The 113,607-nt window shown below is 60.8% G+C and carries 113 protein-coding genes, 9 pseudogenes and 1 riboswitch (2 of these 123 running past the window's edge); of the genes and pseudogenes, 89 read left to right on the plus strand and 33 right to left on the minus strand.

Features of this window, described 5'->3' with window-relative positions:
- From F9Z44_RS20815 to F9Z44_RS20905, 19 genes are all read left to right on the plus strand, one after another.
- Window positions 1-23, plus strand: the 3' portion of a protein-coding gene (locus F9Z44_RS20815) for a VirB4 family type IV secretion system protein (RefSeq protein WP_159608882.1). Its footprint begins 2,527 nt before the window's first position; 23 of the gene's 2,550 nt are visible here — the last part of the coding sequence; its start codon lies beyond the left edge, outside the window; its stop codon occupies window positions 21-23.
- Between the two features lie 22 nt (window positions 24-45).
- The gene (locus F9Z44_RS20820; protein WP_159608883.1) at window positions 46-648 is read left to right on the plus strand and encodes a lytic transglycosylase domain-containing protein; all 603 of its coding nucleotides are present in this window, start codon (window positions 46-48) and stop codon (window positions 646-648) included.
- 36 nt (window positions 649-684) lie between these two features.
- Window positions 685-1,140, plus strand: coding sequence for a hypothetical protein (locus F9Z44_RS20825; RefSeq protein WP_159608884.1), 456 nt, complete (start codon window positions 685-687; stop codon window positions 1,138-1,140).
- A 197-nt stretch (window positions 1,141-1,337) separates the two neighbouring features.
- Entirely contained in the window at window positions 1,338-2,102 is a 765-nt protein-coding gene (locus F9Z44_RS20830; RefSeq protein ID WP_159608885.1) for a type IV secretion system protein, read from the plus strand.
- Entirely contained in the window at window positions 2,099-2,962 is an 864-nt protein-coding gene (locus F9Z44_RS20835; RefSeq protein ID WP_236574439.1) for a TrbG/VirB9 family P-type conjugative transfer protein, read from the plus strand. Before F9Z44_RS20830 ends, F9Z44_RS20835 begins: the two co-directional genes overlap by 4 nt.
- Window position 2,963: 1 nt before the next feature.
- Complete coding sequence (locus F9Z44_RS20840; RefSeq protein ID WP_159608886.1) at window positions 2,964-4,262, plus strand: TrbI/VirB10 family protein; 1,299 nt, start codon at window positions 2,964-2,966, stop codon at window positions 4,260-4,262.
- An 11-nt stretch (window positions 4,263-4,273) separates the two neighbouring features.
- Window positions 4,274-5,911: a TcpQ domain-containing protein gene (locus tag F9Z44_RS20845; protein WP_159608887.1), complete on the plus strand. Its 1,638-nt coding sequence runs from the start codon at window positions 4,274-4,276 to the stop codon at window positions 5,909-5,911.
- 17 nt (window positions 5,912-5,928) lie between these two features.
- The gene (locus F9Z44_RS20850) at window positions 5,929-6,327 is read left to right on the plus strand and encodes a TcpQ domain-containing protein (protein WP_159608888.1); all 399 of its coding nucleotides are present in this window, start codon (window positions 5,929-5,931) and stop codon (window positions 6,325-6,327) included.
- The gene (gene pilN, locus F9Z44_RS20855) at window positions 6,324-7,997 is read left to right on the plus strand and encodes a PilN family type IVB pilus formation outer membrane protein (RefSeq protein WP_159608889.1); all 1,674 of its coding nucleotides are present in this window, start codon (window positions 6,324-6,326) and stop codon (window positions 7,995-7,997) included. The genes F9Z44_RS20850 and pilN overlap by 4 nt, the downstream gene beginning before the upstream one ends.
- Window positions 7,997-9,310: a type 4b pilus protein PilO2 gene (gene pilO2, locus F9Z44_RS20860; RefSeq protein ID WP_159608890.1), complete on the plus strand. Its 1,314-nt coding sequence runs from the start codon at window positions 7,997-7,999 to the stop codon at window positions 9,308-9,310. Before pilN ends, pilO2 begins: the two co-directional genes overlap by 1 nt.
- The gene (locus F9Z44_RS20865; protein ID WP_159608891.1) at window positions 9,297-9,881 is read left to right on the plus strand and encodes a hypothetical protein; all 585 of its coding nucleotides are present in this window, start codon (window positions 9,297-9,299) and stop codon (window positions 9,879-9,881) included. The genes pilO2 and F9Z44_RS20865 overlap by 14 nt, the downstream gene beginning before the upstream one ends.
- A gap of 39 nt (window positions 9,882-9,920) precedes the next feature.
- Entirely contained in the window at window positions 9,921-11,420 is a 1,500-nt protein-coding gene (locus F9Z44_RS20870; RefSeq protein WP_159608892.1) for a GspE/PulE family protein, read from the plus strand.
- A gap of 2 nt (window positions 11,421-11,422) precedes the next feature.
- The gene (locus F9Z44_RS20875) at window positions 11,423-12,502 is read left to right on the plus strand and encodes a type II secretion system F family protein (protein WP_159608893.1); all 1,080 of its coding nucleotides are present in this window, start codon (window positions 11,423-11,425) and stop codon (window positions 12,500-12,502) included.
- Window positions 12,499-13,068: a prepilin-type N-terminal cleavage/methylation domain-containing protein gene (locus tag F9Z44_RS20880; protein WP_236574440.1), complete on the plus strand. Its 570-nt coding sequence runs from the start codon at window positions 12,499-12,501 to the stop codon at window positions 13,066-13,068. Before F9Z44_RS20875 ends, F9Z44_RS20880 begins: the two co-directional genes overlap by 4 nt.
- A 61-nt stretch (window positions 13,069-13,129) precedes the next feature.
- The gene (locus F9Z44_RS20885) at window positions 13,130-14,071 is read left to right on the plus strand and encodes an ATPase, T2SS/T4P/T4SS family (RefSeq protein WP_159608894.1); all 942 of its coding nucleotides are present in this window, start codon (window positions 13,130-13,132) and stop codon (window positions 14,069-14,071) included.
- A 25-nt stretch (window positions 14,072-14,096) separates the two neighbouring features.
- Entirely contained in the window at window positions 14,097-14,531 is a 435-nt protein-coding gene (gene pilM, locus F9Z44_RS20890) for a type IV pilus biogenesis protein PilM (RefSeq protein ID WP_159608895.1), read from the plus strand.
- A gap of 3 nt (window positions 14,532-14,534) precedes the next feature.
- Window positions 14,535-15,590 (plus strand): type IV pilus twitching motility protein PilT, encoded by a 1,056-nt coding sequence (locus tag F9Z44_RS20895; protein ID WP_159608896.1) that lies wholly within the window; start codon window positions 14,535-14,537, stop codon window positions 15,588-15,590.
- 83 nt (window positions 15,591-15,673) lie between these two features.
- Window positions 15,674-17,206 (plus strand): shufflon system plasmid conjugative transfer pilus tip adhesin PilV, encoded by a 1,533-nt coding sequence (pilV, locus tag F9Z44_RS20900; protein ID WP_159609085.1) that lies wholly within the window; start codon window positions 15,674-15,676, stop codon window positions 17,204-17,206.
- Window positions 17,207-17,360: 154 nt separating this feature from the next.
- Window positions 17,361-18,116 carry a YcbK family protein gene (locus tag F9Z44_RS20905; protein ID WP_159608897.1) on the plus strand — a complete coding sequence of 252 codons (756 nt, stop codon included), beginning with the start codon at window positions 17,361-17,363 and terminating at the stop codon, window positions 18,114-18,116.
- Window positions 18,117-18,304: 188 nt separating this feature from the next.
- Here F9Z44_RS20905 and F9Z44_RS20910 read toward each other — a convergent pair whose 3' ends face one another.
- Window positions 18,305-18,526: a hypothetical protein gene (locus F9Z44_RS20910; protein ID WP_159608898.1), complete on the minus strand. Its 222-nt coding sequence runs from the start codon at window positions 18,524-18,526 to the stop codon at window positions 18,305-18,307.
- 125 nt (window positions 18,527-18,651) lie between these two features.
- On the opposite strand from F9Z44_RS20910, the gene F9Z44_RS20915 reads away from it, so the two are divergent.
- Entirely contained in the window at window positions 18,652-19,206 is a 555-nt protein-coding gene (locus F9Z44_RS20915; protein WP_159608899.1) for a hypothetical protein, read from the plus strand.
- A gap of 71 nt (window positions 19,207-19,277) precedes the next feature.
- Here F9Z44_RS20915 and F9Z44_RS20920 read toward each other — a convergent pair whose 3' ends face one another.
- The gene (locus F9Z44_RS20920; protein ID WP_159608900.1) at window positions 19,278-20,060 is read right to left on the minus strand and encodes a hypothetical protein; all 783 of its coding nucleotides are present in this window, start codon (window positions 20,058-20,060) and stop codon (window positions 19,278-19,280) included.
- A 315-nt stretch (window positions 20,061-20,375) separates the two neighbouring features.
- Here F9Z44_RS20920 and F9Z44_RS20925 point away from each other — a divergent pair, with 315 nt between their 5' ends.
- The 5 genes from F9Z44_RS20925 (at window position 20,376) to F9Z44_RS20945 (ending at window position 28,124) form a co-directional block, all read left to right on the plus strand.
- Window positions 20,376-20,630, plus strand: a complete 255-nt coding sequence (locus F9Z44_RS20925) for a hypothetical protein (RefSeq protein ID WP_159608901.1) — start codon at window positions 20,376-20,378, stop codon at window positions 20,628-20,630.
- Window positions 20,623-21,006, plus strand: coding sequence for a hypothetical protein (locus F9Z44_RS20930; RefSeq protein ID WP_159608902.1), 384 nt, complete (start codon window positions 20,623-20,625; stop codon window positions 21,004-21,006). The genes F9Z44_RS20925 and F9Z44_RS20930 overlap by 8 nt, the downstream gene beginning before the upstream one ends.
- Window positions 21,006-21,398 (plus strand): hypothetical protein, encoded by a 393-nt coding sequence (locus F9Z44_RS20935; RefSeq protein WP_159608903.1) that lies wholly within the window; start codon window positions 21,006-21,008, stop codon window positions 21,396-21,398. Before F9Z44_RS20930 ends, F9Z44_RS20935 begins: the two co-directional genes overlap by 1 nt.
- A 275-nt stretch (window positions 21,399-21,673) precedes the next feature.
- A complete protein-coding gene (locus F9Z44_RS20940) occupies window positions 21,674-26,833 on the plus strand; it encodes a DEAD/DEAH box helicase family protein (protein ID WP_159608904.1) in 5,160 nt (1,719 codons plus the stop codon).
- 625 nt (window positions 26,834-27,458) lie between these two features.
- Window positions 27,459-28,124: a hypothetical protein gene (locus F9Z44_RS20945; protein WP_159608905.1), complete on the plus strand. Its 666-nt coding sequence runs from the start codon at window positions 27,459-27,461 to the stop codon at window positions 28,122-28,124.
- A gap of 229 nt (window positions 28,125-28,353) precedes the next feature.
- Here F9Z44_RS20945 and F9Z44_RS20950 read toward each other — a convergent pair whose 3' ends face one another.
- Entirely contained in the window at window positions 28,354-29,094 is a 741-nt protein-coding gene (locus F9Z44_RS20950) for a hypothetical protein (RefSeq protein ID WP_159608906.1), read from the minus strand.
- Between the two features lie 466 nt (window positions 29,095-29,560).
- On the opposite strand from F9Z44_RS20950, the gene F9Z44_RS20955 reads away from it, so the two are divergent.
- The 15 genes from F9Z44_RS20955 to F9Z44_RS21025 all read left to right on the plus strand — a co-directional run bounded on the left by F9Z44_RS20955 (window position 29,561) and on the right by F9Z44_RS21025 (window position 40,564).
- Window positions 29,561-30,091 carry a hypothetical protein gene (locus tag F9Z44_RS20955; RefSeq protein WP_159608907.1) on the plus strand — a complete coding sequence of 177 codons (531 nt, stop codon included), beginning with the start codon at window positions 29,561-29,563 and terminating at the stop codon, window positions 30,089-30,091.
- Window positions 30,092-30,161: 70 nt separating this feature from the next.
- Window positions 30,162-31,487, plus strand: coding sequence for a hypothetical protein (locus F9Z44_RS20960; protein ID WP_159608908.1), 1,326 nt, complete (start codon window positions 30,162-30,164; stop codon window positions 31,485-31,487).
- A gap of 219 nt (window positions 31,488-31,706) precedes the next feature.
- A complete protein-coding gene (dnaB, locus tag F9Z44_RS20965; protein WP_159609086.1) occupies window positions 31,707-33,077 on the plus strand; it encodes a replicative DNA helicase in 1,371 nt (456 codons plus the stop codon).
- Window positions 33,074-34,231, plus strand: coding sequence for a competence protein CoiA family protein (locus F9Z44_RS20970; RefSeq protein ID WP_159608909.1), 1,158 nt, complete (start codon window positions 33,074-33,076; stop codon window positions 34,229-34,231). The genes dnaB and F9Z44_RS20970 overlap by 4 nt, the downstream gene beginning before the upstream one ends.
- Window positions 34,232-34,481: 250 nt before the next feature.
- Entirely contained in the window at window positions 34,482-34,856 is a 375-nt protein-coding gene (locus F9Z44_RS20975; protein ID WP_159608910.1) for a hypothetical protein, read from the plus strand.
- Window positions 34,857-34,925: 69 nt separating this feature from the next.
- Entirely contained in the window at window positions 34,926-35,135 is a 210-nt protein-coding gene (locus F9Z44_RS20980; RefSeq protein ID WP_159608911.1) for a hypothetical protein, read from the plus strand.
- 128 nt (window positions 35,136-35,263) lie between these two features.
- On the plus strand, window positions 35,264-35,536 hold the full coding sequence (locus F9Z44_RS20985) for a DUF5983 family protein (protein WP_159608912.1): 273 nt from the start codon (window positions 35,264-35,266) through the stop codon (window positions 35,534-35,536).
- Window positions 35,537-35,840: 304 nt separating this feature from the next.
- Window positions 35,841-36,278, plus strand: a complete 438-nt coding sequence (locus tag F9Z44_RS20990) for a hypothetical protein (RefSeq protein WP_159608913.1) — start codon at window positions 35,841-35,843, stop codon at window positions 36,276-36,278.
- Window positions 36,279-36,298: 20 nt separating this feature from the next.
- Window positions 36,299-36,445 (plus strand): hypothetical protein, encoded by a 147-nt coding sequence (locus F9Z44_RS20995; RefSeq protein WP_159608914.1) that lies wholly within the window; start codon window positions 36,299-36,301, stop codon window positions 36,443-36,445.
- 136 nt (window positions 36,446-36,581) lie between these two features.
- Entirely contained in the window at window positions 36,582-37,187 is a 606-nt protein-coding gene (locus F9Z44_RS21000) for a DUF7007 domain-containing protein (protein WP_159608915.1), read from the plus strand.
- Between the two features lie 366 nt (window positions 37,188-37,553).
- Window positions 37,554-37,757 carry a hypothetical protein gene (locus F9Z44_RS21005; RefSeq protein WP_159608916.1) on the plus strand — a complete coding sequence of 68 codons (204 nt, stop codon included), beginning with the start codon at window positions 37,554-37,556 and terminating at the stop codon, window positions 37,755-37,757.
- 237 nt (window positions 37,758-37,994) lie between these two features.
- Window positions 37,995-38,609, plus strand: coding sequence for a hypothetical protein (locus tag F9Z44_RS21010; protein ID WP_159608917.1), 615 nt, complete (start codon window positions 37,995-37,997; stop codon window positions 38,607-38,609).
- Window positions 38,606-38,881: a hypothetical protein gene (locus F9Z44_RS21015; protein ID WP_159608918.1), complete on the plus strand. Its 276-nt coding sequence runs from the start codon at window positions 38,606-38,608 to the stop codon at window positions 38,879-38,881. The genes F9Z44_RS21010 and F9Z44_RS21015 overlap by 4 nt, the downstream gene beginning before the upstream one ends.
- Before the next feature lie 189 nt (window positions 38,882-39,070).
- Entirely contained in the window at window positions 39,071-39,424 is a 354-nt protein-coding gene (locus tag F9Z44_RS21020) for a hypothetical protein (protein WP_159608919.1), read from the plus strand.
- Window positions 39,425-39,709: 285 nt separating this feature from the next.
- Window positions 39,710-40,564 carry a hypothetical protein gene (locus F9Z44_RS21025; RefSeq protein WP_159608920.1) on the plus strand — a complete coding sequence of 285 codons (855 nt, stop codon included), beginning with the start codon at window positions 39,710-39,712 and terminating at the stop codon, window positions 40,562-40,564.
- Between the two features lie 139 nt (window positions 40,565-40,703).
- Here the strand turns inward: F9Z44_RS21025 and F9Z44_RS21030 are convergent, their stop codons facing one another.
- The 4 genes from F9Z44_RS21030 to F9Z44_RS21045 form a co-directional block, all read right to left on the minus strand.
- Window positions 40,704-41,063, minus strand: coding sequence for a hypothetical protein (locus F9Z44_RS21030; RefSeq protein WP_238407299.1), 360 nt, complete (start codon window positions 41,061-41,063; stop codon window positions 40,704-40,706).
- A gap of 110 nt (window positions 41,064-41,173) precedes the next feature.
- Window positions 41,174-41,584 carry a hypothetical protein gene (locus F9Z44_RS21035; protein ID WP_159608922.1) on the minus strand — a complete coding sequence of 137 codons (411 nt, stop codon included), beginning with the start codon at window positions 41,582-41,584 and terminating at the stop codon, window positions 41,174-41,176.
- 147 nt (window positions 41,585-41,731) lie between these two features.
- Entirely contained in the window at window positions 41,732-42,082 is a 351-nt protein-coding gene (locus F9Z44_RS21040; protein ID WP_159608923.1) for a hypothetical protein, read from the minus strand.
- Between the two features lie 23 nt (window positions 42,083-42,105).
- On the minus strand, window positions 42,106-43,446 hold the full coding sequence (locus tag F9Z44_RS21045; protein ID WP_159608924.1) for a plasmid segregation protein ParM domain-containing protein: 1,341 nt from the start codon (window positions 43,444-43,446) through the stop codon (window positions 42,106-42,108).
- 1,262 nt (window positions 43,447-44,708) lie between these two features.
- On the opposite strand from F9Z44_RS21045, the gene F9Z44_RS21050 reads away from it, so the two are divergent.
- The 21 genes from F9Z44_RS21050 to F9Z44_RS21150 all read left to right on the plus strand — a co-directional run bounded on the left by F9Z44_RS21050 (window position 44,709) and on the right by F9Z44_RS21150 (window position 64,444).
- Window positions 44,709-46,262, plus strand: a complete 1,554-nt coding sequence (locus F9Z44_RS21050) for a tyrosine-type recombinase/integrase (RefSeq protein ID WP_159608925.1) — start codon at window positions 44,709-44,711, stop codon at window positions 46,260-46,262.
- 50 nt (window positions 46,263-46,312) lie between these two features.
- The gene (locus F9Z44_RS21055) at window positions 46,313-47,011 is read left to right on the plus strand and encodes a hypothetical protein (protein ID WP_159608926.1); all 699 of its coding nucleotides are present in this window, start codon (window positions 46,313-46,315) and stop codon (window positions 47,009-47,011) included.
- Window positions 47,012-47,199: 188 nt separating this feature from the next.
- Window positions 47,200-47,937 carry an NUDIX hydrolase gene (locus tag F9Z44_RS21060; RefSeq protein ID WP_159608927.1) on the plus strand — a complete coding sequence of 246 codons (738 nt, stop codon included), beginning with the start codon at window positions 47,200-47,202 and terminating at the stop codon, window positions 47,935-47,937.
- A 46-nt stretch (window positions 47,938-47,983) separates the two neighbouring features.
- On the plus strand, window positions 47,984-48,655 hold the full coding sequence (locus F9Z44_RS21065; RefSeq protein ID WP_159608928.1) for a uracil-DNA glycosylase: 672 nt from the start codon (window positions 47,984-47,986) through the stop codon (window positions 48,653-48,655).
- Window positions 48,656-48,822: 167 nt separating this feature from the next.
- Window positions 48,823-49,599 (plus strand): DnaJ C-terminal domain-containing protein, encoded by a 777-nt coding sequence (locus tag F9Z44_RS21070; protein ID WP_159608929.1) that lies wholly within the window; start codon window positions 48,823-48,825, stop codon window positions 49,597-49,599.
- Window positions 49,600-49,630: 31 nt separating this feature from the next.
- Window positions 49,631-50,038, plus strand: a complete 408-nt coding sequence (locus F9Z44_RS21075; RefSeq protein WP_159608930.1) for a hypothetical protein — start codon at window positions 49,631-49,633, stop codon at window positions 50,036-50,038.
- Complete coding sequence (locus tag F9Z44_RS21080; RefSeq protein ID WP_159608931.1) at window positions 50,035-51,249, plus strand: DnaJ C-terminal domain-containing protein; 1,215 nt, start codon at window positions 50,035-50,037, stop codon at window positions 51,247-51,249. The genes F9Z44_RS21075 and F9Z44_RS21080 overlap by 4 nt, the downstream gene beginning before the upstream one ends.
- A gap of 95 nt (window positions 51,250-51,344) precedes the next feature.
- A complete protein-coding gene (locus tag F9Z44_RS21085; protein ID WP_159608932.1) occupies window positions 51,345-51,662 on the plus strand; it encodes a type II toxin-antitoxin system Phd/YefM family antitoxin in 318 nt (105 codons plus the stop codon).
- 70 nt (window positions 51,663-51,732) lie between these two features.
- Entirely contained in the window at window positions 51,733-52,965 is a 1,233-nt protein-coding gene (locus F9Z44_RS21090; RefSeq protein ID WP_162147768.1) for a DnaJ C-terminal domain-containing protein, read from the plus strand.
- Between the two features lie 124 nt (window positions 52,966-53,089).
- Entirely contained in the window at window positions 53,090-53,293 is a 204-nt protein-coding gene (locus F9Z44_RS21095; protein ID WP_236574442.1) for a putative motility protein, read from the plus strand.
- An 85-nt stretch (window positions 53,294-53,378) separates the two neighbouring features.
- Window positions 53,379-53,609 (plus strand): hypothetical protein, encoded by a 231-nt coding sequence (locus F9Z44_RS21100; RefSeq protein ID WP_159608934.1) that lies wholly within the window; start codon window positions 53,379-53,381, stop codon window positions 53,607-53,609.
- Between the two features lie 109 nt (window positions 53,610-53,718).
- The gene (locus F9Z44_RS21105) at window positions 53,719-54,657 is read left to right on the plus strand and encodes a DUF4189 domain-containing protein (RefSeq protein ID WP_236574444.1); all 939 of its coding nucleotides are present in this window, start codon (window positions 53,719-53,721) and stop codon (window positions 54,655-54,657) included.
- Between the two features lie 54 nt (window positions 54,658-54,711).
- Window positions 54,712-55,188 (plus strand): hypothetical protein, encoded by a 477-nt coding sequence (locus tag F9Z44_RS21110; RefSeq protein WP_159608936.1) that lies wholly within the window; start codon window positions 54,712-54,714, stop codon window positions 55,186-55,188.
- A 521-nt stretch (window positions 55,189-55,709) separates the two neighbouring features.
- The gene (locus F9Z44_RS21115; protein WP_159608937.1) at window positions 55,710-56,924 is read left to right on the plus strand and encodes a hypothetical protein; all 1,215 of its coding nucleotides are present in this window, start codon (window positions 55,710-55,712) and stop codon (window positions 56,922-56,924) included.
- 415 nt (window positions 56,925-57,339) lie between these two features.
- Window positions 57,340-58,140 (plus strand): hypothetical protein, encoded by an 801-nt coding sequence (locus F9Z44_RS21120; RefSeq protein WP_159608938.1) that lies wholly within the window; start codon window positions 57,340-57,342, stop codon window positions 58,138-58,140.
- A gap of 10 nt (window positions 58,141-58,150) precedes the next feature.
- Window positions 58,151-59,467: a type IV secretion system protein gene (locus F9Z44_RS21125; protein WP_159608939.1), complete on the plus strand. Its 1,317-nt coding sequence runs from the start codon at window positions 58,151-58,153 to the stop codon at window positions 59,465-59,467.
- A gap of 366 nt (window positions 59,468-59,833) precedes the next feature.
- Window positions 59,834-61,753 carry an AAA family ATPase gene (locus F9Z44_RS21130; RefSeq protein WP_159608940.1) on the plus strand — a complete coding sequence of 640 codons (1,920 nt, stop codon included), beginning with the start codon at window positions 59,834-59,836 and terminating at the stop codon, window positions 61,751-61,753.
- A gap of 70 nt (window positions 61,754-61,823) precedes the next feature.
- The gene (locus F9Z44_RS21135) at window positions 61,824-62,354 is read left to right on the plus strand and encodes a hypothetical protein (protein ID WP_159608941.1); all 531 of its coding nucleotides are present in this window, start codon (window positions 61,824-61,826) and stop codon (window positions 62,352-62,354) included.
- Between the two features lie 4 nt (window positions 62,355-62,358).
- Window positions 62,359-63,438 carry an RNA-guided endonuclease InsQ/TnpB family protein gene (locus F9Z44_RS21140; RefSeq protein WP_201450094.1) on the plus strand — a complete coding sequence of 360 codons (1,080 nt, stop codon included), beginning with the start codon at window positions 62,359-62,361 and terminating at the stop codon, window positions 63,436-63,438.
- 323 nt (window positions 63,439-63,761) lie between these two features.
- Entirely contained in the window at window positions 63,762-64,022 is a 261-nt protein-coding gene (locus F9Z44_RS21145) for a type II toxin-antitoxin system prevent-host-death family antitoxin (protein WP_159608942.1), read from the plus strand.
- A gap of 8 nt (window positions 64,023-64,030) precedes the next feature.
- Complete coding sequence (locus tag F9Z44_RS21150; RefSeq protein WP_159608943.1) at window positions 64,031-64,444, plus strand: type II toxin-antitoxin system VapC family toxin; 414 nt, start codon at window positions 64,031-64,033, stop codon at window positions 64,442-64,444.
- 48 nt (window positions 64,445-64,492) lie between these two features.
- Here the strand turns inward: F9Z44_RS21150 and F9Z44_RS21155 are convergent, their stop codons facing one another.
- The 3 genes from F9Z44_RS21155 to F9Z44_RS21165 are packed head-to-tail and all read right to left on the minus strand — an operon-like array spanning window position 64,493 to window position 67,129.
- Window positions 64,493-65,500, minus strand: coding sequence for a helix-hairpin-helix domain-containing protein (locus tag F9Z44_RS21155; RefSeq protein WP_159608944.1), 1,008 nt, complete (start codon window positions 65,498-65,500; stop codon window positions 64,493-64,495).
- Window positions 65,501-65,506: 6 nt separating this feature from the next.
- Complete coding sequence (locus F9Z44_RS21160; protein ID WP_159608945.1) at window positions 65,507-66,841, minus strand: type II toxin-antitoxin system HipA family toxin; 1,335 nt, start codon at window positions 66,839-66,841, stop codon at window positions 65,507-65,509.
- A gap of 6 nt (window positions 66,842-66,847) precedes the next feature.
- Window positions 66,848-67,129: a helix-turn-helix domain-containing protein gene (locus F9Z44_RS21165; protein WP_159608946.1), complete on the minus strand. Its 282-nt coding sequence runs from the start codon at window positions 67,127-67,129 to the stop codon at window positions 66,848-66,850.
- 400 nt (window positions 67,130-67,529) lie between these two features.
- Between F9Z44_RS21165 and F9Z44_RS21170 the strand changes: the two genes are divergently transcribed.
- Complete coding sequence (locus F9Z44_RS21170) at window positions 67,530-70,268, plus strand: DEAD/DEAH box helicase (RefSeq protein ID WP_159608947.1); 2,739 nt, start codon at window positions 67,530-67,532, stop codon at window positions 70,266-70,268.
- A 68-nt stretch (window positions 70,269-70,336) separates the two neighbouring features.
- On the opposite strand, the gene F9Z44_RS21175 is transcribed toward F9Z44_RS21170, so the two are convergent.
- From F9Z44_RS21175 to F9Z44_RS21255, 17 genes and pseudogenes are all read right to left on the minus strand, one after another.
- Window positions 70,337-70,537: a hypothetical protein gene (locus F9Z44_RS21175; protein WP_159608948.1), complete on the minus strand. Its 201-nt coding sequence runs from the start codon at window positions 70,535-70,537 to the stop codon at window positions 70,337-70,339.
- A gap of 104 nt (window positions 70,538-70,641) precedes the next feature.
- Entirely contained in the window at window positions 70,642-71,256 is a 615-nt protein-coding gene (locus F9Z44_RS21180) for an RES family NAD+ phosphorylase (RefSeq protein WP_291216506.1), read from the minus strand.
- A complete protein-coding gene (gene parS, locus F9Z44_RS21185; protein WP_159608949.1) occupies window positions 71,253-71,975 on the minus strand; it encodes a type II RES/Xre toxin-antitoxin system antitoxin in 723 nt (240 codons plus the stop codon). The genes F9Z44_RS21180 and parS overlap by 4 nt, the downstream gene beginning before the upstream one ends.
- Before the next feature lie 347 nt (window positions 71,976-72,322).
- Window positions 72,323-73,870 (minus strand): annotated as a pseudogene (locus tag F9Z44_RS21190) (Tn3 family transposase); the annotation flags it as partial.
- A 29-nt stretch (window positions 73,871-73,899) separates the two neighbouring features.
- Window positions 73,900-75,461 (minus strand): annotated as a pseudogene (locus F9Z44_RS21195) (IS3 family transposase).
- Window positions 75,462-75,525: 64 nt separating this feature from the next.
- Window positions 75,526-76,944 (minus strand): annotated as a pseudogene (locus tag F9Z44_RS23285) (DUF4158 domain-containing protein); the annotation flags it as partial.
- 525 nt (window positions 76,945-77,469) lie between these two features.
- Entirely contained in the window at window positions 77,470-78,942 is a 1,473-nt protein-coding gene (locus F9Z44_RS21205) for an FAD/NAD(P)-binding protein (protein ID WP_159608951.1), read from the minus strand.
- On the minus strand, window positions 78,939-79,907 hold the full coding sequence (locus tag F9Z44_RS21210) for a PDR/VanB family oxidoreductase (protein ID WP_159608952.1): 969 nt from the start codon (window positions 79,905-79,907) through the stop codon (window positions 78,939-78,941). The genes F9Z44_RS21205 and F9Z44_RS21210 overlap by 4 nt, the downstream gene beginning before the upstream one ends.
- Window positions 79,908-79,915: 8 nt before the next feature.
- Window positions 79,916-81,208: a TRAP transporter large permease gene (locus F9Z44_RS21215; RefSeq protein WP_159608953.1), complete on the minus strand. Its 1,293-nt coding sequence runs from the start codon at window positions 81,206-81,208 to the stop codon at window positions 79,916-79,918.
- Complete coding sequence (locus F9Z44_RS21220; protein ID WP_159608954.1) at window positions 81,201-81,785, minus strand: TRAP transporter small permease; 585 nt, start codon at window positions 81,783-81,785, stop codon at window positions 81,201-81,203. Before F9Z44_RS21220 ends, F9Z44_RS21215 begins: the two co-directional genes overlap by 8 nt.
- A gap of 40 nt (window positions 81,786-81,825) precedes the next feature.
- Window positions 81,826-82,845: a TRAP transporter substrate-binding protein gene (locus tag F9Z44_RS21225; RefSeq protein ID WP_159608955.1), complete on the minus strand. Its 1,020-nt coding sequence runs from the start codon at window positions 82,843-82,845 to the stop codon at window positions 81,826-81,828.
- 77 nt (window positions 82,846-82,922) lie between these two features.
- Window positions 82,923-83,939 carry a 4-hydroxy-2-oxovalerate aldolase gene (gene dmpG, locus F9Z44_RS21230; protein ID WP_159608956.1) on the minus strand — a complete coding sequence of 339 codons (1,017 nt, stop codon included), beginning with the start codon at window positions 83,937-83,939 and terminating at the stop codon, window positions 82,923-82,925.
- Between the two features lie 18 nt (window positions 83,940-83,957).
- Window positions 83,958-84,851 carry an acetaldehyde dehydrogenase (acetylating) gene (locus F9Z44_RS21235; protein WP_236574445.1) on the minus strand — a complete coding sequence of 298 codons (894 nt, stop codon included), beginning with the start codon at window positions 84,849-84,851 and terminating at the stop codon, window positions 83,958-83,960.
- 22 nt (window positions 84,852-84,873) lie between these two features.
- Window positions 84,874-85,332 carry a nuclear transport factor 2 family protein gene (locus F9Z44_RS21240; RefSeq protein ID WP_159608957.1) on the minus strand — a complete coding sequence of 153 codons (459 nt, stop codon included), beginning with the start codon at window positions 85,330-85,332 and terminating at the stop codon, window positions 84,874-84,876.
- 34 nt (window positions 85,333-85,366) lie between these two features.
- Window positions 85,367-86,593 (minus strand): aromatic ring-hydroxylating oxygenase subunit alpha, encoded by a 1,227-nt coding sequence (locus tag F9Z44_RS21245; protein ID WP_159608958.1) that lies wholly within the window; start codon window positions 86,591-86,593, stop codon window positions 85,367-85,369.
- 27 nt (window positions 86,594-86,620) lie between these two features.
- Window positions 86,621-87,460 carry an IclR family transcriptional regulator gene (locus tag F9Z44_RS21250; RefSeq protein WP_159608959.1) on the minus strand — a complete coding sequence of 280 codons (840 nt, stop codon included), beginning with the start codon at window positions 87,458-87,460 and terminating at the stop codon, window positions 86,621-86,623.
- Window positions 87,461-87,965: 505 nt separating this feature from the next.
- A complete protein-coding gene (locus F9Z44_RS21255) occupies window positions 87,966-89,093 on the minus strand; it encodes a YeiH family protein (protein ID WP_159608960.1) in 1,128 nt (375 codons plus the stop codon).
- 30 nt (window positions 89,094-89,123) lie between these two features.
- Between F9Z44_RS21255 and F9Z44_RS21260 the strand changes: the two genes are divergently transcribed.
- Together F9Z44_RS21260 and F9Z44_RS21265 are read left to right on the plus strand one after the other, a co-directional pair.
- Entirely contained in the window at window positions 89,124-90,050 is a 927-nt protein-coding gene (locus F9Z44_RS21260; RefSeq protein WP_159608961.1) for a LysR family transcriptional regulator, read from the plus strand.
- 33 nt (window positions 90,051-90,083) lie between these two features.
- Window positions 90,084-90,299 (plus strand): NAD(P)-dependent oxidoreductase, encoded by a 216-nt coding sequence (locus tag F9Z44_RS21265; protein ID WP_268894236.1) that lies wholly within the window; start codon window positions 90,084-90,086, stop codon window positions 90,297-90,299.
- Window positions 90,300-90,369: 70 nt separating this feature from the next.
- Here the strand turns inward: F9Z44_RS21265 and F9Z44_RS21270 are convergent, their stop codons facing one another.
- Window positions 90,370-91,431, minus strand: a complete 1,062-nt coding sequence (locus tag F9Z44_RS21270; protein ID WP_159608962.1) for a site-specific integrase — start codon at window positions 91,429-91,431, stop codon at window positions 90,370-90,372.
- Window positions 91,432-91,560: 129 nt separating this feature from the next.
- Between F9Z44_RS21270 and F9Z44_RS21275 the strand changes: the two genes are divergently transcribed.
- The 6 genes from F9Z44_RS21275 (at window position 91,561) to dmeF (ending at window position 96,242) form a co-directional block, all read left to right on the plus strand.
- Window positions 91,561-92,532 carry a DNA-binding protein gene (locus tag F9Z44_RS21275; protein ID WP_236574449.1) on the plus strand — a complete coding sequence of 324 codons (972 nt, stop codon included), beginning with the start codon at window positions 91,561-91,563 and terminating at the stop codon, window positions 92,530-92,532.
- 220 nt (window positions 92,533-92,752) lie between these two features.
- On the plus strand, window positions 92,753-93,598 hold the full coding sequence (locus F9Z44_RS21280) for an FTR1 family iron permease (protein WP_159608964.1): 846 nt from the start codon (window positions 92,753-92,755) through the stop codon (window positions 93,596-93,598).
- A gap of 84 nt (window positions 93,599-93,682) precedes the next feature.
- A complete protein-coding gene (locus F9Z44_RS23055; protein ID WP_216621500.1) occupies window positions 93,683-94,141 on the plus strand; it encodes a hypothetical protein in 459 nt (152 codons plus the stop codon).
- Between the two features lie 90 nt (window positions 94,142-94,231).
- On the plus strand, window positions 94,232-94,432 hold the full coding sequence (locus F9Z44_RS23060; RefSeq protein WP_216621501.1) for a hypothetical protein: 201 nt from the start codon (window positions 94,232-94,234) through the stop codon (window positions 94,430-94,432).
- 101 nt (window positions 94,433-94,533) lie between these two features.
- A riboswitch (yybP-ykoY riboswitch) is annotated at window positions 94,534-94,706 on the plus strand.
- A 2-nt stretch (window positions 94,707-94,708) separates the two neighbouring features.
- Window positions 94,709-95,281 carry a TMEM165/GDT1 family protein gene (locus F9Z44_RS21290; protein WP_159608965.1) on the plus strand — a complete coding sequence of 191 codons (573 nt, stop codon included), beginning with the start codon at window positions 94,709-94,711 and terminating at the stop codon, window positions 95,279-95,281.
- 10 nt (window positions 95,282-95,291) lie between these two features.
- Window positions 95,292-96,242, plus strand: coding sequence for a CDF family Co(II)/Ni(II) efflux transporter DmeF (gene dmeF, locus F9Z44_RS21295; protein ID WP_159608966.1), 951 nt, complete (start codon window positions 95,292-95,294; stop codon window positions 96,240-96,242).
- 775 nt (window positions 96,243-97,017) lie between these two features.
- Here dmeF and F9Z44_RS21300 read toward each other — a convergent pair.
- Window positions 97,018-97,617, minus strand: a complete 600-nt coding sequence (locus tag F9Z44_RS21300; RefSeq protein ID WP_216621502.1) for a PEP-CTERM sorting domain-containing protein — start codon at window positions 97,615-97,617, stop codon at window positions 97,018-97,020.
- Between the two features lie 332 nt (window positions 97,618-97,949).
- A pseudogene (locus F9Z44_RS21305) lies at window positions 97,950-98,534 on the minus strand (arsenic resistance protein); the annotation flags it as partial.
- A gap of 545 nt (window positions 98,535-99,079) precedes the next feature.
- Here F9Z44_RS21305 and F9Z44_RS21310 point away from each other — a divergent pair.
- Window positions 99,080-99,337 (plus strand): annotated as a pseudogene (locus F9Z44_RS21310) (IS21 family transposase); the annotation flags it as partial.
- Between the two features lie 256 nt (window positions 99,338-99,593).
- Here F9Z44_RS21310 and F9Z44_RS21315 read toward each other — a convergent pair.
- A complete protein-coding gene (locus tag F9Z44_RS21315) occupies window positions 99,594-100,250 on the minus strand; it encodes a GntR family transcriptional regulator (protein ID WP_059401886.1) in 657 nt (218 codons plus the stop codon).
- A 582-nt stretch (window positions 100,251-100,832) separates the two neighbouring features.
- A pseudogene (locus F9Z44_RS21320) lies at window positions 100,833-100,931 on the minus strand (ATP-binding protein); the annotation flags it as partial.
- Here F9Z44_RS21320 and F9Z44_RS21325 point away from each other — a divergent pair.
- From F9Z44_RS21325 to F9Z44_RS23290, 16 genes and pseudogenes are all read left to right on the plus strand, one after another.
- Window positions 100,925-101,317 (plus strand): annotated as a pseudogene (locus F9Z44_RS21325) (transposase); the annotation flags it as partial. The pseudogenes F9Z44_RS21320 and F9Z44_RS21325 overlap by 7 nt on opposite strands.
- A gap of 8 nt (window positions 101,318-101,325) precedes the next feature.
- A pseudogene (locus F9Z44_RS21330) lies at window positions 101,326-102,445 on the plus strand (IS3 family transposase); the annotation flags it as partial.
- A 247-nt stretch (window positions 102,446-102,692) separates the two neighbouring features.
- Window positions 102,693-103,871 carry an ABC transporter substrate-binding protein gene (locus F9Z44_RS21335; RefSeq protein WP_159608967.1) on the plus strand — a complete coding sequence of 393 codons (1,179 nt, stop codon included), beginning with the start codon at window positions 102,693-102,695 and terminating at the stop codon, window positions 103,869-103,871.
- Window positions 103,868-104,725 carry a branched-chain amino acid ABC transporter permease gene (locus tag F9Z44_RS21340; RefSeq protein ID WP_159608968.1) on the plus strand — a complete coding sequence of 286 codons (858 nt, stop codon included), beginning with the start codon at window positions 103,868-103,870 and terminating at the stop codon, window positions 104,723-104,725. The genes F9Z44_RS21335 and F9Z44_RS21340 overlap by 4 nt, the downstream gene beginning before the upstream one ends.
- The gene (locus tag F9Z44_RS21345; protein ID WP_159608969.1) at window positions 104,725-105,666 is read left to right on the plus strand and encodes a branched-chain amino acid ABC transporter permease; all 942 of its coding nucleotides are present in this window, start codon (window positions 104,725-104,727) and stop codon (window positions 105,664-105,666) included. Before F9Z44_RS21340 ends, F9Z44_RS21345 begins: the two co-directional genes overlap by 1 nt.
- Window positions 105,659-106,432, plus strand: a complete 774-nt coding sequence (locus tag F9Z44_RS21350) for an ABC transporter ATP-binding protein (protein WP_159608970.1) — start codon at window positions 105,659-105,661, stop codon at window positions 106,430-106,432. The genes F9Z44_RS21345 and F9Z44_RS21350 overlap by 8 nt, the downstream gene beginning before the upstream one ends.
- Window positions 106,422-107,129 carry an ABC transporter ATP-binding protein gene (locus F9Z44_RS21355; RefSeq protein WP_159608971.1) on the plus strand — a complete coding sequence of 236 codons (708 nt, stop codon included), beginning with the start codon at window positions 106,422-106,424 and terminating at the stop codon, window positions 107,127-107,129. Before F9Z44_RS21350 ends, F9Z44_RS21355 begins: the two co-directional genes overlap by 11 nt.
- 62 nt (window positions 107,130-107,191) lie before the next feature.
- Window positions 107,192-107,923: an SDR family NAD(P)-dependent oxidoreductase gene (locus F9Z44_RS21360; protein WP_268894229.1), complete on the plus strand. Its 732-nt coding sequence runs from the start codon at window positions 107,192-107,194 to the stop codon at window positions 107,921-107,923.
- A gap of 16 nt (window positions 107,924-107,939) precedes the next feature.
- On the plus strand, window positions 107,940-108,671 hold the full coding sequence (locus F9Z44_RS21365; RefSeq protein ID WP_159608973.1) for an alpha/beta hydrolase: 732 nt from the start codon (window positions 107,940-107,942) through the stop codon (window positions 108,669-108,671).
- A gap of 10 nt (window positions 108,672-108,681) precedes the next feature.
- Window positions 108,682-108,993 (plus strand): DUF6166 domain-containing protein, encoded by a 312-nt coding sequence (locus F9Z44_RS21370; RefSeq protein WP_159608974.1) that lies wholly within the window; start codon window positions 108,682-108,684, stop codon window positions 108,991-108,993.
- 75 nt (window positions 108,994-109,068) lie between these two features.
- Entirely contained in the window at window positions 109,069-109,866 is a 798-nt protein-coding gene (locus F9Z44_RS21375) for a sterol desaturase family protein (RefSeq protein ID WP_159608975.1), read from the plus strand.
- Window positions 109,867-109,881: 15 nt separating this feature from the next.
- Window positions 109,882-110,070 carry a hypothetical protein gene (locus tag F9Z44_RS21380; RefSeq protein ID WP_159608976.1) on the plus strand — a complete coding sequence of 63 codons (189 nt, stop codon included), beginning with the start codon at window positions 109,882-109,884 and terminating at the stop codon, window positions 110,068-110,070.
- Between the two features lie 400 nt (window positions 110,071-110,470).
- Window positions 110,471-110,611: a hypothetical protein gene (locus F9Z44_RS21385; protein ID WP_159608977.1), complete on the plus strand. Its 141-nt coding sequence runs from the start codon at window positions 110,471-110,473 to the stop codon at window positions 110,609-110,611.
- A gap of 218 nt (window positions 110,612-110,829) precedes the next feature.
- On the plus strand, window positions 110,830-111,168 hold the full coding sequence (gene tnpA, locus F9Z44_RS21390) for an IS66-like element accessory protein TnpA (RefSeq protein ID WP_059401880.1): 339 nt from the start codon (window positions 110,830-110,832) through the stop codon (window positions 111,166-111,168).
- 14 nt (window positions 111,169-111,182) lie between these two features.
- The gene (tnpB, locus tag F9Z44_RS21395) at window positions 111,183-111,497 is read left to right on the plus strand and encodes an IS66 family insertion sequence element accessory protein TnpB (protein ID WP_159608978.1); all 315 of its coding nucleotides are present in this window, start codon (window positions 111,183-111,185) and stop codon (window positions 111,495-111,497) included.
- Between the two features lie 81 nt (window positions 111,498-111,578).
- Window positions 111,579-112,033, plus strand: a pseudogene (locus tag F9Z44_RS23290) (IS66 family transposase); the annotation flags it as partial.
- 243 nt (window positions 112,034-112,276) lie between these two features.
- On the opposite strand, the gene F9Z44_RS23215 reads toward F9Z44_RS23290, so the two are convergent.
- Window positions 112,277-112,411: a hypothetical protein gene (locus F9Z44_RS23215; RefSeq protein ID WP_268894230.1), complete on the minus strand. Its 135-nt coding sequence runs from the start codon at window positions 112,409-112,411 to the stop codon at window positions 112,277-112,279.
- 232 nt (window positions 112,412-112,643) lie between these two features.
- On the opposite strand from F9Z44_RS23215, the gene F9Z44_RS21405 reads away from it, so the two are divergent.
- Both F9Z44_RS21405 and F9Z44_RS21410 read left to right on the plus strand, forming a co-directional pair.
- Complete coding sequence (locus tag F9Z44_RS21405) at window positions 112,644-112,988, plus strand: cupredoxin domain-containing protein (protein ID WP_159608979.1); 345 nt, start codon at window positions 112,644-112,646, stop codon at window positions 112,986-112,988.
- Window positions 112,989-113,004: 16 nt separating this feature from the next.
- On the plus strand, window positions 113,005-113,607 hold the 5' portion of the coding sequence (locus F9Z44_RS21410) for an FTR1 family iron permease (RefSeq protein ID WP_159608964.1). Its footprint extends 243 nt past the window's final position; the window shows 603 of its 846 coding nt (coding positions 1-603); its start codon is at window positions 113,005-113,007; the stop codon falls past the right edge of the window.

Consider the following 113,607-nt stretch of genomic DNA (forward strand, 5'->3'; position numbering starts at 1 on the left):
ACATCGACATCGGCGCTCGCTGACGCCTGTTCGAGCGCACCGCGAATGAAGCTACTAGAAGTCGCTGTTTGCTGGCTTCTGCTCGCCTGTTCGACTGCGTCGCAGGCTCAGGGGCAGACCGCTCCCCAACAAATTGCTGGGGGTGACGGTGGAGCCGCTGTCACCCACTGTGTGCAGGACGCCGCTGGCCGTCACTCAGTCAATCCATGGATCCTCATGGCGATTCTGAAGGTCGAAAGCAACTTCAAGCCATCGGCTGTAAACAAGAACCCGAACGGCACTGTGGATCTAGGACTGGCCCAGATCAACTCGATGCACTTGAAGGAGCTGGGCCGCTACGGCATCGGCAAGCACGACCTACTGGATCCATGCGTGTCGACGTACGTGGCGGCATGGCATCTCGCCAAGCAGGTGCGCGAGTTCGGGAACACCTGGTACGCCGTTGGGGCATATCACTCACGCACCCGCTGTTTCAACGACCGCTACGTTGGGTTGGTTTGGAACACCCTAGTTACATGGGGAGCAGCGCCCGGCCCGACCAAGTCAGTGATGTCGCTCCAGTCGTGCGGATTCAAAGGCCCAGTCGCTGCTGGAAAAGCGCCCCGCGACAGGCATCAAAACACCTCGGTTTTGGCCTTTGATGAGTAGTCATCACCCAGTTCGGTAATGGTTAAGGAAAGCACCATGTTTGACAACGTTCTCCAGCAGGTTCTCGCGCTCTCAGTAGAGGACCGAAGGCGCATTCAAGGCGTGTTGAACGCCCTAGACAAAGCGCAGGCATCCCCGGGTTCCACTGCGAGCGAGCATCCTCCTGGTGCCTCGTTAGATGAGGCAACCAACTACGCGATCAGGACCGAAGAGCAAGAACTAACCGAGTGGCTTCAGACCGGTTCTGCTGATGCCCCGTATGTGCAGCTTGTACGCATTGACACCGCCATTTCCCAGTGCGAAACAGAGCAGGGCGTCGAAGTCCTGCAGGCCTATCGCAGGCGGCTTCTCGAAGATAACCCCGCTGTCGCAGTTCGGGCATCAGTCGTGAAGCTCGGTGCGGAGCGCCCCTTGTTGCTGGTTGGCGGAGTGATCGGATTGATCGTGGGCATCGTGGCCATCGGCCAGGGCATCTTCCGTAGCCTGTTCTAAGGCGACTTGTCGTTGCGACATCGCGCCGGCCGCCGTGCCTTTGCCAACTAAATCGCGGCTCCCTCATATCTCACTGGAATCCGTCATTCCACCTGTGCTTTTCTTTGGGCATTTGGAGGATATGACTGGAAACCCATTCGTTGGCGCAGCCTAGTTTCGTCCCGATATCCATAGCATCAGTTCTGAAAGGTACCTCTATGTCGTTCTTCCGAAAAAAACCCGAGCCGGAGCCACTCATCGGTCAAACCCGTGTCCTGGGCAGGCGTGGAGGGCAAGCTGCTGCTGAGCTTGCATCGCAGCCCAACACTCCTCCATCCGTGTTTGGTGATGCGGCTCACCAGTTTGGTGAGATCTATGGATCATCGAAAGTGGAGGCCACGCGCTGGTTCCTCATAGCGATGCTCTGTCTTGTGTTGGCATCGAGTGCAGTAGGTGCGCTGGTTCTGATCACGCCTCTGAAGGAGGTGCGCCCCTGGGTCGTTGAGGTCAACCCCACAACAGGGGTCGTCAACAGGCCAGTTGCCGTCGAGCGAATCGATCCCAACCTTGCAGTCGTTAAGGCCGAGCTGGCTCGATGGGTTGAGGCGGTTTATGCGATTGACCCTCAACGTTCGCGTGAATCGTTGCGCTGGGCCGCTGAACGAGCTGCTGGCAAAGCCCTTGGTCAGTTCACTGAATTCCGCGGCCGCGAACGCATCTTCGAACGGATTCGATCTGAGCCCGAAATGGTGCGCGAAGTGAAGATCACAGCCGTCGATGCAAGCCAACGCGGCACGGCCTTCATCTTTTTGACCACCACGGAGCGCGTTGGCAGCCAGCCCGTCAATCCGGAGCAGGTGAAGCGCTATCGGGTCACCCTCAACTACCAACTGACCACCGCCACGCAGGAAGCAGACCTGCTGGAGAACCCGTTGGGCATCTATGTCACCTACTTCAGCGACGCCGAGGAGCGACCACTGTGATCAAGCTTTCCCACTCCAAGAGTTTCCAGTGCCGTGCAGGCGCCATTGTTCTGGGCATCGTTGCTCTGTTCTCGGTGGCCGGTCATGCCCATGCGGAGTTGATCGCTACCCCATTGAGAGGGGACACCCGTTTGGTCGAATTTCAGTTCGACCAGGACAACACATTTCTTGTGCTCAGCAAGCCGCGCGCGGTTACCCACGTGCAGTTCGCACCGGACGAAACGATCCAGTCGGTGGCAGCTGGAGACACTGCCAATTGGGACATCACGCCTACCAAGAACCGCAAGAACCTGTTTCTGAAGCCGAAGTACGAAGACCTCGATACCTCGCTGACAGTGCTCACGGACAAGCGCACGTATCAATTCGTGCTGCGCTCCACCGGCGACGGGAAGAAGTGGTACCAGCGTGTTTCATGGGTGTACTCCCGCGAGGTCGTTCTCGACATGGAGCCCATGGTGGGCGACGAAGCAGCGACTTCTCAGGCGGGCTCAACGGCTCTTGCGCCGACCACCGCCAGTGGTTCAGACGCAACTGCAAGCGGCTACCCGGGTGGGATCGATCCCGGGAAGATGCGGTTTGGTTACAAGGTCGAGGGCGACGCCAAGTTTAGACCTGAGGTGGTCTTCGACGACGGAAGATTCACCTACTTCCGTATGCCCTCGGATCTCCAGGAGCAGCCAGCACTGTTCGCAGTCATTGAAGGCGACGACTTCAGCCTGGTCAACTACACCGTGAATGGCAACTACATCGTTGCTCAGCGAGTGTTGGAGAACGCTGTGCTGAAACTGGGCAAGCCCGAGGTGCGCATCAGGCGTGAGCCTCCCAAGCGTGGGTTCTTCGGCCAAACGACCGGGGAATGACATGCCAACGGCTAACGAAAAACTGATCTCCCATGAGGTTCCAAAGCCCGGCATCCCGCTGAAGAAGTCCACCATCGTCGCAGTAGCCGCTCTCGTTGCGGTGCTCGTCGGTTTCAGCTCGCTCCTGCTGCACGACGGCGGAAGCAAAGGAGCGGTAGCGGCCCCTGTTGCTCCAAAAGATGCGCCGCCTCCTACGACGGGTAACGCAAGTGTCATCGATGAAGAAAGCCGGCTTGCTGAGATGAAGGTTCCGGACGCTTCGCCCGTTCCACCTGCTGTGCGCCGGCCGAACGGTTCCGCCGCACTGTATGAAGACCAACTGTCAGCTATGGACAAGTCCGGTGGACCACTCGGTCCAGGCGGTCCTCTTGCGCAGGATCCACAAGCTGCTGCTAAGGCTCAGCAGGCCGCCCTCGATCTTGAGCGCGAGGCAGAGGTGCGACTCGCAAAGGCAGTGATCTTCGATTCCGATGGCGGAGCTGCGGCTGCGCCAGCTTCCCTCGGCGTTAGCGCTTCCCCCTTCGGACCTGGCGTAGAAGCGCTCGGCAGTGCTGGCGGCTTGCCATCACTGCCTTCTGGCGCAGACCGTGGCGCCGCTGCCTTGGAGGCTGCCATCAATAGGGCTCAGTTGGCACAGACCGGTGGCGGGGGCGGTAAGTCGTGGATGAAAGAGTACGCAGGGGATATTCAAAAGAAGGGCTCTTCATCCGCTCTGAAGTCCACCAAGTCAGATATCGAGTTCGTCTTGCATCAAGGCAAGGTGATTCCAGCTGTCCTGGGCCGCGAGCTCAACTCCGATCTACCCGGAAGGATCACCGCGTTCACCACGGTGAATATCTACGACTCGCTGGGGCGCGGTCACCTGCTGATTCCAAAGGGAAGTGTTCTCGATGGCCAGTACGACTCAGAGATCAAGGCTGGTCAAAGTCGAATGTTGTTTGCATTCGAGCGACTGATCTTGCCGGATGGAACCAGCTTCGACCTTCCTCCTGCGCCGGGTTCCGACATGCGTGGTGCGGCCGGTATCGAGGGCAACGTGAACAACCACTTTTTCAAGATGTTCATCAGCAGCTTCTTTGTGGCGGTCCTGGCTGACAAGACCACGATGCCAAGCGGCCAAACCAATATCGGCACTTCAGGGCCCACTACTGCCGCTGGCCAGGTGCTTGTCGATGTGAGCAAGTCGATTCTCGAACGCAACCGAGTCATTGCGCCAACCATCACTGTCCCTCAGGGCCAGCGAATCAACGTCGAGGTGGTGAGCGACATGGAGTTCCCGGGCAGCTACCGGACACGTTGATAGGAAACAACATGAAATTCAAATTCACGAAGATCACCGCAGCTGTCGCTTTCGTCCTGGTCACGACCACGGGCGCAATCGGAAGCGATTCAAAGCGCGTGGGCGCCTACGACTTTGGCTATCTCACATCAGGGCACCAAAAGGCGGCCCCGGTGCAAGTTTTCGATAACGGGAGGGCAACGTACTTCCAGTTCCGAGCGGGTGAAGCGATCCCAGCGATCTTCGCCAAAGTGGCGGGGGTTACTACCCTGCTGGTTCCCGAACACGAAGGCCCCTACATCAAGGTGCCAAGTGTTCATGGCGAGTTCACCCTCCAGCTGGGCCGATCCCAGGCCATGGTTGTTCATGGTGATGGCGTTCGCTTGGACGCGCCAGCCATTTCAACCGTTTCGCCCTCGGGTATGAAGGCTCCCTACATGGGCGGCCAAGTTGCACCCGGAACGCGGCTGGTTGCAAGTCTTGCTAGCCAGGCTCCAGCGATTGTTGATGACGCAGAAGACCGCAACAGCTACGCAACACCTGTAAAAGGCGATCGGGTGCAGTGGGGCACGGGCGAAGCTTCCACCCAGTCGTACGCTGTTTGGTTTGGCAAGGGCCGTTCGATCCTTGGCCCCCAGGGTAAGGCCCTCCTTGTCAAGTTGGCAAAAACCTCACCGCCTGGCACCACATTCACCCTGGTGGGACGCGATGACGATTCGCTGAAGGAAGGGATCGAGCAGGCGCGCGCCGAAGCGATGCGCAAGCAGATGATCCTCGGCGGGGCTCCCGCGTCTGCCATCGTCATGAAGAACGCGGTGACCGGCAAGGTGGAGAACGGGCTTTGGGAGTCCAACGTCCTCGTGGAGACACCTGCGCCACGCCGCGCAGCGTACACCGCGTCTGCAGAAGCCGCACAAGGTCGAGGCGCTGTCTCGTCGAACCTTGAGTCTTTGGTTCGCCAGGGCGTGCTCTCACTGGCGCAAGCAAACGCATTGATGGCCAGCAAAGGCATCAGCGCTCCTCAAGCTGTGAACGGGCCTGCTGTGGATGTTCCCCCAGGTGGATACAACATGCTTGCGTCCGACAGGACAGTCCATGGGACTGTCTCGCGGTGGGCGAATGCCCTCGGCTACACCGTGGTCTGGGAAGTGCCTCAAGAGCTCGACGCGCAAGTCAGTGGTGACGCCGCCATCAAGGCTTCAACCATGAAGGAAGCACTTGAGCGCCTTCTCTCCGGCCTTCGCAAGGCTGGGTACCACATCGATGCGACCGTCTACAGCAACCGGGTGATCCGATTCTTGCCGGCAGGTACACCGACGACGACGAAAGAGCCAGAGGCTCGACCCGCTCCAACAAACAGCATTCCGACGCAAAAAGTTGAGCAAGCTGCAGCAACGAACGGAAACAGGTACGAAGCCGCCTCGTCCTCATGGGTGGTCAGCGCTGAAGATAAGAGCATTGAACAGTTGCTAAACCGGTGGGGTCGCGATTCGAACTGGTCTGTTGTATGGAATGCCAAGGACACGGTGCCAATCACCGGAAACGCTGTGATCGATAAGCCAAGTTTCCTGACTGCCGCAGACCAAGTGATTGCCCAGGCGGGTAGCGCGGGCTACAGGGTCAGAGCAGTGGCATATGCAAACAACACGCTGGTCGTCAGCAGCTACTGAGATTCAAGGAAAACATGATGAACGCAAAACATTTCGCAATGGCATGCCTGGTTGTTTATTCCACTGTCGGTCATGCCCAGGTCATCCGCGTGGTGCCGGAAGCATTCCCGATTCAGGGCTCACCAGCCACTTTACCCATCCGGCCAATGGAGAAGGCACCGCCGCCGCCAGTCGACCGCACATTGTCAATCAAGGCGGGTGACCTGATTTCTCCGCGCATTGTTGAGTGGGCCCAGCGCAATGGGTACTCGCTCACGTGGGAAGCAGGTGAGTTCCGCAGCGGAGCTGACCTTGTGCTCACCGACTCCTTTGAAAAATCACTCGAAGCCTTCCTTGGATCTATGCGCTTCAACAAAGTGCAGCTCGAAGCAGAAATCTTCGCCAACAACGCTGTTCGCATCCTGGAGGTCAAGTGAACTTTATCAAGCACACCGTAGCGCTGAGCGCAGTGGCCGTCCTGGGTGGCTGCTCAACCTCCACCCTCACGCCAATCACGCAGGGCGTGAATGCCGTTCAAGCGGAAAGCGACCGCGCAAATGCCAACCTGCGGTCCGGAACTCCCATTGAACGCAGTGACGATAGCTTCATCCGTCGATCCACCAAAGTCTGGGTGCCGATCAGCAAGGTGGACGCAAAGATCGCTCCTGCCGCTGCTGCAGCACTGGGCCGCGACCTCGCAGTCAATCGCCGGTTTTCAGGCTTGAGCGAGATGGGTGCCTACATCACGCAGTTGACCGGTGTGCCGGTCAACGTGGCCAGCGCTGCTCTCAAGGCCAGCGTTGAAACAATGACCAGCGCCGGCGCTGAGGCTGCGGCCAGCAATTCGGGGACCCCTGGCTCGGCCTTGCCTCCTCCATCTCCCCTGCCGATGCCAATGCCTATGCCCAGCATGCCGGGCGCAATCGGTGCGCCAGCAACCGCGACCTCGCAGGTGGCCTCCATCGTTTACACGGGCAAAGTGTCGGGATTTTTGGACCTCGTCGCAGCTCGCTACGGTGTCAGCTGGGAGTGGGCCAACAACGGTATCCACATCTTCAAAACGAAGTCCCAGACCTTCCGCCTCGCCGCGCTACCTGGTGACACCAGTTTGGCGAGCAAGGTAGGTACCCAGTCCAACAACGCCACTGGCAGTACGCAAGGAAGCCAGGCCAGTGGCTCTTCCAACAGTGAGATGCGCGCCGGCGTTGAGTTTGCTGGTTTGAGTGTCTGGAAAGGCATTGAAGACAGTATCAAGACCATGCTGTCTCCCGCTGGCAAGCTGGTTGTGACCTCTGCTACGGGCACGATTACCGTCGAAGACACGCCAATGGTGCTCGACCGCGTCGGCAAGTTCATTGAAGACCAAAACAAAGCGTTGTCACGCCAAGTGGTGATCAATGTCCGTGTTCTGGCAGTCGACATCTCCAAGTCAGAGCAGTACGGCATCAACTGGGACATGGTCTATCAGAACGTGAACCGTGGGCTGGGCCTGAGTCTTGCAAACAGCAATCCTCTTATTGGTGGCTCGAATCTTGCACTCAGGGTGCTGTCCGGCTCTATGTTTGACGGCTCATCAGCCATGATTGAAGCGCTGTCCAAGCAAGGTCGCGTTTCACAGGTGACCTCGGCGTCTCTGGTCACGATCAACAACCAGCCCGCGCCAATTCAGGTTGGGCGGCAAACCGCCTATCTTGCGTCGAGCACGACCACCATTGGAACTGGTGGCGCCGGCAACACTGTCACGCTGCAGCCTGGTCAGGTCACCACGGGATTCAGCATGAACATGCTGCCCCACATCCTGGACTCCAAGCGATTGATGCTCCAGTACTCGGGCGATATCTCGACGCTCACCAACCTGGCTACGGTGAACTCGGGTGGTTCTTCCATTCAAACGCCTGAGATCGACACTCGTAACTTCCTTCAGCGCACCTTCCTCAACAGTGGCGAAACCCTTGTCGTGACAGGCTTCGAGCAGTTCGCCTTGAACGGCGATACGCAAGGTGTTGGGCATGCAGAAAACCTTGCGCTGGGTGGCCGGCTTAGTGCAACAAATACTCGCACTGTGCTTGTGGTGCTCATCCAGCCCGTGGTGGCAGGTGGTCTGTAATGTCCAAGGTTGAAACCGTCGAGTACGGCGGCGCGACCCTTGTCACGGGACTGCTCTGGCAGCCTCTGGCCGGGTCCAACCCGAGCGAGCGTCTCTCTGAGATCAAGGGGTACGGAAAGGAACTGAACCTCGATCTGCAGGTTCTGCAACGCGAGAACCTTTGCGTGGGAATGGCAAAGTCCAGTTCGAGCAAAGGGAGTGCTGCCGTAAAGCGCGGTGCTGTGTCACTGGCGGCCGCGCTTTCCACAAAGATGCACGAGCAACACAATGCTCGCGACTTCATCCTAGTGATGGAGATCGACAGCGGTGTGTGGTACTACCTCGCTCAGAAAGATGGCGTCATCCTCCCCGACGGAGATCAGGTGTACGGGGAAGAGGATGTCATCAAGTCCCGTTTCTACCAAGACGCCAGCTTGGGCGAGTGGACCCACTCGATCGTTCCCGGCCACTGGGGAATCTCTGGTTCGCTTGAGGCGCCGCAGCTCGAGCAGATCCTACCCCTTACCGGGAAGGGCAAGGGCAAGCTGAACTCCGCGAAGGATTGGCGCCTCGAGCCCATTTCCGTCAGCGCAGGCCAACTCCTAGCCGCCAACTTGAAGCCGATTGCCGTGTTGGTGGGCGTCATTCTGGCTCTCACCGTGGGCTTCGATCAATTCAAGAAGTGGCAGCGAGATCAGGCTATCGCTGAGGCCGCGCGCCTTGCAGCCGAACTCGCAGCCATGCAACCAGCTGTCATCCCGCGTCCACGTCCGTGGGGCGAGATCCCTCACGCTGCCGATCTGATGGCGGGGTGCATGCGCGCAACGGCTGGTGTGAAGTTGTTCCCCGGCAACTGGGATCTGGTTGGCTTGAACTGCTCGAACGGGGTAGTGACCATTTCTTGGCGTCCTCGTGCATACGGGTGGATCGAGCACCTCAAGCAGGTCGTTCCCGATGTGGTGATCTCGCTTGACGGAAGCCTTGCGTCCAGCACCAAGGCGCTTCCTCAGTTCCCCGCGGCCAATGACGAGGATCTATACACCGCGAATGAGCGCCTGGTTGTGATGTATGCAGCGGCACAGCGCTTCGGAGTGAAGTTCGGCGCAACACCCGCTGTGTCTCAAGCTCCCCAGCTGCTCCCTGGCCAGGGCGCTGTACCTCAGGAAGTTCCGCTTTGGGAAGAGGTCGGCTGGAAGGCAGAGGGGGTCACTCTGCCAGAGACAGTGCTTGCTGCACTCGACGGCAACGGTTTCCGCCTTCGCTCCATGAGCGGTCAATGGGTCAATGGTCAATTCATTTGGACGATGGAAGGTTCGCAATATGTACGCAAATAAGTTCTCAGGCCTCTTGGCTTTTCTCTCGTGCACCGTTTCTTTGGGTGCCTCGCTGGCCCAAGCGCAGGAGGTTCCTTCAACGGCACTAGCCAGCGTTCCTCCAGCTTCGGTGCCCTCTGTTACCACCGCCCCTCCATTGGCGTTGCGTACCAGCGAGTCTGCGAACCTCATTGCAGAGATCAATGAGCGCATGAGTGTCATGCAGGCTCGGCTGGCGGAGCTTGAGTTGCAGGCCAAGATCGCGGCCAAGAACGACGAGATCCGTCGCTTCGGCAAGCAGCCCGAGGGAATCGATGAAGGCTTCACGCCAGCCGTCATGGAAATCAGTGGTGTCGATGGAAAGCTGATGGCCAACCTGATGGTGCAGGGCGGAAACATCCAGACGGTGCGTGTTGGTGACAAGGTGGGTGGCTGGGACATCAAGTCGATTTCTATCGACTCTTTGACCATGTCCCGCGGCAAGGAAACCAAGCGCTTGAGCTTCGGCAGCTTTGTGCAGAGCCCGCAGCCAGCTGCACCACAGGGACCTCAGGTTCCCGGCATGGTCCCTGGAATGCCCTTTCCACGCTGAGCATCCCCCAAACGTCATCGGTTCCGGAGCTATTCGAACATGAAAGTATTGACTGCCAAAGGCGGTGAGATCTCCCTGACGGACGAGCTTCGTTCGATGGTTGCGTATCTCGATGACGGACGGTTGTTCATCTCAAAGTCGCACGTGTTCAACCCGCATGTGCGAGGGTTCGTCTCACGCTTGGAACATCAGGGCAAAAAATTTCAGATTCAACATTGCGACCTCGCCGTTATTGCAGGGTATTACGAGAGCACTGCAACTTCCGAAACGCAATCCAACATGCAGGTTGTTGCACGTCAGCTATTCGAACGAGCAGTCGAGCAGCGGGCTTCTGACATCCATATTCGGGTGAGTACCCGCCGTCGCACAGAAATCCTATTTCGCATCCACAACGATTTGACGTTCATTGAGGAGCATACGTTCGAATACGGTGATCAGCTGTGCACGACCATTTTCCAGGCCATGGCTGACGTATCCGACGCGACGTTGGAAAAGCTGAACAGGCAGGACGCACGGATCTCTGAACGAACCAAGATTCCCGAGAAGTTGGATGGCATCAGGATCGCAACTTCGCCCCAGGTGGACGGATTCATTTTCGTTCTGCGACTGCTCTACAACGATGCAAATGATGATCTTGACCTGGCACGTTTAGGGTTCCACCCCGAGCAGTGTCTGGCGATTGACACACTGAAAAAGAGCACGAGTGGCGTGGTGGTTATCGGTGGGCCGACTGGCTCGGGTAAATCCACGACTCTCCAGCGCACGCTTGGCTCCATCATCGCAGACACCGAAGGCCGCAAGCACATCATCACGGTGGAGGATCCACCGGAGTACCCAATTCCCGGCGCGGTGCAGACCCCTGTCACCAATGCTTCGACTGAAGAAGAGCGCTCAAGGGAGTACCAAAAGGCAATCAAGGCCTCCATGCGGCTCGATCCCGACATCATCATGTTGTCGGAGGTGCGAGACACCCCTAGCGCACGCCTTGCCGTCCAGGCTGCAATGACTGGCCACCAGGTGTGGACCACGCTGCATGCCAACAATGCACTGGGCATCATCGACCGCTTGATCGACCTCGGAGCAGATGCCGCGAACGTGATGGACCCCAGCACCATCGCAGGGTTGCTCTGCCAGCGTTTGGTGAAGGTACTTTGCCCCCATTGCAAAAAGCCGCTGACCGAACATACCGATCGTGTTCCACGTGAGGCGCTGGAACGCTACCTGAGCATCCTCAACATTTCCTCTGTATTTATCCAGGGCGAGGGCTGCCCGCATTGCCGCAACAGCGGTACAGCTGGTCGCACGGTGGTTGCTGAGGTTATTCCAACGGACGAACGTCTTATGCAGTACCTGCGTGACAAAGATCGTCTTAGCGCTCGGGAGTACATCACCAAGGAGCTTGGGTGCCTCTCGATGCTGGACCACACGATCCAGAAAATCAATGCCGGACTGGTGGATCCCTACCTTGCGGAAGATGTCGTTGGAATGCTGGTCACTCCAATCGTCCATGCGCCTCGGCGCCTTGAAGCGGTGGCTTGATCATGAATGAAATCGAGCTCAAGTATGCCCGTTGGGTTTTCCGGAACGGCACTGACCAGCGAAAGCGTGTGTGGAAAAAGCTCGCAAAGCTACTTTCCAACGGCGTCCAGCTCATTGAAGCGCTGGAGACGATGCGCGACCGTCGGGTTGTCCTCAAGGGCCCCAAGGAACCTGTCGCGGTCGCCCTTACTGAGTGGTTGCGCCGTCTGAAGAATGGTAGCCGCTTGTCTCAGGCCATCGAGGGATGGGTGGGTTCGGATGAGCAAATGTTGATTTCAGCTGGCGAACAGTCTGGTGAAGTTGACGCAGCACTGAACTCCACCACAGAGATCATGGATGCCAAACGGAAGATCCGAAGCGCGGTCATTTCCGGCCTTGCCTACCCGGGCTTCATGATGCTCATCGCGTTCGCCGTTCTCGTGATGTTCAGCTACAAGATCATCCCGGAGTTTTCGCAGATCGTCCCCTACGAGAAGTGGCAAGGGTTGCCAAAGATGATGGTGGACTTTGCGAACTTCGTAAGGTCCTGGATGCTTCTGCTTGCGGCTGTCCCTGTCTTGGCCATCACAGCCTTTGCGCTGAGCCTTCCACGCTGGAAGGATGGTTTGAGGATCAAGCTGGACCGATTCATGCCCTACAGCATCTACCGGATGCTGCACGGCAGCACCTGGATGATCAGCTTTGCCGCCCTTGTGTCAGCTGGTGTGCGACTTGAGAACGCCTTGGGGCAACTCATGGAGGGTGCATCACCGTGGATGCAGGTTCGCATCCAGGCGTGTCTCCGAGGGATGAAGTCAGGACTGAATCCAGGCGACGCTTTGCTCAAGACGGGATACGGCTTTCCCGACCCCGAAATCATTGATGACCTGGGTGTCTACGCACGCCTTTCAGGATTCGATGCCGCTTTGGCCACCATCGGCCGCGAGTGGATCAGCGAGTCGGTCGAACAAATCCAAACCATGATGAAAGTGGTATTTGGTGTAAGCGTTCTCATTGTCGGTTTGTTCATTGCCTTGATGGTTGGTGGACTCATCGGCATGGAACTTCAGATGACCGCAATCATGCAAGGAACCTACCGGTGACCAATCTTTTTACCAACGGAGAAACTATGAACTCGAAAATGACTTTGAAACCCCTGAAGAAGCAAGCCGGCATGACGCTGCTGGAATTGATCGCGAGTCTGTCCGTGGTCGCCGTCGTGGTCGTCGGTGCTTTGTCCCTTTACCAAAGTGCCACCGCATCTCAGCGCACAACCCAGATTACCCAAGATCTGACTGCGATTCGTGCTGCAACCAAGCAGATGTGGCAAGGCCAGGGCACGTTTGGCGCTAACGGCACGAGCTTGAACGACGTGTTGGTGGTGTCGAAGAAAGTGCCCACCACGATCCGCGTGGACACCACTACTGCTCCAGACACCCTGACGCATGCCGCCAACGGCACCGTCAACATTACCTCCAGCGTGACTACCTTCGACGTGGCCCTGACCAATATCGAAGAAGACCTTTGCATTCCGATGCTCACCGGCGCCCAGGGGTGGGTCAGCGTGACGGTTGCCGGTTCCGCTGCGATCACGGCTTTCCCCATCGCCCCTGCGACTGCCGTTACGGCGTGTGCGACGGGCACCGTTGTGACCTTCCGCGGCAACTGACCCTCATTGATCCATCGCCCCCCCTAACCATTGGGTGGGCAAATTCAAAGCCAGGAAAGCCATGCTTCAGTCTCTCAAGTTCAAAGACATCTATCTGGGTAGAAGCCGCGCGTTGCTGTCCGGCGTTCCGAACACCAAGGACCCGGTGAGTGCTCCGGTCGGCACTGAGCAAGATTTGGCTGAACTTCGCAGGGAGTGCGAGGCCATTGAAGCGGTGACCTCGCGAGAGGAGTTTCCGGTGCGATGCGGAAACGTTGCCTACCGCGCGTCTGTGATGCAGACGCTGGAAGAGCGGGTGTATGTCTTGCGCCGCATGCCAGAGTCCATCCTCAAGCCAGAAGATTTGAGCATTCACCCGGGCTATGTGGAGAAGTTGACCCGTCCCGGCTTGAGCGGGCTGGTGGTTGTTGCAGGTCCCTTCGGACAGGGAAAGACCACTACTGCCTCTTCAATCGTTGCTGCGCGTCTCTGCAAGTTCGGTGGTGTTGGAGTGACGATCGAAGATCCGCCTGAGATGCCGCTCGAGGGTAATCATGGTGAGGGCGTTTGCTACCAGACGTGGGCAGAACGTGGCGAATTCGGAGAGGCTTGCCGCAAGGCTGCGCGCTGGGCTCCCAGCATTCTCCTTATCGGCGAGATCAGGGAACCAGAAGCAGCAGCAGAAGCGTTGCGTGCGTCCATTAACGGCAGGCTTGTGTTTTGCACTATTCATGCTGACTCCGTCCCGATGGCAATCGAACGGATCTACTCGCTGGCCGTCGGCGCCATAGGGAACCCAGAAGACGCGGCGGGCCTGCTGGCCAACGGCTTGCTCGCTGTGATGCACCAAAGGCTTGAAGGGGAGCCGCGCAAGCCGAAACTGGAGTTCCTCTGGCTTGGAGAGCAGGATTGCGTTGGAGTGCGCAACACCATTCGACAGCGTAAGTTCGACCAGGTCGGTAATGAAGTGAAAGCGCAGCTCAATCGCACTCTCGTGCACCTGCCCGCATCAGCGAAGGTCTAACGTGGTCCCTATCTGGATTGCAGCAGTGTTTCTGGCGTTGGTGACTTACTACGTCGGCCAGGACATCCCCCGCAAAGAGGCTGTGAGCGTCGCGGCAATGGCGGATGTCTCTGCTACCAACTTCCTCGCCTACCGCCAGGCGGTCAGGAACTACATAACCGCTAACCCCGGTGCAACTGGAACGATCGACGATGCATCGTTGGTCCCGCACTGGTTGCCGGGCTATATACGCCGCGCTGAGTGGACCAATCTCATAACCGGTGGAACTCTCTACATCTACTCTACGACTGTCCTAAGCCCAGGGACAGTGGGAAGCATCTCGCAAAAAACAGCGGAGTCGATTTTGGTCGGCACCAAGAATCCTACAACTGGTCGGTTGCAAACGGCCACAGGTAACGACACCGGTATCAACCTCCCTGCTGCCATCGCTGGCGGCGCCCTTGTAATGATGGGTCTTTGAGAAATGCATATTCAAAACACGCTCGAACGGCTGCTCGAATCAGATCGGGTGTTCACTGACATCATGCTGGAGCAGGACGCTCCCTTGATGTTGAAGACGCCTCGGGGCTGGGTCGCTGCAGGGATTGACTTCATCCCCACGGTGAGTCACATCAATGAGTTCATGGAGCAGCTGGACACCAACTGGGAATCCAAGATCGTTCACGCAGAGGTCAACCGCCCCTTCGTGATCAATGAACGCCGCCTACGCGTCAACGCCTACCTTGCCAATGCGGGTGAGAAGCGCATGCTCTCGATTCGCAAGATTCCAACAAAAACACCAGACATCCAGTCCAGCGGCCTGCCATCGGGCCTGCGCATTATTCTGGATCATCCGTCTGGCTTGGTACTTATCTCCGGGCCCACGGGTTCGGGCAAGACGACTTCGATGGCCGCAATGGTTGACTCGATCAACTCAATGCGCCCCGCGCACGTGATCACCATTGAGGATCCTATCGAATACAAGTTCGAGCGGAAGAAGGCGGTTTTTTCGCAACGCGAGGTTGGGTCGGACTGCGATTCATTCCTCGACGGCGTTCGTGCGTCCATGCGGCAACGACCAGACGTCATTGTGATTGGCGAGATTCGTGATCGCGAAACTGCAGAGCAAGCTTTGATCGCCGGTGAATCAGGGCACCTCGTGATTGGAACGCTTCATGCGAGCTCCGGCGTTGGCACCATCAACAAAATGCTCTCGTTCTTCAAGGACAACGAGCGGGAAGGCCGACTCCAGTCGCTGGCCACATGTCTTTTGGCGGTGATCAATCAGACTTTGATTCCCAAGAAAGGCGGCGACGGCTACGCCCTGGCGGTGGACTTCATGGCAAACCACAAGCGCGAATATTCGAAGCTTCTGGGTTCGCCAGAACAGCTGCAGAACAAGCTTGACCGCGGAGATGACGTTTCGGTCAGCCTCGGTGCCTCCGCTTTGCGACTCATCCAGGAAGGTGTCGTCACCAAGGCAGACGCAGTGAAGGCAGTCATGGCCAACGCGGCAGCTTATGAGGCCGTTCGGGCCTGAGCGCACGTAGTCCTACAACCCATGCGTGATGGTTTCCCTCCACTACGCGCAGGATCCTCAATACAGAGTTGGAAGCAGACATCATGAAACTGATTCACAAGCGCGGTTCGATTCTTCGCGCAACACACCAGCGCGGTTTGACCCTTATCGAACTACTTCTGGCTCTCGGAATTTTGGGTAGTGTGATCGCTGGTGTTACCCAGCTTGTCCAATCAGCGGGCGATGATGCAAAGCTGTCTGTGACTGCCTTGCACACGAAGACTGTCGGCGACGCCGCAGCTCAATACATCAGGGACAACCACGCTGCTGTCCTTGCGGCGGCCACTGCATCTACGCCGGCGCTGATTCGGGTATCCGATCTCATCACAGCGGGCAACCTTACAGCAGGCTTTTCTTCAACAAACCCAGCTGCGCAGGCGACGTGCGTACTGGTTCTTGAGACCGCTGTCGGACGCCTGTCCGGCCTTGTAATCACCGAGGGCGGAAACGCATTCGACGATCTCAGTCTGGGGCAGGTTGCAGCGACCATTGGAGGCTCCGGGGGTGGTCTTTACTCCACCGCACCCACGACCGCACGTGGAGCAATGGGCAACTACAGTTTTGCGGTGGGCGCATTTGGCAACCCGAACCATTTGGGGCAGCGGTGCGACGGAACCGCTGGCAACATCACTGTGGCCGCTGGGCATCCAGTTATGGCACTCTGGTTTGAAGATGGCGCGGCACAGGCAGCGACGTTGTATCGCGATCCCGTCTCTGGAGCACCAAGCCTCAACACAATGAACACTCCCATCCTTATGGGCGCGGCCACGATCCAGGCTGCGGGATCGGCGTGTGCAACAAATGGCGCGATCGGGCGCGATGCTTCCGGTGCAGTCCTCGCATGCGAGAGCGCTGTATGGAAGAAGGGCGGTAGCGCATTCTGGGAAGACCCAGTTGCTACGGCCGCCGGGCTCCCCCTGTGCAACGCGGCCTCCGTCAATCAGACGCGAGTAGTTCAGACCCCCAGTATCGGTGTTGGGCCCCGAGCGTTCACCTGCAATGGTGCTGGATCATGGCTTCCATTGGGTGTCGATGATGCTGGCAATCTTGCCGTGGCGGGCACCGCCACCATGGGTGGGCTCATGCTGACCACAATCAACGTTGAAAACACGGCGTGCCCAGCTAATGGCCGTGTCTCCCGCAACGCTGCAGGCGCCACGTTGGAGTGCGATTCTGGCGGTTGGAGACGCAGCGTAAAAACGAGCGGTGACACGATGACCGGGACGCTCAACGTCAACAACGACACGTGGGGCCTGATCATGCGGAGCGCTGCAGGTGCCGACAACAATACTCCTCAAACGGCGACCTCGTCGGCCTACGTGAACGACATCTACCTGCGGTCCATTGGGCGGTGGGCCAGCACGCTTGGGGCTGCTGATCTTGCGCCCAACATGTACCAGGCTTGGGCCTATGGCGGATACAACTGGTACAACTATCCAGGTTGTGCAGCAGGCTACACAGCGGTGTACAAGTCTCACGACTCGGGTTGGGACAACCCTTCGCAGGGCGGCAGCAGTGCCGTGGTGTGGAAAACACTCTGCGCCCGTGGCGTTGGAACTACCGCACCCAATATTTGACACCTGCTCACGGTATGTTGCGCGGCCAATGGTGAGGCTTTGAGGTGAAACCGGGTTGTTGGCGGGGTCGACGTGACGCACGAACCCGCCAAACTTCTCCCATGAACCGGATCACCTCCACACCCGCGCCCAGCTATGCCCCGGGAAAAGCACAATGAAACGCCAAACCGCCATGTTTGGTGCTCCTGAGGTGCAATCTGAAAGTCGGCTGATCCTCCCCGAAGGCAGCGCCGGGAAGAGCCCATCCAGGCGCCGCATGCTTCGAACGCTTCTTGCAGCGGGTGGCCTGGCTGCAGGGGGGCTTGCTGCTCCCTCCATCGTCCTCGCAAGATCAGTGCAGCCACCAGTCGGTGCGCCGCAGCCAAACAGCGCGGCGGACTTTTGGACAGCTCCCCGGTGGGTCTGGCTCACGAGGCCTGCAACGGGAGAGCAAATACGCCAGGTCTATTGGCGCGACGGCTATCTGATCCAAGCCGGCTATGAAGCCGTCTCGTGGTTCATGAGGGATGTCCGGTTTGATCGCATGCTCAAGGCGAAGGACCGGCGAATATCCAGTGCGCTGGATGCAGGTCGCATCAAGCCTGAGCATCTCACGCCGTGGATGCTCATGGACCCAGTAATCCTGGACATTCTCTACGCGTACTGTGCGTGGCTGCAGGGCTTCGGCATCAATCAGCCGGTCGTTCTCACATCGGCACTCCGGCACATGCTGACGAATGCAATGACGGAAGGTGCGGCACGCGACAGCTGGCACGTCAAAGGTGGCGCTGCCGACATCGTTATCCCGAGTGTCCCAACGGCGATCGCAGCGGCCTTTGGCAAGTGGCTCTCGGGCGGCGGTGTGGGGCTCTACGCCAGCAAGAACTTTGTTCACCTCGACCGTGGCCGCGTTCGAGCCTGGGCAAGCTGATTCGTTGGCCAGACGCAAGCCGGGAGTCAACGCTTTTTGAGCAAGCGCATCTCTGGTTCGCGCACACCATGAGCGCGGCTCCACGGTGACCAGTTTGGGTTGATGTCAAACCCGCTCCAGCCTATACTCGATTCCGATTCGCTCAACTGAGCTTTCGTGTGCCTTGTGCACGCTTTCACCCATGCGGGCTACACCCGCAGGGGGGTAGTCCATAACCGGAAACAGTTATGACCATCCTCCTCACAATCGTCGCCTTCTTCGCTTTTGTTGCATTCATTGTCCAGCGCAACAGCAAGGCACATGCAGAACATTCCGCTCACAACGGAAGTCCAGACTTCGATCATCACGATGACGATGTCCACCAGCACCAGCACCAGCACCAGCACCAGCACCAGCACCAGCACCAGCACCAGTACTACGCCGACGACGACGTTTGAACGCGTGCGACAGTAGGTTCTTTCACTCTTTCAACCCTGCAGGGAATTCCTCCCTGCAAGGGGGGATTCCCCTTCTTTTTTCCATCGAAGGCAATCCCATGAAAACCGTTCTGTTCCAAAACTTCCTGCAACTTCCCCGCGCCTTCAAGGCAGTGGTGTTCGCAGAAATCTTCTCTGTCCTCGTCTTGGCCATGACCTTGATGCAACCAGCTCCGGCTGCTGCTCAGTCCGGCAACGTGTACGGGACCAACCAGGCGCAGAAGTACTCCTCTACAGAGGATGCTCTTGTCGTTCAGGTGACCTTGCGGCAGGTCGAGACGAGCTACCAGGCCCGCACCATCGGCGCTGCTGCTGGTGCTGGCCTTGGGGCTCTGATCGGACGCAGTGCCGCCAACAACACCACAGCCACCTCATTGGGTGCTCTTGTGGGTGGATTGTTGGGCGACCGTGCGGCTGCCATGACCTTGGGGGCCCAGGCCCAGGAGATCGTGCTCCAGGTGTTCACACCCGGTAAGCAGCCGCGTATCGTCACGATCGTCCAGCCTGCACCGTTTGACCGTATCGTCGCTGGCGAGTCGGTCTACCTGATCAATACCGCAGGTGCTCTGCGCGTGGTCAGGAAACTGTCGATGCCCGTCGCGTACTACCGCTGATGAGCAGACAAAAAAAGCCCGGTGTCCTCTCAAGGACCCGGGCCTTTTTTTTTTTGGTCTCCTGGAGTGCGCTAGTTCATGCCTTCGAGGCTGCGGTTTGCCTCATCCGCCGGTGTGTAGATCTCCAGCGTCACCTTGCGCCTCTTGCCGCGCGCGAGCGTGATCGCCTTGTCATGCTTCTTGGCCCTCTTCTCCTCAAAGATCACCACCTGGTCCGCATAGTCGATCAGGCTCTCCTGCAGCGGCCGACTGTTCCGCGTCTCGGGCTTGCCCATGTAGGCCACCGGTACGAAGCGGCTCAGGCACCAGTCATGGAGCCGCCATGGCGTCTTGGCGTTGCAGCTCGACACGAGGGTCCACGTGGGCAGGGGTGAAACAAGCTTGGCTACTGCCTTGCCGACTATGGCCTCGGGCGCCGTATCTGCACCGATGAAGGTAACGAAGGCGCCGGTGCGCCACGTTTCAAACCGCTCAAGACAGGCATCGATGAAGCGCTCGGGCAGGGCGAGATCGCCAAGTCCAGCTTTGATGTCAGAGAGCTCAGCGCTCATGAGGTTGAGGTCACTTCGCTGCAGTGCCAGCATGCCCAGACCAGAAATGAGAATCGAAGGCCGAACCATGTTCCAGTCCGAACGCCAGGCGTCCTTGCGCAGCCGCGAATAGCGCTTTGCTTCCTTGAAGGTCGGCGAGTGCAGGATGTAGTCGCGGTGTGTCGGGTGCAGGGGCATGAATTTGGCGGATTCATACCAGTGCAACAGCGACGCGTACACATGCTGAACTCTGGGTTCGCCCTCCCCAGCTGGCACCCATGGACCAAAAAAGGAAGTTTTCAGGAGTTCGTCGGCTAGGTTCATACCTGCCAATCTACGTGCAAATCGACGGTGATTTGCTCGGGCTACGATGCCTTTCCCATGCATTGGCCACGGCTGCCACAAAAGTGGCCCGGATGCTTTGACCGAACGCACGGGCGCCCCTATCATCACGACTGTTCGGCATCCTTTGCCATCGCTGTTCTCGTGACAGCCTTCAACACCTGACCTGCCTCGCAAGGCGCAAGAGCTACACGCTTTTGTTTTCGGTCATCCCTTTCGCACCATCTTCATCACCTGCACTGCAGTCGTGCGTGGGTTGGCGCGTGTTCGGCGGCGTTCCGCCGCCTGGAAATTTTCATGAACTACAAAAACTTGTACAGCAAAGCTGTGACGGCGCACGCCATGGGCGAGTCGCTTGTCCTCGAAGGGGGAGACACTTCTGTCGCGGTCTTCCCCTGTGGAGGACTGCAGCTTCAGATCCTGCCCTTGGTTCCCAAGGGTCAGGGTCGAGTCATCTGTGAGGATGATTTTGAACAGTTCGCAGCTGTGAAGTGGGAAATCCATCCCAACTTCCGCGCGCTGATGAACACACTGGGAGAACAACGTGGTTAAAAACTACTTTGCCATCGAAAAACCCAGGAAGATCCAGATCGCGATCCCAGGCTACGACTGTGGCGCCGTCCTGAAAGATCAGGAGCGGCGTCGCAAGGAACGCTCTGTGCGTGAGATGAAGGCCAAGCAGCGTCACGCTGCCCAGTCAAACTCACCTGCAGCGGTCCAATTGCCACCCGTGGTCACCAAGAACGAGGTGCCTCAAGTGGTGCCGGCCCAAGTGGTTGCTCCAGCGATGGCGCAGTCACCTGCAGACGAAGTGCTGGATGAGGAAATCATGAGCTTGAATGCGGCCGCCTCCAGTGCGGTCGACGAACAGGCTTTCGGTGAACTCATGGACGCGTTCGGTTGCGATCCTTCGAATGGAGGCGCGTGATGCGAATTGCCCACTTCAACCATTTCGTCAACGTTGCTGACAAGCCCAAGAGCATCGAAGAACAACTGCGATGTGGCGAGCTCATTGATGTCACTGCCTATGCCGGGAAGTTCCTCGGTGCACGGCGGGTCTTCATCGATTCGCGCGTCCATGAGCGATTCGTTGAGTGGAGCAGTGCAGCGGTACGCCGCCACGCTGTTCACCGCGAGGCTCAGCATCGGCTGGCCAGCTTGCTCGAAGCCAGCGCCTACGCGGCGCAGGTCAACGGCGGCAGCAGCTTTGTTGCCCGCGCGATCGACACGGAAGGCCCGGAAAGAGTGTGTACACGCCACATCTTCCAGCTGAGAAACGTCGAGTGCGGGGCACGCCCAGCCTGGCTCATCACGATCTGATCAACCTACCTTCAACCTGAACCGAAGGCCCCTGTGAAAGCAGGGGTCTTTTCCCAGGGCATGCGCACAGCGTGTCACTGCGGAAAGACGGCAGACCTCTCCGGGGTGCTGCCGCTTTCGTCATTCGCATGAGCACCCTCGGGGCTCCGAATGTCGGCCTGCGCTTTAACGCACAGGTCGACCGTTAACAACTCTTTTCAACCTTCGCGGGAATGCAAGCCACTCCCGCAAGGGAGAGGTGTGTTTCCCGCTTTTCCTTTCAAACGGAGAAACACATGGCAGCTTCTGCTCAACGCAACTCCCACAACAGCGAAAGCAACGTGTGGATGGGTGGCCTCACATTGGACGACTTCGAGATCCCCTCGAAGAAGACCCCAATCGCAGTGGTCTCCTCCGTCATCACTCAGGTGGTGTTCGACATGGCTGACGCCAGGTCGAATGCTCCGGAGGAAGACGGAAAAATCGAACTGCTCGACAGCTCGTTCGCACCCGAAGACGATGCCCTGGGCACTGTCCTCGACCAGGTGTTGAACGGCTGGGGCACGGAGAGCAACGATCTGGACTTTCAGGACCGCAGGGCCCTGTGGCCCTTGACGGTTTCTGACGACTATCGCCCCTCGGCCTCGGCCGAGCAGCGCGCCAGGGACAACATCAGCGCAATCAGGCTGGTCAAGAGCTTGTCGCAAGACAAGCGCAAGATCAGTGTGGACGAAATGGTGCAGCTGCTGAAGTTCAGCGGGTGGGGTGGAACCGCAAGGATCTTCTCGCCCGATGGCTCCACGCCGCACGCATTCTCCGCACTGCGCGACGAGCTCAAGTCGGTCACAACCGATGACGAGTACGCCGCCATGCTGAGTTCAGTGAACTCCGCGTTTTTCACAGACCCGCACCTGGTGCAGGTCCTGTGGAAGATCGTGGCCAAGCTGGGCTTTGAAGGCGGACGCGTGCTGGAACCCTCAGCCGGCGTTGGTCACATCATCGCTGGTATGCCGCAGGAAATGGCGGCAAAGAGCGATATCACTGCGGTCGAACTCGATCAGGTGAGTGCAGCAATGCTCGAGGCAAGTTTCGCGCCCTACGGACTGCAGGTTCACGCCTGCGGACTGGAGAAGGCGAAGCTGCCCTCGGCGTTCTTCGATTTAGTCATCGGCAACGTGCCGTTTGGCAAGTACAAGTCGATGGACACAAGCAAGGCGCCCTACGCAGACTGGAGCATCCACAACTACTTCCTTGGAAAGTCGGTGGATCTGGTTCGCCCAGGGGGCCTCATGGTGCTCATCACAACGAAGTCAACGCTGGACAGCGAAAAGGACGCGCATCGTGAGTGGATCTCGGCTCACGCCGAACTGCTGGGTGCGTTCCGCCTGCCAACCATGGCGTTCGAATCGTTTGCTCATACGCAAGCGGTCACCGACATCCTGGTGTTCAAGCGTCGTGAGACGCCGGACTATCAGGCATCACCGATTTGGCGTGACACGTTCGATGCAAAGCAGGAGCTGTTCAAAGCGAACGAACCTGCGAGCAAGAGCGTCTACAACCGCCACGCTGGCCGCTCCACGCAAGTGGGCAGCAAGATCAACGGCTACTACCTCCGACACCCCGATCACATCGTGGGCAAGCTGGCGTGGCAATCGGGTCAGTATGGCGAGAAGGCCGTTCCAGTCTTCGACGGCAACGTTGAGGAAATGGGCGAAATGCTCAGCCATCTGGTGGAAACCAAGATTCCGAAAGGGGTCTACCAAGCACGTGCAGACGCCGGCGTGCCCAACCTCGTGAGCGCGATGACGCGTTACGCGAACATCACCCAGGTCACACCGGGGTCGTTCGTTTTGCGTGACAACCGCATCTGCGTGAGCGAGGGTGAAGAACTGCTCGATTTGGATGGTCTGTACTCCGGCACGGCGCGCAAGCGCATGCTGGGCATGATCGACATCCGGGACGCCGCGCTTGCGGTGATCAGTTTCCAGGCTGGCTCGGACGATGACGAACAGTTGGCAGTGTTGCAGAAGCGTCTTGGGGCGACCTATGACGCGTACGTGGCCCAGATGGGGTTCCTGAGCACCACGGCCAACAGCCGTGTGATGCGGGGTGACCCCAACTGGCCGCTGATGCTCGCGCTGGAGATCTGGGACGATGAGAGTGCCAAGGCCGAGAAGGCTGACATTTTCACGAGACGCACTGTTGGCCAACCGGTGCTGCCTGAAAGGGTGGACACCGCGAAGGATGCGATGCTGATCAGTCTGGCCCTCTACGGTCAGATCGTCCTCAAAGACATGGCGCTTCGCACCGGTAAGCCGGTGATGGAAGTGGTCAAGGAGATGAACAACACCGGCATCGCGTTTCGCGACCCGGTGCTCGCACGTTGGGTGCCTGCAGATGAGTACCTGTCTGGCCACATTCGCGAAAAGATCGGTGAGGCGAGAGCCGCCGGTCCTGCGTACGAGGAAAACATCAAGGCGTTGACCGAAGTACTGCCCGCCGATCTCGGCCCAGCAGAAGTCGAAGCGCGCTTGGGGGCACCGTGGATTCCAGTCGAGGTGGTGAAGCAATTCGCCACCGAGCTTGTGAATGACACACGGGCCACGCTGACGGTCACCTTTGACGCCACCACGGCAACGTGGAGTGTCAAGTCGACCAGCTACAACCTGGAGTACGTGGGCGACCACACGCTGCAGAAAACGAAGTGGGGCACCGACAAGCGCTGCGCGCTGGTGCTGGTGGAAGCTGCTCTCAACCAGCAGCCGCCCACGGTCAACATGACCATCAACGGCACCGTGATGGTGGACCCGCAAGCAACGCTGAATGCACGTGAGAAGTGGCAAGCCATTCGCGACCAGTTCCGTAACTGGATCTACCGTGATGACGCGCGCCGCGATGCACTGCTTCGCTTGTACAACGATGAGTTCAACCAGGTTGTTCCGCGCAAGTTCGATGGCTCGCACCTTCACCTCCCCGGGATGAGTGCTGCCGTGGTCCCGTACCCTCACCAGAAGGACGCGATCTGGCGCATCGTGGTCAATGGCAACACCCTGCTGGCGCATTGCGTCGGCGCGGGCAAAACCATCACGATGATCGCCGCAGGCATGGAGCTGCGTCGGCTTGGCAAAGCACGCAAGCCGCTGCACGTCGTGCAGAACTCGACGTTGGAGCAGTACTGCGCTGAAGCGGTTCGTCTGTACCCACAGGCGAAGGTGCTGATGGCAACGAAAGATGACCTCGCGGGCGACAAACGTCGCACGTTCGTGGCCAAAGTGGCAACAGGAGATTGGGACGCTGTCGTGATGACGCAATCCAGTTTCGAACGCCTGATGCTCAGCCCTGAGCGCCAGGAAACGTTCATCGATCAGATGTTGAGTGAGGCTCGCGTTTCACTTATGCTGACGCAGGATTCAGGCGCAAAACGTTCCATCAAGGAGCTGGAGCGCAGGATGAAAGACTATGAGGCCAAGCTTCAGCGTGTGGTGGAAAACGGCAAGGCCGATGACACTGCAATCTGGTTTGACGACCTCGGCGTGGACCAAGTCTTCATTGATGAGAGTCACGCGTACAAAAACCTCGGAAGAGTCAGCAAGATGCCCCGCATGGCGGGTTTGCCGAACGTGGCGAGCCAGCGTGCATTCGATGTCTTCATGAAAACGCGAGTGATCATGGAGATGCGTGGAGGCAAGGAAGAGGGAGTAGTGATGGCCACGGCCACGCCAATCTCCAACAGCCTGGCCGAGTTCCACACGATGCAGGTGTACTTGCAGCCCAAGACGCTCAAACGCTACGGCATCTACGAGTTCGACGCCTGGAGCGCAAGCTTCGGGGAGAGCGTCACCGGCATTGAACTGGCTCCCGATGGAAGCGGGTTCCGAACAGCAACTCGTTACTCAAGGTTTGTCAACCTTCCGGAACTCATGGCCATCTTCAAGGGGGTGGCTGATGTGAAAACGAAGGCGATGCTGAAACTGCCGACTCCCGAAATCATGGGTGGACGTCCGCAGGTGTGTTCGGCTCAGCCAAGCGAGGTACTGAAGGAGATCATCGGTTCGTTGGTCAAGCGTGCAGACGCCATCCGCGAGCGACGTGTGAAGCCTGAAGAAGACAACATGCTGGCCGTGACCAACGATGGTCGACGTGCAGCACTGGACGTGAGGATGGTCGCCCCTGGCCTCCCATTCGACCCCAACGGTAAGCTGGCCAAGGTCGCTGAAAACGTGCATCGCATCTGGCAAGAAGGTGCAGCGCGGCGTCTGACGCAACTGGTGTTCAGTGATCTGGGCACGCCCGGTGGTTCGGGGTTCTCGGTGTACGAAGAGGTCAAGCGCCTTCTCGTGCTCAAGGGAATTCCAGCAAACGAGATCGAGTTCATTCAGAGCCACAGCAGCGACACCGCGAAAGCGAAGTTGTTCAAGCGGGTTCGGGAAGGTTCGGTCCGCGTCTTGCTGGGCTCCACGGCCATGATGGGTACAGGCACAAACGTGCAAACGCTACTCAAAGCTTCGCATCAGATAGACGCCCCATGGCGGCCGTCGGATGTTGAGCAGCGAGACGGTCGCGCAGACCGCCAAGGCAACACATGCGAGAGCATCGAGTTGTGGCGCTACGTGACAGAAGGATCGTTCGACGCGTACAGCTGGAATCTGCTGGACGTGAAGGCGCGATTTATCGACCAGGTGATGACGGCGGAAGCCGGTCTGCGCTCGGTGGAAGACATCTCGATGACGGCTCTGTCGTACGCCGAGATCAAGGCGATCGCCTCCGGCAACCCACTCGTGCTCGAAAAGGCTACGGTGGACGCCACGGTGCAAAAACTCGCTTTGAAGTTGGACCACTACGAGCAGGATCGCTGGCGCATGGGCCGTCGCAAGACGGAACTGCAAAAGCGCCTGGACTACATCGAGAAATCGATGGACAAGTTCGATGCGGTGGGCAAGGAAGCGAGCGGTCTCACAACCGCTGTGCGCTTCACGCCTTGCACGTCGACGGCATCTGCAGCGATGGCCACGGAAGTAGACAACTGCCAAGCCTTGGGATCCGCCATCAAAGCGGTGAGCAAGGTGTTGGTCGGCACCAGAACGATCGCGACCTGCGGGTCGTTCGAGCTGGAGATTGACAAGTACCTCGGTACTTCTGATCTGGTGGTTGTTGACACCGTGACGGGCACGCGAGTGTCTGTTCGCCGTCCGAACCTGCATGACCACGCTGGTGTGGGTGCATCGGTGTACGAATCTGTCAAAGGCTTCGCGAGCCTGCCGGCGAGCATGCGCGAGGAATTCGGTCGCAAGACTGAAGAAATCGCGGGTATCACCGCCATGCTGACGCAGGACTTCGAGTTCGGCGAGCAGCTGCAGGCGGCGCGCACGCGGCAACGCGAGATCGAGGCAGCCCTCGATCTGGACAAGGCCACCGAAGGCTCCCAGGCAATGGGTGCTCAGGCCGAAGCCAACTAAAACGGAGAGCCCTCCCAGTCTCAAGACTGGGGGGGCTTTTTCTTTGCCTGTCGTTTGTTGAGTGCACCTGCATCGGGTCGTGCCACTGGCAGTGATCGGGGTCTACCACAACACTTGCGATGACCAACATTTGGGGCCACGGCTGCCTAGATTTCCGGCATTCTGTTCAAACCCGCATCACGCTTGAGGTTCCGCGCAGGTTGGCCCACCTCACGGGCACGTTATCCCAGCTCTCTGTGGATAACTATTTTGTTGCCGGATGTGTTGCGGTCGACATTGAGCCACACCAGCCGAACAAATCCTTGGCGCAGGGGGCGGTTGTGTGCTGCGTATGACCGGGCCGGGCCCACCCGAGCCGACGGCGACAAGTGGCCCAGATGGGCGGACAGTTGCGCGATGCTGGGCTACATTCAAACCCGACCTCTGCCCTCAAGGCATGCCTGTCGGCCCCGTGCTGACGTTTACCTACGACTTCGCCCCCTCTTTTGCGGGTCGAGGTCAAGACCACTTTCCTGTTTCGCCGGCGTCGAGTCGGCAAGCAGCGGTCCATTCTTCCAACCCGCGCCGGGGCACAGCCTGCCCCGACCGGGTGCGCTGCCGCCTCTGTGCATCTCTTCAGATGAGCATGAACAAAGAACAGCAGATCCACACCTACGCCAATGACCTGATGGTCGGGCGAAGCAGCCTGGCCAAGTCGCTCGGGCAACTCAACCGCTGGTGTCTCACTGGGCGCTGGGCGCCTGACGTGCAAGCGCAGCAGATCCAGGCGGTGCAGACCATTTTCCAGAACCGCGACGTTGGCCATCTGCTGATGGCGGCCCACGGAAAGACGCGTTGGCCCGCCTTCTTCGGACAGTCGCCCTACGGCGAAGTCTTCGCCTTGCTGAATCTGGCGATGGCCGGTCTCAGCTACCGGCGTGAGCACAACCAGGTCGAACGCACGCTTCACGAGGCAATGTTCGCCCACGTCGCGCCCGCGGCCGCACTCGCGCGCGCAGCACTGAACGACAAAGGCCGCGCCAATCGCTACCCGCGTCTGCTGGACGGCATGCGTGAAGTGGCCATCTTGTCGCACACCGAGGCCGACGCAGCGCTGCGTATTCTGTTGCGCATGCATCCTGATGACCGCAGTTCGGCCGCGCCGTCGTCAGAGGCGGCAGCCCACTTCGGTGGCAACCTCAGGATCGTGCACCAGGTGCTGCTGCGTCGCGAGGTGCAGCGCCAGCGCCGCGCGCGCATGAAGGTCCAAAACGAACAGCGCATGCTGCAGGAGGAACAGGTCGCGGCCTGATCACTTCAACCAAACAACCCCCGGGGCGCGAGCTGCCGGGGGTTTTTTCGTTGTGTCGGCGCTGTGCACGGGCAGATCGAACACGGATCGGTGGCCACCCGCGCGACGCACGGCACTTCCGCTGGATTCAAAGTCACAGATCGGCCAAGCACAAAGACAAAGCCCCCGGGGCCATGGGCGTGGCCAGCGGGGGTGTTCAGGAGGCGGGGGATTGAGAGAAGGGCAGCGATCAGTGCACGGCTGCGTGAGCGGGAATTCGCGAACGGGCGTGGCGCGGCTCCAGCCGATCGCCCATCACGCAGCGTGTCAATCGCAGGCACTCGGCGCGCTTGGCAGCGGTGGCCACGTCCAGGGTGTCGAACGTGCGTCCCATCCAGGTGTAGCGCACGGTCTTGAAGAAGAAACGCCGAACCTTCTTGCGCTCAATGGGAGCGCTCTCGGCGCGCATGAGCAGCTGCAGGCGGCGTGCCTCGAAGTCCACGTGCAGGTCGTGCAGGATGTCGTTGGGGTTGAGGCTCAAGCGGTTGGCCTTGCGCCAGCCCTTGGCGAAAAATTCGTGCTGTCCCATCTCGAAGATGTAGGCGCGCACCGACTCATGCACCAGCGGGTTTTTGGGGTCGATGCGCAGCAACTCGGCCAAGGCGGCGTTTTGCAGAGCGACGTCACCGCAGTGGTAGGCCAGTTGCTCGATGCCGGTGGGGCGGCTGGCCGCGCGCTGGGCCAGGGTGCCGATCAGCGGGATGTCGCTCACACCCTGTAGCGGGGCAGGGCCTGAGGCCACGTCCAGCTCGGACGGAACGACGTCCGCCGGCATGAGATCGCTGGCGAACTGCAGCGAGTCACGGAAGTCGCGCGGCTTCTCGTTGTGCCGGACCACCTTGACCTCGGCACGGGAGCTCGCCGGCGCGGCCGAAGTCTGGCCAGCAAACGAGGCGACCGGGAACAGGGACAGAAGGCTCTTGAGCAGCATGGCGTGATTGGGATGAGTGAGCAGAGGCCGCTCTACGCGACACGATGACCAAATTCTGGCCGCCATCGCAACGAACCTTGCCGCGCCAACGCATGCAACTTCGTTCATTGCCACCTCTTGACACCGGCCTGAACCGAGGTAACTTTAATTACCAACGAAGCGCCTTTCTGCAGCTCCCCCTCTACCCTCCCACACCTATGCGCCGAACCCCCCTTTTGATAAACCTTCTTTCTCCCCTTCATCCCACCTTGCACCATGGCCGAGGCGGTGTCCGAGCTCCGCATCCTCTTCACGCAACGAGAGAAGAGGTCTATCAGGAAGGAGGGGGAGTTCTGGCGAATGCCATACGATTGGTAATTAAAGATAGTGGTCTGCTACCGCTCCTGGTGGTGGAGAGCTTCAGCATTCGCACCGCGCGTGTGCTAGGCAGCCGGCCTTTCTTCCAGTTGCAGCCAGGTTGAGCACCATGTCCATCTACTTCCACCAGTCAACGGCGGGCGGCCTCGGTGAGATTCCACCGGACGCCGACTTTCTGGTTCTGCTCATCACCCGCGAAGAGGTGGAGGCGGGACATGTTGGACGCTGCGTAAGCGATCTCTTGACGCTCAGCACCGACCAGGCGCTGGTGGCGCGCTTCGTCCACGGGGTCTCCTTTTCGGTCCTGGGCTACGAGGACGACCCGCGCCATCTCTACGCCGTCCCTGAGTTCAAGGTGTTCCTGCAGGCCCTGAATCAGCAATGGCCTTACTGGATTCACTTCCTCACGCCCGAACCCGACATGTGGCGCGTGGTGTTGTTGTCTCTCCTGCCCGATGCCAAGTCGGTCGACCTGGGGGATGGACGCAAGGTTCTCGAATACGACCGCTACGCTTTCAAGTTGACGCTGGACCACCTCGTGAATGCCGTGAACAACCTGCACCTGCACATGCGCCTGGACGTAAAGGCCCGCGCCACCATCGTTGACGCGACGTTCAAAGTGATCCAAGCGACCTTCTGAGCCCACTGCCTGCACGCGCCCCCGATAACCATCTCGCCTGATACCCCGACACGACCGAAGCAGATCCACCATGTCCACCAAAGAAACAAAGCCGGCTGCCGGCGAACGCAAACCAAAGCCAGCCGCCACCCTAACGGGCGCCGAAGAGCTTTTCGAAAACTGGTGTGAGAAAGTGCAGCAACGGGAATCGCTCGCCGACGCGACCAAGAATGTCAACAAGGTCATGTGGAGGGCCTATGCCGAGTGGCTCGTCGACCAAGGCATAGCCGGCTGGCCAGCGGCCACGGCGGAGACGATCAACAAGTTCTTGAATGGCGCGGCGCCGGGGAAAAACAGCCGCCGCAATACGCTCAAGGACAACGTGATGTCCAACTTCACCCGCCAGCGTTACTGGCGCATCCTGCGGGGCGTCTACCACCATGCAAGCGGGCAGGGCTGGATCGAGGACAACCCATGCATCGGCATGGATGACGCGGTGCCCCACATTCTCGGCCGCGACCTCCAACCTCAGGTACTGCCCCCGGGCCTGTTGGCGCTGCTGCAAGACCAGCACCTGCTGCGCGCGGTCCACGCGCCCAACCCCGAGCGCCCCGGTGACTGGACGGCCTTGCGCGACCGCGCCGCCATGGCGCTGCTGACCGAGTGCGGGCTCACCACTGCAGAACTGATCGCGCTGCGTGGCAAAGACCTGGCCGTGGGAGAAACCGCGCTGATTCTGGCCATGCAGAACACCCGCAGCGCGCAACGTTCGTTGGGGGGTGACAGGCGAGACCCGCTGGCGACGCTCACGCCTGAGGACAACCCCGCTGGAGCCCGCCACCCCGGGGCACCGGTGCGACTGGACGTGCCAAGTTCAAGCGACACGGTGAGTCGCTCCTTTGAGCTTAGCGACGGTTGCGCCAGTCTCGTGCTGCCGTGGGTAGCGCTGCGCGAGCAGCTGCTGCTGCGCCACGCCGCCAGCTGCAAGAACCTTCGAGATCTCAAGGCATATCTCGCCAAACACGGGCTTGGGGAAGCATTGCTGCCCTCGCGCCAGGGCATGAGCACCGCGACGCCGATGCCAAAAATGGTCCCTGCCACCGTCTACCACCTGGTCAAGCGAACCTTCGCAGGGATTTTCAAAACACCGCAGGGCGCAACACTCAACAAGCGCAAGGAAGGCGTGAAGGTCGCGCAAGGGGCATCCATTGTGCGCAACAGCCTCATCCAGCAGTGGGCCCAAACCCTCGGTGCGGCCGCGGCCATTGAGCGTGCTGGCTTCGAGCGCGCCGATTCATTGCGGGTAGCCGCCTCCCTGCTCGCGCCTGTGGTTGCGCCAGATGAACCGGGCGGTGCCAGCACCGGAGCCAAGGTCAGGCAGGGCCGCCCTCGCGCCGCAGAGCTTGCCAAAAAGTAAGTTTTCAAGCAAAAACCACCAGCGAGATCCACCTTGAGCCAAGACGACTTCGATGATGTGACCGTTCCCTCCATGCGAGATGGGAGCGGGAATCTGTTTTCCGGGCCCGCGCCCACGGCCCGCGAGCCGGGCATTCCTGCTCCTCGCAGGTCGGGTGGAACGTCCTTTGCTGACTCGCACTTTTCTGGTCCATCGGAGCACTACCCACCATTCGATTCGATGGAGCCAGATCCCCAGACCGCCGCGCTGCGACTGCCGCCGCACTCGATCGAGGCCGAGTCCAGCGTGCTGGGCGGCCTGCTGCTGGACAACGCATCGTGGGACAGGGTGGGCGACATGCTGCGCCCAGACGACTTCTACCGGCACGAGCACCGGTCGATTTTTGAGGCGATCATGTCGCTCATCAACGCAAACCGAGCGGCCGACGTGGTGACCACCTACGAGCGCCTGCAGGGCATCGGCAAGAGCGACGCCGCCGGCGGGTTGGCCTACCTCAACTCGCTCGCTCAGTACGTCCCCAGCGCGGCCAACATCCGGCGCTATGCCGAGATCGTGCGTGAGCGTGCCGTCCTGCGCCAGCTGATCGCAGCCAGCGATGACATCGCCACTGCCGCCTTCAACCCCAAGGGTAGGGAGGTGGCCACCATCCTGGACGAAGCCGAGCAGAAGATCTTTCACATCGGCGAGCAGGGCTCCCGCATGAAGGACGGGTTTCAGTCGATGGAGAGCCTGGTGGTGACCCTGCTCGACGATGTTGTCGAGCGCTCAGAAAATCCCCAGGATGTGACGGGGCTGCGCACAGGCTACATCGATCTGGACAGGATGACTTCGGGCCTGCAGGCCGGTGACCTGGTCATCCTTGCCGCGCGCCCGAGCATGGGCAAGACGGCCCTGGCCATCAACATCGCGGAGCACGTCGCTTTGCACGAACGCAAGGCTGTCGCAGTTTTCTCGATGGAGATGGGGGCCTCCCAGCTTGCCGTGCGTATCGTGGGCTCCATCGGACGCATCAACCAATCGAACATGAGGTCCGGCAAACTCACCGACGATGAGTGGCCGCGCCTGACAGAGGCGGTCGAGCAGTTGCGTGGCGTTTCCCTGCACATCGACGAGACGCCGGGGCTGCGCTCTGGCGAGCTTCGCGCGAATGCCCGCCGCTTGGCGCGCCAGTGTGGCGGACTGGGGCTGATCGTCGTGGACTATCTGCAGCTGATGACCGGAAGCACCAGCGAGGGCGACAACCGAGCGGCCGAAATTGGTGAGATTTCGCGCAGCTTGAAGATGCTGGCCAAAGAACTTCATTGCCCGGTGATTGCCCTGTCCCAGCTCAACCGCAGCGTGGAGACCCGCACCGACAAACGCCCCATGATGAGCGACTTGCGCGAGTCGGGCTCCATCGAGCAGGACGCCGACATCATCATGTTCATCTACCGCGATGAGTACTACACCAAAGAAGCGTGCAAGGAACCAGGCGTTGCCGAAATCATCATCGCCAAACAGCGAAATGGACCCACGGGCATCGTCAAACTGTCGTTCATAAATCAGCTTACGAGGTTCGAAAACCTCGCATGGTCGGGGGCTGACGTATGAGCCAGCTTTTCGCAGCGCTGGACGCCCGCGGTGAAATTCGATTTGTGGGGGACGTGCAGCGAGGTGCGGCATGCGCCTGCTTCTGTCCCGATTGTTCCAGCCCGCTGATCGCGCGTCAAGGCACGGAAAAGGAATGGCACTTCGCGCACGAAGGAGGGCAAGAGCGTCCCGAGTGTCTGGTTGGAGCGCAGAACCTCTTGCGCCGCTTTTGCATGGAGCATCTGCAGTACCTTGCACTGAGCGGGCCATTGACCCTGCCGCCATGCCGAATCTTCGCACAACTTACGACCGCCTACTTTCGTGGCCACGAGCCGATTGAAGTCGCCGAACAGTTCATGGGATCGGTTCGTTGGGAAGAACGCCCCGCTCGTGACGCAGCCGCCGGCACCGCGCGACTCACCTCAGGCGTTGAAGTGGTCGTGTTGATTCACACCCATGAGGGCACTCCCTCCCACCTACTGAGCGCGGGGCAGGAGGTCGCCTCCGTTGCCTACTTCCTGCCGCCTCCCGACCCGGCCGCGCGTCGAGACGCAGCGTCGCTAGTCGCCCACATCGAGGGCCACGGCAAATTCCTGTGGCTCCACCATCCTCTGCTCAAACAACTGCACGCGCAGGCCATGGCAAGGCTACAGCAACGGTCAGACGAAGCAATGAAGGAAGCGAACGCACGCCTCAACCACCAGGCAGGCATCACAGCTGCTCAACGCTGGGGCAAAAGTGCCCAAATGTTGCGTGAGCGCATGCACGGCGGTGGACAGGAAGGCAACGAACCTCCTGCGCCGCCGCCGCCCCCACCGTCTTATCCGATGGCACCTGGACACGCGCCATTGGCCAGCTTCCAGTTTTTCGAACTGAAGTCTGGTGATGCGTGGGTGGTGTATCCGATGGACCCGGAGTTCGTGAAGCGAGCTTGCACGCCTGAACTCATCGCGGCATGCGGGCCCGGGGCAAAAATGTACGGTGTCGCTCCCTATCCAGAGCCCTACGAGGGTTGGGATGAAATGCTCCCGCCCAGCGTTGGTCGAAGTGATCTCGAAAACGGCATGTACTGGGTCCCTCAACCGCTGAACGCGGCCATGTTTCTGAGCCCCCGTTCCGCTCGCACTGATTCAAACAGGGACTGGAATTCGTTCCTCGCGAATGATCCCCCATAGTCGCTGGTGCGCCGAGCGGAATACCGCGGTGCTGCTTGAGAGAGCGATGAAAAACGTACAGACAGTTTTCACCACCTAACGCCGACTGGCCTGATTGGGTTGCGCGCCAGGCTCACTTCGCTCATCCTTCACCCACCTCTCGCTTTCGCGAAAGAAGCGTGTCATTGCACGCAATCAACCTTCCTGCTGGGATCACTCCCAACAGGGGTGCTCCTTTCAGGTTTTCAACAAGAAAAAGAAAGGAGTACACATGACCTTTGATATCACTGTCTTGGTCGCTCTCGCGCCTGGTCTGCTCGCTGCATCCATGGTGCTGCTTGTCGCTGTTCCACTGCTATATCGGACAAGGACGGTGCAAGCCGTCCTCGAATCCGTTGTACTGGTAGGTCGGCTACAAGAAATCACGCACGAACTGTCGTGGGTCGGTGCTGGTTTTGCTGCTCTGGTGGGATACACCGAAAAGGACAGCTTCCTGTACCTCGTGACCGTCCTGTGGTTTGCACTGTTTGCCGCGATTTCAACTGCTCTGGCGTATCGCGTTGCGGCACTCCAGAAGCTGGAAACGTCTGCTGCGCAGCGCCTCATGCAGCCCGTCAAGAAACAGCGTCGCCGCAAGACAATCTGAAAAGATAGCCTTGCGGTGCACGGAACACTTGGCGCACCGTAGGGTCCACCCTACAATCAGGACAACACAATGGAAGTCACACAACAGATCATGTCAAACGTTGACGCTTTGAAGATCATCATGCTCCTCGGCATAGTTGCGGCGACGCCGCTTTGCTTTTTGCTGCATCGATCGAACAAGGAGTTGGCGGAGAAGAACCGCCGTTTGGAATCTCTGGATGACGATATCGAACTGGGCACCCAGAACGACATCGAGGACAAAAGAGCGCACGCCGCGTAAGCGCTGCGTTCACGAGCCAGAAGCTCACAACAACAAGCCGCCCCGGGGACAACCTGGGGCGGCTTTTTCTTTACACATGCTGGCCGAAAGGCTTCCTGCCACGTTCCAGCTCACGCACAAAAACCACCATGGAAACTCACCGCATGCTCGCATTGAGCACAGCACATCTTGCGCAAGCAACCCTCGAGAAGGGCGCTGACGCGTTCCAACGACTTTCGGCCTTCGAAAAGGGCGAGTACGGTTGGTTCGTCTACGTACCCGAGCCACAGCTGCTTGAAGAACTCGTGGAGGGTCTGACCGAAGACGTGGCCGCCTGCATCCGCCTTGCGGCAGCGCAGGACATGCAATGGATCATGTTTGACCGCGATGTCGATGTGATCGACCAGCTGGCCAGCCATTGACGCAACACCGGCTCGACACCGGTCCCCATCGGGAAAAGTCGGGAGAAGAAGAGAGAGGCCGCGCGGGTAACTGCAGCGGCCTTTTTTCTTGTCTGCTCCAAGCCCTCACCGGTGGATGGTGGCCTGATCGGGTTGCGGCGGCTGGGCGGCGCCACGACACTACACGCACTTCGCCTTCGCGACGTAGCGTCCCTCGTGGACGCATTCAACTTCACCCTGCTGGGATCTACCCAGCGGGTGGCTCCTATGCAGATTTCACATCTCACAGGAGTCCAAAATAGAAGCCCCTCAAGAACTCACCGTTGTGGCCCCCGCTGTGGTGGTCGGTGTCCTGGCCGTTTTGCATCGCTTCGGCGCCCGCATCGCGGCCTGGGCTGACGCCGTGTTGAGCGAGCCTATCAAGGTCGAACTGCTGCGTGACTCGCTGCTGAACATTGCATACATCGGCTCGGCCGTTGGTGCTTTGGCCGGCGACGAAACGCAGCTGTTCACCTGGTTCGTCACCTTCTCATGGTTTGCGGCGTTTCACGTGTTCTCTCTCGCTGCAGTTGACCGCCTGGTGCAACTGAATGCGCAGAAGGACCGCGAGATGCTTTTGGCCGCAGCAAGCCTGCACCGCAAGACCGCTGGCACTGTCCGGTCCATCGTTCGCGATGAACTGGCTCGCGCCAATGGAACAAAACCACCGAGTAGTCGCTCAGCGCCCGTGCGTGTTGATGCCTACAATGAAACCATCACATGACAGCACTCTCACAACTTGCCATGAACGCCATTCAACTCACCATGCTCGCCGCGATCATTTGCCTGATTCCCGGCTGGCTGTGGATGAAGAAGTCCAACAAGGTCCTGGCTGAGCGAAACCGCTTGGCTCAGCACCGCCTGGAGCTGATGGCCACCCGCTACGACTGAACAACCAGTCTGGCAACCACAGGCCGCATCGGGCAACCGATTGCGGCCTTTTTCACACCCTTTTCAACCTCCCGATCCGGGCATCTTGTCCCGGTGGGGGCATGGCGCGCGTGTCGGGGCACAGAGCAACTTTCCCATGAACACCATTCCCAAAATCACCACGACCCCGTGGGACAGGCCTGATGACGTGACTTTCCTGAACAAGGAACACACTGTCCTCAGGGTCTCAACACCTTCACATGGCGGCATCGGCGTACACAAAAGTCAGCAGATGCCCGCGCACCTGGCCAACGGCATCGATGAAGGCGGATTCCTCTGGTACGAAGAGGACTCCCACTGGTCTCTCGTTGTGCTGGCGTTTCCAGACCTCTTCGAGGAACGGGTGCGCGAGAGCGCCAAGACAACAGCGGCCAACTGGTATCCAGATGAGTACATGGCGCACTTCGGCGTGACGCTCAGCATTGAGGAATCGTCGACGCTTGCCCAGCGCGATCGAGATCTGCGCTTGGCCAACAAATTCACGGTGAGCTCTGCGTTCTCCGACACAACGTGGAACGTGCCGAAGGGTTTTGTATACGCCTCTGGCTACAGGAAATCCGACGGTGCACACCAAGGCTTTCTGGTTCCGAAGGAACAATATGTGAACCCTCATGAACTGGTGCTCGACGACTACCCACGATGGAGCCCAGACAAGAGCTTCCCGTACATGAAAGCGGCCGAAACAACACCGGCAGCCTCCTAACCGGCGCAAGTTGTCGGATCTCTCACGAATGGCCCAGCTCACTGCATGTGAACTGGGCCTTTTTACTTGTGGGTCTCTGGCTCGTTGCGCTAAACTTCAGGCTTACCACGGTGTTTACACCTTGTGCAGTTTCCTAACTGCAGTCAACTTTGACTTGTCGTTATGACCAGTCCGCTGCTACCAGATAGCAGTCAACACAGTTCTCTCACTGTCCGCAGTGTTTGAACAGAGTGCACGCTGGCCCCCAGTCGTGCCTCGCCACACGTGATGTGGTTCTCCTTGTCGGCCGCGTCGTTCCTTGTGGGTCTTGCTTCGTTTGCAGGATCCAGAAGGGGCGACGTGCCCGACAACCCTTAGGAGAGTTCCATGTCCACGACCAAGAATGCGTCGATCCGTGAGCCGTTTGCCGCGTCGGTCCTTGTACAGGCCGGCGTTCCCGCCAAAGATGTCGTCTGGTTCAACCGCCTCACGCCAGCTGCAAAAATGCAGGCACTGGTGACAGAGCGCGGCAATGCCGTCCGTGAAGCTGTTCGCAACTTCCTCGGTGGCAGCCAGCCGACCTTGGCCTGAGCAAACACTGGTCACCCTCAATAGCCCGCGGCTTCTAAAGTCGCGGGCTATTGCTGTTTCTCGACCTCCTATTTCTCCTCTCTCATTGGCCGGATCAAGTTGCCCTCGGCACGCACGTCGCGCACAATCTCATCACTCGGTTTTACCGTTGGACAGTCTTGTGCTGTCAGTCAATCAACCCATTGGGGCCCCAGCTGCCCCATGGGGGCCTGGTGTCCCTCTTTTTTTGAGATCACCATGAGCCACCCCTCCGATGTCGTCTTCAACAACATGCGCGCAGTGATCGAGGCCCCCGGCTTCCCTCTGCTCGTTGCATACAAGAACGACTTCTACAAACACGACCGCCATGAGCTTCGTCGCACCTTCAGCGAGGAGATCACCTACCTGTGGATCGTGCGCGACTCTGGCACCCACCTGTACCCACTGCACATCGACAAACGCGTTTGCCAAGAAGCGGATGCCGCACTGAGCATGGACGGCCCCCGCAAGCTGTACGTGGTCACACCGACCTCCGTACAGGAGATTGATCTGGCCAAGGCCAGAAGTCTGATGAGCACGTTCAACTACGAGGTCAAGAATGGCTTCGTGATGAAAAACAAGTCGACCAACCTTGCCAGCGTCTGGCCCACCACTGAGTGGGTGAAGGGTCAACTCAAGGGCCGAGTGATCTACTTCTCGGACAGCCCCAAGGACCACCTCACCCACCTTGATCGCATCGCACTTCGGCGCATCGCTGTCCACGAAGTGATCCATCTGACAGGCAGCATCTTCACCCCGGTCATTGCGGTGACCTTCAACGGTGAAGACCTGATGCACGAAGAAGAACTCCAGGACGACGAGTGCATCGCATGATGACCTCCTGGAATGCTCCCCCGCGCACCCTGGTGGTGAAACCCGGCATGATCGACGCCTGGGGCATGACTCTGCTTGCAGAAGACTGCGCCAACGTCCTGCAGGTTGAGACCCCCGAGGGCTACCTGATCAAGGTCGTGCCGATAGAACAAGACCTGGGCGGGCAGCCGACCGATCTGCGCGACTTCCTCCAAGAGGCAAGACGCACCCATCGCGATTGGCTTCTTGTACAGACCACGCCGACGCCTGTGATCCCGACACTCATGCAGTGACGAATCGCAGCGAAGGACTGCAACCAGTGCTTCCACTTGGCCCTTCGGCCAGGTGGATTCCTTGAGCTTCTCCACCGAAGGGGCTGAAGGAATCCGGCACGCCGCATTCGCTGTCCCCGTGACAGCCTTCATCAGAACCCACCGGGAACACCACCCGCTGGGGCAGGTGTTCCCGCTTCAGGAAACACCATGGAAAACTCAATCACCCAGATCGCAGACGACCGATTTGATCAAGAGATCATCGCCGGCGACCCTAGTCGATACGACGCCATCGAGATTCATCCTGTCCGCGACTTTCTGTCGGGACAAGTGGATCAAGGAACGTGCGTTGAAGTCGACTATGTTTCACCCAACTTCATCTCCACCTACCTGCACTGCAAGCAAGGTGGCGTGGAGTGCATTGGCGATCACCCCTCCTATGCGTTGGCCAAGGCCTACGCTCAGGAGATGTCCGCCAAGTACGACTGGCCGATCAACGATTTTGTGCCCAAGCAGTTTCACGCTGCTTTGCCCACGCATGAGCTCGACACGGCTGGCGCCTGAGACGGTTCGCCAGCTCATGCGGCAGAACAACAAGACGATTCGGGGGCTTGCCCAGCAGATGAACATCCCAATGACCCGAGTTCGCCACGTGCGTGAACACGGTGTTTCGGGGTCGGCCTTCTGCCAGGACTGGCTCGAAGCCCTTGGCGCTCCGGCACCGGCGGTCTCAACCTGACTCGTTCACGAAGTAACTTTCAAAGGGTGCCACCTGGCGCCAAAACATCATCAACCCTCCGGGCCCCAAACCCGGAAGGGGAGGGGCCTGGTTTCTCTTCGAAGAAAACCATGACACTCAAAATTCAAGCTGACACGTTCGCTCGCGACAATGCTCCCGCCTTCTTGGGCAAGAACATCCGCAAGTACAAGTGGTCCAGCTTCACAGGCGAAGTCGCTCACAACAGCCTCGGCGGCGTGTCCTTCGGGGCCGATGCGCAAGGCAAGGTGGTCGAGCAAAAAGAAGGCTGGACGCTGGTCAAGCTGACTGCTTCGACCTTCAAAGTTCTGCGCACGGAGTTGCTCAGCCAGGAGGTGGCGATCGGTGACACCATCGACATGAAGTTCTACAAGCTGCGTCGTTTCGATGGCTCACCAGCTGACGGCTCCGACGACCCAGCGGTCGACGGCTGCCGTTCCTTCATGCTGACCGGGGCGAAGACCAAGTTTCCTGTGGCCGGTGAAGACCGCTACCTGGAGCACAGCTTCCCCCGCGGCAGCGAATTCCCGGTCGTGTCCAATCCCTATTTGCTCGACATGTTGCGGCAGATGGAGGAGACGGCAGTCAACAACGGCATGCGCCGCACGGTCAACGTGTTGGTGGATGCAGGCGCCAAAAACCTCGCGTTCATTGATCCACCCGAAGAAGACTCCTGCCGCGTCGCGCCGGGGATCTCGATGGACATCAGCAGCACGAAGTTCAAGGGCCAACTGATTGTGAAGTACGACCGCGGAGCAGACACCTACGTGGTGGAACTCACCGACTACCAGTTCGGGGAAACGCAGACCATCACCGATGTTCACTTCCCGGAATTGGGCCCTGTGCTGATTGATGCGATCGATGACGGCCGCTGGCTCAAGCCGACAATCACCATCACCAAGGCAGCGGCCAAACCGAAAATGGCTGCATCGCCGGCGCTCGTCTGAGCGTCAACGCCGCACTCACTCCGACCCTTGCGGTTGAGTGGGGTGTAGGCACAAAGTAAAAAGGCCCTGGACTCATGAGTCCAGGGCCTTTTTCGTTGTGGGTACTGCATACGCCGCCCACTGGATGTCCGCGACCCGGCTACATGGCCAACGCCGCCGCATCGACGGCCTGACCCGCGCTCAAGGCCATCACCATGCGCATGACAACGCGTAGATAGTTCGCACGGTCGACCAAGCTGGTAGGCCGCAGCCAGTGCCGCAGGCCCAGTTTGTCGATCATCTCGTCCAGTTGTGGATCGAGGTGCAGCGCCGTCTTGAATTCGGGCACTACGAGATCCGGGCGCTCCTGGCGCAGCGCTGCCTTGAGTAGATCGCGCCCATAAACTGTTCCCAAGAGCCAATGCCGAGCTTCTGTGTCCGAGCCTTCGGCAGCCGCGGCGGCAGGACCGTCCGGCTCCGAGCGCTGCGGGTAGAACTGAAACGACATGTCGATATCCACGGCGTAGGGCATATGAAGCGGCAAAAGGTGGGTTGGTAATCAGTTTGGCCCTACACGTCTGCCCACGGTCGTTAGGTGGCGGCGGGAACGTGCACTTCGGCAGCGATAGCTCAGCCCCGGGAAATGCCACGGAACGAAGGAGCGGAGTAGCCCAGCGAAAGCTCAGTGTGAAACTTCACGAGCGTGAAGAAAGCACCGATCTTGGCAATGAAGCCCACTGGCTTTGCCCAGTTACGCAGGCCCAGCAGGTCGATCATGTGGTCCAGATCTGCATCCAAATGTTCGTCATTGCCGAACACCGACGTCTTCGTGCCCGGCACTTCACGCTTGAGCTTCAGCTTGAGCAAGTCGCGTCCTTCGTCAGAGTCAAGAAGCCAATGGCGGCTGCTGGAGGCTTTGACGACGGCGGCCTTGGGGCGGACGGTGGCAGTAGATTTGAACATCTTGGTGGGCACGTAGGAGGCTTCGTAGTGGGTGCGAAAGCTGCTTGCGGAGAGAGTGGCGTTGGTTGGGTTGTTCATCTTGTTCACCGTACTATTTGGTTGGGATGAACATAGATTCTCATAGAAGAGGTCTGTGTCAAGGGCCTGTTTCGCCTTGGCCAAAAAAAAGACCGGGAGAACCCGGCCTCTTGTTCGCATGGCTGCGAACGGGGTTGAGCGAAGCAGTCAGGAATGCGGCTCCAGGAAGCTGGTGAGATCCTCGCCGTACAACCTGGTCACGTTCTCGTTGTCACTCGACCTCAACTGCGTTGCCGCTTGTGTGCTCAATCCTTCGTTGGCTGTTGACTGGTGAGAGACCATGCCCGCCCTCGGTAAGGCAGCCGCCTGGTGCTGCACAACACCCGACCGGATGTCAAAGCCAACCCGAAGCAGATACAGCGCTTCGCGGAATCGCGCTCTCGCGGGCAGAGAGTTGAGATAGTCGAATACATCGCCCATCGAAGGCTGGACAGTCATCTTGATCAAGATTCCGCCTGCCTCTATCTCCAGATCCTTGTCTTTGGGCTGCATTGCCATCTTCGACTCCAATCAGTTGTTGATCAACGCTTGCCGGGGTGGGCGATTTCGGCGGCGATCTGAAACCCACGAACGTTGGAGAAAACGGAGTCTGGATCCAACTCCATGATCTTGGCGAGCTTCGGATGGTGCTTGGCAATGAAGAGTTGAAAGACCTTTGCTCCGCCACCCGTCATCAGAACGGTTGACACCGCGGCCGTGCTTTCAATTGTTGAGAGCATCGCGTCGACCGACTCCCGGAGCACGGCGTCGATCGAACTCTGGAACTGGCTCATCTGGTATTCGTCGCCGGCGAGCTTGAACGACTCCGAACGATGGCGAATCGCCTCGTCAATGATCTCGATGACTTCAAACTGGTTCTTGTAATCCGGGTCAATTTGATCCGCAACGGCATAGGCGCAGGCCAGCATCGACTTGGGATACGCGCCGGAGCGAGCCCAGTTGGGCACACGACCTTGCGAGACAAACCAATCCAGTGTGCCGCCACCGGCATCCACGACGAGCGTCCAACCTTTGCGCGCGCCGGACTGCGGATTTTGAGCGCCGAAGTTCAACAGCGCTCCTTGCGGTTGGACCATCACCGTGACGTGATTGACTGTCACCCGCTTGAACGGACCACCTCCTGATGCCTGGCCGATCAAATGCTCTCCCAAGGCACGCTCCTTCAACGCGTCGCGGTACTCGCTGAAGTTGTTGAGCGGCAAACCCAGGACCAAGTGGTCGATCACCAGTTCATGTTCAGCGGCCGCGTCCTCTGCCATGTAGTTCAGCGCACCTCGCATCAAGGCAAGGTACTTGTCGCTGGCGCTGTAGTTGGGCAGCACACTGCGTGGCTCCTTACCCGTGCTCTGGAAAACCGAATCCTTCCCCACAAAGTAGGTCACGCCAGCCACCTCGACCATGCATCCATCTGCCCGAAGAGTGGTGGAGTCCGACATCCGCCGATTCGTGGCCACGCGCGGCGCGAGGGAAGGGAAGAGATGCGTTGAGATCTGGTTCATTCCCTCGTAGGCCTTGCGACCGTTGGTGTACTTGACGTTGAAGTAGCCGACGTCAATTGCGCGTGCGTCCACTTTCACCACTTTCATATCTCGCTGCATAGGAACTCTCCATGTTTTTTCCTGCACGACCTTGTGCTGCAGTGGATTCTGTTGGCGGCCTCCACAGGTGGCAAACCGTTCCGGCCAGTTTGGAAGAGAAGAGTCTGGAAACATGCTCAAAACCGTCTCAAAACCGTCCCAAGAGCCCGGTGATAGCTTTTCCTCTGCGAAATCGTGTTTGGATAAGTCTGCAAACCGTCTCAAGACCTGCCCAAGACCACCTCTGGAAATCGGCAGCGCCGAGGCCTCCGCTTCCTTGATCAACCTGGATACCCCTGGAATGGGCCTGCGACGCCCACCAGCGCATCTAGATCACCCACAAGAAGGGGGCACAGTCGTTTCCATACCCTCTTTCCGGCTGCAGTCCGCCCCCGATCGACTCAGTTGTCAACAGGCATTGGCACCGTCTTGCCCCATCCGGGATCCCACACAGAGTGATGATCAGGGCTTATGGAATGAGGCTTCCGGAAGAAGTCACCAGTAGTGAAACGGGCACAGAACAAATAATGGGTTCTGAACCGGCGACCGCTGAGAACGAGTTATTCACAACAAACTGGCCGGATTGGGTTGCTGCCTGTGGTCGGGCCGCTTATCTTTCGCTCCGTGCATGTCCATGTGACATCTCAGAGGGGCTAGTTCCCTCCGCCTTCGGGATGGGTAACTCCATCCAACCTCCACCGTGAGGAACCCCTGCTGCAAGCCATGTGCATGTAGCAACACAACGAGCCTTAACTGGCCTCGTTGCCCGGTCCAGTGTGACCAGCAGCCGAGCCCTTGATGCGGAACGGAAGTGGTGAAGTCAGTTTTTTGACCTTGCCCACTAGCAACAACATCCACGGCCTGTACAGGCCTACCTGCAAGCGTCATCCCCTGCGATGGCGTTTGTGTGGCCGCGTTAGCGGAATCGTTATCTCACGTACCACGACATGATTTTGTGAGCCGGGCCCCTTGGGGTGCGGCAGCAAACGAGCGATACCGCCTGACTCTTTAGTCGGGAGCCAGTACGGCGTAATTGGGTATATGCGGGACATAGATTGTCACTGGCGCCTCCGACCAAGTCCGGGGGTGAAGTGAGAGAGATTGGGTAGCGAACAGCTACTTCCCGGGTGGTCGCCCTCTCGACCCTGTGCGCCTGTGTTGGCGTGCGGTTAACCCTTCTCAACGCGCATCACTGCGTTGAGTTGCCCTCGCAAGAGGGAATCCACGCAAGAAATCATTGCTGGGTAGGAGATGTTGCTAAAGACGAAATCAGATTTGACTTGGGTGTGCCGTGCCTCTGGGCCTGAACAGGGGTGGATAGAGCAGGGACGTGTGAGAGAGGGGTTCGCGAGAGGTGGGGTGCATTGCGCTGTTGCACCAGGCGCGGGCGAAAAGTTGGTTTATTGAGGCGATGGGGCTTGATCTGTGCGAGCGGCTTGCAATTCGTTTGCAGGGTGCACAGGTGAAGCCCCACAGGTGGGTTTCGGGTGGGCAGGTGCTCAACCAGCCCTTGAAAAAGTTGCTTTACGTGATAAGGAATGAAAGCCATGCGCGATGATGATTTCACTGGACAGCAGGATGGTTCGCCTGAGGGCGGGCCGGGCGAGGGCGAGAGCCTGAAAGCCCGTCTTGCTCGTGAGAGGGCAGAGGCGAAGAAAGTCAATGCCAGCATGAGTGCGCAGGCCAAGCGCGAAAAGCTGAGCGCACAACGCCGGCGTGCAGGTGCGGGCCTGAGCGAGGCGCTGCTCAAGGAGGTCGTGGCCCGGTACCGCGGCGACATCAAACGCCAGGTGGCGAAGTTCATGGAGAAGACGCGCATGCCAGCCGCGACTGGCCGCGCACGGCAGGTCAGTGACAAAACGAGAAGTGACTTTGGCGACAACCTCATGCGCGCCGTCGCCCAGCTGAAGGAAATCGGGATGCCGATCCAGAACCTGAGCGACCTGAGCGGCAAGCACGCCGTCGCGCTCATCTCCTACTGGAAGGATGAAGACCAGGCGGCCGCAACCATCCAGACCAAGCTGAGCGCGCTGAGGAAGTTCTTCACGCTGGTGGGCAAGGAGGATGCACTGCCCAAGGCCGTCAAGCTGTACGACATGCTCGCGCAGAAGGGCATCGACCACGGCGGCTTGCGCAGAACGCAGGTGGCCACCACCAGCAAGAGTTGGTCCATGAAGGGCGTCGACCCGCACCAAGTCGTCAAGGATGTGTATGCCGAGGATTCGCTCGTGGGCATCCAGCTCAAGTGTGAGGTTCTGTTCGGCATGCGCTTGAACGAAGTCCTGCACTGGCAACCCAATGCCACCGACGATCCCCGGCGCTTGCTCATCCTGGACGGAGCGAAAGGCGGGCGCGTGCGCTTTGTGGATTACTCGAGCGACCCCGTGCGGGCGGCCCTGCAGCGCCAGCTGGTGGAGGAGGCCAAGATCGCGGCACAGATGCACCCGCGCGGCGTGTTGCTGCGCAAGCGCCAAACCGTGCAGCAGGCCAAAGACCGCTTCTACACCGTGATGAGGAAGGTGGGAGTGACCAAGGCTCAGCTGGGGGTTACCGGCCACGGCCTGCGTCACGAGTTTGCAGCCAACCTGTACGAGGAGATCTCCGGCCTGCGTCCACCGGTGGAAGGTGTCCACACCCAACAGGAGTATGAAGACCGCCTGGGCGCGGTGGAGCAAGCCGAATTGGCAGTGTCACGGGCGCTGGGCCATGCACGTCCGTCCATCTCCAGTGCCTACAACGGCTCGCGCTTCCAGATCGCAGGCGGCAAGATGACCCGTGAGTCCCGCATGCTGCTCAACAACCTGGTCGACGTGTTGGAGCAATCCAACGTGGCCAATGTGTTCCGTGAGTTCGCAGCCGACATCGCCTGGCTCACCGGCAGCGCCGCACTGGGGCAGGGTCTGAGCAGCGGCCAGTACATCGAGATCACCGTGCGCATGAAGGATGAGGGCGACGGCCTGCAGGGGATGGCCGCTCGGACCGAAGCGCTGGAAGCCAAACTCAACAAGTTGGTTCAGCGCCAGATCGTGCTCAAGAGCTGGCTCAAGAGTTCCGATCCGGATCCTGCGCTCGACGGCTTCATCCGGGTGTTCGGGTGGTGAGCGTGGGGTTGAGCCGATAACATCGGTGGATCAACACGCACGAGGAACCGATGACACCGCAGGAATCCTATCTCCAAGATTTCGCCGCCTACCTGTTTTGGAACGTTGCAGCTGAAGAGGGCGTGGCTGGCGCGGTAGAGCGGTTTGAGTCGAACGACACAGACTGGGCTCGACGAACCCACCTCATCGAAAGGTCGCTCGAGGAAGCCGGACCGGTGAGGCTGAGTGCCGGTGACATCGACGTGCTGGTGGCCAATGCCGTGAAGGAACTTCGGCGGTACAACGCGCGCGGGGTGAACATCGCAGGCGTCATCTATGCGGATGACCGTGAAACGATGCGATCGCCAAGCGCCATGGGACTTGTCATCCCGAAGCTGCAAGCACCCCGGGTGAGCGCGAAGACCCCGCAGAGCATGAGCGCCGTTCAGAAGACAGGCCAGCTGTGCATCCGCCACCCGCTTCCAGCCGTGGTTTTCTCATCCGTCGTGCCTGAGGAAGGGAAAAGCGTCTTTCAGGTGGCCGACACCACGCGCGCCCTGGGCTACCCCTACCCGATGTTTTTGACCGGGATCGGTGTGCACACCCTGGGTGATGGTGCCTTCGCGCTCACAGGCATGTTCATCGTGCCAATTCAGGATGACCATGCATCGGCCGCCATCAAGGCGTGCATCCCGAACTGCATGCTGGTGCGAAGCGGCTTTACAACCGGCGGACTTTGCGAACACACGTTTGAGTTCGACTGGGACTGACCCGCAGGTGGTTTGGCGTCCGGCTCTGGCCTGACTGCGGATCGCGGCTCTGGATGGGTGTTCTCAATCTGGTAGACCGGCAGAAAAAGCAACTTTGTGCCAACACATGAATTCCGGTTGGTTGACCCCATTGAGTTCGGGCGACCACATGGCAAGCTGTGTTCACACCCGATGAAGCCAGTCACCGAATGAGCCCCACGCACAACCCGCTGTCATTGCCGCTGTCATTGCCGCCCTTGCCCCTGCAGGCCAGCGCCCAGATCGATGCCTACTGGTCGCGCCCCCTCTCCAGCTTTGACCTGCACCCGCACGGCTACAACACCTCCCTGGCAGCGCTGGGTCGCCAGCTCAGACGAAGTGCAAAGCCCGGCGCGCGCGACCTCTTCAGCCGCGCCAACATGTTCGGCCACCTCACCGCCAGCGCGCTGGTGCTCGCACCCGATGCCCATGGCGAACTGCACGCACTTCTCGTGCACCACAAAGCCAGCGGCCTGTGGCTGGTGCCTGGTGGCCACTTCGAGCGCGATGCCAGCCTGTGGGCAGCCGCGGCGCGCGAGGTCCGCGAGGAAACCGGTGTGACCCAGATCAAGGGTGTCCCACTCAACCAACCGTGGCAAAGCAACTTTCACGCGTTGCCGGACCTGCAGCAGGGGCTCGACGGCGACAGCAACCCACCGGTGTTCGACATCGACACCCACAGCATCCCGGACAACCCTGCCAAGGCTGAGAAGGCACACCTGCACCACGACTTCCTGTTCCTGGCCATGGCCGAGTCCACCAGCGCGCTCACCCCGCAGCTTGAGGAAGTGCACAACGCGCGCTGGGAGCCCCTGCGAGCGCTGGCCACCCACAAGAACCGACGCATGCAGCGCGTCATGCGCAAGTTCCAGCGTCTGTGCGACATGCCGGCGCCGGTGCGCGCGTGAGACCCGACATCGCGGCTTATCTGCAACTCAGAACAGGACACATCAAATGAACGCAGAGAAATTTGTTCAGGCACTGGCATCGATCCGCCTGCCCAACGTGTTCAACCCCTATGCCGACCAGTGCGGGGTGCACGACCAGGCCCATGCCGCCGAGAGCCGGCGCAACTCACTTCAAAGCTACCTCGATGCCGTCCAGGCGCTGGGGGTGGACACCATCTGGATGGGGCGCGACCTGGGCCACCGTGGCGGGCGGCGCACCGGTCTGGCCCTCACGGACGAACAGCACCTCAGTTCCGTCGCGCGCCGGTACCCGGGCGCCCAGGCCGCCAAAGTCACCACCGGGCCCGTCATGAAAGAGCGCACAGCCGCAGAGATCTGGCGCCTGCTGGACCGCCTCGATGTGCCCCCGCTGCTCTGGAACGTGTTTCCGTTTCACCCCCACGAAGTGGATGCCCCGTTCACGAACCGCAAGTTCACGGCCGGAGAGCTTCGCCTCGTTGATGAGCTCAATGCGGAGTTGGTGAAGTGGCTCGGTATCCGCAGCATCATTGCGATCGGAGACGACGCCGCGCGCTACGGGGCCAAGTTCGGCGCGCCGGTGGAGCGCGTGCGCCATCCCAGCTTCGGCGGCACATCAGACTTTCGCGCTGGCATGCAGCGTATCTACAAACTGCCGGACATCGGTGCGGCCTCATCGCAGCAAGGCCCGCTCTTTTGAGGACACGCGCATGCAACGCGTCATGCACAAGTTTCAGCGCCTGTGCGACATGTCAGCGCCGGTAGGTGTGTGAACGCAGCGCTCACCCATCACCGGCAAGGCCTCTTTTGCAGGGCGCTGGATTGAACACCTCACCCTTGAACGATTGATAAAAAACAAAGGCCGAAATGAACACACCGGACACGCCTCACCTGGGGACATTGCGCGCGTTGGTGGTCGCACAGCGCAACTGGGACATTGAAATCAGCGTGGAGATGACGATGTTCGAGGCAGCGTTCGGTTGCGAGATTGACCTTGAAGGAACGATAGAAGACCCCTGTGGTGAATGCATGGGTGCTGGAGCCAATATGAGTTGCCGGATTTGTGGAGGTACGGGGCGTCGCGCCAGCCGCTACTGGTCTACGGCAGTCAAGCTCCCGGTGGGCCTCAAAGACGGTCGCACGCGCATTCCCGGGTTCGGTGTCTCTACCGGGATTGCTGGCCTGCATGGGGATCTCGTCCTCTGCGTGAGGATCAAAAAGAATGAAATGTTCCGCCTGACCAGGAGCGGCCGCCTGGATGCCTACGTACCCATCTCGCAATGGACATGGCTGGTAGGCGGCAAGCTCATGGTCCCACTGCTCGACGGGGCAAGGCTTGTCGACTTCTCGTCCATGGACCACGAGATCAGGATCGCGGGACAGGGTTGGCCCAAGGAGCTGGGCTCCCACGAACGGGGAGACCTGATCGTCAATCTGGTACCTCAGGACTTTCGCCTGACGGTCGCGCAGCGCAAGTTCCTCGAACAGATGGCACGCGACGAACGCAACAAAGACCTGACCAGTTGGGACAGGGAGATAGAGAAGTGGGCGCAGGGCTCCGCAGAATCACGCTACCTCCCGCCCGAACCCAAGAAGAAACCCAAACAGCAGCAGAAGACGAAAGATACGAGCCCCACATCGTAGGGCCGTCCTTTTTGTCAGTCTCAGGCAGGACTTGCGCAACGCGATGGCGCAGCAAGACACCTCCATTACTGGGATGTTGGAAACAGAGTCGGGCTCTGAGCGCATGCAAGCTGCGCAAAAGGCGTGGACGAGCGCCTGCAGCCCTCATGCCATCCAGTGGCTGCTGCAGAACACCACCAACACCAAAGACACTCACCCCAGCGAGATCCTGCTCTCGCTGGGGTGGACGTGCATCGGTGGCCAGTGGAATGAGGACCGCGCTGCCACCGCGACGTTCGCGCAACGACGCACAGAAGGGCAGATGGTGGCGTTTCCCGAAGCCCCAGGCCGCCGCAAAAGCGTGAACCGCGAGAACGGGGCGGCCCACGATGGGGCTGGCCAGATGGGTGCTCACGCGTTGTATCCTCCTGTCCTAAACATCCCTCTGAGCCGCCTTTGAACAAGCCCCAGATGTCCCACCGAGAGGCTTATCGTGAGCTCGAACTCACGGAAGGCTTGCCTCTCGCCGAGGTCAAGACCCAGTACCGGCGTCTGGCCAAGCTCTGGCACCCCGACAAGAACAAAACCCCCGGGGCCGGCGCGCGCATGGTGCGCATCAATCTGGCCTACGAGGTGCTGTGCCTGTTTTTCAGCACGCCGTATACCGGGTACTCCACACACGACAGCGGGCAAGGATTCGCCGAAGGCGGGTTCGGTGGTTTCGATGGGTTTGGCCAGCGCGGCTACGAAGACCACTTCACCGATGACCAACCCTTTGGTGGATCCAGGCGAAACAACACCGAACCGGTGTACGCAAAGCGGGGGCGAACGATCACCCGCAAAATCAAAATCACACTTTTCGAGGCGGTGTTTGGCTGCAAGAGAACGGTGGAGGGGGAAGTCACCGACAACTGCTCACGCTGCGGTGGCTCGGGGCGCAAAGGGCCACACCAGTTCTGCGAACCATGCAGGGGGCAAGGCAGGATTTTCACGAACCCCAGACACAGGTACGGGTCCATGTCGCAACGCTGTAGCGCGTGCGCGGGAAGCGGCTACCAGGAAAACAAATGCCCAGCGTGTGAGGGCTCCGGCCATGGGCACATACGCCAGTGGTCTGAGCAAGTCACCATCCCCCCGGGTGCTCACCACCAGGGGGTCGTTCGGATGCAGGGCAAGGGCGGCCAATCCAGCAGCAAATACCTCCACGGCGACCTTGTCCTCTCCATCGAGATCCTCGATCACCCGCTGTTCAGCATCACCGACCCGGCCGACGCACTGGGCGATGACAGCCTGTGGGTCATTGTTCCAGTTTCATATTGGACCTGGCTGATTGGGGGCGATGTCGTGGTCCCGCTTCTCAATGGTTCTCGCCTCGTTTCCTTCCCTGCCCACGCACAACACATCGCTGTTGCAGGTGAAGGCATGCCCACTCGCAGAGATCCAAGCAAGCGCGGTGATCTGATCGTTCAGCTCGATCCCCTCAAGCCCAACGAGGTGAGCCCCGAGCATCGCAAGATCATCGAGCAGATGGCCAGGGAGCAGGAAAACTCCCACATCACGAAATGGGACGATGACATGCGCGACTGGACATTGGGCTCAACCGAGAGCCGTTTTGGCGAAATCAAACCAAAGAAGAGAACCGCCACGAAAAGGGCCGGCCGCGCAGGGTGAGGCGGGCCGGTGCAGTTCCAAACAACCCTATTGAAAAGCCCCCAACAAAGCAAACTCGGGGCGTAGGATGGTGAAAGCTCATCAGAAACACCACCATGAACGTTCTCAAAGTCACCCCTCAACAGGTGGACCTGTTTTCGCTGGTCGAGAAGGCCAACGAATCGGCCAACCCCATCTTCCTCAGGGCCAAGCAAGGCAGCGCAGTTGTCGTCTCTCAAAAAGAATGGGAAACCTTGCAGGAAATGCTGGTGATCTTTAACACGCCCGGCGTGCGGAAGGATCTGCAAGAGGCAATAGAAAGCATCACTGCGCCACCTTCGCCCACGAGCGTCACAGACAACGCACCACGGGCCGAGCTGCAAGATCGCACTACTCCCGGCATCGCATCAGGAAAGCAAGCGCGCAGGGGTTGAAAAAAGGTGGCGGGCCGTAGGCTGTTTTCGCGTTGTATCCTGCGATCCTCAACACGCCCGTGAGGTGCAGGTGAACAAGCCGCAGATGTCCATCCGAGAGGCGCTAACTGCACTCGAACTCACCGAGGAGGCGACCTTGGGCGATGTCAGGCACCAGTACAGGCGCCTGGCTATGGTCTGGCACCCCGACAAGAATGCCTCGACCAGTGCCGCCACCCGCATGGTTCGCATCAACCTCGCCTGGGAGTGTGTGCTCAAGTTGTTCCAGGATTGCGTTGGCAGCGCAGACCGCGAGTTTGACGACATCAAGGTCGTAGCCGCCTTTGCAACGGTGCATCTAAACAGCGTTGGCGCCTCGAGCAACCCATTCGACTTTTCAGGCAGTTCCAGCCCCTGGCGCTCTGCTCACCAAGAACGTCAAGACCCATTCTGGCAAGGGCAGCAGTTCTACGGCGGCACTGTGCCCGGCAAACGCGGGCGCAACATCAAACGCAAGCTCAAACTGACGTTGTTTGAGGCCGCCTTTGGCACGGTGCGAGAACTGGAGGGTGAGGTACAGGACCTTTGCACTACCTGCGGGGGGGACGGCCGCTCCAGTCGCCATGGCCGCCAGTGCACAGCATGTCGGGGAGCCGGCGCCATCCGAGCCGACCGCTCCTACAGCCAAAGGTGGAGCTCAGCCAATGTCGAGTGTCCAACCTGTCGAGGCCACGGGCAGATCTTTGAGAGTTGCAAAGCATGTGAGGGCAACGGCCTCGGCGCCATGCGCAAATGGAACACAGTTATCAAAACCCCGCCCGGGGCACGCACAGGAGACGTTCTCGTTCAATTCGGAATGGGCGGCAAGTCCAGCAGCCCCGACCTGCAAGGCGAGCTCCATTGCTCCATCGAAGTGCTGCCCCACGATTACCTCCACCTCAACGAAGATGGCGTGCTGGAAGTGAACGCTCTGGTGTCAATTTGGCGGTGGATCGCCGGGGGCGAGGTGGTTGTGCCGCTTCTAGACGGATCCCGGGTGGTGCGATTCCCGTCCATGGCTCATGAGGTGTATGTGAAAGGTGAAGGATGGCCAACGCCAGAGGGCAAGGGAGTGCGCGGTGACCTGTTGGTCCAGATGATGCCGCTTCCGCTCGGGGAATTGACGCAGGAGCAACGCCAGGCGGTTGATAAGCTGGCCAGCGAGGACATGCATCCATTCCTGAAGCAGTGGGATCAGGCCATGCAGGCTTGGACCCACGGCACGCAGGCCACGCGTTTTCCTGAAAAGCCCCCTCGGAAGAAGAAGGCCCCGGGCATGCCGTGAGCAGTGCTGTGCGAGGCGCAAGGTGAGCAAGTTTCATTCGTCGGGGCCACCCGGGGCTGCCAGTGGGATCAAGATCTCCCTCATTCAACCGATAGAGAGGGATCTCCATTCACCAGGACCAAAAGTGGACGTTTCTCCCGCAGCAATGGTTGGTGCCGTCGAGGCAGCCAAACAGGCCAACACCACTCAAGAAGTGCAAGTGGCCGTCATGAAAAAGGCCATGGACATGCAGGGCGCGGGCACGCTTTCGTTGCTGCAGAGCGTCACCGGCAACCTGCCGTTGGCCACCAGTGGCAGTGTGGGCACTCAGCTCAATCTGCTGGCCTGAAAGCCTCGGCGAATTTCTGCCGATAGAGAAGCAAACGCCCAACTCAAAACGGCGAACGCAATCCAACGCTGCGAAGGCTCCACTGTTGCTCCCATCCACCCGCGCGGAAGTCACGGGCGAGGGCGTGTATGAAGTCCAACTCACCGCAGGCAAGACTCACTACACGTGGGCCATGTTTCGCCCCATGCACCAGCGCCAGATCCTGAATGCGGCGGCGCCATCCCGGCAGGCAAGGCGCAAACCTTCCGTAGTTCGCAACGTCACCCTGAACGATAACTGCGTGAACACCATGGCCCACCGCGAGCCGGACCTTTGATGCGAATACCCCCTTGAAAAGTCGAAGACCTTCTGTAGCCTGAGTGCAGGAAAACCGATTTCTCGAAGCCATCAGATGGCATCTCCATAAACCAACTTTTTGTGAACACATGAACCTTCAACTGATCCTCAAGCGCGCCGTGATGGGTGCACTCCTGATGGTGCCCGCCCTGTGCATGGCCTGGGGTGCGGTGGCCGCAAACGCAGACTCTGGGACGCACACCTCGACCGGCTATGGCAGCGCGAGCGAGGCCGAGCAAGCGGCAGTGAAGGGCTGCGAGAAAATGGGCCTGCCCTGCTATGTCCTGATCGAAGCCGCCAACGGCGGGGCGTTTGTCGTCTATGTCGGCAAGGATGGCTATCACGCAGCTTACGCACGAAACCCCAGCGAAGCCAACAACCTCGCCAAGGTCGGTTGCCGCAAGAACTACAAGGGGTGTGAACTCCGCACCGCTGCCTGGGACGAGGGCGCCGTCTGGCTCGCCGTGGCCAACAGCGACGGGGGCTCGTGGGTGCGCTACAACATCACGGATCCCGAGGAAGCCCAGAAGCAGGCCATGGCCGACTGCAAGGGCAAATCGTCCGCGCCCAACACCTGCGCCATCGTGGGCAATGACGCTCACAAAGGGCACGTGGCCATTGCAGCGTCCGAGCGAGCAAAGCTCAGCTACATCTCCGTTGCCACCGGCCGCGAAGCTGCAGCCGCTGGGGCCATGAAAGGCTGCGCGGAATTGCCCGGCAAGCCCGATGACTGCAAGGTGACTCAGCAAGTCAGCAACGACGAGTCCCTACCCACCCCAAACGCCATGAAAGCACTGGCAGCACAAGCCGAGAAGAACCGCGCCGCCAGGTTGCGCGTGAAGTCGAGCGCACCGGTTAAGACCGCGCGCACCACGTCGCGGACCACCGAGCAATACACCTGCGAGACCACCTGCACGAACGCCAGCTGCGTGAGCAGGTTCGGCGACGGCAGGATCGTGCGATGGACCGCGCAGATGAAACACGATGGCTTCAAGTGGGCTTTGGACACCAGCAACTGCGGACGCTGACCTTGCACGACTTCGAACCCTTCACACCACCACTCTCATATTGACGCATCTCCCATGAAAAACACCACCACATCTCACCCACGTTCAACCCGCATGCTGTTCGCCTCGCTGGCCCTGTCGATGGTCGCTCTGCTCGCCGGCTGCGACCAGGTGGCCTCGGTTGCTGAGCCCACGCCCAAGATGGTTCCCTCCGCACAGCACATGCAGGCATGGCGCACCAAGCGTGACGGTCACCAATGGCAGTACACCAGCTTCAAGGTGGAGGACCTGAAGTGCCGCAACCTGAGCGCAGATGAAAAGGCACTCGCAGGACGCAAGATCAACACTGGCAAGTCCTTCGACGAATTCTTCGAGACCATCATTGCCTGCTCCTACAGCGTGCAGGCCGAGCGCCAGAAACACAGCTACCCCGACCAGACCGAAACGCTCAAGCGACAGGTTGATGAAGAGCAGTGGTGGATCGGTCGCACGGACAAACCAGAAGAACGCCACTGGCGCGGCTCCATGCCGTTCCCAGGCAAGCCGATCTGATCCCACTCAACAGCAGGCCTACGCGGATTCAAACCCCGCGCAGGCCTGTTTCGTTTGACGCGCACTCGCGAGTGCATCGACAATCCTGCCCACGACGGGCAATACCCGAGCATCCACGCGCGCATCTGAGCCAGCAAACGCGCCATGGGTGATCCGGTCTTTCTCGACGATGTCGGAAAAGGCTGCTGCGTAACACCGGCAGTTGTGTGCCCCGTGCACACCAAACGTGTGCTCTCACTTCGCGTGACTGCATTCAAACCTCACCCCTTCAGGCAACACGCTTGCCCTTTGGGGCTGCTGTCGTCTGAAGGTTTTCTTCAACCTTCAGACCTCACCCAACAGTCACAGCTTTAACGCTGCGGCGCTGTCAGCAGTTCACCACCACCACCCGCAGGGACACCAAGCTCCCAGTGGGCGCGGGTACTGCTTTCCCTGTTCACAACATCCGCCTCGCCTCCAGACCTCCCCAGGTCCAGAGCGCATGGGTGCGGGCTTTTTGCACATCTTTCAGGAGTCAGCAAATGCAAAGCAACAAGACGAACACCGGCGCCGCTCAAAAGCCCGCTACACCGTCAGGATCAACCACCCTTACGGCTGTGTTGATCGAGTTCACCGTCAAGTGGACAACGGTTGCCGTCATCTTCACCTACAGGGTGTTGATTGCGGTGGCCATCAAAGCCGTCAAGCTTGTTTTCAGAATCGGCAAAGCCCGTGTTGCACCCGTTGCAGCAGTGGCCTCGCAGGAAATGACGACTGGCGAGATGGCATCCGAAGAGAGTGGCGATGTCTCAGTTCAGGCTGAGACTTTCCAGGCACACGAAGCCGCCGAAGAAGATGCGACTGGATACGTCCAGACCGCTGATTTCGAAGCAGCGGACTGGACGTGCGGTCTGCCCTTGCAGCCTGCCGTAGGTGTCATCCACCTGCGCGGCTACACGGACAGGTGCATCGTCAAGCGTGACCTCATCATCAATGAGCCACGCCTGCGCGCCATCATGAAAGGCCGCCGTTTCAGCCTGCCCGACGCCCTCTACAACCCTGTGGAAGGCACCTCGAGCATCAAGGACGAGTCGGTGGAGCTCGCTGAGGCACTCATCAACCGGATCGGCGCCGAGGCGCGCACCACAGCCATGCGCCGTGGTCGCCCCAGCAACGCTGACCAGGCTGCCCCGCAATGGGCACCGTGGGAAGAGGACGATGAGCAAGCCGCAGCACGAGAAGCAGCAGCATCTGAAGCACTCGCCTTGGCAACCGCCCAGGCAAGCGCCAAGGCGCAGGCCCAGGCGCAAGCTCTGGCCACGCTGCAAAAGACCATGGCACGCGATCAAGTGAACGCCCCCGTCCTGCCCAAACAGGTCGAGCAAGCGGTCACGCAACGCCGTGAGGAACGCCAGAAGCAGGCTGCGACCACCATCGCAAGCTCAGCCAACGTGTTCCAGGCCCAGGCCATGAAAGGAATCACCTACGTCGGTCGCATCGCTCGCAGCGGCATGACCAAGGTTGCTCCACGCAAAGGAAACCCCTACGAGGTGTTCCAGGTCGTGCTGCAGCTGGACAACGGTGCCGAAATGTCCTTCCGTGGGACGGAGATCGAGCGTGAGATGGAACGTCTGGAATGCCAGGACGGCCAGCGCATCTCGATCACCCCGATGGGCCAGGTGCCCATTTCACTGCCAAGCGGCGGTGAAGGCACCAAGAACCTGTTTCGCATCGAAACGGAGTTCGCCAACGCCTGAGCATCCCAGCAGGGACGCGAGAGCACAGCAACGAGCACGCCCCCGGGGCGCAGCTCAAACCCGAAAACCACCGGCCCCCCAAGGGACTGGTGGTTTTTTTTCGCTGGTAAGGGGCTGGGGAGCACCGATCAATGCCGCTCGTTGCCAGCCGCGGCAAGGAGCCGGGACCATCCGAGATGTCTGCCTGCAGGCGAGATTTCAGGGCGAGTCTCGTGCCGGGGCTCCGAAGCGGGAGGGCGTTCAGATTGCGAAACACACCCCAGACCGCGCCAACGCATGGTTTTGGGTGCAAAGCCCCAAGGTGATCCGCCTACCCGCCGCCGAACAATCTACACACGCGCACAAGGATGGCCGCGTGCCGGTGCGCACGCGACGTTTGACCGCACGCATGCCACACAACCTCCCGGAGAGTTCCATGACCGCCCAGATGACGAATTCGACCTTCATCAAGCCCTTCTCGTTTGCCAAAGCCCTGATCGCCTCCTTGGTGCTGGGCACGACGCTGGTCGGCCACGCCGGCGGACCCGTGACCGGTGGTTCTTCCGAATGGACCCAGATTGCTAACAACATCGAACTGGCGGTGGCCTCGGGCGAGCAGGCGCGCATCGTCTCCAACACGATGTTGCAGTACGAGACCCAGTTGAAGCAGTACTACAACGAGCTCAAGCAACTGGAAAAACTCACCAACGTCCCGCGCAACGCCGATGAAATTCTCAAGCGCTTCAACTCCGTGAGCGCCTATCGGAATCGACTCAACCAGGCACAAGGTTCCGTTTCCAAGCAGGTCGAAGTCATGAAGAAGCGGATGACAGAGGCACAGCTTGCGGGGCTGCCGTGGGAAGAATACGTGAAGCAGGAGAAGGCACTTGTGGAGCAGAAGAACGCACGCGCCATCCAGCGACTGGAGTACGAGCAAGAGGTGTTCGAAGCGGTGGAAAAGGACTACGAGTTCGCTCGCGAAATCGAGCCGCGCATCGATGAGGCCAGTGGTGTCACCGGTGCACTTCAAGTGCTCAACAAGCAGATGAACCGCTTGGTCACCCAGAACGCCAAACTCACCGAGACCATCGCCATCGGGAACTCCGAAGACCCCATGAAGATGCAGCAGGAAGCCGCGCAGAAGGCCTACGATGACAAGGTCAAGGCCTACACACGTGCGGCCAACCAGGCACGCCGCGAGCGCCAGCTCAAGTTCGGCGAAACCATCGGCAAGTAAGGCGCGCCACGTGAACTCCCCCACCGCCGCCACCATGCGCTCCAACTTCTTCGCCCACACCATGGGCGCCCTGGCCGAATGGCTGGTTCTGTGGTGCGTGGCGCAGAGGAAGAGCTTCTCCGAAAACAAAACCCGCCGCCGACTGCTGGTGGTGATGGTGGGCTTGCTCGTGGCCATCGCCTCGACCTACTCGTTCAGCCAAGGCTCGCCACCCGGTCTGGATGCCTTGGAGGTGCCCACACCGCCCACCAGCGGGACGATCGGTCAGATGCCGATGACCTCCAGCGACATCGTCAACCTGGCCGTCAACGCGGTGGACAGTGAGATCGACAAGCTCAAGAACAGTGCCACCCTGCAGGGCTACGGCACGCTGATCTCCGGCTTCTTCCTCGTCGCCCTCATGTCTTGGAGCGCGGTCAAGTCCTTGGCCACAGCCAAGGGCTTCGGGGACATGATCGCTGAGTGGGTGCCCATCTTCGTCTCCTTCGGCTTCGTCTATCTGTTCCTCAACAGATCCGCGCCGGCCATGATCGAGGGCTTCGTGTCATCCATCGGAACGGCCATCAGCGGCATGCCCATGTCCGGCATGGGGCCCAGCATGCGCGCCATCGCAGATCCGATGATGGAATCGATTTTCAGCATGCTCAGCGACAACACGCGTGAGCCCAGTGGGCTGGTGGAGCACCTGCAATGGGTGGGCGTGTCCATCATCAACGCGATGACACAGCTGCTCGCAATCTTCCTGCTGGTGATCGGCCTGATTGTGTCCATGGCAACCGTCATCATGGCGCACATCTCGATCGCGCTGGCCATGGCGATGGCCCCTGTGATGGTCCCCTTCATCATGTTCAAGCCGACCACCTGGATCTTTGACTCCTGGGTGAAGTTCACCGTGGGCGCGGCGATGATGAAAGTGGTCTTTGCCTTCATGGTGAAGATCGCTGCCGCCATCCTGACTGGGGCGGCCACCATGCGCGCAACGCTGCGAGGCGACGCGTCCATGGGATACGGCGACTGGGCCACGTCCGACTTGCTGGTCCAGGCGCTGGTGGTGCTGCTGTGCCTGCTGGCCATGCTCATCCTCATGCAGACCCCGAGCATTGCAACGGGGCTGGTGTCAGGCTCGGCCGGAGGCGGTGGCTTCTCGGGCCTCAAGGGCTTCAACGGCGGCACCAGCGGACGCTTCGCTGGCAAGGCGCTGGGCCCGGACCCAACCCCACCGCCAAAGCCAGGCAAGCCCGGACCCATCACCTCATCGGCCTCGGCTGCTGGTCGAGGGCTCGGCGCCGGCATGAGCAAGTTCAAAAAGGGCGGCTCTACCCCTTGATGCATCCACCAAGGGCGGTGTGTCATCGGAGGGCTTGCGCTCGATCGAAAACAAAAGGAGGCCTAGAGCCTCCTTTTGTTCGTCAGTCAAAGCAACTACTCAAGCAGTCATTTTGAGTAACTGCATCCATCTTTGAAGCGAGTATGAAGCTTCAGCAGAAAAGTTACTTTTATGCGACTCCATCTCTTGACGCCAAGGCGCGCCGTGATAATTTGAAGCAGATGAAAAACCACAAAGACACAGCGTCATTGGCAGGCGCGAAAACAGACCGATGAGGACCCCTTGAAACATATCGTCAATACATCCCTTGAGTTTGCGAAACGAATCGCGCTCTACTTGTTGATTGGCTTCTCTTTTGTCGTGGTAATGCTTGTTGGTGCACTCGGTACCAACAAGTCTGACTACCTCTCGACCAAGCTGATCCCGGACAACCTCGACCACACCAATGGCCAGAGCGTGATGGCGCTGTTGGTCGCGTTGATCGTGGGCGCCCTGGTCCTGGAGGCGATCCAGTTTTATGCGAGCCGCGGGCAGCGCTATCGCAGCTCAACGGTCGCACGACTGCTCTCAAAGCCCGTGATCTTCCTCTGCGCTTTTCAGAACCTCTACTGGTGGCTGGGCACGCCCCCGAAGGCAGAAGGCGAGCGCTTTGTGATCTATGCCTACGCAGCCGTTGCCGCCGTGGCGTTCATCGCCACCCGCTGGGGCTACCTCAAGCCACGCTACCAACAACAAGCGGCCCCGGCACCGGTGCAAGGTCAGGAAGAGCAGGCCGATGTCGGCAATGTGTCTCGGCCCACCACCTCATTCAAGGACATCTACGGCTATGCGGAGATCAAGGACCGCATCAAGGATGCAGCCAATGAAATCGTGAAGGCCGGCGCATCGAAGAAGCAGGCGCGCAACGGCATCCTGTTGCACGGCGGTCCAGGTAACGGCAAGACCGCGTTTGCCGAAGCCCTCGCCGGTGAGTTCCGCTTGCCTCTGGTGACCATGACGCTGGCCGATGTGGAGAGCAAGTGGGTGGGCGAGAAGGCCCAGCGGGTCTCCGCTGCCTTTGAAACGGCCAAGCGCAATGCGCCCTGTGTGTTCTTCATTGACGAAATCGACTCCCTCATGTCCGAGCGCTCCAACGCTGGATCTGGTGTCGCCGAGACTCAGAACAACGGCGTGGTCAATGCACTGCTCACGCTGATGGTCGACCTGCGCAAGTCCAAAGTGATCCTTGTGGCCGCCACCAACTACATGGATCGCCTGGACAGTGCCGGCGTGCGCGAAGGCCGCTTCGATTTCAAGATCGAGATCACCACCCCCGACCTCGAAGCGCGCGTGGGCCTGCTCAAGAAGGGCCTGCAGATGAACGTGCCCCACATCAAGGCCGCGCCCGATGTGGTCGAGATGGTGGCTCAGCGCTGGAACGGCTTCTCCGCCAAGCGCATCCTCGCCGTCACCGAGGAACTGCCCTCGTACCTCAAGCGCAACGAACTGCGCACGCTGGGGTTCGATGAGTTCATGGGTGCGCTGCGCTCGATCCAGGGCCGCAAGGGCGTGAAGCTGGAAAACGTCAAGCCGCTGAGCGAGCTGGTGTTCTCCCCCAACACCCGCGAAATGATCGACATGCTCATCGGCCGCATGGCCGACCCGGTGCACACCGAGAGCCACGGCGGCACCATGCCCACCGGCGTGCTGTTCTACGGCGCTCCAGGCACCGGCAAGACCGCTGCTGCCAAAGCCATCGCCAAAGAGATCGATTGGGCCTTCCTGCCCACCACCGGCTCAGACATGGCGCGCGACACCAAGGCGCTGGAGAAGCTCTACGCCCAGGCCATGGAGATGCGCCCCTGCATCATCTTCATCGATGAGGCCGACGAACTCATGAAGGACCGCAGCAACTCCATGAGCACCGACGCAACCAACAAGCTGCTCACGCTCATGGACGGTGTGAGTGACCGGGTGCGCGACGTGGTGTGGGTGGCCGCGACCAACCACCCCGACCAGATCGACGCCGCTCTGCTGCGCGGTGGCCGCTTCACCGAGAAGGTGGTCTTCGAGAAGCCCGGTGCCGCCGGCCTCAATGCCCACTTCCGGAGCTGGTTCGAGCGCAAGAAAGTCACGCTCGATGCCTCGCTGCACAACGTGGACTTCTCCGCCATCGTGGGTGACGAGAGCATCGCCAACGCCGAAGCCGTGGCACAGGCCGCGCTCAACCGCGCCATTTCGCGCCGTGAGGCCAAGGTCATCGTGACCCTTGAGGACTTCGAGCGTGCCGTCATGGCGGTGCTGTGAAGCCCCAAGCAAATCCACCATTCAAAACGTGAAAAGACCGATCACCGTGAACAATCAGTACGAGACACCCATGATGGACACCGATGAACTGCGGCGCCTCGCCAACGACAACGCCAAAGTCTGGAAGGTGGTCGATGACGCCGTAAACAACCCGCTTCCCCTGCCCGAAGTGGACGGCAGCGACACCGAGTACGCCGGTTTGCGCGAGTGGCTTTTCACGGTGCGGCACTTCACACCCGAAGATCGACTGGACCTTTTCCGCCAGGCCTTGCTGAGCCTGAAGGAGCCCCGCGCCATCCAGTTGCTCGAAGGCGAGATCCGCATGCTGTCCACCACCACTGACAGCGGCCCGCTGGACACCGGCTCCAACCACCTCGGGGTCTACGCTGGCGCGCAGGGCCCACAGGAGCCGGTCTACACCGGTGCCCCGCGCTCGGTACTCAACCCAAAAGACCCCACCCAGCTGCGCCCGATCGGTGCTGTGGCCAGGATCAGCGAGGCGGCCGCGTATGCCGCGGTGCTCAGTGCTGTGGCCTGGGGCGCCTACCAGTTCGGCTCCGGGGCTTTGGGCGCCCTGAAAGCGGCCATACAGACTCTCTGACCAGGTGGACACAGTCAAGACCCTCAAGCTGCGCATCAAGGACAAGCACGCCAGCGTGCTTCGCGCCATGGCGCGTGATGTGAACATGGTCTGGAACTACTGCAACGAGACCAGCGCACGCTCGGTACGCGAGAAGGGCAAGTTCCTCAGCGGCTTCGATCTCCAGAAGCTCACCGATGGCTTCTCCAAATGCGACGGCGTCAAGGTAGGCAGCGCCACAACCCAGCAGGTGTGTGAGGAGTACGCCACAAGGCGCCGCCAGTTCAAGCGCGCCCGACTCAACTGGCGCGTGTCTAACCCGAAGTCCTCGAAGTATTCGCTGGGCTGGATCCCCTTCAAGTCCCGCGCGGTGCGCTACAAGGGAGGGCAGATCCACTTCGCGGGCGAGAAGCTCGGGCTGTGGGACAGCTATGGGCTCGCCCGCTACGAGCTGCGCGCCGGATCATTTGCCGAGGACTCACGCGGCCGCTGGTATTTGAATGTGCAGATCAAGGTCGCCGAGCTGGTGGGTCCGCGGCTGCCTGTGACCAGCTCGGTCGGGATCGACCTGGGCCTGAAGACATGCGCCACTGCATCTGATGGCCGCAAAATCGAGGGCCGCTTCTACCGAGCCCTGGAGACCAGGCTGGGCATTGCCCAGCGCGCCAGGAAGAAGAGAAGGGTGAAGTCCATCCATTCAAAGATCGCGAATCAGCGCAAAGACATGCTGCACAAGTTCAGCACGCAGATCGTTGCTAACAATGCGGCAATCTTTGTCGGTGATGTCTCCAGCGCGAAGTTGGTGAAGACGAAGATGGCCAAGTCCACGCTGGACGCGGGCTGGTCAATGCTCAAGACGATGTTGGAATACAAGAGCCGTGAGGCCGGTATCGTCTTTGTAGAGGTCCCGGAGGCCTATACAACCCAGACTTGTTCGTGTTGCGGGGCGCGGCCCCACAGCAGTCCGAAAGGTAGAGCAGGCCTTGGAATAAGAGAGTGGACCTGCGATGCTTGCGGAGCGGTCCACGACCGAGACGTCAACGCCGCCAGGAACATTCTCGCGCTCGGACATGAGCGTCTCGCAGGAGGAATCCCGGTCCTTTAGGGCCGAGAGGATGTCAACTGGGGCTATCCCGGCCGCCTGGACCGCGACAAGCGCATCGTGCTGCCTTGGCGCGGCATGCGCAAGGTGACCATCGAGCACGCGTTCTTCGGTTCAGCACCGGTGGCGGTCTACGCTATCGACCTCGGCAGAAGTCCGTACGAAACTGTCGCCTGAGGCTTTGTCCGGGTTGTAGAGTCCTAGCGGCCGTGCAACGCAGGCCCCCCTTTGGATTGACTCTCTGATGTACGCGGAATCGGGACGGCTACGACAAACAAGTCAAAATGTCGTAACATACAAACATTGTCCTGGTTCAGGAGATCATCGTGAGCATCAATACGTTTTCCAGCCGAGACTTCACACGCGATGTCTCAGCGGCCAAGCGCGCAACCGGCGACGGCCCCGTCTTCATCACAGACCGTGGGCGTCCTGCATTTGCGTTGCTCAAGATCGAGGACTACTACCGCATTGCCGGTCAAAGCGAGTTGTCGCTGCTCGACGTCATGGACGGTATACCGGGTGGTGAGGGAATCGACTTTGATCCGCCGCGGTTCGATCTCAAGCTCTCCGTCGCGGCGCTGGACTGAAAGGCGCAATGTTCGTCCTGGATACCAACGTCATCTCCGAGCTGCGCCACGGGAAACTCAACCAGTCTGCGCAGGTGCGGGCATGGGCTGCAGGGCAGTCCAGCAGCAGGCTTTTCCTGTCCGCCATCTCCATTCTTGAGCTGGAGATTGGCATCCGCGCACTGGAGCGTCGCACCCCGCCACAGGGCAGTGCGCTGCGCGCTTGGCTCGCTGGGGTGCGTGTGGCTTTCGCTGGCCGGATCCTCCCGTTTACGGAGAACACGGCGCCCGTGTGCGCTTCGTTACATGTGCCCAACCCTTGTTCAGAGCGCGATGCAATGATCGCGGCCACAGCCATCGAGCACGGATTTTCAGTGGTTACGCGCAACGTGCCAGACTTTGTGAACACGGGCGTTGGCTTGATCAATCCCTGGGATTCCTGACCGCATAGCGAGACGGCGTGAGTCATCCGCACTTTCGCATTGAAGGACTCACTCGCCGGCGTGGTCCTCGGGGAATGGCGTGGGGAATGGAGAAGGCCGGCGATCCCGCTCAGACCTATGGATAGGTGGTTTCGGCAGCGCGAAGTACTCCATCAAACGAGTCTGGCCATGAGCACCCAGTCCGTGGCGCCTGCACTTGCCCTCCCTTGCTTCGATCGCAACCTCGCGCGCAGCCGCCACCGTGGTGGCCCCTGACTTCCCCAAGGCCTTGGTGACAGACCAGCCAAGCCAAGGTGCCAGTTCCTCGACCGCAGCGTCGTCGCCCGGCCGTTTGAGTTCGTTGAGGTTCAGGACGCCGTATTCCCACTGCGCCAAATCACCAGGCGCTGAGTGAAGCGTCATCCCCACGCACCTGAGCGTTTGCACAAGCTCTCGGATCGAGGCCTTGCCGAACTTCACGTACAGATCTCTCAATGTGTGCGACCGAAGGGCACCGACACTGTCGATTCCACGTGCGAGGCAGCGATTGACTGTGGCCGGCCGCAGCCCGAGCTCGCTGATTGGGGACTGGTCGCTCAACTTGCGCTCGGCGGCTCGCGTGCGAAAGGCCACCGCTGCGCGGTCCAGGTCCCGACGCCAAGGTTGATCGCTTTCCTTGAAAGCGAGGCCATGTTTGCCCAGCATCTCACGCAGCTGCTCGACTGTGGTTCGCCCGACATCCTTCATCCTCATCAGTTCGTCTTCGCTGGCCAGCGCCAAGTCCTCCAGACGGTAGATGTTGATTTCGAGCATTCGGTGCACCGCAGAACGGCGAATGCCAAGTTCCTCAATCGGTGTGTCGGGCGTTATTGCAGCATCGACGGAGCGCTTCTCATTCGGTGTCCATGCGAAGGGTTCGATCTCGAGCTTCGAGGCGTCAACGCCGGCAGCTTCCGCTATGACGATGAAGCGCTTGGAACGCAGGATCCAGTCATGCAGTGCTGCTAGGCAGGCGGATAGCTGATCTGGTGGCACCGAAAGCAGGTCCCTTGTGCTTTCAAAAGAGGAGCGGCCCATACCCGTTCAACCCCCAAAAGTTGTCACGCGATCTGAGAGATGTTTGGCGATGGTCTCCATCTCCGCGCGGTCCACGCCGGCGCGCTTCGCAAAGCTGGGCCATCGTTCGATCGCTTGCTTGATCCCATGAACCGTTTGGGGCAGTTCAGCGAGCAGCCCGAACCGATCTGCAACCTCGCGCACATCGCTCAAAGTGATCTGGTCGAAGCGTCCGTTGACCGACATCAGATGCTGCTTGATCCATTCGTTGTCGGGGTTGAAGGCGTGCGTGATGTCGTAGGCTGGGGACAACTCCCACCGCCCCCCTTCGCGCAAGAGGAACGAGAAGTTCTTGGTGTGGTCGTCGTTGTTGACCGCCAGCACATTGAAGACCATGCGGCGCACGAGCTCAACCAGTGCGCCACGGTCCAGCTTGAGCTGCTTTGCCGTCTGGAATAGCTGGTTGTAGCTGTGGGTGGCGACCTGTTTGTAGTCCAGATGGGCCATGGCGCACAGCGTTTGCATGTGGTGGCGCTGGTCGCCATCACGGTCGAAACGTTTGGTCATGAAGTGCGCGCGGCCGTTCTCCTCCAAAAGCCGACAGGGCGACATGTCGATGTCGGCTTCGGAGGCCATGAGGTGGTAGGCGTACTCAATGCGGCCGTACCCCTTGGACGGACCGAGAGCGTTGTCCTTGCCCATGCCGTCGAGTTTCAGCAGCCAGGCTTCAAACCCCTCAGGGATGTCGAACTGGCCTGTACGGACTTCCTCTGTATCGGGATTCCAGGCGATGGTTGCCTTCGCGCGCGCACCGCCCGCCGAGGTGCCCACTTGGATGATCTGTTTGAGGGCTGCACTGACATGGTCCTCGCCGTCAAAATCTTCCTTCACGGCCTTGCGAGCGGCTTCCACCAATTTCCCCATATGGACAGCGGTGGGCTTGCTGGGCTTGGGCCCACGCATGGGGCCGAAGGTCAAGGCACCCATGCCACGCCTGCCCATGTAGGCCAGACGGTCCAGTGAAGTGATGGCGTCCTTGGCGATACCCTTGTCTGCCAACCAGGCGTCGATCAGCGCATTGCCGAAGTCGTCGGGCAGGGCGTCGGCCAGGAGCGCGGGCAGGCGCTTGAATGTCGGCTCGGGCAGTTCCGTGAAGATGAAGGGCTCACGGGCCTGCGCCAGGGGCATCTGCAGTGGTGCCAGTTCAATGCCGCTCTTCACCCACGTCGGGGCGTATTTGAAGGCGTAGTAGTTCTTCGTGGGCTCGCGCGCCACGGCGCCCACCAGTTTTCCCCACGCTCTGACCTCTACGGCGTCGACGCTCTGGTAGGGGGTTTGTCGCGTCTTCGTTGCTGTTGCCATGGAGGGTCAGTCGAGTTGTGGTTTGCGGGGCTTGTAAGCGCGCTGGCGCGGCGCGTGCTTCTTCAGCATGCTCAGCGGGTCAATCGTCACGGCGGGCTGCAACGTGGTGAGCCACTCATCGCGGTGCAGAACACGCAACACCGTCACGAACGAGGCAAGGGTTGAGCCTTCGCCGCTTTCCAGCCTGCGCACCACGTTGATGGACAGTCCAGCGTTCTTGGCCACGTCCTCAAGCGTGAGGTTCAAACGCAATCTCTGGGCGCGGATCTGCTCCCCCAGTTCGACCATGCGTTCACTTGTAGTGCGCAAATCGTTCATAAATATCCATCAATGAATGGCAGCAAAACAAATTGGCTATAACAATTCACCGATGAATTCTAATGGAAGGGCGAAGGGGACGCAACTTGTGTACGAGTAAGTATCCGAATTAGGACTGTTATAGCCAACCGCGAGGGCATATATCCGATAAGAGCCAGTTGTACGTCAGGCGCTATGCCATCAAGTTGCGGTGCACGCGAGGTCAGTGTGGAGGTAAACGCGCCTCAACGGCAGGTCAACGACCTTGTTCTGCTTCGTTGGCAGGGCATCGCTGGACTCCAGGGCCGGCACGATAGGGCGGAGCCCCATCAATCCTCAACGAACCCAGTGGCACTCAACGGCCCCGATTCGCGGAACGAGCAGATCCAACATGCGTGCCCGGAAAATCAAAAAACCAGCCCCCCACCAGCGCGAAGCATTGAGTGCCATCACCAACGCCATGAGATCTGCCAGCCGGGCGAGTGTCGTTATGGCCTGCGGCACCGGCAAGACGCTCGTAGAAATGTGGGCGTCCCAGGCGATGGACAAAACACGCACCATCGTATTCGTGCCCACCATCAACCTGCTGCAACAGGTATTCCATGAATGGCGGGATCAGAACAAGGGCGCGGGCGACTTCCGCGCGCTGTGCGTGTGCTCCGACAGCAGCGTAGGCACGGAACCAGAAGGGGAGGGGGGTTCCGGAGAAACCGATGAGGTAGTACTCGGCGCAGGAGATATCGATTTCCCAACGTGCACCGCCCCCGCGGTAGTGAACGCGTTCCTGAACGATGCCAAAAAGGATCCTCACGCCCGGGCGGTGATCTTCTGCACCTACCACTCAGCGCACATAGTCGGACAGGCTATGGCAATGCGGCGCAAAGGGGACCGCAGTATCGGTCTGGGGATTTTCGATGAGGCGCACAAAACGGCGTGCGCGGTGGGCAAGCCGTTTGGGTATGCGCTATCGGATGACAACCTGCACATCGACAAACGCCTGTTCTTTACCGCCACCCCCAGAGTTGCGGTAGCAAAAACGGTCCGCAAGAAGCAGGGGAATGCTCCGTTCTACGACATGGCGGATACCGCTTGCTACGGCGAGCAAATCTACAGGCTGTCGTTTGCTGAAGCTGCTGCCAGGGGGCTCATCGTCCCGTACAAAATCGTGATCTCGGTGATCGACGACGCGTCCATCACGAGCGACCATATCTCGCGATACGTGGTCAAGTCCAAGGACGGCTTTGTCGATGCATCGGTAGTGGCCAAACAAGTTGCATTGCGTCGAGCCATGGAGAAATATGGGCTGAAGAAGGCCATCACGTTCCACCGGACCATAGCATCTGCGCAGACCTTCGCACACACAACTGATTCGGCCAAAGACGACGGTGTTCGCCTCATAGATGGGCTCCATGTCTTTGGAGAACAAGGCAATGCCGAGCGTGAGGCAGTGATGCGGAAGTTCAAAACCAGCGACCGTGGGGTCATCAGCAACGCTCGTTGCCTGACCGAAGGAGTGGATGTCCCGTCAGTGGATCTGGTGGCCTTCATGGATCCCCGCAAGAGCAAGATCGACATCGTGCAGGCGGCAGGGCGTGCGATGCGCCTTGCGGGGCCCCAGAAGACGTGCGGCTACATCTTGCTGCCCCTTCACCTGAACCTCCACGACGGCGAGTCGGCCGAACAGGCGCTTCTCCGCAGCGACTTTTCTGTTGTTGCTGATGTGCTGGGCGCATTGGCTGAAAACGACGAAGCGTTCAAAGACATCATCCGCGCAGCTGCAGGGGGCTCAGGTTGCGGACTTTCTTCTGTGGTCTCTGTCGATTTTGACGCCTCCATGGCGTTCGATCGGAAGGTGTTCGACCAGCACAAATTCATCAAAGCAATCGAGACACGGCTGATGAACGAGACACTGAGTTCGTTTGACTGGCTAGTTTCGAAGCTCAAGGCCTTCCGAGATGAAAAGGGCCACTGCAGGGTGCCAAACCAATACAAGACTGCATCGGGCTATCCGCTGGGCAGTCGGTGTACCGCGGAGAAGACGGCGGCCAAACATGCCAACTATTCAGAGGTCAGACGAAAAGTCTTGAGCGATCTGGGGTTGGATCTGGACGTGAAGCCGACCCGAAGAGCAGCTGAGACCATACTCACCATGATCCGTGAATTCAAGGCAGAACATGGGCATTGCGAAGTGCCGATTAAGCACCTGTTGCCCAATGGGTATCCGCTGGGAGACCGATGCGTGAAGGAGCGCAACAGGGCTCAGAAGGAGGGATACCCAACCAGCAAAAAGCACGCACTGGAGGCCTTGGGGTTTCGGTTTGTGACCCGAAAGAGAGACGAAAAGGGCGAGGAGTTGTTCAAGCGGCTTGAGGCCTACAGAAAGCAGACTGGTAGCTGCAAAGTCCCGATCAAATATGTTTGCGACGACGGCTTTACTCTGGGCACAAGGTTGACACGTGAGAAGCAACTTGCAAGGCTCGACGGCTACCCGATGGACCGCCGCATAGCACTTGAAAAGTTGGGTGTGAAAGTCGCCGCTGCAGGAAGAAAGTTCCCACGAGCCGAGTTGATCCCAAACCTAGAGCGATTTGTCGAGCAACATGGCCACTGTGACGTGCCGCGCAACTACGAGACTCCGGATGGCTTTCCCTTGTGGGCCAAGTGCGAGGCAGAGCGCATTTTGGCGAAGAAACCTGGATACGAAGAAGAGCAGAAAGCCAAGCTCTCAGCGCTCGGCTTTCACCCAGACAGATACGCTGTGGATGAGAGATTGGAAGCGTTTGTCAGCATGGTCGAGCAGTTCAAAGAAGAGCACGGACACGCCAAGATACCAACGCAATTTGTGACCTCATTGGGCGTCCCGCTGGGTAGTCGAGCCGTCAAGGTTCGTTTGCGAGCGGCCCTTCCAGGCTTCCCCGAGAAAGTGCGTAAGCGCCTCGCTGAACTGGGATTCAGGTTCGATTCTGCACGCAAATCCTCGACTGGGCGATCCAATGAAAACGCGGTTGAATATGGCGCATTTGCGACATCCAAAGGCGGCTTTTCCAAGCACAAGCTAAATGATGCCCATCTCGACAGAATGCCAGTTCGCCCGCATAGGGGCGCAACTCCAATACGGCCATGGGCCTGAGTCTTGAGCGCATGCAGCGCCTTTTGCGCAAAAAGCTACTCGCTGCATTGGGTGAGCGCATGACGGCCCTAAAACTCACTGTCCACTGGCGTGGATAAAGGGACTTCGGTGGCGGTCAACTCGCACGAGCCCTGCAACTTGGCAATCATGTGAGCCGCGCTTTTGTAGCCCGCGTCCCGTGCGGCCGCGTCGCGCGCGCCTTTCTCGTCGTTGGCCTCGTAGACCCCATAGGGCGAGCCATTGGCTTCAACCTGAAATTTCATCGACATGATCACATCCCTTGTGGCGCGGTGGCCAGCGGTGCGCTGCCCTTGATTGAACGATACGCGTCGAGCGGCCAACTTCAAGAGCGAGTTTTCATTGTGTTGGTCGGTTACGGAGCAACCACCAGCCGGGTGTCCAGCGAGAACACCTCCACCGACACCCGCTCAATCTCGCCCTTGGTGCGGTCCACATCGATCAGCAGGTTCCAGGAATGGGGACTCACCGCGCTCGGCACCACCAGCATGGGGTGAGACTCCATCGCCTGCTGAACAAAGGCAACCTGGTTGGGGCTGTATGAACCAGGGCGCAGCCATGCAGGATTGGGGAACGAGTGAGGCAGCAGCACCTTGACCAGGGCAGGGTGAACGATTCGAGCGCAGACCAGCATGTGCGGAACAGCATCCAAGGCGGAGAACCCGCTGTGCACGGCAACTTCCAGAATGGCCGTGGCCGGATCCAGACTTCCGTAGAGCAAACGCGTGCCAGCCTTGTTCCAGCGCCCGCTCACACGAAACGCCCCTTCCCCTGAGTCCCATGTGTCCACGTGGCGTGCGTTCACCAGACGCCAGAACTGCAGCCCCGGCGCGTCAGGTGATGCCTGACGCGAGCTGAGAGCGACATCTGCCAGCGCCTGGGCTCCCAGCACCGACCCCAGCGGCCCACGTAGAACGGCGGCCGATGCCTCCGAGTAGGCGTCGATCAGCGCCCTGGGAAGCGGGGTCAAGCGTAGACCCCGTACTCCATGCGAACGAGCAGATCGCGCACCAGGTCCGCGCCTTGGCGGGTGGAGAGCAGATCGAGGGGGCGCTGGCCCTTGAGTGCGACGGCGCCGGTGGTGAGCCAGCGCTGCGCCTCGGCCATCGAGCCCAGCACGCTCTGGGCCTGCTCGGTGATGGCAGCCAGATCCAACGCCACGCTGGCCACGTCACTGCCCAGGCGCCCATCGCGATGGCGCTGTAACGTCCGCTCGCTCACCCCAAGCGCGGTGAGCAACTCCTGCTTCGGAATAGCATCGAAGCGCTCCAGCATGTCCAGCAGAGACTTTGTGGCGATCCCCTCGAGCACTTTGTGGTGGAGCTCAAGCGGGCCAGCGTCCCCTACAGACAATTCGGCATTGGAAGTGCGAGCTTCAAAACTCTTCACCACTGTGATTGTTTTGCCTCCTACCTGCAGCGTGTCGCCTACCGTCGGGCGATTTGGCTTCACGTTCATGTGGATAGGCGTCTTGCGCGACCCTTGGACGTACACCACCCCAGCATCCTTCATGTCGAGCAGCACGCCCCGGAGCGACGTAGGCGGCAGAGCTTTCCCAGCCGAGGTGCGAACGCGCTCGCCTCCTGTTTTGTAAACACCAATGTCGTAGTCAGTGGGGCCGATTTTTACCTGGGTGGCCTTGGCAGTGCGTGCGGTTGTTTCGCGCCCTTTTGGGGTGGAGGTGGACATGGGGCTTACTCCTGATCTCGCCAACTGGCACTCCAGTTTACGCCAGTTGGCGCGCGTCGGCTCTTGCGTGTCTCCAGGACGAGCTTCCTCCTCGACAAGCGTTCCCGTGAAGTCAGCCTCGCCTCGCACTCTTTGACTCCACGTATCCAATGGCCGCCGCGCTCTTCAGAACGGTTGTCCTTCTCAGCAGTGACGGTGACGTGTGAAGCAACGCGCGCGGAGCCAAGATCAGAAAGTAACTTTTAAAGGGACCAAATCAGATCTTTTGCCGCGTTGAAAACCCATACGAGGGTCGGCCGTGATTCCTGAAAAATCCGCAGAAACGACCCTAAGTCGTTGTCACGCTCCTAGAATTTGATCTTGTAGTCGATGGGATCGACCGGCCTGGACAGATCCAGCGTGTAGTCTCCGTAGCGGTTGATGTGCGTGGTCCGGTACGGCGACAGTGCCTTCAGCACTGGCTCGCCCACCTGGTAGCCCTGGCCCTGCAATTCTTTGAGCTTGCGCGACATCCACTGCACGTTGTGAAGGATCACCATGTTGGCCACCAACTGGCTGTACTTGATAACCTTGCGCTGCTCGTGACGCAGGTTCTCAGCAATGATCCCCTCCCCTCCGAAGAACAGCCACTTCACGAAGTTGTTGAACTCCTCGCTCTTGTTGGTCGCGGCATGTATCGAGCGGCGCAACTCCACGTCGTTGATGTAGTTGAGCAGGAACATCGTACGGATCACCCGGCCGAGTTCCCTGAAGGCGAAGTAGAGCTTGTTCTTGCGACTGAAGGTGCCCAGGCGGCGTAGGATCATTGACGGGGTAATCTTGCCGAGCTTTATCGACACGGCCACGCGCAGCATGTCCCGGTAGTGCAAGGCCAGCAAGTCCCAGTCGATAGTGCCGCGGAAGAGGCTCTGGATGTGCTCGTATAAGGCGCTTGTCTCACCCTTGAAAAAAACAAGTTCCTTGATGTTGCGAATCCGAGGCATCAGTTTGATGCCCAGCAAGTGGGCCAGTCCGAACACTGGGGCGCTCTGGGCCTGCGTGTCGCCGTGCACGGTGTCGGGCTGGATGTCGGACTCGTTCTTGACCAGGCCATCGAGGATGTAGACCGCTTCGTAAACACCGCAAGGTATGAAGTTGCCGAATAGCGCGATGTACATGTCCGACACATGGTAGTAGCCGATGCCGCCGTAGCCCCCATAGCGCAGGTGGTACTCGGACATCAGGTTCTGCTCGTACACATTCCATTTGGTGCCGTCGGCCGAAGCACTCTTGCCCGTGCCCCAGTATTGCGGCAGCGAGAAGCGGTTGTAGGCATTGATCACCTTAAAAATCGCCTTGTCCAGACGTTCTTCGGTCACATGGTGCAGGTTGAGCCAGGCCACCTGCTTCCTGGACAAGCCCTTGACCGACAACGCAGTCTGAGTTGGCCCCAGATTGCAGCCATAGCAGAACAAGGTGGTCAGGAAGCGTTTGCGTGGGTCGTCGACCTTGCTCTCGAAGCCGGAGAGTGGCCCGAAGAGCTTGTGCAGATCGAGCCAGCGCTCCGTTTCCGTCAGCACATCCAGGATGCTGGTGGTGGCCATCGAGTTCGTGACGGCCTGGTCGACCTCGGGCAAGCCTTCCGGCGGCGGCGCGCGGTCGGTGCGCCGGATCAGCAGCCCGCTCTCGGTGATGTCCACATGCTCGTTGTCCGGAAATCTATCGTCCACCTTTTGCGACACGTCCTGCAACTGCTGCTTGAGCAACGCAACCAAGGCGTCACCGTCGGCCGGCAGACCCACCATCGCGCTGTAGTCGCCCACCTCGATCTCGAACTGCTCCCAACTCACCAGGTGGTCACGATAGTCATCAAATTTGTCGCTATTCTGAACGTAGAGGTCGCCAGACTTCAGTTCGGCGCGTGTCAAGGTAGTTGTCGCCTGATTTATGCAGCCAAGGGCTGTTTAAGGTCTGCTTTCATGTGGTCCGCGACGACCGAGTCGCGTTCGGGGTTGAGGGTAACTGCGCCGATAGGCGACCAGTCGCGCGTGGTGCCGGACCAGCGCGCTGGGTTGCGCTCACGGGCCTTGAGGTACAGCTCGTGTCGAGCAGCCAGGATGGCCTGATCTGCGCCGCAATGGCGCTGACCAGGGGTGACGTAGCGGATGCCGCTGTGTCGGTGCTCATCGTTGTACCAACGCACGAATTCCGCGGCCCAGGTCCGAGCGGCGTCGAGGTCGGCGAAGCCCTTCGCAGGGAACTCAGGGCGGTACTTGGCGGTGCGGAACAACGACTCCGCATAGGCGTTGTCGTCGCTCACGCGAGGCCTCGAATACGACGGCTTGACGCCCAGCCAGTACAGCATCCCCAGCACCGTGGTGGCCTTCAGCGTGGCGCCGTTGTCGCCGTGCAGCACGGGCTTGGTCAGCATCGTGGCGATGCCCTCGGCCAGCGCGGTGCGCCGCACCAGGTGAGCCGCGTGCACGGAGTCGTCCGTGGCGTGCACTTCCCAGCCGACGATCTTGCGGCTGTACAGGTCCAGGATCAGGTACAGGTGGAACCACATGCCGATCACCGCAGCCGGCAGATAGGTCATGTCCCAGCACCACACCTGTCGCGGCGCAGTAGCCACATGCGTGGTCGGCGGTCGGACTGTGCGGGGCTTCTTGGCGCGACCCCGGTGCGCCGCCTGCCCCTCGTCGCGCAGCACGCGGCTGAAGGTGGACTCGCTGGCCAGGTACACGCCGTCGTCAGCCAGCATGGGCACGATGCGTGCCGGCGGCACGGCTGCGAAGCGCGGCTCATTGGCCACCCGGACGATCTCAGCGCGCTCGCTGTCGCTCAGGGCATGGCTGGGCAGCGGGCGCACCGCGTGAGGCCTGCGATCACCCGCTGTGAGGCCTTCTTGCGCCTTCCAGCGCTGCAGGGTGCGAAGGTCGATGCCGACGACCTCGCAAGCCTGGTGCAGCCGTGCGCCTGCGGCATGCGCAACACCGATTTCTTGGGACAGGCATTGGCGATCCTCGAGGCCGATCATTCGTCCTCTCCCCTGCTGAAGATCGCCTGCACTTTTTTTGACAGCACCAGCAGCGCTGCCGTCTCCGCCAGGGCGCGGTCCTTGCGCAGCAACTCGCGCTCGAGTTCCTTGATGCGCTTGCGGTCGGCCCGCGTGGCCTGCGGGCTGGCTCGCAGTTCCTCGGGCGCGGCCAGCGCCGTCGTGGCACTTGCGCGCCACTTCGCCAGATCCTGTGGGTACACACCGTGCGAGCGACACCACGCGCTCAATTCGGCCTCGTTCATCGCCGCCGTGGTCACCACCGCCTCAAGCCGGCCGGCCGCGGTCCAGGCCCGCCCTCGGGCGGGCCTGGACCGCGCCTGCTCGCGCCAGCGCTCCAAGGTGCCTGCAGCGATCCCAATCTCCCGCGCAACCACGTCGATCGCTGCGCTCTCCGGCGGCAGCAACCGCGCTACCGCTCTGTCTTTGAATGTCTGTCCGTATCGAGCCAAGTTTGTCCTTCATCGCCGCCCCCGGGGTTGATCTATGGAGGCGACAACTATTCTGACGCGGGGGGAGTTCCTCCATCACATGCGTGAACACGCACAGCTCCAAGTATTTTCGGTGGACCAAACCGGAAGATGCATCGTTGCCCTCGATCAGCGCACGCCACTTCTTGTCGGTCAGCCAATCCAGTTCGACGACGCCGAAGCCGGCATCGGCGCGCACATGCTCCTTGTGGCTGGTGCGGAACTGGGTGATCCAGGCAATGGCGCGCAACAGACTTTCATCGGGTGACGAGGACTTCAACAGCATTGCGTCCAGGCACTGGAAAAGCAAGGCGCGTTTGCTGCGGTATGGCTGCAGCATGAACGGGTAATAGTTGTTCCCGGCGAACGCCATGTGCTCGTCGCAGCGCTCAATCCAGGTGGTTGGGTCATCGCCCAGGACGCCTCGCATCTTCTCGATCCGTTCGGGGTCGCTTCCATCGTCATCGAACGCGGTCAACACCTCGCGGAATTGGGCGATCAAGGCCTCGCCCTGCTCGACGTGCTCCAGCTGATATTCCTTCAGCCGCTCGCGCGCGACGTTGTGCATATTGCGGACCGAGCGGATGAAGATCTCTGCGATGTCGTCCACCGCCTTCTGCAACTGGGCGTGAATCAACAGGACGGCCAGCGCATAGCGTTTGATGGGCTTGAGGGCCATCATCTCGCGCACGTTCAAGGCCCGGGCTTCGAGCACGAATTGAGTGCGCTTGGACACGGGAACATCTTCAGGCTGGGGCAGGCCGTCGGCCAGCTTTCGCACCACCTCGATGTGCGTCAGAAAGCTCGCCACCTCACGCACATTGGGCTGCTTGGGTTCACGCTTGAGCTGCTCCCATTGGCTGCGGCCGGCGCGGGTGGTGAACAGATGGTCGATCTGCCCACGCTGCTTGTCATTGAGAGCGGACGCGATCCGGCGCTGAATCTCATCGTTGACTTTGGTTCTGACCCGGGCCGCGGCGCGGGACAAGGTGACGAAGCCGGGTAGCTCATAGCGGTGATGGAGCAACTCCTCCAGCAGCACGTTGATGATGTCCGGTAGTTCCTGCTTGGTCTGGGCCGCCTTGACGGCTTGCTCCTCCAGCCAAGCCTGCCCTTCAACACCCAGAACACGCAGCCCCACGTATTCGCGCAGCAGGCGCTGATGGATCGACTTGCTGCCGGACTTGTCGTAGGTCTTCAGCGCATCGGGAGAGAAGGCTGGAATGCGCATCCGCTTGCAGATGTGCCGGACGATGACCTCCGGCACATCAACCATCATGGCGAAGTAGCCCAGACGCTGCAGCACCTTGAGCTGGATGGTGAGCAGTGCCTGAGTGGTCACGCGCCGATAGGCCTCGGCGATGAAGCGCCGCTCGTGCAAAGTTGGCGTGAACAGCGCGAGAAGGTCCTTCTCGACAACGTCGTCACGCAGCTGTGGATAGGCGGTTTCGTTGATGCTGCTCATCGGGCCAGATCCTTGATGGGGTCGGCTTCAAGCCGAATTCCAGTTGGATCGTGGCGCCAAGACTGCCCCCCTCAATCCGTTGATTGCGCCAGATGGTAGTCAAAAACGTCGTTATTGGCGACGGTCTCAGAGACGCTTTGATTGGCAAGCGTCCTTGGCCCCGGGGAGTGCAGGCGTTCGCCAAGACCTGAATCCTTGCCATGATCTGTATGAAATGGAAGCGCTCAACGGTGTGGGCCTGACGCACCACTCGGCAGCCACGACCGCTGCCCTTTTTGCAGCCGCTGCGGGCCGACCGCATCCTGCTGGCGGAAGTGCGTTGTCTGTTCAGGGGTGATCTCAATTTCGGTGCAGAAAGCCAGGTTAGCCGGCGAGGGTTAACCCGGCTTTCTGCACCGAAATTGAGATCACCCCAAACTTACGAGAGGTCCCAGAGATAGAGGTGTTTTCGACTTCGGTCGATCGCGTCCTCCGAGCAAGACTGCTGGAAGCCGCGCCAACGCTTACTGTCAGTTTTCAACGCACTCACGGGGTGCCGAGCGTTTCGTGCATGCTTGGCAGCGCACGGCGAATCCGCATCGCGATGAAGGGCGCGCCGACCTGATCGCCAAACGCGCCGTTCGTTGGCGGCCCGATGATCCGAAGCCCATCGTGCACACGACCGTCGGCGCCAATGGCGCGGCACCCGGCATCCACCGCCAGGCCGACGCCGGTTGCGTCGACACTGACCAGTCCCTGGCGCAGCAACGCGGCGAGCACCGGGTTGTCTCTGGCGCCGGCAGCGGCGTCCAGGCCGGTGCAGTTGATCACGGCGTCGAAGGACGCGACCCGCTCGCTCGGTCCACCCCGGTCTTGCAGCACCACGCGGATGCAGCCGTCGGGTTCCTGGGCGACCGAGCGGATGCGCGTGGTCTGGAACACGACGCGTCCACGGGCCTCGGCTGCGCGCACCAAGGCCTCGTTCTGCGGCGGCGAGCGGAACCGGTACGCCTCCCACCAGGGGCGAAGGCGCTTTACAAATCGGATCTTTTCGCGCAGCGGCAGCGTCGGCCAGACCTGCCAGAAAACGTCGCGCAGTTCGTCGTAGGGTGTGTACCAGAGATCGCCGGTCGCTTCGATCTCGCGGATGCGCTCACGAAGGGCGCGCAACAAGCGGCGCAGCGTGGGCGGGTTGCCGGCCGCCAGAATGAACGGCGCGACCGGTCCTTCGACGCGGGCCAGCAATTCGCTCACGGAGATCTTGCGCTGCGTGGGGGAGGGGGGTCGCTGGGGTGACGGTCGAAGCCCTCGCCGGGACACCGCGGTGATCACACCCTCGTGGCCCGAACGGAGCAGGGTGGACAGGATGTCGAGCGCGGTGAGCCCGGTGCCCAGCACGAGCACCCGCGCGGACTTGGGGATGGCGCGCACGCGTTCAAGGTCGCTCGGCAGCGTGACCACCGCGGCACTGGCGCTCACGCGCGCGTCGAACTCGGCGGGCAAACGCGGCAAGGCATTGCCCGTGGCGACGATGAGCATGTCCGAGCTCAGCACCCGACCGCCCTGCGTTCGCACCTCCATCGTTCCACCGGCTGCCGATGCGTCAGTCACGACGTCCTGCAGGTGATGGATCGTGGAGCCGGTCGGCCACGCTGCATGGGCACGGACGGTGTCGGCGACGAAGGCGCCGAAGTCCTTGCGGCGCATGAACAGGCTGCCACCCGGCGCGACAGCGCCGGGGTCTTGGTGCAGGAGGCCGCGCTCGGTGCACCAGCGGCTGAAGCTTTCAGGGTCCTCCGGATCGACGAAGTGCTGGAACGTCGTGCCGTTCAAGCGGTGATCGGGATCGTCGGCCGAATGCGCCAGGCCGCCACCCACCTCGGGCCGTGGCTCGACGATGGTGATCGCCAGCGGCACGGGGCTGGTGCGGACGAGCTGCACCGCGGCACTGGCGCCGCTGAATCCACCGCCGATGATGGTGACGCACCGCGGCGGCAAGGTGTTGCTCGCGTTGTTCACAGATCGAGCACCAGCATGGCCGACTTCGCGCGCGACACGCAGACCATCATTGATCGACCTTCATCGCGCTCTTCATCCGACAGCACGTAGTCGAGATGCTCGATCTCGCCGTCGCACACCGTGCACTCGCAACTCCTGCACACCCCGGCCCGGCAGGCGAAAGGCACCGTCAGGCCGCTCTCTTCGAGAACCTCCAGAATGCTCTTATCCCGCGGCACCGACAGCGACAGGCCGCTCTTGCGCAGCTGCAGTTCGAACCCGCCGGCAGGCGCTGCGGCACGGGCCGATTCGACCGGCGCGCTGAAGTATTCGAAGTGCACCCGTGAGGACGCAAGGTGCGCCGAATGGATTTGCACCGCGCCGATCAGCGGTTGCGGGCCGCAGCAGTACACGTGCTCGTCCTCCCCCACTGCGGCGAGCACCTCGCGCACGTCGAGCACGCCGCCGTGCAGATCGTCAAAGTGGAAGCGCACGCGCTCGCCGTAAGCTTGCAGCGTTTCATAGAACGCGGCGCGTTGGCCGTTTCGCGCGGCATAGACCAGCCGCCAGTGCCGGCCCTGGGCTTTGCACCAGTGGATCATCGCCATGATCGGCGTGATACCGATGCCACCGGCGACGAAGAGATAGCGACCCGCGGTCTGGTCGAGCGCGAAGTTGTTGCGCGGCGCGCCCACCGACAGCGTCATGGCGCACCGCACGGCCTGGTGCAGGTAAGACGATCCGCCCCGGCTGTTGGGCGCGCGCCCGACGCCGACCACGTAGCGATCACGCTCTCGCCAGTCGTTGGTCAGCGAGTAGTGGCGCACGAGCCCGTTGGGCAGGCTCACCTCCAGGTGGGCGCCCGGTTCGAACGGCGGCAACGGCGAGCGGTCTGTAGCGCGCAGTTCGATCAGGACCACGTCACGCGCTTCGGCCTGGACGTCCGTGACTTCCAGCGACAGGCGCTCGTGAGAAGAAGATGACATGGCCATCTCTACTTCACGAAGCTCGGCAACCAGGTCGCGAGCTGTGGAAACACGAGCAGGATCAGCGGCAACAGGCACAGCACCACGACGAAGGGCATCACTCCGCGGAACAGGGCGGTGGTCTTCACCTGCGGCAGTAGGTTGCGCACCACGAAGATGTTCATGCCCACGGGCGGGCTGACCATCCCCAGCATCACGACGCTGACGATGATGACGCCGAACCAGACCGGATCAAAACCGAGCTTGACGATCAGCGGAAAGAACACGGGCACGGTCAGCAGGATCATGGACACCTCCTCCATGGCCGCGCCCAGCACGATGTAGATCGCCAGGATCGTGAGCATGGCCGTGAGCGGCGAGACGCCTGTTGCCGTGACGATGTCGACGAGGTCCGAGGGCAGGGACGTGTAGTTGATGAAGTTGGCAAAGATCAGCGCACCGATCAGCAGCATGAACATCATGGCCGTGGTGCGGGCACTTTCCGTCACCACCTCGACCAGCACCGACCAGCTCAGGACACGCCGGGACAGGGCCAGGATCAGGCCACCGGTGGCACCAATGGCCGCGCCCTCGGTGGCCGTGAACAAGCCGCCGTAGATGCCGCCCATGACGACCAGGAACAGCACCATCACAGGCCACACCTTGTAGGCCGCTTTCAGGCGCTCAGGCCAGCTGGAGCGCGCACCGGACGGGCACGCCGCCGGATTGAAACGGCTGGTGACATAGATCGCGATGCAGAACAGAACCACCGCGAGCAACCCCGGCAACAGGCCGGCCGCGAACAGCTTGCCGATGCTGGTTTCGGTCATGATGCCGTACAGCACCATGATGACCGACGGGGGAATCAGGATGCCCAAGGTGCCCCCCGCGGCAATCGTTCCGGCGGCCATGCTGTCTTGGTAGTTGAATTTCATCATCGGCTGGTAGGCGACGCGCGCGAAGGTGGCCGAGGTGGCCACCGACGAGCCGCAGATGGCGCCAAACCCGGCGCAGGCGGCCACGGTCGACATGGCCAGCCCACCACGCAGATGGCCCAGGAACGCATAGGCTGCGTCGAACAACTCCTCCGTCAGCCGGGCGCGCGAGACCAGATTGCCCATCAGGATGAACAGCGGAATGACCGACAGCGCGTACTGCATGCCGGTTTCGTACGCCAGCTGCGCGACCATCGCGCTGGACGCCGCGAAGTTCACTTTGTAGGCGAATCCGACAAAGCCCACGAGCCCCATGGCGAATGCGAGCGGCACCCGAAGGAACGCCAGTGCCAGGAAAATACCCAGCCCCATCAGACCTTCAAACATAGCTCACTCCTTCGCTGTCGCTTGAGTCTTCGGCGTCCGAGAACGCATTGGCCAAAGCGGCGACCGCCGACAGCATCAAGAGCACGCTCAGGCCATAGGCGACGGGATAGACCACGATGCCCAGCGTCGCCGTCGTCTCGCCGGCTGCACGGATGTTCTCGGCTTGCAGCCACATCCTGTAGCCCAGAAAGCCGCAGCAGAGGGCGACCATCACGGCAACGATGACGCGCTGCACGGTTCGAAGCCACCGGGATTTGAACAAGCCATCGAGCAGATCGATCGTCACGTGCTCTCGCCTGAGCGTGACCTGCGGCAAGGCCATGAAGATGAGCGATGCGAGCAGCAACTCCGTGATCTCCAGCGCACCCGGCACGGGTTTCGACAGGAAGTAGCGCCCGATGACGTCCGCCGTCGTCAGCGCCATGATCGTGAGCAGGGTCACGGTCACGATCACGGACGTCAGCGAGGCAGCGGCTTGGGCGAAGCGCTGCGCGCTCAGGCCGGACGGGCGAGCGGCGTTGCCGTCACTGCGCGCAGCGGACGCTGCGCGCAGGAGGGTGGTTGAGGTGGTGCTCATGGTGCATCTCGCGTCGGTCGATGGCGTCTGTTTCAACGGCCTACTTGCGCGATTCCGCGGCGATCTCATCCCGCATCTCCTTCAGGACTGCGGCGCCATCCACGTTCTTCGCTTTGACCGAAGACGCCCAATCCGTCTCCAAGTGTTCGATCTTCTTTTTGATATCCGCAATCAGCGCGGGGGAGGCCGTGGTGACCTTGATGCCGGCCTGCTGCATCGCCGCGAGCCCTTTGGCGTCGGCCTCATCCCAAGCCTTGCCCGCACGCCGCGCGAGCGGTTCGCCGAACAGGGCTTGCATGGCCGTCTGATCCGCCTTGGAGATCTGCGCCCACTTGGCCGGGTTCATGATCACGGCGAAGCTCACGTTGTACAGCCCGCCCGGAACGCTCAAGGTGTCCGAGAACAGCGGGATCAGTTTCAGCGAAAACGCCGTTTCCCTCGGGAACACGAAGCCATCGATGATGCCGCCCGACATCAGTTCGTAGACCTCGGGGGCCGCCTTCAACATGCCGGTGGCGCCCAAGGCCTTGAACACGTCGTTCACCAGGCCGCCCCCGGTTCGGATCTTGAGGCCCCGCAGATCGTCGAGGGTTTTGATCGGGCGCTTCGTGTAGAGCTGGCCCGGGCCGTGGGTGGTGACCGCCAGGACTTTCACGCCCTTGTACTCATCGGCCTTCCCGAAGTATTTGTCGTAGACCCGTTGATACGCCACCGACGTGGCCTCGGCTGTGTCGCCGAGAAACGGAAACTCGGCGACCTTGGCGAGCTGAAAGCGGCCCGGCGTGTAGCCCTCGACAATGAGCGCCAGGTCGGCCACGCCGTCCTTGATGGCGTCAAACGTCTGGGGCGCCGCCACAACGGCTTTGGGCAGCACGTTGCACTTCACCCGTCCGGACGTCACCGTGTTGATGTCCGCGCACAGCGGCAGGATGATCCCCGCCGCGGTGACATGGGTCTGCGGCAACCAGAGATTGGTATTGAGCGTGACCTGCGCGAAGGCGGGAGCCGCCACCGCCGCCGCCACACACATCAGCATCTTCACCGTCTTCATCGTGTTCATGTTTGTCTCCATGGCGAGGCGCTCCAGCTTCGTGGGCGGCCTGGCGGTTAAGTTGATTTCCGACGCGACCTTCTTCCTCACGCAGCCATGCGGGCCTTCTCACCCAGTTTTTTGGCTTCCGCGACCACGATGTCTTCCTGCGCATTGACGACTTTCATTTCACCGAGGCGCAGAACAAGATCGCGAGCGTCGCAGCCGTACTCCGCTGCCGCGTGTCGCACGGGCAGGATGTAGCCGCCGTAGACGTTGGCGTAGCCCATCAGGATCGAGTCGTTGTCGATCACCGGCATGGGGTGCGGTGCCACCTGGTCACCGAACACCTTGGCCGCGTCCAGAATGCCGAACAGGTCGGTGCGCAAGGTATGACCGGCGCGCTGGAGCGCGGCGACAACCACTTCCGTCTGCGCGTTCCCGGCGCCGCCACCGAAGCCCTTCAAGCTGCCATCGATGAAGGTGGCGCCTTCGTCGATGGCCGCGAGGATGTTGCCGATGGCCAGGCCCAGGTTGTTGTGCGGATGGAAGCCGATCGGGATCTTGACGGCCTTGCGGACCGCGGCGATCCGGCGCGCCACTTCGCTGGGCACCAGGTGGCCTTGCGATTCGGCCAGGTTGATGTACTGCGCGCCGTACGACTCCATCTTCGCGGCCTCTTCGGCCAGGCGTTCGGGTGTCGTCATGCCGATCGACACCAGGTACCCGACCGTGAAAAAGCCCAGGTCGTTCGACCGCCGGATGTGCTGTTCCGTCACGTTCGCTTCGGTGCAGTGCGATGCCACGCGAGCGACCTTCACGCCCAGTTCGGCGCACATCTCCAGATCGCCGAAGGTGCCAAAGCCTGGAATCATGATGACCCCGATCCTGGCGTTCTTGGCGGCCGACACCGCGGCGGCCACGAGTTCGCGGTCGGAGGCCGGCGACTGGCCGACGTGCAGGCAGCTGCCGCCCAGGCCATCGCCATGTCCGACCTCGATGATGTCGACGCCGGCCGCGTCCAGGGCGGCGGTGGTCCTGGCCACGATTTCAGGTGTGAACTGATGGCGGTAGGTGTGGTTGCCATCCCGAAGGGTCACGTCGACGAGTGAAATATTTGCCATGGTGTTGTGCTCCGTTGGTCAGTGCTGGGCGCTGGCGGCGTACCGTTCCAGGATCGCGACCGCAGCGGCGTTGATGATGTCGAGGTTGCCCGCGTACGTCGGCAGGTAGTCACCCGCGCCGGTGATCTCGACGCTGACCATGAAGTGGTCTCCGCGACGAAAGGGCGGCACGGTCACCTGGTAGCCGGGCACGTAGGCACGCACCCGTTCGGCCATCTCCATCACCGAATCGCGCACGGCCACTTCGTCCACCTCGTCGTCGAACTGGACATAGACGGTGTTGCGCATGCTGATGGGCGGCTCGGCCGGATTGAAGATGACCATGGCCTTGCCTTGCCGGGCGCCACCCACCTGCACGATGGCCTTCTCGGTCGTGGTCTTGAACTCTTCGATGTTCTGCCGCGCAGCAAGACCCGCGCCGTTGCTCGCGATGGTGGCGATGATCTCCGCGTACTTCACCGGGGCCACGCGGCTGAAGCCGAACACCAGCGGGATCGTCGCTTGCGCCGCGCACGAGATCAGGTTGACGTTGGGCTCGTCCATGGCCGTTTCGATGTTGACGCACGGCACAACACTGGGGCCGAGTTTCGCGGGCGTCAAGTCGACGATACGAAGGCCTGCCTTGCGCAGCCGGGGTGCATGCTCGAGATGGGCACGGGCTCCGGTGGCATCCAGCACCACGTCGATGTCACCGCATTCCAGAATGCCGTCAGCACCCGCGGCCGACGTGTCGATCCCCAGCTCTCTGGCGCGCGCCAACCCATCGGATTGGGGGTCGATGCCGGCCACCATGCGAAGGTTGAGCGAGGGGCTGCGCCGGACCTTGTAGATCAGGTCGGTGCCGATGTTCCCGGAGCCGAGGATGCCGATGTTCAGCCGGTCCTTGGTGGGCGATTTCTGTGTGTTCATCATGGTTGTCTCCTTCTTTCTCTGCTCAGATGGGTGTGTGAATGCCGGGGCCGAGGACGCGCGTGTCGAGGTTGACCTCGCGCGCCGCCAACGCCGGGCCCGAAGCACCGACCACGATCTGGTCGATGTACCGGCCCGCGAGGAGGACGCGCGACTCGCCCTCGGGGTTCGTGTGGATGACGGTCAGCTGTGACGTCACCGTGGCATGGTTGTCGCCCTGCGGCACCACATCGCAGACGATGGCCTGGCGGTTGAAGCGGCCCTTCAGCCGGATGTGTTTTGGGAGCATCTTGATGAGCCCCTCGTAGCCCTCGCGGTTGTGCTCGAGCCACACCATGTCCTTGCCGAGTTCCGGGCTGAAGGTGGTCACCCGGTAGGTGAATTCTTCGGTGCAGCCGTTGAGAAATTCGCCGTAATTCTCTGCATCCAGAGCCAGGCAGGTGCGCCCGATCAGCATGCGCACCGATTCGATTGAGTTCGTCATGGGGTTCTCCAAAAGTCCATGGGGATGGACAAAATCATGCGGCCCGTGCGAACACGCTGTTCTGGTGCGAAGGGGCCAGTTCTTCGAGCGGATTCGATGCCGCTCGGCCCATGCGATCGCCCCACACGCGGTAGTAGCAGCGCATGATTTCGTCGTCCTGGGCCAGCAGGTTTTCGTGGCGTGCGAAGAGACCAAATGGCGACGCCCCGTGGCGCACGGAGTTGTTCACGGCCTCCACGAAGATCACGTCTTCCGGGAGATTGCGGCCGAGAGGGCCCCACAACTGGTTGTGTTGATTCCGCCTTTTCGCGCGGTCCGATTCGGACTCCCCCTTGACGCCCACGCCGCGCTGCTCCAGCAGCGTCAGACCCGGGGCCAACGGTGTGGTCGTGTCGATCCGGATGCTGGTCGCCCGGATGATGATGGACGTGTTCGGGAACAGATCGACGACGCGGAACTCGCCCGGTGTGAGCCCCGGCAGTTCGAGCGACTCGCGCGCTTCCCAGCCGGAATAGTTTTCGTACGCGACGCGAAACGGCTCCAACGAACCATGGCCGTTGGGGTGGATCTTCCACTTTCTTTCGTGGTATCCCTTGGCCGCGATGCTGGTCGCGCGGTTCACCGTATGGCCCCACTCGTGATAGAGTTCCATATTGGTTTCCTGCCACTGTTTCCAGTTGGCCGACACGACGACCTGGTGGTAGTGAAACACCTCAAGCGGCACCGTGCCCATCGGCTCTTCGAGGCAGTCCATGATGTCGCCGACATAGGTATCGAAGTCTTCCGCCTCATCGGAGAGGTTAACGAAAACCATGCCGAGCTTGACGGCGGTGGCGACCGAACGCAAACCGCAGGCATCCTTCTTGACGCAGGCTTCTTCGTAGCCTTCGGGCCGGGTGATGGAGATGCACTCGCCGGACTGGTTGAAGGACCAGAGGTGGAAGAAGCACGTCAGCGCCTTGGCGTTGCCGCGCGGGCCGGTGACGAGCGATGCGCCGCGGTGTGGGCAGGCATTGACGAAGGTTCGGATCTCGCCATCGTTGCCGCGCAGGATCACGATCGGAATACCCGCCACGTTGGAAGTCCGGTAATCCCCGGCGTTGGCAATCTCGCTCTCATGGCACGCGAACTTCCAGCACTCGCCGAAGATCGCCTCGCGCTCCTTGGCGAGGATCGACGGGTCTGTGTAGATTTTTGTGCTGACGTAGTGGTCGCTGGGAACGTTGAGGGGTTTGAGCCACTGGGTTGCGGTTCTTGGCATCGGGTTCTCCTTATGGGTGGGGCGGAATCAGACGGCGACGGGGCCGCGTGAACTGAACATGTAATGAACCGCGCGCAGCGAAGGGGCGCTGTGTGTCAGCAGCGCCGCGGCATTGGCCAGCGCTGCGCCCAGTTCGGCATCCGCGCTTTCAACGATGGCGTCGCTGCGGCCGACCATCGCAATACACCCGATGACGCGGCCCAGGTACTTCACCGGCGCGGCGATGGCCGTCATGCCGACAAAGGCGTCGTCCCTCGCCATCGCATACCCGCGCTGGTTGACCTCGACCAGGTGTTGCTCCAGCTTGGCCGGATCGGTGATCGTGAGGGGGGTTGCAGCCTGATAGGGACCGTCTCCCAGTAGCGCAAGGCGCTCGTCTGCCGGCAGCGATGCGAGAAGAACTTTTCCGGACGCGGAACCATGCAAGGGACTGCGCAGCCAGGTGTCGTAGTACGGGACCAAGGGATGCGCCCCGCGCACCGTCTCGATCGTCACGCGCTGGCTGCCGATGAACAGCACCAGGCTGCAACTCTCTCCGGTGTTGTTGCGCAGCGAAGTCAACAGTGGCAATGCTTCACGGCCGAGTTCCTTGAGCGGGTGGCTCATGCCAAAGGGAGACAGCGCACGTGGCCCCGCCATGTATCGGCGGCTCTGGTTGTCGCGGACGATGTAGCCGCGCTCGATCAACGGCTGGATCAGCCGGTGGGCTGTTGAACTGTCGACGCCGGCGCCAATTGAAATGTCCGAGAGACCTTGGGGCGTCGGGGACTCCACGAGCAATTCGATGATGCGAATTCCCTTGGTCAGTGAGCCGGAAGCCGAGCTGGCCTCGTCGGTATTGCGGTCGGGTTTGGATGCTTTTGCCATGAGTTCATTCTATATACGGATGATTTTATGGCAATAGCAAATTTATCATCGTAAACCCTGACATAAGAAAATTCTCTATTGCCACTACATCGGTTGTTCTTGCGCGATCGCGCGGGCTTGTCAAGGCTTCGGAGGCCTCGAAACGCAAGCGTCGCAGCGCACTGACCGGGGCGCAATTGCCCCTGCATGGAACGCGCGCTTCCGGAAAACCCGTTTGAGACGGACCGGCAGACGGGGCATCGCCCACACTTGAATGAAGCCGCACTCGAGCGGTCACCGGTCCTGGACGGAGAGATCGGAAGGGGTACCCATGGGCATGCCGACCGTCTGGGTCTGGCCGCGTTTCAAGGGGCAGGCTGTCAACAACCACATCTTCAGATGCCTCCCCCAAAAAATTGAGGCCCCTCAAAACCCGATCGATTGCCGTCGGGCAGCGAGATGCGACAACCGCGTAACAGGACTTTTTTTGCATGGCCCCGGAGTCAGGCGAACACGGGGAACCGGCTCACGGCCGCAGATAAATTGCAGCCAGCACGAAGCCGGCCATCCACAGCGTCTCGACCAACAACAACACAAAGGGCTGCCAGCCTGAGCGGGCCAGTTGGCCGAACGACGTCTTGATACCCAAGGCCGCGATAGCGACCACAAGACACGCACGCGACACGTCGTTGAGGCCCGCCTGTACGGCTGCGGGCACACCGCCAACGGAGTTGATGATGACCAGTGCCACGAACACCCAAAGAAACCACGGCACCAGCGCCTGCCTGGGTGTAACGGTACCGTCTTCAGCCTGCTCACGCTCCTTCTTGAACAGACTGGACGCCGCCACCACCACCACGGCCAGCATGGAAACACGGAACAGCTTGACGATGGTGGCGTAGTCGCCAGTCTCCGGGCTCAGCATGTACCCTGCGCCGACGACCTGCGCAACATCGTGGATCGTTCCACCGAGAAACAGCCCGGCCAGCTCGGGCGGCAGGTGCAGCAATCTGGCCACCAGCGGATAGATCACCATCGCCAGTGTGGACAGCACAGTCACGGTCACCACGACCATCAGGGTGAAGCGTTCACTGTCCTTGTTCCGTGGCAGGACCGCCGAGATTGCAAGAGCAGCAGACGCACCGCAAATGGCGACGGAGCCGCCAGAAAGCACAGATTGGGACCGGTTCATACCCAAATAGCGGCCCAGCAGCACCCCGCACAGCAACGTGGTCACGACTGCGACGATGACAATGGCCGCCGTGCTCCAGCCCAGGCCCACGATCTGGCTCGCCGTGATCCGCGCACCGAGCAAGCCAACGCCCACCCGAAGCACGGTACGCGAGCAAAACTCGATGCCGGGCCTGGTCTTGGGGTCATGGCTGAGATAGTGAAAAGCCACGCCAAAGAACAGCGCATACAGGAATTGGGGTCCGCCGTGCAAGGTGGACACCAGCGTGGCGGCCATCGCCATCACGCAAGTCAGGCCCGCGCCAGGGAGAAGTTGCAGCAGGTGCGGCGACCCGGCGGGCTGGGCCGCGTCCGCGACCGACGTGGACGAGAAAAAATTGAACACAGGCAAAACCTCTTCCGACCAGGGGGTGCGCAGGGGAGGGTCGTTCCCCCCATGAATTTGATAATAGGCAAAAGTCATAAAGTAAAAAATCAGATAATATTTCTAAGAATGATCGATAAATCAAATCAACCTTCGTTCCAGCGCCTGCGCCTGAACCTGCGTCAGCTGGAGGTCTTTCTGGCCACGGCGCGCGGCGGCAGCACACGTGCTGCGGCCGACCGCATCGCACGCTCACAATCAGCGGCCAGCACCTCGCTGGCGGATCTGGAAGCTGCATTGGGTGTTGAACTGTTTGATCGCATCGGCCGGCGCCTGCAACTCAATGAGAACGGGCGCGCGCTGCTACCCAAGGCCCAGGTCGTCGTCGACCAGGCGACCGAATTGCAGGCCCTGTTCATGGACGAGCACGCCGCACCTTTGCGGGTGGCTGCCAGCTTTACGATCGGCGAGTACCTGTTGCCCGGCCTGGTGTCACGGTGGACGCAACTGCACCCCAAGAGCAAGATTCATCTGCGCATTGGCAACACCAGTGACGTCATAGAAGCGGTAGCCGCCCTGGATGTCGACATCGGCTTCGTCGAGGGGTCTCAGACGCATGCCGACCTGGTCGTGCAGCCATGGCGGGATGACGAGATGGTGATCCTCGCTGCGCCGGGCCATCCCCTGGCGAATCGCTGCGCGACGCCTCACCAGTTGGCCCAGGCTACCTGGGTGGTGCGGGAGCACGGCTCCGGCACACGCCAGATCACGGACGAATGGTTGCTCAAAAACCTTGAGCAGGTGCGCATCGGCTTCGAACTGGGCAGCAACGAAGCGATCAAGCGCGTGGTGGCGGCAGGCGATGGTCTTGGCTGCCTTTCTCGCTACGCCGTAGAGCAAAGCGTGGCAGACGGGCACCTGATCGAGCTGCAAACACGCCTGCCCAAGGCAAGCCGAAAGCTCGCCATCGTGCTGCACCGTGAAAAGAAGCTGGGCCGTGCGACCAAGGACTTTCTGGCGCACTGCAGTGCCGCCGGGCAACGCAGTGCCAGTTGAACTGCCGACATCGAACGGAATGCCCTACCACTCTTGAGTGGGCGTCTGGCGGCAGCGGCTCTGGACGTGTTTGAGAGGGAACCGCACATCCAGCAGGCGTTGCTGCAAGCACCGCGCGTCGTGCTAACGCCCCACATCGCCAGCGCCACGCCTGGCAGCCGGTTAGCGACACTCTGTCAAGCTGCGGACAACGTCCTGATAGGACTCGACGGCAGGAGGCCACCGAACGCACTGGCACCCCGAGGATGAACAAAGAACGGAACCGTCGTGTGCTGCGGGACTTGGACACTTTGGTCCCAGACTGGGAAGCCTTTGAAGGCTACGGGAGCAACCTGGAGGCGGGGTTGTTGGAAAGCCCACCCTGGCGCTGGTATCCAAGCACCACGGCCACGGACTGGTGACCCGTCATCGCCATCGTGTCTGCAAGGGAGACGTTCTGTGCAGCGGCTTCAGTGACGAACCCCGACCTCAATGAGTGCGCAGAAAACGCCCCCTCAACCCCCGCCAACAAACACCGCGCCTTGACGATGTCGCGCACGGAAGCTGCCGACAGCGGGCCACCCAGGTGGCCGCCCTTGAGCACGCGGCGGAAGAGGGCGCCCTCGCGGATCCCGCTCACCGATAACCAATCCTCTAACGCCGCACCAGCAGCACCGAGCACGGGCTTGTGGTTCTCGGGTCGATCAACGCCGCTCTGGTTGGTTTTCGAGAAGACCAGTTCGTAAGAAAACTCCCCCCGCGCCAAACGCTTCAAGAATTTAACGTCCGCCGCAGCCACCTCGGAGCGCCGGCGTCCACCGCTGGCCCAGGCAAAGAGGAGGAGGGCGCGATCGCGTTTACCCCTCATGGAGTCGTCGCAGGTGGCCAGCACCAGTTGAAGTGGATCCTTGGTCAGTGCGTCTTTCTTCTTCGGCAGCTCGCCCCGTTTGGCATAGGCCTTGCGCGTGCGGGAGAGCAACTCGCGCACCTTGGGGTCCTGACAGGGGTTTTTCACGTCGCGCATCTGGTGGGCTTTGGACAGCACCGCCAGGCGGTGCGCCAGCGTGTTGTGTGCCATCGGTCCCGGTTTTCCCTTGTAGCCGGCCGCGACCAGGGCTGCGTCGATCTCGACCGGGAGTTCGTGCGCCAGACCCTTGGGCGTGGTGCGCTGCGCATGGTCGACGATGAATTGCAGCACGCAGGCCGCGGGCAACGGCAGGCTGATCTGTGCCCCATAACGGATGCCGTACCAGGCGGCCCAGTAGCGCAGCGCACTGCGGTAGCTCAGCTGCGTGTTGAGCGATTCGCCTTCGCGCAGCAGATCGGCCACGGCTTGCGCGGTCATGTCGCTCAATTCGTGCGGCTGCAGGGCGGGGGTTTTCTGGAGGATGGGCAGGCGCATGTTCAGGGCAGGGTGACGAATGGATATTTATCACACATACTATGTATGATTTAATACGAACAAGATCGATAAGTCGCGATAAGTATCCCTTATCGTGGGTAATTTACAGCGCGGAGCAGGGCGATGCAAATGAAAAGTTCGAGAGTGACTCGGGGTGTCCAGCCCGACGAGGTTTGGGCTGCGGCCGATGCCGTGCTCGCCCAAGGCGAACGGCCCACGATTGAGCGGGTGCGCGCGCACCTTGGTCGAGGGTCGCCGAACACCGTGGCGCCCATGCTCGATGCCTGGTACGCCTCGTTGGCCAAACGACTGGCCAGTGACGAAGATGGCGCCGGAGAGCAGGGCGTCCTGCCGGCACCGGTTCTGCGGGCCGCCAAGGCACTGTGGGGGCGTGCCCAGCAGCACGCGCAGGAGCAAGCGGTTGAATCGGTGCGGATCGATCGGCAGGTGCAGGACCAGCACGCGGAGCGCCTGGCCACCCTGCGCGACACGCTCGAGCAGGACCAGCAGAAGCTCAATGAGCGCTCAGAGGCGCTGGGCGCCGCTCTTCAGGCCAAGGACCATCAGATCACTGATCTGGTGCGTCAGGTTACCGACTTGCATAAAGGGCTGACAGGCCGGGAACGTGAAATCGAATCCTTGCGCACCTTACATGCCGAGGCAGCGCAAGCGCTGCAGGCGGAGCGTGATCGTCTCAATGGGTTGACCGAGGGCCACCGGCAGGAGCGAGGGCGCCTGGAACAACGAGCCTCCGCTCATGAAAAACGGCTGCTTGGGGACCTGGATCGCGCACGGCAGGAGGTCAAGCGCCTGACGTTGCTGCTAGCGGATGACAACAAGAAGGCGTCCAAGACGCTGGCGGGTTCGCAGGAGGAGGCCCAGTCCCTTCGGGTGCAGGTCGGCGCCTTGATTGCAGAGAATGCGGGCCTGGCGAAGGAGATCTTGTCCGCGCGGGACGACTTGCGAGCTGCCCAGTCGCATCAGGAGCAGTTCCGAAAAGACGCGACCGCGTTGCTGGCCGACCTTAAGGCCCGCCTTCCTGGCGCTGGCCCGGGCTCTGGGACAAGCGCGAAGCGGGCAAAACCAAAAGACCGTCCTTAAACTCGAATAACGCAGCAACACGCCGCTTTCGCTCCAAGCTCCAGACCTTGGCTGCGCACCAACCATACGCTGTACAGCGTATTGAGTGATTTGAGCACATAGTCGAAGACGCGTTGGAGGGTGGCTCGTTCACACAGTCGGTAAAAATCTTAGTTAAATCAATTACTTAGCTGCTTTTCTGCGGATTTTGCAGGAATCACGGCCGACCCTCGCCATCGCCATGTTCGCCGCCTCCCTGATCGTTTTCCGCGAAACCCTCGAGGCCGCGCTGTTCGTCGGCATCATCGCCGCCGCTACGAAGCAGTTGCCGCAGCGAGGCCGCTGGCTGGCCGGCGGTGTCGCCGCCGGCGTGGCCGGTGCGCTGCTGCTGGCGCTGTCGGCCGAGCAGGTCGGCACCTGGGCCGACGGCATCGGCCAGGATCTGGTCAACATCGGCATCCTGACGGTCGCGCTGTCGATGCTGGTGTGGCACTGCGTCTGGGTCTCGACGCACGGCCGGCAGATGGCGATGGAGGCGCGCCAGCTCGGCGCATCGGTCCAGGGCGGGCAGCGCAAGCCGTGGGTGTTGTTCGTCGCGGTGGCCCTCGCGGTGCTGCGTGAGGGCGCCGAGACGGTGCTGTTCGTAGCCGGCTCGCTGACTGGCGGCGGCCAGGTCGGCACCGCCTCGGTGATGTTGGCCTGTGCGCTTGGGCTGGTTGCCGGCGCCGTGGTCGGCGTTGGCCTTTATGCCGGCTTGTCGCGCATCCCGACGCAGAAGCTCTTCGCTGCAACCAATGTGCTGATCGCGCTGCTGGCCGCGTCGATCGCCAGCCAACTGGCCCGCGCCCTCGCGCAGGCCGGGCTGGTCGAGCGCGGCACCGCGCCGCTGTGGGACAGCTCCGCCTGGCTGGCGTCCGATTCGGCGCTGGGCGCGCTACTGCACGCACTGGTTGGCTACGACGCGCGGCCGTCGGCGATGCAGATCGGCTTCTATGTCGCCGTGCTGGCCAGCATCTACATCGGCACGCGCATGGTGATGCGCCAGCTGGGCGTCAGCCCGCCGCATCGCCGCGCCGGCCCGGCCTGACGGCGCGCCCGCCCAGCCCCCTCGCCGGCGCCCTGCGAGGTCGCCCGTCGCATCTCTTCTTCTTGCCACTCCCGAGGCCTTCCGATGCATAACGTCAAATATGGACGGGCGCTTGTCGCCCTTGCCCTGTCCTGCCTTGCCTACACCGTTCCGGCGGCAGCCGGACCTTCCGACTATGTCGTCACGCCTATCGTCGAGGAGGGCGAGCGCGAGATCGACTTCAAAGCCGGCACGCGCAAGTTGCGCGATGGCACCCGCGAGAGCGCCTGGTCGATCGGGCTCGGCTACGGCGCCACCAGTTGGTGGTTCACCGAGCTGTATGCGAAGTGGCACCACGAGCCGGGCGCGCCGAGTGCCTTCGACGCCTGGGAGTGGGAGAACAAGTTCCAGCTCACAGAGACCGGGAAGTACCCGGTCGACGTTGGCTTCCTGCTCGAGATCGAGCGACCGAAGGACCGCAGCGAAGGCTATGAATACAAATGGGGCCCGCTGCTGCAGTCGGAGTTCGGCCTGTGGCAGGCCAATCTCAATCTGTTGATCTAGAAGCACATCCGCATCGCGGAGCCGGAGAAGGCCGAGCTCGGCTACCAGTGGCAGCTGAAGTACCGTTGGACACCAGCTCTCGAGGCCGGTGTGCAGGGTTTCGGCAACATGGGCCCGTGGAATGACTGGGCGCCGTCGAGAGAGCAGTCGCACATCGCAGGACCGGCCCTGTTCGGCCGAGTCAAAGTCGGCGATCACCAGACGATCAAGTACAACGCTGGTGTGCTGTTCGGCATCAACCATGCGTCGCCGAAGCACACGCTGCGAGCGCAGGCGGAGTTTGAGTTCTGAGCCGATGACCAGCGGCGATTCGACAGACGCGGGCGACGTCATCGCCGCCTGAAAGGTACCGCTGCTCCTGGTGCGCTGAGACCGCCCGATATACTTGCCCCTCACCCGTCATTGGGGAGTAGCCGCCCTGCGCTCGCAGGGGTCCGCGTCAACACACTTGACCCTCATGGTCATGGCGCGGACAGCTTCAAGCCTGGCAAGACCTTTGACTGCACTGCCTCCGGATGGGCCGGGGATGCCGTGCAGTCTTCGTCTTCGCTGGCCCTTGGAGTTTTCATGGAAGCATTCCTCGTCTCGACCGGCGTCGTCGCCCTGGGTGAAATGGGCGACAAGACACAGCTGCTGGCCATCGTTCTGGCCGCAGCCTTTCGCAAGCCCATCCCCATCATCCTTGGAATCCTGGTTGCGACCCTCGTGAACCACGCGGCCGCCGGCGCCGTGGGCGGCTGGGTGGCCCAGGCCATGGGTCCGAACATCCTGCGCTGGGTGATCGGTGTGTCGTTCCTGGCCATGGCGGGCTGGATGCTGATCCCCGACAAGATCGACGACGACGCAGCGGGTGGCAAGCAGCGCTTCGGCGTGTTCGGCACGACGGTGGTCGCCTTCTTCCTGGCGGAGATGGGCGACAAGACGCAAATCGCCACCGTGGCCCTGGCCGCGCGCTACACCGACATCGTCCAGGTGGTGCTGGGCACGACCTTCGGCATGATGCTGGCCAACGTGCCGGCGGTCTTCCTGGGCGACAAGATCGCCAAGAAGGTGTCGATGAAACTGGTCCACGGCATCGCGGCCGTCATCTTCGCCATCCTCGGCGTGCTGACGCTCCTGAACGTCGGCAAGCTGTTCTGAAGGGCTGACCATGCACGCTGACGATCTTGCCAAGTGGCAGCACGACCACGTCTTTGATTCAGGAAACGCGGCTGGAGAACGCGGAACGCGCGTGGTGATGTGGATCACCGCTGCGATGATGGTCGTCGAGATCGCCGCGGGTTGGTTCTACAACTCGATGGCACTGCTGGCCGACGGCTTCCACATGAGCAGCCATGCCGTGGCGATCGGACTGAGTGCGTTCGCGTACTCGGCGGCGCGCAAGCACGCGAAGGACACCCGGTTCGCCTTTGGAACCTGGAAGATGGAGGTGCTCGGCGGGTTCGCGAGCGCCATCTTCCTACTGGTGGTCGTGGGCCTCATGGTGTACGGCTCGGTAGAGCGACTGATCACCCCCGAGCCGATCCACTACAAGGAGGCCATGCTCATCGCGGTGCTCGGCCTGGTGGTCAATCTCGTCTCGGCACGCATCCTGGACGCGGCGCATCACCACGACCACGGGCACGATCACCATGGTCATTCGCACGAAACGAGTCACCACCACGACCTGAACCTCAAGTCAGCCTACGTCCACGTCATCGCCGACGCGGCGACTTCCGTGGCGGCGATCGCGGCACTCGCCGGCGGTTGGTGGCTGGGTTGGTCATGGCTTGATCCGGTCATGGGCATCGTTGGCGCTTTGGTCGTCGCGCTGTGGGCCAAGGGGCTCATCGTTGAAACCAGCAAGGTGCTGCTGGACCGGGAGATGGACCATCCGGTGGTCGACGAGATCCGGGCGGTCATTGCCGAGCGCGGCGCCGAGAGTGAAACCCTCGTCGCCGACCTGCATGTCTGGCGAGTGGGCAGGGCGACCTACTCGTGCGCTCTCAGTCTCGTGACCCACGACGAGCGACTGGTGCCGAACCAGGTGCGGGAGTGGCTGTCGATTCACGAGGAGATCGTGCACTCGACCATCGAGGTTCAGATGTGCCATCGCAGTTAGTTGCGGCGGCAGGCAAGTGGCGACGGGCCTTTCTACGATGTCTTGGCCTTCGGTCCGCCGAGCGGTTCGCGACCTGCCGAAGCAGTTGCCCCGCCGCGAATATTCTGCGGTCGTCGTGCCGCAGGAGCACATGATCCCTCCTGTCGCCGGTCTGCAATCTGCTCATCGGGGTCAGCGAAGGTCAAGTTCGAGGGTAGACCTGTCGCTCACAGAGAAAAGCGCCGACGGCTTCTATGGGCCCGTTGCTGCCCTTCGTCGAGCACCGTTGTACGTCGGTAGTGCAGCGTAAGCAGCCCCTGGAGTGACAACTGTCGGATGCCCACGCCCTTGCGCAGCCCGATGAAGCTGCTCATCTCCGTCGGGTACACTGGTTAGTAACTGCAGATCGCCGAGAACGCGACGATGCTGCCCTGCGGCGCGATCCCGGCCGGCGAGGCGTCGAACGGGGTAGTTGAACAGCCAGGCCTCGCCGGGCTGCAGCGTCTCCGCCTGGAGCGGGTCGCCGCGGTCGTCCATCAGCAGCGAGGGCGCGAAGCTGCGCGGCGTGCCAGCCACGGCCGGCAGCGTGCCGGCGGCGGCCCAGGCGCCGGCCATGCAGGGGGCGTTGTGCATCAGGTCGCGACGCTCGAGATCAGTCCGGACACCCGGTGGCACGGGAATGGACGGTACTTCAGCCATACTCTGGCCGCAACCTGCGCCCCGCCTTCCGGGTGGACCGTGATGCACGGGCCCGCTCGTTTGGGCCCCCATCAGGCTCGAAAGCGCCGCCCGCAGATCAGCCCGCGGCGCGCTTCCGAGCGAGACCCAGCCCCGCCAGGGCGATGCCCAACAGCGCAAGCGATCCCGGTTCGGGCACGCCGTTGACGACAACCTTCTCGAAGTCCATGAACGCCATGTAGTCTTGGGAGTCGCCGTACGCCTTGAAGACCGTGTAATTTGCGCTCCCCAGATAGTCGATGCTGGACGTATTCACGAACCAGGCCGATGTGGCGTTGCCATTGCCCGCATCCAGATAGGGGATCCACATCTCGCAAAAGCCGCCCCGGTCGCAGCTGTTGACCAGTTCGGGCCGGGTGTCGAAGTTGTAGGTGGTGCCGTCCACCACCACATTGTCGACGAGCACCTGGGCGAACACGGCATTCATCGCGACCATCGCGTCGGCCGACGTCGTGAAGTCGAACAGGCTTTGATCGCAGCCGGCAAACATCGACGCGCATGAGTTTCCGAACGTCACGCGGTACTGTTCGCTGTTGATGATCAAGCCGGTAGCACTTTGCAACTTGCCGTTCTGGATCTGGTACACGACATCGGCCTGGGCGGCACCGCCCAGTGCCAGCGCGCAGGACAAGCCAATCTTCAATAATGTCTTCGACACGGAGTGAACCTTTCCGGTAATGAATTGAATCTGAAGCCGATACCGGGCGAGCGACACTGCCACACTTGCGGCCCGTGCACGGTCACCTTGGATCAACAAAGCACAATTTGTGCCGATCCAAATAACATCAACAATAACAATGACTTAACAGGGATTTCTTCGGCGTGACTGACGATCTGTAAGAAAAGTCGACACATTTATTTACATCGCCGGGCCGCGTCGGGACCCGTTGTCCCGACGCGGCCGGTTCAGACGCCGCGGACCGAACGTCGCTTCACGGCCGTTGCCATGGCCCCGGCCTAGTACCAGCCCCGGAAGCGGTTGACCACGCGCACCACCAGCAGCATCACCGGCACCTCGATCTGCACGCCGACCACGGCGCCCGACGACAGGCCGAGCAGCAGCTCGACGATCGGCGCGAAGGCGAGCACCATGATCGTGTCGTTCAGCGCCACCTGGCTGGGCGTGAAGAGTGGATCCGCGTTCGTCGGCCGGCTCCAGAGGAAGACCATCGCCGTGCAGTGCGCGGCGGCCAGCAGGATCAGGCCGGCGACACGGCTGTCGAGTTGGTGCGCCAGCAGGTGGCGCACGAAGAGCCAGCCCAGCAGCGCCATCGAGATGGGCTTGACGGCCCAGTTGACGAACAGCTTGACCCCGATGCCGCGCCAGTGGCGGCGCACCCCATGAAGGTCGCCGAAGTCCACCTTTATCAGCACCGGGATGATCACCACTCAGATCAGCAGGTTGACCTGCGCGATCTCCATCTGCCCGAGCGCCTGTACGGGTCTCACGCGGCCGGCGCTCTCCGACGACGGGTGCAGCTCAACGCCGCCGGTCAGGTGGAGCTCAAGCTCAAGACGCCCTAGCGCGAAGGGACGACGCACCTGGTTATGAGCTCGCTGGGGTTCATGCAGCATGCAGCAGCTGGCCGCGCTGTTGCGGCGGCCGCGGCTGTACAGAGCCGCCCGACCCGAACGACTCCTGATGGCCGATTGCAGAAGTCTAGCCGGCCTCGCACCCGCCTGGCCAACCTACATCGCAACTGGGAGCCGCAGGATCGACGCCTAGCTGCATCAAATTGCGCGTGTCCAAGAGAGCCGATCCGGCTGTCCAGGTCCTAACGCTCCCGCTGTCCACAAGTAGCCGAACTGAGTGTCCAGCAGCGACCGAAATACGCAGATACTGTCGCTATGAGATCAAAGCGATCCAGTTCTATCGCCAACCCACCGGCTCACGCGCTGCTGCAGGAAGCACCACTACGCGGCCTTATCGCGGCCAGGGTACCCACTGGCATCACGGCCCTGGGTAGAAAAGGACACTTTGTCGTCGAAATTCGCTTCGGCGACGGCTTGGCTTGTTGGCTTCCGTTGAAAACTGACCCACTTAGAGCTGCAATTTCCATTTAAAGCTGACCCACGTAAGAACCCTATCCTGCTGCTTTTAGTAGCAGGAGATTTCAGGAGTGATAGACGTGGCGACTTTAAGTGTCATAAGACGCTGGGCATTGCGCGAGCAGATGTCCATCCGCGAGATCTCCAGGCGCACAGGCCTGGCTCGCAATACCGTTAAGAAGTACCTGCGGGCGGGCGACGAAGAGCCCCGCTATGCCAAGCGGGCGAGCACCAGCAAGCTCGATCCATACGCTGACAAGCTTTCGACTTGGCTCTTGATCGAGGCAACAAAGTCGCGGAAACAGCGGCGCACTTTGCTGCAGCTCCACACATTCAGCAGGCCCCAAGTCTGAAAAGGAGAAAACGAAGCACTTATCCACAACGTGAGCTGCTTTGCTCACACAAGCGGGTGGGTCAGCATTCGATGGAAATCTCGGGTCAGAGATCAGTGGAACTCAACACCTCGATGCGTTTGCGCGTTGCTATCGGGCAGTCGCCGGTTGTCAAGATCATCCGCCAGCACAGCGCCAAGCTGGGCTTCGCACGATCGGTCGTGCGTCAGAGCCTGCATGCCACCAAACGGAGCTACAGGACGGTGGCGCGCGTAAAGCCTTCGAGATGGTCAATCAGGCGATCAAGCGCTTCCCCGGCATGCTTGATGTCGCCTTTGCCAATCGCCAGCGCGACGGCAGCGTGCAGGCGAGCCATTTCTGGCATGTCGGCCGTTTGCTTGTAGTGCAGGTACCAGAATCGCCGCGACAACCCGTGCAGCATGCGCATCGCACCTTCCGCGAATTCGTTGCTTGCCGCACTGAGGCACAGTTCATTGAACTCGCGGTCGGCACGTACGAAAGCCACATCGTCGCTCCGCGCAGCGTACTTCGTGAACTCGTCGGCGAGACGCCGGAAGGATTGGCGCTCCGAATCGCTGGCCCGCTTGGCGGCGCTGCGGCAGATCAAGCGCTCGATCTCGCGCCTTGTCTCCAGGAGCTTGAGCTGCTTATTGACGTTCATCTCCGATACTAGGAGCCCGCGTTGCGGCATTACGAGGATGAGGTGCTCGCGCGCCAAGCGCTGGATAGCCTCCCTAATGGGCGTGCGGCCGATACCGGTCATCTCGCTTAGCGCTTGCTCGGAGAGGGATGTGCCGGGCCGGATGCGCAAGGTAACGATGGCCTCCTCAATCATTTGATAGGCGAGATCGGTGAGTTTGGCCTTTGGCTCATTGAGTCGGGTAGCCATGCTCCTCGGTGCCGCGCCACTCGTTTGCGAGGCACCCCTGCTTCCACTTCGCCTAATGACCACGTGAAGGTACTCCGAAAGTTTACACCACAGACAATATGGCACTGTCACACATTATGCAATGCAATTAACCGACAAGTAAAATGTAACATATATATGCATATGTAGCTGCGATTGATCGGACCAAATCGTGGGTACACGATGTCGCCCGAGGTGCCCTCGTTGTTGAAGAAGGCCGGCAAGCCTTTCCTGCTCAGCCTGCACTACACCGCTCCGCACTGGCCCTGGGAATGCGCGACGATGCGCACGTGGCTTCCGCGCTGGCGAAGAACCAGTTCCACCTCCGCCGTATTGGCGCTTGAACCACCGAGGCCAGCGCGCACCTCCCCATCAGGAGCAGTTCTGACACTCAGGTAAACCCTTGATACGGCCGAATTGAACCCGCTTGAGCAGCCCTTTGACACACCGCTTGGCGGCACACATCGGCCACAGGCGTGCACGGATCAGCCAACCGCAGCGCGTACGCGATCTGTTCCCCGGAAAATCTTGAACTTTTCCTTGTGCCACTTCGGGCTTGCCGGGTGTGATGGCGATGCGTGGGGCGATCTCCTTCAGTCGGTAGCTTTTGCCTTCGAACTCCAGCATCGCGCATCGGTGCATGAGCCGGTCGAGGATGGCCGAACGCCAAGCGCTTCCCATCATGGCTGTCGCTTGCCCCGGGCTGCAAGATCAGCGGCGGCAAGGTTCTCTCGGCGCACACCCGCAAGACCGCCAACCGGATCACGTGGATACTGCGGATGGCGGCTGTCACGGTCGGCAAAACAGATACCGCTCTTGGGGCCTTCTACCGCAGGCTGGGGGCGAGAATCGGCAAGGCCAAGGCGGTCACCGCCACCGCGCGCAAGATTGTCGTTCTGCTCTACGACGTAATGCGCTTCGTTATGAAATACGTCGATCCCGGCGCGAACTTCTACGAGGCGTGCTATCGGGAGCGGGTGGTCAAGCAACTGCATCGACGTGCTGCAAGGTTCGGTTTCACACTTCAACCGACCGAGGCCGTTTCTTAGGAAGTCTCGGCGATCTTCAGCAGGAGAGAGGACGAGTGATCGGCCTCGAAGATCGCCAAGCTCTGGCCCAAGACATCGACACGGCCCATGCCGCAAGAGCGCGGCTGCAGCCGGCCTGCGAAGTCGCGCGCATTGACGTGCGCACCCTGCAGCGCTGGAAGGCCCGCTCGGGCCTTCCAGCGGGCGATGACAGACCCAGCGCCGTGCGCCCGATGCTCAGCCATGCCCTGAGTGCGGCCGAACGCTCGGCGCTGCCGACGGTTGCCAACGAGCCGCACTTTGCTTGCGCGCCACCGGCGCGCATCGTGCCCATGCTGGCCGACGAGGGCGTGTACCTGGGCAGCGAGTCCAGCATGGCGCGCGTGCTCAAGGCCGCCGGGCAGCGCAAGCGCCGAGGACGTGCCAAGGCACCCAGGGCAACAAAGCCGCCCACCACCCACATCGCCACCGCCTCAGGCCAGGTCTGGTGCTGGGACATGACCTACCTGCCCGCCAGGGTGATGGGCCGCTGGTTCCACCTGAACCTGATCCTTGCCCTGTACAGCCGGAAGATCGTGGGTGCCGAGGTGCACGACAGCGATGACTCCGACCACGCCGTGCACCTGGTGCGCCGCACCGCGCTGGCTGAGGGCATCGCGGCGATGACACCGAAGCCCGTGCTGCATGGCGACAACGGCTCCACGAGCAAGGCCACCACGGTGTTGACCATGCTCAACTGGCAGGGCATCAAGCCCTCCTACTCGCGGCCTCGTGTCAGCGATGACAACGCGTTTGCAGAGTCGTTGTTCCGCACGGCCAAATACCGCCAGGAGTTCCAGGCGCAGGGCTTTGAGACACTGGACGATGCCCGCGCCTGGGCCGCTGGGTTCGTGCGTTGGTATAACGTCGAGCACCGCCACAGCGGCATCCGCTATGTGAGCCCGCAGCAGCGCCACACCCCCGGCAGATCAAGCCATCTTGGCGGCACGGCACACGCTGTATCTCCAGGCCCAAGAGCGCCACCCGGCGCGCTGGTCGGGCGCCACCAGAGACTGGTCGCACATCGACGGGGTGATCCTCAATCCGGAACGAGACGAGATGGTCAAAATGGCTGCCTGCGTTCCACATACTGAGCTCAAGGCTGCGTGACTCAGGCGACAACTACCTTGACGCGCGCCGGGCCGCGCCTCAAGGCCGTGAGTTGTTCGCGCTGCGCATCGTTGAGCACCAGTTCCGTCTTGGGTCTTCCTCTCATGAAGGCTCGGCGGCCACCAGCGCGGTGGAGTGAGGGTTAGTCCTAACTATGTGAAGCAAATTCAACTGCTATATTAGTTGTGCGTAATTTGTATCGCAATCGCGATAAACTGCTTCGACAGACTCATATTAAGGACACGGTATGCGAAAAAGCTTATTGAATTTCCTTGCATCAGCGGCGCTCAGCTTCGGCCTTGCAAGCCCCGTTGCTGCGCAGGATGCCATCAAGATCGGTCAGATCGAGGCCCAGACCGGCCCGTCTAGCAGTCTGGGTTTCATGGCCACACAGGGTGCAAAGCTTGCAGTTCACCAGATCAATCAAGCCGGTGGCGTGGAGGTCGGTGGCAAGAAGTACCCGATCGACCTAGACTCGCCCGACACACAGGGCAGTCCTCAGCAGGGCCTGATTCAGCTTAAGAAGATGCTCGAGCAGGACCACCGGAAGTACATCTTTGGGCCGACGCTCTCGAACGTCTTCAATGGGGTGCGTGAGTACGCTCGCGGCTACGATGGCAAACTGCTGATGTTCGCGCCGGCCACCGCTGCGCACCCCGAGCTGGGCAAGCCCGGTTACGGCTTTCTGCTGCGCCCAGTCCTCTTCGACACTGCCCCGGAGGGTTTCGGCACCTACATGGTCGAAATGCTTCGCAGCAAGGGCGCGAAGAAGGTCGCCATCCTGATGCAGAACGACGCCTTCGGACGGTTCGCGGTGGACATCTACAAGGACAGCTTCGCCAAGGCAGGGATCGAAATTCAGACACATTGGTTCGAGGCAAGCACCAAGGACTACTCGGCTGTGTTGGCGCGCATCGCCGCATGGAAGCCAGACTACCTCTTCCCTGGTTACACCGACGCCGCGCTCTACGACATTGTGCAGCAGGCTACCCAGCTCGGGCTCACCAAATTCTGGCTGGTGCGCGGCTCGCTCGGCCCCGCCATCCGCAACAAGGCCTCGATCGACGAATACATCGCCTATATGCCCAAATACTTTGAAGAGGCCGAGAAAGTCGACTCTAAAGTGGCGAAATTCATCAAGGACTACAAGGACTTCTTCAAGGTCAAGGACTTCCCGTACGACCTGGCCCCGCTTCTGTATATGGCATCCTATGACCACGTCTTCATGCTTGCCGAGGCCATGAAGCGCGCGGGCTCGATCAACGACGTGGCTGCGATCAAGAAGGAACTTTTGTCGATGACCTACGACGGTCTATGGGTGCAGAAATTCGACCCCGTAGGCGGTGGCATCCACAGCTATGAGATTGCAGAGATGCGGCGCGGCGGTGCCCTCAAGATGACTCTCGTGAAGCCGGCCAGCAAATGATGCAATTGATCGCGGGCCAGTTGATCAACGGAATCATCGTGGGTTCCCTCTACGGAATCATCGCGCTGGCGGTATCGTTGACGAGCGGAATCACGGGCGTCGTAAACTTCGCGCTGGGTGCATTCATGTTGGTCGGTGCCTACCTCACCTGGCACCTCAACGAAACCTACGGCGTGGCCTTCCCGTTTGCCGTGATCTTGGTTATGGGTGTGGTCGCCTTGATCGGCCTAGTGGCCGATGTGCTGCTGTTCCGCCATACGCGCAACAACCTGATCAACGGCTTGATCGTCTCGATCGGTCTGGTCTCAGTGATCGTGGCGCTCGTGCACATGACGTGGACATCCACCCCGCAGAACATGCAGCCCTTCGTCACGGGCGTATTCACCGTGGGTGGGGTAGTCGTGCCGAAGATGAAGCTACTGATGGGGGTGGTGCTCATATTGATCGTCAGCATGACCTACCTGGGACTCACGCGGACGTGGATGGGGCGCGCGGCCTACGCCTATGCGCAAAACCCCGAGGCCGCTGCCTTGATGGGGGTCGCTACCGGTCGCCTCCAGGTTGGCGTGGCCGCCTTTGGTGCGGCCTTGTGCGGACTCGCTGGGTCGATGTACGCCACGCTTTACTCACTGACCCCCGACATTGGCGCGCTGTACATGCTGAAGGGCGTCGAAGGGGCGCTACTGGCCGGCATCGGCAGCGTGATCGGGGCGCTGTTCGGCGGCATTCTAATCGGTGTGGCCGAAGGCCTGGGTTCGGTGTTCCTGCCGCTTGCATTCAACGACGCCTATGGCTTGCTGATGCTGGTACTAGTGCTGCTTTTCAGGCCGGCCGGTCTGTTCGGGAGGCGTTGATGCGAGTGCTTCTGCTTGTGTTGTGTGGCGCTGTCGCGCTCGTCCCAGCGCTCACCGCGAACAACGTCGTGCTGTCGGTGCTCACGTTCACGTTCATCCTGGGCATCCTTGCCGTCAGCTTCAACCTTATCTACGGAATCACTGGCCAACTCACGCTCTTTCACGCGGCGGCCTTCGGTGTAGGGGCGTACGCCACCCACCTCTCGATGGCCCACTGGTCCATCTCCTTCTGGCTGGGATCGGCCTTCGCGATGGGCTGCGTGGCCGTGGTCTCGCTGCTCCTGGGCATCGTGTGCTTTCGCTTCAGGCTCAAGGAGTTCTACTTCGCGGTCGTGACCCTGGCGTTCGCAGAAATGATCCGCCTGGTGGTGATGAATTGGCACGGCCTGACCAATGGCTCGCTAGGAATCAACTTCAACCTCAAGCCCAGCGTGGGGGTACCCGGAGTCGGAGCGCTGGTCATCGAAGGGCCTGTACGTTGGTACTACTTTTCGCTAGCTTGTGTCGTCGTTATCGTGCTGGCATATCAACTGGTCGTGAACTCATGGATAGGCAACGCGTTCAAGGCCATACGCCTCAACGAGGACGTGGCAGCCTCCCTCGGCCTCAATGCCTTCCGCTACAAGCTTCTGTCGTTCGTGCTGGGCAGCATGGGGGCCTCGTTCGCCGGCGGTCTGTACTCGCACTACATGGGTTTCGTCGACCCGCACCTGCTCGACATCAACCAGTCGCTGGCCATCTTGTCGATGGCGCTGATCGGCGGCACGGGGTCGGTGGCCGCCCCCGTGGTCGGGGCGTTGGTGGTCACTGCACTGCCGCACCTGATCGACCTCAATGCCGAGTGGCGTCTGTTGATCTATGGCCTCATCTTAATCCTCACAATCCTGCTCATGCCTCAAGGCATCGTCGGATCACTGCAGAGGCTTCGCAAACATGCTTGAAATCGATCATGTGACCAAGCGCTTTGGCGGTCTTGTAGCCGTCGACGATGTGGTATTCCGAATCGCCGAACGCGAGATCGTGGGCATCTTCGGCCCAAACGGCTCTGGAAAGACGACGCTGATGAACGTGATTGCCGGTGTCTTCTCGGCCACTCGGGGCGAAGTTCGATGGAAGGGCCGCGCGCTCGGTGGCCTCAGCACCGACGAGGTCGCGGCCTGCGGTGTTGTCAAGACCTTCCAGAACCCGCAGCTGTTCCGCGAGCTCACAGTCGCCGAAAACGTACGCGTGGCCGGGCACCTGCTGCTCAAGTCGGAACTCGGTGCGGCACGCGTGCGCACCATCTTTCCGTCGGCTTTCAGAACAGAGGCAGCACGCAAGATTGACGCGCGAGTGGCTGCCGTGCTCGAGATGACCCGACTGGAAGCGCAGGCGCGCCAACTGGCGGGCTCGCTGTCATATGGTGGCGAGAAGATGCTCGGTGTCGCAATGGCACTGATGTGTGCGCCAAGCATGCTTCTGCTTGATGAGCCGGGAAGTGGTCTCTCGCACGATGAGCTAGACCGCCTTTCGGAAGTACTCCGGCGCCTGCGCGGTCAAGGCATGACACTGTGCGTCATTGACCACCGGGTCGGCTTCCTCGGTGCCCTGGCGGATCGGGCGATCGTGCTGTACCACGGCTCCAAGATCGCCGAGGGTACCCCATCGCAGGTGCTGTCGCAACGAGCGGTCATTGAAGCCTACTTGGGAGACGCACATGTTGCTTGAGCTGAACGGCCTGAGTGCCCATTTCGGAAAGAAGCAGGTCCTGCACCAAATGTCACTCTCGGTCGGCGAGGGCGAGGTGGTGGCGCTCATTGGCCCCAATGCGGCGGGCAAATCTACCACCATGCGCTGCATCCTCGGGTTGAAGGCGACCAGCGCCGGATCGATCGCCTTCCACGGCCGTTGCATGGATGCTTTGGGCACCCCCAAGAGAGTGCGCGAAGGGCTTGTGCTGGTGCCGGAAGGCCGCCAGGTCTTCACCGAGTTCAGCGTGTTGGACAACTTGCTTATGGGGGCCTACCACCGCCCTGACCGCGGCCGGATCGACGGTGACCTTGCCAAGGTGTTTGGCCTGTTCCCACGCCTGGCGGAGCGCCGTGCGCAAAAGGCCGGCTCGATGTCCGGTGGTGAGCAGCAAATGCTGGCCATTGCGCGCGGTCTGATGAGTCGTCCAAGGCTGCTGTTCATGGACGAGCCCAGCTTGGGGCTAGCGCCGATTGTGATGGAGGAAATCGCCTCCGCGATCCGCCACCTGGCGGCCGGTGGACTGAGCATCTTGCTTGCGGAGCAGAACGCGTCCTTCGCGCTTCGAATGGCAGATCGCGCATATGTCATCGAGTCGGGCAGCGTGGTACTGAGTGGAACTGCCCAAGAGCTTTCAGACGAGCCTCGGGTGCGTCACAACTACCTCGGGTACTGAAAAGCCCCAACCCTTTCATGCAACCAAGGAGTCAGAGCGTGCGATTTAGGAACAAAGTTGTAATGGTCACTGGAGGTGCCAGCGGGATCGGCGAGGCGTGCATTCGAATGTTTGCCGCTGAAGGAGCGTCAGTAGTCGTAGCAGACCTCCTGGATGAGGAGGCCGGTGTACTGTGTCGGGCGATCCGGGACGAGGGCGGAAAAGCGACGTTCATTCATCTTGACGTCTCGCAGGAAGCGCAATGGTCGGCAGCGATCTATGAGCTCCGGGAGAAACTGGGACGCCTGGATGTGCTGGTCAACAGCGCCGGTATCAGCGGCTTCGTGCACGATCGTGAAAACACGGCGTACCTAGACCGCATCATGGCTATCCATCTGCGGGGTTGTTTCCTAGCGATCAAACACGGAGCGCCTGCGATCGCCCGATCCGGAGGCGGCGCCATCGTGACACTGTCCTCGATTGCCGCCTATGAGGGCTTCGAGGGTCAGCACATGGGCTACAACGCTGCAAAAGCCGGTGTGCTTGCCATGACACGCTGCGCTGCAGGCGAATACGCCCGCCAAGGTGTGCGTGTGAACAGCGTGGTGCCTGGGCTCATGACACCGATGCGCACCTCGGTGGTATCTGCCGATCCAGTCATGCGGGCCCGCTTTTTCGAGCGTGTGCCGATCAACCGCGAGGGAACTGCCGAGGAGGCGGCCAAGGCTGTCCTGTTCCTCAGCTCAGACGAGGCCTCGTACCTCACCGGCGCTGACTTGGTGGTTGACGGCGGCTACACCGCCTATACCTACTGACCGGCAGCTTGCAGCGATGAGCAGCATTGTTCTCGTTCACGGTGCATGGTCGGCGGCTTGGGCATGGCGTGACTTCCGTGCGCTGCTGACATGCGGCGGAGAGACAGTCTTTACACCGACGCTCACAGGACTGGGCGAACGTCGGCACTTGCTCACACCAAAGATTGAGCTGGAAGACCACATCCAGGACATCTGCGAAGGCCTGTTCATGGAGGATCTGCAAGACGTCATGCTGGTGGGCCACAGCTACGGTGGCATGGTGATCACGGGCGTCGCCGACCGCATGCCCGACCGGGTGCGGCACCTGGTCTATGTCGACGCTTTTATGCCAGACGACGGTGAATGTGTCTTAGACCTAATGCCATCCGCTCAAGTGGCCATGCTCCGTGACGACGTTGATCGGAATGGTGCGGGGTGGCTGATCCCCGCGTCCCCATTGCCAGCAGATACACCACCCGAGGCAGTGCAGTTCGCACAACAGCGCCGCGGGCCCCAACCCATGAAGACGTTCACGTTGCCAATCAAACTGACCGGGCGATGTCGAACACTTCCGACGACCTACGTTTATTGCACGCGCACCAATGTCTACGACACCTTCAGCCTTTCGGCTCAACGGGCTCGAGAGAGATCCATCTGCCAGTTTCTTACCTTGGACGCATCCCACAACCCCCACCTCACACAGTCGCGAGCGCTGCAGAAGATCCTGCAGGCCTGCCGATCAGGACACGCGACTGGAGTCGAATCATGAAGGAGCAATTATGAAGACCTACTCGGGCGATCGAACTATCGACGGTGTGATCGTGCTCGTGAACCAAGCCCACTTGCTGCCTGATACGAGCGGAGCGATTTTTTCGGACACTGGGTTCGAATGGGGGTACGACGGCCCGGGCCCGCGCCAGCTCGCGTACACCATCTTGATCGATCACCTCGGTGACACGAGCCGAGCCAAGGCGCTGGTTCCGAGATTTGTCGAAGGCTGTGTCGCCAGGCTCGACAACGAGTGGTCGATCTCGAGCGCCGATATCGAGGCTGTACTGAATTCGCCCGAACGAACGGGCCAACGCGCCTGACGCAGCCACACACAACGCGACTGTTGACGCGTGGCCGTAAGGCAATCAACTTGGACTATTTCAATGGAGAACGTGATGGAACTTGTCAATACAATCATGGGAAAACGGCAGCGGAAGTATCGCGCGACGTATCGCGAGAGAGTCGCCGGCTGGTACAACGGGTGGCTGCACGTCATGATCATCTATCTCGCCGGTTCCATTGCCTTGTACATCTATGGTGCGAACACGGTAAATGTGCAGTGGTGGGAGTGGCTGGCGCTGCCCTTCGGGTTCGTCAGTTACCAGACCTCCGAGTACATACTGCACATGTATGTCATGCACCGCCCGCGAAAGAACGTAGTGCTGAGGGCGCTATATATCCGCCACACGTTGATGCACCACCAGTTCTTCACCAAGGAGGAAATGCGATTCGCAGACCACAAAGACTGGCGGGTCACATTCTTCCCGCCATTTACGATGCTTGGCCTGACGCTCTTGTCGATCATCCCGTCCTTGGCGGCGGGCATCATAATTTCGGAGAACGTCGGTTGGTTGCTAATGGCCGCATTCACTGCGAGCTACATGTTCTACGAACTCATCCACTTCTGCTGCCACATTGATGACAACTGGCTGATCCGTAACATGCCTCTCATCAACACGGCTCGACGACACCACACGGCGCACCATGACCATCAGCTAATGATGAGTGTGAATATGGGCATCGGCACTGCACTTCCGGATTGGATGATGGGCACTTCCGACCTTGATCGCGGATTCTGGGGACACTTGTTCAACGGCTACGACGAGAGTCACGTTCGCCCTGGCCTGCAGAAATCGTTCAATGCAGCAGGCACACGTCCAGTGCCGAATCGGCAGGCGGCCGAACGCAACTAACGCAAGGAGAGGACCATGCCCTTCTATGTCAAGTTTCTGGCTTCGCTCTTGATGCTTTCGATCGCTGCTTTGACAGCAATGTACGAGCATTCGAAAGGCCTTGTTTGGCCGACCTACCTCACCATCTTCTTCGGCGCATTCTTGGTGTTTTCGATCTGGATTTTCCCCGACGTGAATGGTGCGAAGCCTGACGAGACGTCTTGAAATTCGGGTGAACACCTGGTTGATGGCAAGGCAACTTGGCCGACCTCGGCACGTTGAACAGGACCCACGTCGCGAGTAGCACGTCGCCGCTCATGACGTAGGACGCGTTCTTGCCCAACATCACCTTGAACGGAAGCACGGGCGTTTTGCATCGTGACGCGCTCGCTCACCTTTGCCAGACCACCAGCGGATGGCCCAGACGAGCCGCACCGCGAAAACTGCGCAGCGTCGCCGCTTCTTGCCGCTGGCGGGCGAGTGGTCGACCCTGATTTATTCACTTTCAAGCAGCCGGCAGTCGCGGTGCCGGTCCGCTGGATGAGCCGTCTGGCCGTTGCTCGCCGCCATCGATTGGTCTCGGTGGCGGCGGTTGTTGTAAGTCGCAATTCCCCGGAGCCCATTCATGGCTAAGTCCATCGCTCGCGGCGCGCCTTCTGCGAGCACCGCCGCCGACAACGACATGTTCACTATCCACACCCGCATCTTCGTGCAGGCCACCGCCATCAAGGCCAACACCCAGGCGTCCTCCCTGTCTTCACCCTGAAGACCTAGACCGCCTTCGAAGAATGCATTCCTCTTGAGCGGGGCACGGACAGCGAGGACCTGTGCAGTGGCGCTCAGGGCTGGGTGCGCTGATGTGTGCGCTCATTGAGGAGATGGAGAGGCGGGCGCGGGCTTGTTGTAGGCGCGCGGCCATCCCACCCGTGAAGGGATCGGTCTAAGCGGCATCGATGGTGTCCACCAAGCAATTAGGTGGACACCATGAATGAAGCCAAGAAGAAGACCCGCCGACGGTACGGCGCCGATCTCAAGCAGCAGATCCTTGCCGAGTGCGCCGAGCCAGGTGCCTCGGCGGCCGGCATTGCCCTGTCACACGGCATCAACGCGAATGTCGTGCACAAATGGCGCCGCCAGGATGGCAGCGCGCTGCCTGCACTGCAGGCTCCCGCATTCGTTCCGGTGCCGCTGCAGCCAGCGCCGTGCGCACCTGCACCGGACATCCGCATCGAGCTGCGTCGTGGCGCTACCAGCGTGTCAGTGAATTGGCCCCTTGAGTCGGCCGAGCAGTGCGCCATCTGGATGCGAGAGTTGCTCAAGTGATCCGGATTCATGCGATGTGGCTGGCCACCGAGCCGCTGAACATGCGATCGGGCACCGAGACCGCGCTGGCGCGCATGGTGTCGGTCTTCGGTGCGGCGCGTCCGCACCACGCCTACCTGTTCGCCAGCAGAAGAGCCAACCGCATGAAGGTACTGGTGCACGATAGCATTGGTGTGTGGCTGGCAGCGCGGCGCCTGAACAGCGGCAAGCTCGTCTTGCCGCGTGATGCAGCAAGTACCGCCTCGCTCAGCGACGCGCAGTTCGATGCGCTGGTGCTGGGCCTGCCTTGGCAGCGCCTTGGCGACGGTGGTGTCATCACCGTGGTCTGACTCTGAAGAGCAGACCGGCGCTTGCCAATTGGGGCATGCGCCAATGGTGCGCATGTGCCAGTGCTGGCACAGTGGATGCCCATGGTGGTCGAGCCTCAATCCCTGCAGAGCCTGAGCGCAGAAGAGCTGCGTGAGCTGACCACGCGCCTCATGACGCAGTTGCGCCACCAGAGCGCGTTGCTGGACAAACTCACGCACAAGATGCGCTCTTGAAGCGCATGAAGTTTGCCGCTTAGTCCGAGCGCTTCAACCCCGAGCAGAAGAGCCTACTTGAAGACGAGATCGAGGCCGACCTGGCGGCCGTGGCCACGGAGATCGATGCGCTGCAGGAAGCGCAGGCACCAGCCAAGCTGGAAGAGAAGAAGGTTCCCAAGCGCGCGCCGCTGCCAGCAAACCTGCCGCGTCGCGAGATCCGCCACGAGCCCGAGTCCACCCTGTGCCAGTGCGGCTGCCAGATGAAGCGCGTCGGCGAGGACGTGGCCGAGAAGCTGGACTACGTGCCCGGTGTGTTCACGGTGGAGCTGCGTATTTCGGGCTTCTTGGACATCAAGTTCGACACCGTTGACATAGTGTTCGGCACCTCAGCCAACGAACTTCACCGGCCACCCTGTCTAGAACCCCCGAGGCCCACCGATTGTTTGAAGAGGCTGGCGATACGTAGGCCGCCGGCGATCCTTTCTTGATGGCTAGCTGACCCCCAGCTCCAAGGCTAGACTTCAGGAATCGGCCATTTGCAGTCACACGATCGGCCACGAAATCACCAAGCCAACGGCCGGTCTCTAAGCACAGCTGCCGTAGGCCGCAACGGCCCAGACGCCTTCGGCGCGGGTGCAGCACTGGACGCGGACCTCGATACAGCCGGGATCGTCGGTGCGGATAAAGAACTGGAACCGCCCGAAGGTCACGAAGGCCATCGCCAGGGCTCGGGCCTCGCTGCTCGTGCACATCCCCTCGCGGCGGCGCTAAACAGGTTTGAAGCCGTCAGCACCATCGCGGCCGGGTCGAGTCGACTCAAGCAGTGGCGTCGTCGCGAGCCTCCTCGCGAGCCAAGCGAGAGATTGGTATTGCAAATGCGAACGCTTCGCATTAGCATAACGACATCAACCCTCAGCCCCAGCCGTCTCGAAGCCTCTGAAGGAACAGACCATGCTCGCCCAAGGATTCGTATCCCGGATTGCCGTCCTCGCCGCCAGCCTCGCCCTGTCCTGCGGCGCCGCGCAGGCTGCAGACATGGAAGTGCCGCTTGTCATCAAGAACCACCGCTTCGAGCCAGCCGAGCTGAAAGTGCCCGTGGGCCAGCGGGCCAAGCTGATCGTGCACAACCAGGACAGCACGCCGGAGGAGTTCGAGAGCCATTCGCTGAACCGCGAAAAGGTCATTCCTGCGGGCGCGAAGGCGACGATCTTCATCGGTCCGCTCAAGGCCGGTCGCTACGACTTCTTCGGCGAATACAACCAGGCGACGGCCAAGGGCGTCGTCGTCGCCGAGTGATCGAATCGCCATCGCCATGTTCGCCGCCTCCCTGATCGTTTTCCGCGAAACCCTCGAGGCCGCGCTGTTCGTCGGCATCATCGCCGCCGCTACGAAGCAGTTGCCGCAGCGAGGCCGCTGGCTGGCCGGCGGTGTCGCCGCCGGCGTGGCCGGTGCGCTGCTGCTGGCGCTGTCGGCCGAGCAGGTCGGCACCTGGGCCGACGGCATCGGCCAGGATCTGGTCAACATCGGCATCCTGACGGTCGCGCTGTCGATGCTGGTGTGGCACTGCGTCTGGGTCTCGACGCACGGCCGGCAGATGGCGATGGAGGCGCGCCAGCTCGGCGCATCGGTCCAGGGCGGGCAGCGCAAGCCGTGGGTGTTGTTCGTCGCGGTGGCCCTCGCGGTGCTGCGTGAGGGCGCCGAGACGGTGCTGTTCGTAGCCGGCTCGCTGACTGGCGGCGGCCAGGTCGGCACCGCCTCGGTGATGTTGGCCTGTGCGCTTGGGCTGGTTGCCGGCGCCGTGGTCGGCGTTGGCCTTTATGCCGGCTTGTCGCGCATCCCGACGCAGAAGCTCTTCGCTGCAACCAATGTGCTGATCGCGCTGCTGGCCGCGTCGATCGCCAGCCAACTGGCCCGC

Source organism: Hydrogenophaga sp. PBL-H3 (genome assembly GCF_010104355.1).
Lineage (GTDB): Bacteria > Pseudomonadota > Gammaproteobacteria > Burkholderiales > Burkholderiaceae_C > Hydrogenophaga.

Coding starts and splice junctions, on each gene's coding strand:
- F9Z44_RS21035 (WP_159608922.1), bottom strand. CDS start 41,584: ATGAACAACCCAACCAACGCCACTCTCTCCGCAAGCAGCTTTCGCACC.
- F9Z44_RS20985 (WP_159608912.1), top strand. CDS start 35,264: ATGGAAACTCACCGCATGCTCGCATTGAGCACAGCACATCTTGCGCAA.
- F9Z44_RS21040 (WP_159608923.1), bottom strand. CDS start 42,082: ATGGCAATGCAGCCCAAAGACAAGGATCTGGAGATAGAGGCAGGCGGA.
- F9Z44_RS20840 (WP_159608886.1), top strand. CDS start 2,964: ATGCCAACGGCTAACGAAAAACTGATCTCCCATGAGGTTCCAAAGCCC.
- tnpA (WP_059401880.1), top strand. CDS start 110,830: ATGAATGAAGCCAAGAAGAAGACCCGCCGACGGTACGGCGCCGATCTC.
- F9Z44_RS20995 (WP_159608914.1), top strand. CDS start 36,299: ATGAACGCCATTCAACTCACCATGCTCGCCGCGATCATTTGCCTGATT.
- dnaB (WP_159609086.1), top strand. CDS start 31,707: ATGGAGCCAGATCCCCAGACCGCCGCGCTGCGACTGCCGCCGCACTCG.
- F9Z44_RS21065 (WP_159608928.1), top strand. CDS start 47,984: ATGAACGCAGAGAAATTTGTTCAGGCACTGGCATCGATCCGCCTGCCC.
- F9Z44_RS20955 (WP_159608907.1), top strand. CDS start 29,561: ATGTCCATCTACTTCCACCAGTCAACGGCGGGCGGCCTCGGTGAGATT.
- F9Z44_RS21355 (WP_159608971.1), top strand. CDS start 106,422: ATGTTGCTTGAGCTGAACGGCCTGAGTGCCCATTTCGGAAAGAAGCAG.
- F9Z44_RS21070 (WP_159608929.1), top strand. CDS start 48,823: ATGAACACACCGGACACGCCTCACCTGGGGACATTGCGCGCGTTGGTG.
- F9Z44_RS21005 (WP_159608916.1), top strand. CDS start 37,554: ATGTCCACGACCAAGAATGCGTCGATCCGTGAGCCGTTTGCCGCGTCG.
- F9Z44_RS21170 (WP_159608947.1), top strand. CDS start 67,530: ATGCGTGCCCGGAAAATCAAAAAACCAGCCCCCCACCAGCGCGAAGCA.
- F9Z44_RS20825 (WP_159608884.1), top strand. CDS start 685: ATGTTTGACAACGTTCTCCAGCAGGTTCTCGCGCTCTCAGTAGAGGAC.
- F9Z44_RS20975 (WP_159608910.1), top strand. CDS start 34,482: ATGACCTTTGATATCACTGTCTTGGTCGCTCTCGCGCCTGGTCTGCTC.
- F9Z44_RS21110 (WP_159608936.1), top strand. CDS start 54,712: ATGAAAAACACCACCACATCTCACCCACGTTCAACCCGCATGCTGTTC.
- F9Z44_RS21055 (WP_159608926.1), top strand. CDS start 46,313: ATGACACCGCAGGAATCCTATCTCCAAGATTTCGCCGCCTACCTGTTT.
- F9Z44_RS21380 (WP_159608976.1), top strand. CDS start 109,882: ATGCCCTTCTATGTCAAGTTTCTGGCTTCGCTCTTGATGCTTTCGATC.
- F9Z44_RS21365 (WP_159608973.1), top strand. CDS start 107,940: ATGAGCAGCATTGTTCTCGTTCACGGTGCATGGTCGGCGGCTTGGGCA.
- F9Z44_RS20895 (WP_159608896.1), top strand. CDS start 14,535: ATGCATATTCAAAACACGCTCGAACGGCTGCTCGAATCAGATCGGGTG.
- pilO2 (WP_159608890.1), top strand. CDS start 7,997: ATGTCCAAGGTTGAAACCGTCGAGTACGGCGGCGCGACCCTTGTCACG.
- F9Z44_RS20970 (WP_159608909.1), top strand. CDS start 33,074: ATGAGCCAGCTTTTCGCAGCGCTGGACGCCCGCGGTGAAATTCGATTT.
- F9Z44_RS20845 (WP_159608887.1), top strand. CDS start 4,274: ATGAAATTCAAATTCACGAAGATCACCGCAGCTGTCGCTTTCGTCCTG.
- F9Z44_RS20980 (WP_159608911.1), top strand. CDS start 34,926: ATGGAAGTCACACAACAGATCATGTCAAACGTTGACGCTTTGAAGATC.
- F9Z44_RS21405 (WP_159608979.1), top strand. CDS start 112,644: ATGCTCGCCCAAGGATTCGTATCCCGGATTGCCGTCCTCGCCGCCAGC.
- F9Z44_RS20915 (WP_159608899.1), top strand. CDS start 18,652: ATGAAAACCGTTCTGTTCCAAAACTTCCTGCAACTTCCCCGCGCCTTC.
- F9Z44_RS20870 (WP_159608892.1), top strand. CDS start 9,921: ATGAAAGTATTGACTGCCAAAGGCGGTGAGATCTCCCTGACGGACGAG.
- F9Z44_RS21250 (WP_159608959.1), bottom strand. CDS start 87,460: ATGGCAAAAGCATCCAAACCCGACCGCAATACCGACGAGGCCAGCTCG.
- F9Z44_RS20905 (WP_159608897.1), top strand. CDS start 17,361: ATGAAACGCCAAACCGCCATGTTTGGTGCTCCTGAGGTGCAATCTGAA.
- F9Z44_RS21155 (WP_159608944.1), bottom strand. CDS start 65,500: ATGGGCCGCTCCTCTTTTGAAAGCACAAGGGACCTGCTTTCGGTGCCA.
- F9Z44_RS21235 (WP_236574445.1), bottom strand. CDS start 84,851: ATGATGAACACACAGAAATCGCCCACCAAGGACCGGCTGAACATCGGC.
- parS (WP_159608949.1), bottom strand. CDS start 71,975: ATGTCCACCTCCACCCCAAAAGGGCGCGAAACAACCGCACGCACTGCC.
- F9Z44_RS23055 (WP_216621500.1), top strand. CDS start 93,683: ATGCATAACGTCAAATATGGACGGGCGCTTGTCGCCCTTGCCCTGTCC.
- F9Z44_RS20960 (WP_159608908.1), top strand. CDS start 30,162: ATGTCCACCAAAGAAACAAAGCCGGCTGCCGGCGAACGCAAACCAAAG.
- F9Z44_RS20945 (WP_159608905.1), top strand. CDS start 27,459: ATGAACAAAGAACAGCAGATCCACACCTACGCCAATGACCTGATGGTC.
- F9Z44_RS21245 (WP_159608958.1), bottom strand. CDS start 86,593: ATGCCAAGAACCGCAACCCAGTGGCTCAAACCCCTCAACGTTCCCAGC.
- F9Z44_RS21340 (WP_159608968.1), top strand. CDS start 103,868: ATGATGCAATTGATCGCGGGCCAGTTGATCAACGGAATCATCGTGGGT.
- dmeF (WP_159608966.1), top strand. CDS start 95,292: ATGCACGCTGACGATCTTGCCAAGTGGCAGCACGACCACGTCTTTGAT.
- F9Z44_RS21290 (WP_159608965.1), top strand. CDS start 94,709: ATGGAAGCATTCCTCGTCTCGACCGGCGTCGTCGCCCTGGGTGAAATG.
- F9Z44_RS21105 (WP_236574444.1), top strand. CDS start 53,719: ATGAACCTTCAACTGATCCTCAAGCGCGCCGTGATGGGTGCACTCCTG.
- F9Z44_RS20850 (WP_159608888.1), top strand. CDS start 5,929: ATGAACGCAAAACATTTCGCAATGGCATGCCTGGTTGTTTATTCCACT.
- F9Z44_RS21050 (WP_159608925.1), top strand. CDS start 44,709: ATGCGCGATGATGATTTCACTGGACAGCAGGATGGTTCGCCTGAGGGC.
- F9Z44_RS20925 (WP_159608901.1), top strand. CDS start 20,376: ATGAACTACAAAAACTTGTACAGCAAAGCTGTGACGGCGCACGCCATG.
- F9Z44_RS21085 (WP_159608932.1), top strand. CDS start 51,345: ATGAACGTTCTCAAAGTCACCCCTCAACAGGTGGACCTGTTTTCGCTG.
- F9Z44_RS20865 (WP_159608891.1), top strand. CDS start 9,297: ATGTACGCAAATAAGTTCTCAGGCCTCTTGGCTTTTCTCTCGTGCACC.
- F9Z44_RS21255 (WP_159608960.1), bottom strand. CDS start 89,093: ATGACTTTTGCCTATTATCAAATTCATGGGGGGAACGACCCTCCCCTG.
- F9Z44_RS21215 (WP_159608953.1), bottom strand. CDS start 81,208: ATGTTTGAAGGTCTGATGGGGCTGGGTATTTTCCTGGCACTGGCGTTC.
- F9Z44_RS21370 (WP_159608974.1), top strand. CDS start 108,682: ATGAAGACCTACTCGGGCGATCGAACTATCGACGGTGTGATCGTGCTC.
- F9Z44_RS20885 (WP_159608894.1), top strand. CDS start 13,130: ATGCTTCAGTCTCTCAAGTTCAAAGACATCTATCTGGGTAGAAGCCGC.
- F9Z44_RS20830 (WP_159608885.1), top strand. CDS start 1,338: ATGTCGTTCTTCCGAAAAAAACCCGAGCCGGAGCCACTCATCGGTCAA.
- F9Z44_RS20950 (WP_159608906.1), bottom strand. CDS start 29,094: ATGCTGCTCAAGAGCCTTCTGTCCCTGTTCCCGGTCGCCTCGTTTGCT.
- F9Z44_RS21165 (WP_159608946.1), bottom strand. CDS start 67,129: ATGGTCGAACTGGGGGAGCAGATCCGCGCCCAGAGATTGCGTTTGAAC.
- F9Z44_RS20940 (WP_159608904.1), top strand. CDS start 21,674: ATGGCAGCTTCTGCTCAACGCAACTCCCACAACAGCGAAAGCAACGTG.
- F9Z44_RS23215 (WP_268894230.1), bottom strand. CDS start 112,411: ATGGCCTTCGTGACCTTCGGGCGGTTCCAGTTCTTTATCCGCACCGAC.
- F9Z44_RS21350 (WP_159608970.1), top strand. CDS start 105,659: ATGCTTGAAATCGATCATGTGACCAAGCGCTTTGGCGGTCTTGTAGCC.
- F9Z44_RS21130 (WP_159608940.1), top strand. CDS start 59,834: ATGCTTGTTGGTGCACTCGGTACCAACAAGTCTGACTACCTCTCGACC.
- F9Z44_RS21210 (WP_159608952.1), bottom strand. CDS start 79,907: ATGTCATCTTCTTCTCACGAGCGCCTGTCGCTGGAAGTCACGGACGTC.
- F9Z44_RS21175 (WP_159608948.1), bottom strand. CDS start 70,537: ATGTCGATGAAATTTCAGGTTGAAGCCAATGGCTCGCCCTATGGGGTC.
- tnpB (WP_159608978.1), top strand. CDS start 111,183: ATGTGGCTGGCCACCGAGCCGCTGAACATGCGATCGGGCACCGAGACC.
- F9Z44_RS21375 (WP_159608975.1), top strand. CDS start 109,069: ATGGAACTTGTCAATACAATCATGGGAAAACGGCAGCGGAAGTATCGC.
- F9Z44_RS21270 (WP_159608962.1), bottom strand. CDS start 91,431: ATGCGCCTGCCCATCCTCCAGAAAACCCCCGCCCTGCAGCCGCACGAA.
- F9Z44_RS21345 (WP_159608969.1), top strand. CDS start 104,725: ATGCGAGTGCTTCTGCTTGTGTTGTGTGGCGCTGTCGCGCTCGTCCCA.
- F9Z44_RS21160 (WP_159608945.1), bottom strand. CDS start 66,841: ATGGCAACAGCAACGAAGACGCGACAAACCCCCTACCAGAGCGTCGAC.
- F9Z44_RS21280 (WP_159608964.1), top strand. CDS start 92,753: ATGTTCGCCGCCTCCCTGATCGTTTTCCGCGAAACCCTCGAGGCCGCG.
- F9Z44_RS21385 (WP_159608977.1), top strand. CDS start 110,471: ATGGCTAAGTCCATCGCTCGCGGCGCGCCTTCTGCGAGCACCGCCGCC.
- F9Z44_RS21015 (WP_159608918.1), top strand. CDS start 38,606: ATGATGACCTCCTGGAATGCTCCCCCGCGCACCCTGGTGGTGAAACCC.
- F9Z44_RS21025 (WP_159608920.1), top strand. CDS start 39,710: ATGACACTCAAAATTCAAGCTGACACGTTCGCTCGCGACAATGCTCCC.
- F9Z44_RS21360 (WP_268894229.1), top strand. CDS start 107,192: ATGGTCACTGGAGGTGCCAGCGGGATCGGCGAGGCGTGCATTCGAATG.
- F9Z44_RS20920 (WP_159608900.1), bottom strand. CDS start 20,060: ATGAACCTAGCCGACGAACTCCTGAAAACTTCCTTTTTTGGTCCATGG.
- F9Z44_RS21020 (WP_159608919.1), top strand. CDS start 39,071: ATGGAAAACTCAATCACCCAGATCGCAGACGACCGATTTGATCAAGAG.
- F9Z44_RS21120 (WP_159608938.1), top strand. CDS start 57,340: ATGACCGCCCAGATGACGAATTCGACCTTCATCAAGCCCTTCTCGTTT.
- F9Z44_RS21335 (WP_159608967.1), top strand. CDS start 102,693: ATGCGAAAAAGCTTATTGAATTTCCTTGCATCAGCGGCGCTCAGCTTC.
- F9Z44_RS21315 (WP_059401886.1), bottom strand. CDS start 100,250: ATGGCTACCCGACTCAATGAGCCAAAGGCCAAACTCACCGATCTCGCC.
- F9Z44_RS21135 (WP_159608941.1), top strand. CDS start 61,824: ATGATGGACACCGATGAACTGCGGCGCCTCGCCAACGACAACGCCAAA.
- F9Z44_RS21275 (WP_236574449.1), top strand. CDS start 91,561: ATGAAAAGTTCGAGAGTGACTCGGGGTGTCCAGCCCGACGAGGTTTGG.
- F9Z44_RS21150 (WP_159608943.1), top strand. CDS start 64,031: ATGTTCGTCCTGGATACCAACGTCATCTCCGAGCTGCGCCACGGGAAA.
- F9Z44_RS21060 (WP_159608927.1), top strand. CDS start 47,200: ATGAGCCCCACGCACAACCCGCTGTCATTGCCGCTGTCATTGCCGCCC.
- dmpG (WP_159608956.1), bottom strand. CDS start 83,939: ATGGCAAATATTTCACTCGTCGACGTGACCCTTCGGGATGGCAACCAC.
- F9Z44_RS21240 (WP_159608957.1), bottom strand. CDS start 85,332: ATGACGAACTCAATCGAATCGGTGCGCATGCTGATCGGGCGCACCTGC.
- F9Z44_RS21225 (WP_159608955.1), bottom strand. CDS start 82,845: ATGAACACGATGAAGACGGTGAAGATGCTGATGTGTGTGGCGGCGGCG.
- F9Z44_RS21000 (WP_159608915.1), top strand. CDS start 36,582: ATGAACACCATTCCCAAAATCACCACGACCCCGTGGGACAGGCCTGAT.
- F9Z44_RS20875 (WP_159608893.1), top strand. CDS start 11,423: ATGAATGAAATCGAGCTCAAGTATGCCCGTTGGGTTTTCCGGAACGGC.
- F9Z44_RS20820 (WP_159608883.1), top strand. CDS start 46: ATGAAGCTACTAGAAGTCGCTGTTTGCTGGCTTCTGCTCGCCTGTTCG.
- pilV (WP_159609085.1), top strand. CDS start 15,674: ATGAAACTGATTCACAAGCGCGGTTCGATTCTTCGCGCAACACACCAG.
- F9Z44_RS20935 (WP_159608903.1), top strand. CDS start 21,006: ATGCGAATTGCCCACTTCAACCATTTCGTCAACGTTGCTGACAAGCCC.
- F9Z44_RS21260 (WP_159608961.1), top strand. CDS start 89,124: ATGATCGATAAATCAAATCAACCTTCGTTCCAGCGCCTGCGCCTGAAC.
- F9Z44_RS21010 (WP_159608917.1), top strand. CDS start 37,995: ATGAGCCACCCCTCCGATGTCGTCTTCAACAACATGCGCGCAGTGATC.
- F9Z44_RS21115 (WP_159608937.1), top strand. CDS start 55,710: ATGCAAAGCAACAAGACGAACACCGGCGCCGCTCAAAAGCCCGCTACA.
- F9Z44_RS21220 (WP_159608954.1), bottom strand. CDS start 81,785: ATGAGCACCACCTCAACCACCCTCCTGCGCGCAGCGTCCGCTGCGCGC.